Below are 110672 nucleotides of genomic sequence, written 5' to 3'. Positions count from 1 at the left end.
AAGTTGAGGCGGTGGCTTGCGACATGAATTCAGACTTCGAAGAAGCTTTTAAAGGGCGCTATCCCAAGCTAGACATCGTCTATGATCGCTTCCACATTATCAAGAATTTCAACGATAAAGTGGTTTCTGAGATCAGAAAGGATGAACAAAGACGGCTGGCTGAAGAAGGCTCTCCAGAGGCTGCTAAGTTGCTTAAGAACTCACGTTACATCTTGATGTCTAAGAGGTCCACATTAGTTCAGAAGGACGAGGATGCCCGTCAAGGCAAGCTAGTGTCTACTGCTGGTGAAATATTCAATACACCAGAAATAAAGGCTTATGGCGGTAATGAAGCATGGTATGACGAGCTATTGGAAGAAAACAAGCTCTTCTTCACAATAGATCTCGTTAAAGACCTGCTAGACCAAGCATACAATTCACATGACGAAGTGGAAATGTGCGTTAGACTTGAAGAGATCATAGACATCTGCAAGGCAACTGAGAATAGCCACTTTATTTGGTTTGCGCGTCTCTTAAATAACCATTTGAGAGGGATCTACACGTTCGCCAAATACGGGATATCAACTGGCAAACTTGAGGGTATCAACAATAAGATCAAGACTGAGAGACGTAAGGGTTATGGGTATCCAGATGATGAATACTTCTTTCTGCGATTAATGGAAATATCCCGAAAGGCATCCTAAATCTCACAGCCGTTTACACAAGTTTTTATACTGAACCATTTTTTAATAAAAAAGAAAAGCAGAGTCCGGCAAATTAATCAAATAGTAAAGCCAAAGATCAATAATTGCTTGAATTAGCAGGAATCACTTTCCTAGTTTCTTGCAAGCGTTGACATTTATTTAAATTCGCTCTAAGATTATTTTAATCAAGAAAAGAGGAGCATAGCAAAATTGACTAGTTAAATGACTGCCTGCTTAGCGGGCACTAGGTGAAAGAGGGAACAAAAATGCGCTATTCAAAGTTAGCAGTTGGCGCCATTGGCGCTTTGTCAGCAATTCTGCTGGGGGCTGCGGAAGCAAGTCCGCCAGCACGGCGAAGAAGGACAGCTTTTCCTGGTCAACGGGGGCGGAAATATCCACCATTGACATGTCCAAGGCCTCAGATACGGTCAGCTTTGACCAGCTGCGCAACACAATGGAAGGCTTGTACCGGACGGGGAAGAAGGGGAAGCTGATGCCGGCCTTGGCCACCAAGAGCACCGTGTCCAAAGATGGGAAGACCTACACCTTCTACCTGCGCAAGTCCAAGTGGAGTGACGGCAGTCCGGTCACGGCCAGGGACTTTGTTTACTCCTGGCGCCGAACCTGCGATCCCAAGACGGCATCTGAATATGCCTACCTGTTTGAAGGCATCAAGAACGCGGCGGCCGTGACGGCGGGCAAGAAGCCGGTCAGTGCCTTGGGCGTCAAGGCGGACGGGGACTACAAGCTGGTCGTCAGCCTGGACCGGCGGATTCCTTACTTCAAGCACCTGATGTCCTTTGCCCTCTTTTTCCCGCAATCGGAAAAGACGGTCAAGAAGTATGGGGACAAGTACGGGACGGCCTCAAAGTACATGCTCTACAATGGGCCTTTCGTGCAAAAGGGCTGGACGGGGTCCAACCTGTCCTGGAAGATGGTCAAGAACAAGTACTACTGGGACAAGAAGAACGTGAAAGTCTCCAAGATCAGCTGGAGCGTGCAGAAGACGCCGTCAACGGCCTACAACCTTTACCAGTCCAACCGGTTAGACGCTTTGTCGCTTGACTCTTCCCAGACCAAGCAGCTGAAAAACAACTCGGCCTTTACCCTGATCAACAGCGGTGGGACGGCCTACCTGCAGTACAACCTGCAAAAGGACAAGAACCTGGCCAACGCCAACATCAGAAAGGCCATTTCCCTGGCCATTGACCGGACCGGCCTGTGCTCAACTTTAGGCGGCAACAACCAGCCGGCCAAGACCTTTACGACGGCTGACCTGCTCTACGTAAACGGCAAGGACTACGTCAGCGGGGTGGCCAAGTCCAGCACGGTCTACAACAAGTATGATAAAAAGCTGGCCAAGAAGTACTTCAAGCAGGGATTGGCGGAACTAGGGACCAGCAAGATCTCGGTCAGCATCCTGGCCGATGACACCGACTCCGGCAAGAAGACGGTTGAAGCCTTGCAAAGCCAGCTGGAGCAGACTTTGCCTGGCATCCACGTCGACACGGTGACGGTTCCGTTCAAGACGCGGATGGCCCGGCGGGAAGCCGGCAAGTTCGACATCATGGTTTCAACCTGGATCGCCGACTTTACTGACCCGATTTCCTTCCTGGACCTGCTGACCAGCGGCAACACCCGCAACTACGGGAAGTGGAAGAGCAGCCAGTACGATGCTTTAATTGCCGCTTCCAAGACCACCGCATCCAGCAGCCAGCGGATCAGTGACCTGCAAAAGGCTGAAGGCATCTTGATGAAGGATGAAGGGATCACGCCTTTGTACTACATGAGCACGGCCTGGCTGATCAGAAAGGACATCCACGCGGTCTACAACGACAACTTGGGTGGCTGGCAGTTCAAGTATGCTTACGTGAAATAACAAAAAAAGATTTTAACGAATAAAAAAGGCTTCCAGAAGTGAAAAAACTTCTAGAAGCTTTTTATGTATCTCAAATCACAGCACCAGAACTCCAGTTCTAGGGTAGCTCGACGGTCAGAATGTGGTTGACGTCGATCAGGTAGAAGATCTTGTTGTCGGCGTCGCGCAGGACGAAACGGCTGGATGAGATGCGCTTGGTAATCTGGCCCACCTGGACGTCCCCGTTGTCAAACGTAATCAGGGCATATTCCCGGTGCAGGAAAGCCTGCTGGAGGTTGGCAATGTTCTCGTCCATGCTGTCTGGCAGAATGCGCAGACGGTCAAGGTCGTAGCCAAACAGGTAGTGAAAGGCATTCTTAAACGGCTTGACGGCTTGTTGAGCCAGTGATGCAAATTGAGTCATATTGGTAAAACCCCTTTTCGAAGATTGGTAAATCGTAAATAATCAGTTGAATTGCTGTTGATAGCTAGCTGCAGATTGGCCGAAGAGAAAGTTCGCGAACGTCCGTTCAATCTTTACAGTTAGTATTATACGAACACGCGTTTACGAAAGCAAGTGAAAAGCGAAAATTTGTTCGAAAAAATTCTGAAAATCGCTGCTGCCGGCTAGGGCGGGCTGAATTATAATATCTGCAAAAGCCATTAGTGGCCCAGATCAGGCCAGGGAATGACTTTTTTCAGTTAATTACTTGACCTGACCTGTGATATGGTCCAAGATAGAATTATTAGTCAAAAAAGGAGCTATCATGGCAGATAAAGGATTATTGTTGGTTTTGTCAGGACCGTCTGGTGTTGGCAAAGGCACTGTCAAAAGTGCAATCGTTGAACACAAGGTTTTCCCTTTTGAATATTCAGTCTCAATGACCACGCGCAAGCCACGCGAAGGCGAAGTTGACGGCAAAGACTACTACTTCGTCAGCAGAGAGCAGTTCCAGCAGGCGGTTCAAGACAACCAGCTTTTGGAATATAATGAATATGTCGGCAACCTGTATGGCACCCCTTTGGGTCCGGTCAAGAAGATGCTGGCCCAAGGCAAGGACGTCTTGCTGGAAATCGACGTCAACGGGGCCAGAAAGGTTCGCGAACAAATGCCAGATGGCGTCTTTATTTTCTTGACGCCGCCAGATTTGCACACTTTGCGCGATCGCTTGGAGCACCGGGGCACTGAATCAGAAGAAGTGATCCGGGGCCGGATTGCCCAGGCCCGCAAGGAAATTCTGGTGATGCAGGACTATGACTACGCGGTTGTCAACGACACGGTCGCCAATGCCGTGGCCCACATCAAAGCCATTGTTGACGCCGAACACGTCAGCGTGAAACGCGTGATCGATGACTATCGGAGAATGGTACAGGAGGACTAAAATGCGCATTACCTATCCATCAATTGACAAGCTGTTGGACCAGATTGACTCAAGATACTCACTGTCAGTCTTGGCCGCTAAGAGAGCCCATGAACTTGAAGCCGGCAAGCCTGGCGCTTTGGACAACTACCACAACCTGAAGCCAGTTGGCCAGGCTTTGGAAGAAATTGCTGCCGGCAAGGTGACGGTTGACCCAGATCACCACGGTGATCCTGAAGAATAATCCTTAAATTAGAGCGGACGTCCAGCCCGCTCTTTTTTTCTGTAGCGCGAAAGGTGAGAAAATGATCGCACAAGTCATCGTCGACGTGGCGGCCAAGCAGACCGACCGCGTCTTTGAATATCACGTGCCCGCCAGCCTTGAAGTCAGCATTGGCGACCGGGTGGTCGTGCCCTTTGGCCGGCGGAAGGTGCAGGGCTTCATCGTTGGCTTGACCGACCGGACGGACTATCCCGGCCAGCTCAAGGACCTGCTCTTGGTCTTGGACGAGCTGGCACCGCTGACTCCGGAACTGGTCCAGCTGTCCAGCGACCTGGCCCAGGATATTTTTGCCTACCGGATCAGCATCTTGAAGGCCATGCTGCCGGGCGTCATGCGGGCGGGCTACCGCAAGCTCCTGGTGCCGGCCAGCGAGCGGGCCAAGGAGCTCTTGATGTTTCAAGGCGACCCCTTGGAGGTCAATGAGCTGAAGACGCCCAAAGACCTGGCCTTGGCCCGCCAGCTCTTGAAAAACGGGGATGCCAGGATTGAATACCTGGTTGAAAACAAGGCCAAGAAGAAGACGGTCGCCGTCTATAGCGCCAAATTGCCGTCAGCGGAGTACCAATCCATCCTGGACGGCCTGCGGGCCAACGCGGCCAAGCAGCGGCTCTTGCTGACGGACCTGCTGGAAGACCGGGCTTCCTACCCGAAGAAGCAGGCTGACCTGGAAAAACTGGGCTTGGCGGCCAGCAGCCTGAATGCGGCCGTCAAGAAGGGGTGGCTGGAGAAGCAGCAGGCCGAAGTCTACCGCAAGCCGCAAGTGGCCAAGCCACTGAAAAACAAGCGCCCGCTTCCGTTAAACGATGAGCAGGAGCAGGCCTATCAAGCAATCAGTGCCGATATCGCGCGAAAAAAGAGCGAGACTTTCTTGCTGGAAGGCGTGACCGGCAGCGGGAAGACGGAGGTCTACCTCCACGCCATCAGCAAGGCCCTGGAAAATAGCCGCAACGCTTTGATGCTGGTGCCGGAAATCTCCCTGACCCCCCAGATGGTCAAGCAGGTCCAAGCCCGTTTTGGCGATCAGGTGGCAGTGCTGCACTCCGGCCTTTCAGAAGGGGAGAAGTACGACGAATGGCGCCGGATTCGCCGGGGAGAAGCCCGGATGGTCGTTGGCGCCCGCAGCGCCGTTTTTGCCCCGATAGCCAACTTGGGCTTGATCGTCATTGATGAAGAACATGAAGCTTCTTACAAGCAGGACAGCAATCCCCGCTACGATGCCCGCAAGGTGGCGATTTGGCGGGGCAAGTACCACCACTGCCCCGTGGTCTTGGGAAGTGCCACGCCGGCTTTGGGCACCCGCGCCCGGGCCCAAAAGGGGGTCTACCGGCTTTTGACCCTGAAGAAGCGGGCCAACCGCCAGCCCTTGCCCAAGGTCGACTTGGTTGACCTTAAGCACGTTCAGTTTGCCGGCAGTCAGTTTGACCTTTCGGTCAAGCTGACTTCGGCGATTGGCGAGCGTCTGGCCAAGAAAGAGCAGGTCATCCTGCTCTTGAACCGCCGCGGCTTTGCCAACTTCATGCTCTGCCGGGATTGCGGTTTTGTCTTAAAGTGTCCGAACTGCGACTTGTCCTTGACCATGCACAAGGATACGGGCATGATGCAGTGCCACTACTGCGGGCACGCCGAGCCAGTGCCGGAGCTGTGTCCAAATTGCCGCAGCCGCCAGATCCGCTTTTTGGGGACGGGCACCCAGAAGGTGCAGGAAGAATTGGCGGCCCTCTTCCCCCAGGCCCGCGTCTTGCGCATGGATGTGGATACCACCCGGCGCAAGGGCAGCTATGAAAAAATTCTGGATGCCTTTGGCAATGGGAAAGCGGATATCCTGTTGGGGACGCAGATGATCGCCAAGGGGCTGGACTTTCCCAACGTCACTTTGGTCGGGGTCATCAATGCCGATACCGGATTGTGGTTGCCTGACTACAATGCTTCAGAGAAGACCTTTGAGCTGCTGACCCAGGTTGCCGGCCGGGCTGGGCGGGCCGAGAAGGATGGGGAGGTCATGATCCAGACCTACAACCCGGACCACTATGCCATCAGCCTGGCGCAAAAGCAGGACTATGAGCTTTTTTACCGCAAGGAGATGCAGATGCGCCACGCGGGCAACTATCCGCCTTACTTCTACACGGCGCTGATCTCCATTGCTTCCAAAAATGAACAGAATGCCGCCAGGGAGTCCTTTAAGATCAAGCGCCGCCTGCAGGCGCAGCTTAAAGCGCCCACGATCATCCTTGGGCCGGCTCCGGCGGCAATTAGTCGGGTAAAAAATCAGTATTATTACCAAATACTGGTAAAATATAAAAGAGAGCCGCGCTTGAACGCGCTCCTGCATCAAATTCAAGACGACGCGCAGGAGATCAAAAAATATGGTTTAACGGTTGACATTGACAGTGAACCGGAAAGAATCATGTAAAAGGAGAAAATAATCAAAGTGAACTCAGTAATTTTCTTAGGGACGCCGCAATTCGGCGCCACGGTCTTGGAAGGCCTGGTCAAAGCAGGCTATGACGTCAAGGCCGTTGTCACCCAGCCGGACAAGAAGGTTGGCCGCAAGCAGAAGATCGTTTATTCCCCAGTCAAGGACCTGGCCTTAAAGCACGGGCTGCCGCTTTACCAGCCGCCCCGCCTGTCCCGTTCAGAGGAATTGGACGAGGTCTTGATGAACATTTGCCCGGACTTTATCGTGACGGCGGCTTTTGGCCAGTTTCTGCCAAGCCGCTTTCTGAAGACCGCCAAGATCGCGGCCGTCAACGTGCACGGGTCGCTTTTGCCTAAATACCGCGGCGGCGCTCCAATCCAGTACGCCCTCAGGAACGGGGACAAGGAGACCGGGGTGACCATCATGGAAATGGTCAAGGAAATGGATGCCGGCGACATGTACGCCCAAGCCACCCTGCCAATCAGCGAAGAGGATACGGCGGGCACGGTCTTTGAGAAATTGGCGCCGCTGGGCAGCCAGCTCTTGCTGGAGACTTTGCCGAAAATTGCCGACGGCAGCTGCCAAAAGCAGCCGCAAGACCCAGACCAGGTCGTCTTCTCCCCAACCATCAGCAAGGCTGAGGAAAGAATCCTGACCTCAATGACGGCTGAAGAAGCCAAGAACCTGGTCAGAGCCCTGAACCCGGATCCAGGCGCATACTTGCTGGTCAAAGGGCAGCGCTTGAAGGTCTGGCGGGCTGAAGTCGCCTCAGACAACTCCAGCCTGCCGGCCGGGTGTCTGTTGACCAACTCAGGCCGCTTTGCCATCAGCTTTGCCGACAACACGGTCTTGAACCTGCTGGAAGTGCAGCCGACTGGCAAGAAGGCCATGAAGATCAAGGACTTCTTGAACGGCCAGGGCAAGAAGTTCGTGCCAGGAGAAAGGATTGTCGATGAAGACAAAGACTAGTGCCCGTTCAGTGGCCCTGGCCACCTTGATCAAGGTCATCAAACAGGGCTCATATTCAAATATCAGCCTCAACCATGCCTTGAAGGAGGCCAAGCTGGCTAGAGAAGACCAGAACCTGGCCACCAAGCTGGTCTACGGGACCATCCAGTACCAGCTGTATTTGGAATACCAGTTAAAAGACCTGGTCAAGGGCAAGCTCAAGGAAAGCTATCTTAAGCCCCTGCTTTTGATGTCGGCCTACCAGATCTTCTTCCTGGACAAGGTGCCAACCCGAGCCGTCCTGGACGAAGCCAACAAGCTGGCCAAGGAATTTGGCCGCCGCAACTCCGGCGGCTACCGCTTGGTCAACGGGGTGCTGCGCTCCTTGCAAAGGCGGGGCGAGCTTTTGCCGGATCAAGGGGATGAGCCGCGCTATTCCAGCGTCAAGTATTCCATGCCTGAATGGCTGGTGACTTATTTCTTTGACAATTGGGGTCAGAACCGAGCCAAGAAGATCATGGCCAGCCTGAATGAGCCGGCCAAAAACGACGTGCGCATTTCTGCCCTGGCCTCTGAAGGCAGCGTGGTCAAAGGCTTGCAGGAGGCTGGCTTTGACCCGCAGCCGTCCAGTCTGACCGCTGGCTCATATGCGCTCAGCCGCGGGGGGATCGTTCAGAGTGCTTTCTTTAAGGAAGGTTTGCTGACCGTGCAAGACGAGGCGGCCAGTCTGGTCGCGAAAGCCTTTGACTTTAAGCCTGACGACCAGGTGCTGGATGCCTGCTCAGCCCCTGGCGGCAAGACCATCCAGATGGCCGAGCAAGTGCCGGACGGGCAGGTGACGGCCCTGGACATTCACGAGAACAAGCTGGGCCTGGTTCGCCAAAATGCCGCCAGAATGCATGTCGCCGGCCAGGTTTCCACCAAGGCGGCTGATGCCAGAAAGGCCGGGGAGTATTTTTCCGCCGGGCAATTTGATAAGATATTGATAGATGCACCATGCTCGGGTTTGGGACTTTTGCGCCGCAAGCCGGAAATCAGGTATACTAAGAGCATGGCAGATCTGAAAAATTTAGCGAAGATTCAATTGGCAATTTTGGATCACGTGGCTCCATTGCTGAAGCAGGGCGGGGAGCTGGTTTATTCAACCTGCTCCATTTCAGTTGAAGAGAACGAGGACAACGTGCGCGCCTTTTTGGAAACGCACCCGGACTTTGAGCTGAAGCCTTTTGCCACGGAGAAGGTCGCCAGTCAGAGCGGGATGCTGAAGATCCTGCCGGATACTTATCACAGCGACGGATTCTTTATTGCCAAGTTTACGACTAGAGGTTAGTACTTTTGATTAAGACGGCATTTGCATCAAGCATTGGTAGAGTTAGAAAGAGCAACCAGGACTTTGTCCAGATTTTTGAAAATCAAGCCGGCGTGACCATGGCCGTCGTCTGCGACGGGATGGGCGGCCATCAAGGCGGGGACGTGGCCTCAACCATGGCAGTCAGCCATTTGGGCCACAACTTCCTGACCACTGATCTCCATGACAAGAAAATGGCCAGAATGTGGCTGGACGTCCAGCTGCGGTCGGAAAACGAGACCATCCTAAAGGCCGCTGACCGCTTCCCGGACCTGAATGGAATGGGGACGACCATCGTCTTGGCCATCTTTTTTGACCAGGACGTCTTGATTGCCCACCTGGGCGACTCCCGTGCCTACTCTTACTCAGAAGGCGAGTTCATCCAGGTGACGGAGGACCACTCTTTGGTCAATGAATTGGTCAAGATGGGCCAAATCACCAAGGAGCAGGCCAAGAACCACCCGCAGAAGAACATCATTACCCAAGCCTTGGGCGTGTCCAGCACCATTGATCCAGAATACAATGAGCTTGACATGAAGGATGGCGACATTTTCCTGCTGTGCACCGATGGCCTGACCAATTCCTTGTCAGATCCGCTGATCCAGCAGATTCTGGCCACCAAGGGGCTGTCTTTGAAAGACCGCTGCAACAAGCTGATCAACGAAGCAAACCGCTTGGGCGGCGGAGACAACATTACCGTATGCCTTGTACAAAATGAGGAGGATGGTGCGAGTGATCAATAAGGGTTATCTGCTTGGAGATCGATACCGCATCGTTGATACTTTGGGTGAAGGCGGGATGGCCAACGTCTACTTGGCTGACGACATTATCCTGAAAAGACAGGTTGCCGTCAAAATCATCCGCCTGGACTTGCAGAAGGATTCGCAGGTGACGGCCCGCTTTGAAAGAGAAGCGCTGGCCACCAGCGAATTGAGCCATCCCAACATCGTGTCAGTGTTTGATGTGGGCTCCGACCACGGCTTGCCCTACATGGTGATGGAATACGTCAAAGGTCCGGATTTGAAGGAATACATCCAGGACAATACGCCAATTCCGTTGCCCAAGGTGATCAAGATCATGGACCAGATTCTCTCGGCCATGTCCTTGGCCCACAAGCACGGGGTCATCCACCGGGACCTCAAGCCGCAGAACATCTTGATGGATGAAAATGGCAACATCAAGATTGCCGACTTTGGGATCGCCGTAGCCCTCAACCAAACGACGATTACGCAGACTAATTCGGTCCTGGGCTCAGTCCACTATATGTCGCCAGAACAGACCCGCGGGGGAATGGTGACTAAACAGTCAGATATTTATTCTTTAGGGATCATCTTATATGAGCTGTTGACCGGGCAGGTGCCGTTCAATGGTGAAACGCCAGTGGTCATTGCCTTGAAACACGCGGAAGACGAGATCCCTTCTTTGCGCAAGCAAAACAAGGACATTCCCCAAGCCTTGGAAAATGTCGTCTTAAAGGCGACGGCCAAGGATCCGCGGGATCGCTATGCCTCAGTTGACGAGATGAAGGCCGATCTGGACACCAGTCTGGATCCAAGCCGCCTCAATGAGCCGCTCTTCCGGCCGAGCCACAATAATGACGACAAGACCAAGATCTTGCCTGCCTTCAACGGCAAGGTCATGCAGGCGGCCAAGCAGGAAGCAGCGTCCAGAGAGCAGCAGGAGCCAAAGAAGCAGAAGCATTCGCTTTTGGCCAACATGAAGAAGTACAAGTGGTGGTGGATCGGGTCAATCTTCCCGGTCTTTGCCATCCTGCTCTTCATGGTTCTTTCGGTCGGCCACAACAACGTGCGCGTGCCTAACGTGACGAACATGAGTGAAGTGGCAGCCAAGGCTTCCCTGCAGGGGTCCGGGCTGGTAATCGGCTCAGTCGTTAAAAAGAATTCAAGCGAAGTCAAGAAGGGCAAGGTCATCTCGACCACGCCGCCAGCTGACAGTCCGGTCAGCCGGGGGCACAAGGTCAGTCTGGTCATCTCCAAGGGCCCGGTCTTGACCAAGGTGCCTGACGTTGAGGGGACTTACGTGAACGCGGCCAAACAGAAGCTGACCAAGCTCGGCTTCAAGGTCAAGGTCAAGGAAGCCCCGTCAAACGAATACTATGCCGGTCTGGTCATGTCGCAAAGCGTCAAGGCTGGCAGCAAGATTGACGCCAAGAAGCAGGCGATCACCTTGATCGTTTCGGCGGGTTTTGACCAGGAGGAGAGCCGGCCAACGGCCAGTTCCTCCAGCAAGGCCAGCTTCAAGCTGGCTGACCTGACGGGCAAGTCTTTGAAAGAGGCGCAGGACTACGCCAAGGCCAAGGGCTTGGCTTTGAAGGTCACGAAAGACTATTCAGATTCGGTGGCCAGCGGCAAGATCATTTCCACTGATCCAGATGCCGGCAGCAGCATGAAGGAAGGCGACAGCCTGGCGGTTACCGTTTCAGAGGGCGAGAAGAACAAGACGGTCAAGAAGACCTTCTCCGTGGCTTACAAAGCTCCGGCAAGCAGCGCAAGCGACGAGGATAATGATGATTCTTCATCGGCCTCCTCGTCTTCAAGTCGAGGCAACCACATCCGCATCTACATTCAAGACGACGATCACAGTCTGGGCAATATCTACCGTGACCAGTACATTACCAAGGACACGGACTTCACGATCACCTTCAACGTGACCAAGGGTGACGGGAAGATCAAGATCATGCGCGATGACGACACGGTCGTTGATGAAACCGTTGCGGCAGATGAAAGCGGGGATTAAATGACGGAACTAGCAGAAGGCACGGTCATTTCACTGATTGCCGGCTATTACGACGTAGAGACTTCAGCTGGCCTGGTCCGAACCAGAGCTCGGGGCGTCTTTCGCAAGACAAAAGAAAAGCCCCAGGTCGGCGACCGGGTCAAGATTAAGCTGGATGACCAGGGCTTGGCCTATCTGGTGGAGATCATGCCCAGAAAGAACCGGATTGGGCGGCCAGCCGTGGCCAATGTCGACCACGTGCTGCTGGTAATTTCAGCCGTGGAGCCAGACTTCTCGCTCCAGCTGCTGGATCGCTTCTTGACCTTTTTTGCCTGGCAGGGGGTTGATGTCGCAATCTATCTGTCAAAGAGCGACTTGGTCCAAGTAGACCGGCTGGCTGAAATCAAGGACCAGCTGGCCTACTACCAAAAGATCGGCTATCCGGTCTATTTGAGCCGGGACGTTCTGGCAGAAGAGCTGCCTGGGGCAATTGGCCAGGAACGGATCTGGACTTTGGCTGGCCAGTCCGGGGCAGGGAAGAGCACCCTGCTCAACTTTATCAAGGCTGACGCCAACCAGGCGACGGGGGCGATTTCGACCAGCCTGAACCGGGGGCGGCACACGACCAGAAGAGTTGAGCTGTTTAAATTGGGAGCGGGCTTTTTGGCTGACACGCCAGGCTTTTCGGCCATTGACCTGACCCCGATCAAGCTGAACGAGCTTTGTGGGTATTTTGCCGAGTTCAAGCGGCTGGCCGGGGGATGCAAGTTCCGCGGCTGCCAGCACTTGAAGGAGCCCAAATGTGCCGTCAAGGAAGCCCTGGAAGCCGGAGAAATCGCGCAGAGCCGCTATGATGACTATCTGGCCATGCGGACGGAAATTTCTGAAGGCCGGATTCCAGAATACTTGAAGTAGGAATAACAAATGGATGCTTGCGCTTTATTGGGCGGGCCGAAGGAAAACTGGCCCGCTGACTTGAAAGAACGGCTGGCCGCGGCAAAGGCAGCAGGTCAGCTCTTGGTTGGCGTTGACCGGGGTGCCTTGTTTATGCTGGAGATGGGCCTGGCGCCGGATTTGGCGGTAGGGGATTTTGATTCGCTTAAGCCGCATGAATTGAGCTGGGTCGAGGACGTGGTGCCTGATATCCGCTACTCAGTGCCCAAAAAGGATTGGACTGATTCCGAGCTCATGCTGGGGATTGCCTTTGAAGACTATCAGCTTGACCGGCTCAAGCTTTATGGAGCGACGGGCGGCCGGATGGACCATTCATTGATCAATCTCTTTGACATTTTGAATCCGAATCTGCGTCCCTATGCCAACCAGGTCAGCCTGGAAGACAAGCAGAATCTGATCATCTACCGCAACGCGGGCAGCTACGCGATTCCGCAGGAAGGGGACTACGCTTATTTTGGCGTGACCTGCCTGACCCCGGTCCGCCAGCTGACGATCAAGGATGCCTTGTATGAATTGGCGCCGTATGACGGGGACTACCTGCGCTCATTTACCTCCAACGAATTTTTGCCGGGAAAAGCTGATTTTAAGCTTTCGCTGGCTTCCGGGTCAGTGGCGGTCGTATATTCCAAGGACTTGATCCGCTTTGACCAAGTTTGAGGGCAAAGAATAACCGAATTCACTTAAGTCTCGCTGAAAAGCGGGACTTTTTTGTTAAGAAAAAACAAGATTGAACAGATTCAATTTATGCCGTATGATAAGAAACATATTTGAATACTTAAATGAATGAGTCCCAGTGTACGGAGGAAAAATATGACATTAAAGTATGCCAGCAAGTGGAAAATGCTTGCTTTTATCATTTTCGCGGCGGCGAAGGCCTTGCAGGCGGTGTTTATCGCTTATATGTTCCAGCAGTTCGTCAACTTTGCCCAAAATCCGCAAGGCAGTCTGCTTGAGATGACCGTGTAAGCCGTCGCCGGCATTCTGCTCTTCGCGGTCTTGGCCTTGGTCTACCAGATCTTGAAGGCGGAGATCATCAAAGAGGTCAACCTGGAGATCAAGCGGCGGGCCAGCAGGTACCTATTGTATTCAGAAAATGCTGATCCCAAGCTTGACCTGTCATTCATGACCAATGACTTAAAGCAGGTCGAGAGCCACCGGGTGGAAGCTGAACTGGAGATCGTCTTCAACGGCTTGCAGTTCGTCGCGGCTTTTGCGGCAGGAATTGCGGCTTCTTGGTACTTGTCCTTGATCTTCTTTGCGGCCTCATTGGCACCCGGGATTCTGCAGAACCTGTTTGGGCCAAAAATTGAAGCGGCCTCAAAGGATTGGGAGCAGGAGAACAGCAGGTATACGGAAGCCATGGCTGACACTATCAGCTTTGCCTCTTTTGCCCGGCTGTATGACGTTGAAGATAGTATTTTTTCCAGAATTCTGCACTACAGCCAGCGAATGGAGAGGGCCTTGGCCAAGATGAACCGGGCGCAGCTGATCACGACCGAGCTGATCACCTCTTTTGCCTATATTTGCAGCCTGGGCCTGCCATTAAGCATTGGGATCTACTTTGTGACCCAGAAGCAGGTCAGCTTGGGGACTTTCATGATGATTACCCAGCTGGCCAACAACTTTATCAACCCAATCGTTGGCATTTTTGCTTCAGTCAATGACATTAAGACCAGCAGTCCAATTTGGGAAAAGTTTGCCAAAGTGGCCAATTATGATTGCCAGAAAACGCCAGCTACGAAGAGGGCCTTCAAGGAGCTGGAACTGGATGACGCGGCCGTGCAGCTTGGCAAGCGCCGTCTGCTTAACGGTCTGGACTTAAAAGTCAAGCGGGGCGAGAAGGTCCTGCTTGAAGCGCCATCCGGCTGGGGCAAGTCAACCCTGCTGAACGTGCTGGTCGGCCGGATTCCGCTGGCCAGCGGGGAATACGAAATCAATGGCCAGAAATTGGCGGGCGGCTGGAATGAGGCTCATGAATACTTTGCTTTTGTCCAGCAGAAGCCATACATTCTCGATGATACGATTGAGTACAATATTGCCTTAGGCAGAAAGGCCAGCCGTGAGGATTTGCTGGCGGTCTGCCAAAAGGCTGGCTTGGGCAGTCTGGTGCAGGAAAAGGGACTGGACTACCAGGTTGGCAAAAATGGCGAGAAGCTCTCAGGCGGGCAAGGGCAGCGCTTAGAGATTGCCCGTGCGCTCTTGGCCAAGCGGCCGGTCTTGCTCGCGGATGAGGCAACGTCAGCTCTGGATCCACGCCTGTCCAGCCAGATTCACCAAACCATTCTGCAAAACTTTCCTGGGACCGTAATTGAGGTAGCCCACAAGATTTCAGATGAAGAAAGGGCCATGTTTGACCGGGTCGTCAAGCTGGATGAAGAATAAAGCCAAAAGTACGCGACCACTCAAGAAGCTTTCAATAACAAAAATAAGCCTCATTTCAAACGAAGTGAGGCTTATTTTTTCAGCGAAACTGATGCACAAATCACTTTAATGCACATGCTGGAGCAAAATAAAACCCGCCAGATCATTGATCTGACGGGCTTTTCTGTCGATTAGACACGGGTAACTTTACCGGACTTCAAAGTCTTGGTTGAAACCCAAACGCGCTTAGGCTTGCCGTTAACAAGAATGCGAACTTTTTGAAGGTTTGGCTTCCAAGAACGACGAGTTGAGTTCAAGGCGTGTGAACGTCTGTTACCAAAAGTGGTCTTCTTACCGGTTACGAAATCTTTTGCCATGCTGCTAAACCTCCTTTACTTGTGTTCTCATACTTTATAACCTTACCATAAACTTTGGGGCATTTCAACGCCTTTTTGAAAAAAGTATTTCGCCATTTTCTGGAAAAATGAGAGGGAAAATGCTGGCTTTATCCAAGGTTATGTTAAAATAAATATGTATATTGGATGAAAAGACGGAGGATGAACATGGCTGTTAAAATCAAAACAAAGTATGGTTTGATTGATATTTCAAACGGTGTAATTGCAACTGTTGTTGGTGGTGCAGCTACGTCTAACTATGGCGTTGTCGGAATGGCATCAAAGAATGCTCTTAGAGATGGCGTAAGCAGCATCTTGAGCCGGGCAAACTACAAGCGTGGCGTTGTAGTCAAGTCCACGGAAAATCAAGTTACGGTCGATGTTTACATTATTGTCGGCTATGGCTTGAAAATTTCAGAAGTAAGTCGTAATGTACAAGACAGTGTCAAATATAACTTAAGAAGCCAGCTGGGAATCGACACCAAGGCGGTCAACGTGATCGTTCAAGGCGTCAAGGTTCTTGATGACTAGGCTAAGCGGAGGATTTGAGATTGGTTTTAAGTGAAATTAGCAGTAAAGAATTTAGAGACATGGTCCGGATTGCATCCCACCGCATGAGCAAGAACGTGCAATTCGTCAATGATCTAAATGTTTTCCCAGTTCCTGACGGTGACACTGGTACCAACATGAACTTAACCATGGAAAGCGGCGCTAAGGCCGTTTCCGAAAATACCAGCGACAAGGTCAGCGACTTGACCGAAAGTCTGGCCAGAGGGATGCTGATGGGAGCCCGCGGCAACAGCGGCGTAATTACTTCCCAGCTGTTCCGCGGCTTCTACAAGGCAACGCAAGGCATGGATACCTTGAACGCCCAGGAACTGGCAAATGCCTTCAGCAACGGTGTAGCTACTGCCTACAAAGCTGTCATGAAGCCCGTTGAAGGCACGATTTTAACGGTTGCCAGAGTGGGTGCCCAAGAAGGGGCCAACAAGGCAAACGAAACCAGCGACGTGGAAGAGGTCATGAAAGCAGTTGTTGAAGGGGCCAAGAAGGCCTTGAAGACGACGCCAGACCTGCTTCCGGTTTTGAAGCAGGTTGGCGTGGTTGACTCCGGCGGCCAAGGGCTGGTCTTCATCTATGAAGGCTTCCTGGAAGGGCTGCTCGGCGAAAACTTTGACGACAAGTACGTTCCAGACGCCGATGACATGAGCGCCTTGATCAACGCGACCCACCACCAGTCAGTTCAAGGGCAGCTGGCTACCCAGGACATCGCCAACGGCTACTGTACCGAAATCATGGTTGACTTGAAGGCCGACGTGCCTGACAAGAAGCCATTTGACCTGGAAGAATTCCGTCAGCACCTGTCCCAGCTGGGTGACTCCCTGCTGGCCGTTTCAGATGGTGAAATCGCCAAAGTTCACGTCCACACTGAACACCCAGGCGAAGTCTTCCTGTACGGGGCACAATTCGGCCAACTGGGCAAGATCAAGATCGACAACATGCGCATTCAGCACGAGACCATCGTCGGTCATGAAGAAGAGCAGCAAGAAGCCGTTGACTTTGCCGTGATCGCGGTGGCATCCGGCAATGGGGTCCGGCAGCTGTTTGAAAGCGAAGGGGTCAACCGGATCATCTCTGGTGGTCAAACCATGAACCCGTCAACGCAAGACATCATTGATGCCATTACCAAGTCAGGCGCCAAGAAGGCTATCATCCTGCCAAACAACGGGAACATCATCATGTCCGCCAAGCAGGCGGCTGAAGTGGCCGAAATTCCGGTTGGCATCGTGCCAAGCAAGACCATCCAACAAGGCTTGACCGCGATGCTGGCCTTCAACCCGGACGCCAGCGTTGATGAAAACGTGGAAGCCATGACTGACGAGCTTGACTCAGTCAAGTCCGGTGAAGTTACCCGGGCAACCCGGGACACGGTCATCAACGACGTTGAGATCCATAAGGACGACTACATCGGGATCGTTGACGGGACCATTGAGGTCGACAACCCGGACGTCATCGCCGCTACTGTAGCCATGACTGAGAAGATGCTTGACGAAGATTCCGAGATCATCACCGTGATGTACGGCAGCGATGCCAGCCAAGAGCAGGCTGAAAAGATCTTGGATGCCTTGGAAGCCAAGCACCCGGACGACGACTACGAGTTTGAAGTGCACGACGGCGGCCAGCCAGTCTACAATTTCTTGGTCTCAGTAGAATAATGACAATAAATGAAGCAGCATTCAGTCCGGCAACTGATTTGAAGGGCGTCGGGGTCAAGACGGGGGAAGGCCTGCGCACGCTAGGCATCTGCAGCATCTATGACCTGCTCTTCTATTTCCCTTACCGTTATGACGAATTGGCCAGCCTGCCGCTGGACCAGCTGATGGACGGCCAGAAGGTCATGCTGAAGGGGATCGTCGCCACCGCCCCATACCAGAACTTTTTTGGCTATCACAAGAGCCGGGTGAGCTTCAAGATGAGAATTGATCATGATATTATCATGGTCAATTTTTTTAATCAGCCATGGCTGACCAAGCAGCTGGAGATCGGCCAGAAAGTCGCCATCTACGGCAAGTACAACCTGGCCAAGCAAAGCCTGTCAGCTTACAAGCTGGTCGCCAAAAGTCACGGCGATGACGGAATGGCCCCGGTTTATTCGGTCAACCGCCATATCAAGCAAAAGAAGCTGCAGAGCCTGATTGATGAGGCAATTGCAGAATATGGCAGCCAGATCGGCAATGCCGTTCCTGACTGGCTCAGGAAGAAGTACCAGCTCATGAGTGACCAGGAATTGGTTGAGGGGATGCACCACCCCAAGAGTCCGGCACAAGCCAAGGCGGCCCGGCGCAGCGCGGTCTTTCGCGAATTCTTCATCTTCCAGATGCAGATGGCCTTATTGGCCAGCAGCAACCGTCAGCACAAGGGTCAGGCCAAGAAGTACGACCTGAAAGAGATTGCGGCTTTGACCAAGTCGCTCCCGTTTGAGCTGTCAGCGGACCAGAAGCAGGTGATCAATGAAATTTTTGCTGATATGTTCGTTGACCGGCAAATGCATCGCCTGCTCCAAGGGGATGTAGGGTCCGGGAAGACGATCGTGGCCGTGTTCGCGATCTACGGGGCTATTACGGCTGGCTATCAGGCAGCCTTGATGGTGCCAACGGAAATTCTGGCCAGCCAGCACTTCAAGAAGATTGACGACCTCCTGCGTCCCTTTGGGGTCAGAGTCGCCCTTTTGACTGGGTCAACCAAGGCCATGGAGCGGCGGGAGATCTACAAGGAGCTGGCCGATGGGACCATCAACTGCGTGATCGGGACCCATGCCTTGATTCAGGACAAGGTGGCCTTCAAGAAGCTGGGCTTGGTCATAATCGACGAGCAGCACCGCTTTGGCGTGGCACAGCGCCTGGCCCTGCTGAACAAGGGAGATCACCCGGACCTGCTGGCCATGACCGCGACGCCAATTCCGCGGACTTTGGCCCTGACGGTCTATGGGGACATGGACCTGTCTGAGATCCGCCACCTGCCGGCAGGGAGAAAGCCGATCATTTCCAGCTGGAAGACCAGTTCGGAAATGGACCAGGTCTACGCCCTGATGCGCGAGCAGCTGGCCCGGGGCTTCCAGATCTATGCCGTCACGCCCTTGATTTCCGAATCAGCAACGATTGACTTGGAGAACGCGGAGGAATTGTACAAGAAGCTGGCCCATGATTTTCCGGGCCAGCATGTCGTCCTCCTCCACGGACAGATGAGCGGGGAAGAAAAGGAAGAGATCATGTCCCAGTTCTCGGCAGGGCAGATCGACATTCTGGTAGCCACCAGCGTCATTGAAGTCGGGGTAGACGTGGCCAATGCCAACATGATGGTCATTTTTGACGCGGACCGCTTTGGCCTCAGCCAGTTGCACCAGCTGCGCGGCCGGATCGGCCGGGGACAGACCCAGAGCTACTGCGTCTTTTTGGCAGACCCGAAGACGGCCGCGGGCAAGCAGCGGATGCAGATCGTGGCGGCAACGACTAACGGCTTCAAATTGGCTGAAGAAGACTTGAAGATGCGGGGGGAAGGCGACCTTTTTGGCAAGGCCCAGTCTGGTCTGCCGGAATTCAAGGTCGGCAATGCCGTGACCGACTACAAGACCCTGGTCGCAGCCAAGGAAGTGGCCAGTGAGATCGTCGCCAGCGATCCGGACCTGGCCGGAGATGAATTGGCTGACCTGAAGCGGGTGTTAGACTATAATAGACTTGTACAGGCCAGAGCCTAGACACAAATGGAAAAGAGTACAGAATCATGAGAAGAATTGCAGTAGACGCCATGGGCGGCGAAAATGCCCCACAGGCGATCGTAGAAGCCGTGCTTAAGGCAAAGAAGGAGCTTCCTGAAACTGAATTTATCCTGTTTGGCGATGAGGCTAAGCTCAAGGAGCTGGTGGGCAGCGACCGCGAGCGGGTGCAAATCGTGCCAACCACGGAAGTCATCCAGGATGAGGACGAGCCAGTCAAGGCCATGCGGACCAAGAAGGACTCCTCAATGGTCGTCGCGGCCAACTGGGTCAAGAAGGGGCAGGCAGACGCCCTGCTGTCCTTGGGCAACACTGGGGCCCTGCTGGTCTGCGGGATCTTTATCGTGGGCCGGATCAAAGGGGTTGAGCGTCCAGGCCTGATGCCAACCATGCCCGTGCAGAATTCCGATGATGGCTTCAACATCATTGACGTTGGTGCCAATGCCGAATCCAAGCCGGAATACCTCCTGCAATGGGCGGAAATGGCCTCCTACTACGCGGAAAAGGTCCGCGGGGTCAAGAATCCGCGCGTAGCCCTCTTGAACAATGGGGCTGAATTTGACAAGGGTGATGCCCTGCACAAGGAAGTCTACCAGCTGCTCAAGGACTCCAATTTGAACTTCATTGGCAACATCGAAGGGCATGAATTGCTGACCGGCAAGGCGGACGTCGTGGCGACTGACGGCTTTACCGGCAACGCGGTCCTGAAGTCCATTGAAGGCTCAGCCTCTGTCATCATCCACCTGCTCAAGGACAGCCTGATGAGCAACGGCTTGAAGGTCAAGCTCGGGGCATTAATGGCCAAGCCTGCCTTTAAGGAAGTTGCCAGCCGCTTTGACACGGCCAAGTACGGCGGGGCCGTCTTAATGGGGCTCAAGTCCCCGGTAGTCAAGCAGCACGGTCGGGCAGACGCGCGCGGGATCTACTATGCCATCAAGCAGGTCGACAAGATGCTGGCTGAGAATCTGATTGAAGCCTTCAAGGAAGAGTTCAGCAAGTAGGCAGTGAGCATAAATGCTGTAATCTGCCCTTGGATAGGCTATAATTGGCAAAGCAAGCAAATAGCAGACAAATAGCTTAATAAATAAAGAATTCAGGAGAAAAAAGATGACTGAAGAAGAAATTTTCAACAAGATTGCCGAATTGATTGCTGACAATTTTCAATTAGACAAGGACAAGATCACCATGGACACCAACTTTACCAAGGACCTGGATGCAGACTCAATTGACTTGGTGGAATTCATCATGCAGCTTGAAGATGAATTTGGCGCGGAAATTCCTGACGAGGACGCGGAAAACATTGCCACGGTCGGGGATGCCGTAAAGTATATCAAAGCCCATCAAGGATAATTTTGATTACCAAAGGGCAGTGAAGATTCTTTTAAAAATTACAAAAAAGAGGATGAGCATTCATCCTCTTTTTTTGCGCCATATATTAACGGTAACGGAAGCAAAAAATTAAATGAATGGCCCGGGGGGCAAGCCTTAACTGGTTATGCGAAAAAACGGAGCATAAAAGCGCTATAATTCCCATCACCGTGGCAATGTACGCATATTCATCAATTCACTGGTCAAAAAATGCTTCATTAACAGAAAATGGCAATCAGTCAGGCTTTGTTAAGAAAAATTATCATAAAAATCCGGAAAAATTCGCAAAAAAGCCATAAAAAACTCACAATAAATGCTGAAGGGCTATTGAAATTGTCTGTCAAAGAGTTATGCTAGAAAAGTATAAACAAAAGCACGATGAGAGTTGCATTAAATCTTTAATGAATTCTGAAGGAGAAGATATGGATAATCATCAAGACATTCTATTAGACGTAGAAAATCTCCATACCGGTTATCGCCTGCAAGGCAAGTTCTATGATGCCGTCGACGGCGTTGACTTCACATTGAAGCGCAACGAAGTTCTGGCAATCGTCGGGGAATCCGGCTGCGGCAAGAGCACCATTGCTTCCAGCATTGTTGGCTTGTACGACCGCAAGAACACCCGCGTGACAGGCGACATTAAATATAAGAACCTGAACCTGGTTAGCTTGACGGACGGCTTGTTTGACCAGATTCGCGGCAACGACATTGGCATGATCTTCCAAGACCCAATGTCCAGCTTGAACCCCTTGATGAAGGTCGGTGACCAGGTAGCCGAATCCTTGCTTTACCACACCAAGATGAACAAGGGGCAACGGCGGGCCAGAGTCATCGAACTCTTCAAAGAAGTCGGGATGCCAAAGCCCGAAACGATGTACGACATGTACCCGCACGAGTTGTCAGGCGGTCTGCGGCAAAGAGTCGTGATCGCCATGGCGGTGGCCTGCAAGCCGGAGATCATCATCGCTGACGAGCCAACCACTGCCCTGGACGTAACCATCCAGGCTCAGATCCTGGACTTGCTCAAGGAAATCCAGAAGGAATCTGAATCCGGGATCATCCTGATCACCCACGACTTGGGCGTCGTGGCGGAAACGGCTGATGAAGTCGCCGTCATGTATGCGGGCCAGATCGTGGAAAAGGCCGACGTTAAGACCTTGTTCTCTCATCCGCTTCACCCATATACCAGATCGCTTTTGAACTCCATGCCCCAGTCGGACGCTGACGACGAAGACCTGCACGTCATTCAAGGGACGGTGCCGTCTTTGAAGAACATGCCAAGAGAGGGGGACCGGTTCGCCGCAAGAATTCCTTGGATTCCGGCCAGCGAGCATGAAAAGGTGCCGGTCATGCACGAGGTTGCGCCAAACCACTTCGTCCGCTGCACCTGCTGGAAGAATTTCCACTTCCAAAATGATTGAGAGGGTTTAGAAAAATATGGCAAATGAAATCATTCAAATCAAGGACCTGAAGGTCCACTATCCCGTTCGCTCAGGTTTTTGGAACCGCATCACCGACTACGTGCGGGCCGTCGATGGCATCAGCTTCTCCATCAAGGAAGGCGAAACCTACGGCCTGATCGGGGAATCCGGCTCCGGCAAGTCAACGACTGGCAAGGCCATCGTTGGGGTTGAGAAAGTTACCAGCGGACAAATCATCTACAAGGGCCAGGACATTACCAAGGCTTCAGTCAGACGCAAATTGAACTACAACAAGGACGTGCAGATGATCTTCCAGGACTCCATGTCCAGTCTGAACCCCCGCAAGCGGATTGAAGACATCATCGCTGAACCGATCAGAAACTTCGAAAATCTGACGACTGACCAAGAGCGCGACCGGGTTCAAGAATTGCTCGACATCGTCGGGATGCCCAGCGACGCCATCTACAAGTTCCCGCACGAGTTCTCTGGCGGCCAGCGGCAAAGAATCGGGATTGCCCGGGCCGTGGCCACCAACCCGAAGCTGATCGTGGCTGATGAGCCGACCAGTGCCTTGGACCTGTCCGTTCAGGCCCAGGTCTTGAACTTCATGAAGCACATTCAGCAGCAGTACAACATTGCCTTCTTGTTCATTTCCCACGACTTGGGCGTCATCAAGCACATGTCCAAGAACCTGGCAATCATGCACCGGGGCCGGCTGGTTGAAGTCGGCAGCTTGGAAGAGATCTACAAGAACCCGATGCACATCTACACCAAGCGCTTGCTGGCCGCCATTCCGCAAGTTGACGTTGAAAACCGTGACGCCCACGCAAACGAGCGGCGCAGAATTGAGCGTGAGTTCCAAAAGAACCAAAAAGACTGGTACGACAAGGACGGCCGGGTCTACCCGCTGCAGGAGGTTGCGCCAAACCACCTGGTGGCCTTGCCTAAGGAACAAATCGATGGAGGAGAATAGCATATGTGGAAAACAATTTTGAAGCGCGTGCTGATCATGATTCCGCAATTGATCCTGCTCAGCATGATCGTTTTCATCCTGGCCAAGATGATGCCAGGGGACCCGTTCACGGGCTTGATCAACCCTAACTCAAGCCAGGCCACGATCAATCACTTAAAGCACGTCTATGGCCTGGACGACCCAGTGCCGGTTCAGTACCTTCGCTGGGTGAAGAACCTGCTGCATGGGGATTTTGGACAAAGCTACATTCAGCACGTTTCCGTATCTTCCCTGATTGCGGACCGAGCTCAGAACACCTTCTGGCTGTCGCTTTTGTCAACGCTGCTGCTCTACGGCATTGCCATCCCGATGGGGATCGCGGCCGGCAAGCACGAAGGCGAATGGCAAGACAGAGCGATCTCAATCTTTAACTACGTAACCTACGCCATCCCAGGCTTCGTCTTCTACCTGCTTGGCTTGTGGCTCTTTGGCTTCACTCTTGGCTGGTTCCCAATCAGCGGGACCGTGTCCGCCAACGCTTCAGGCTTCTGGGGCGTCTTCTGGAGCCGGCTGGACCACATGATCCTGCCAGCCATCTTGTACGCGATCATCGCGACGACTGGGACCGTCCAATACCTGCGGACCGGGATCATTGACAACAAGGTTGAAGACTACGTCAAGACGGCCCGGTCAAAGGGCGTTCCGGAAAAAGTGGTCTTTAACAAGCACATTCTCCGCAACTCCTTCCTGCCAATCGCAGCCTTCCTGGGCAACACCATTACCGGCCTGCTTGGCGGGTCAATGATCATTGAAACGGTCTTCTCCTTCCCAGGGATGGGGAAGCTGTTTCTTGACTCAATTGCCCAAAGAGACTATACGACCCTGACGGCCTTGATCATGATTTATGGGACCTTGACCCTGCTGGGCAACTTATTGTCCGACATTATCATGAGTTTGGTCGACCCAAGAATTCGCGTGAAGTAGAGGTGGAATAAATGGCTTTATTTACTATTGGCAAAAAGAAAAAGCAAGACGAAGAGCGAGTTATTCCACCATCAGCCCTGAAAGTGGCCTTTCAGGAAATCTTCCGCAGCAGGACCGCTACGGTTGCCTTCTGCACGATTGTCTTTATTCTCCTCTTTACCTTTGTTGGCTCTTTGTTCTTGAAGAGCAGTCAGGTAACTGAGATGCACATTCTGGAATCCTATGCCGGATGGGGGGAAAATGGCCACATCTTCGGGACTGACAATGGGGGCCGCGACATCTTTAAGCTGTTGATCATGGGCGGGAGAAACTCAATCATGATCGGGCTGATGGTCACGCTTCTTTGTGAAGTCGTCGGCTTGGTCGTTGGTCTGGTTTCCGGCTACTTTGGCGGCGCCATTGACAACATCATCATGCGGATCGTGGACTTTATCCAGATTTTGCCGCAAATGCCAATTTTGATCGTCTTGGTTACCGTCGTGCCAAATTACAACGCGATGACTTTGGTCTTGCTGATCTCCATGTTTGGTTGGACCACTGAAGCCAGATACTACCGGTCATTCGTCCTGTCGCAGCGTGAGCGCGACTATGTCCTGGCTTCAAAGACTTCTGGCTCATCCAATGCCAAGATCATGTTTAGAGAAGTGCTGCCAAACATCGCTTCAATGATCATCATTGACGTCGTATTGAGCGTTTCCGGCAACATTGGGATTGAAACCGGTCTGTCCTTCATTGGCTACGGCTTGCCGCCAAAGACGCCATCATTGGGGACGCTGATCGGCTATGCCAACGACCCAGTCAATATCATCGACCGTCCATGGCTTTGGCTGCCAGCAACGATCATGCTGCTGATCATCTGCTTGAGCATCAACTACGTTGGCCAAGCCCTGCAGAAGGCCGGGGATGCCCGTCAAAGAGAGAACTAGCCTGCTTTTTAACGAAATAAAAATAAAATTAAAATTATCATTGACTTTTAATCGTGAAAGGCTAGAATAAGCAAATGAAGACCAATTTATCTTTTCCTATGAGACTTGGGGAAAAGATAGTTGAGTTTAATATATATCTGGAGGTAGAAAAATTATGAAGAGAAGAGCACTTGGTGCGTTCGGCGTATTTATGGCCGGCGCGATGCTCTTAGCCGGATGTGGCAAGAGCAGCTCGACGAGCAGCAACAGCGGCGCTAAAGACGCTAAGAAATTCCCAGAACAAACGGCAATGACCACGGCCAAGAGTGGTGGCAGCATTACTGTTGCTGAAGAAACTGATACCCCATTTACCGGGATTTTCAACGATGAACTGGCTGATACAGCGCCTGACAGTGATGTAGCCCAATTTGGTGATGAAGCCCTGTTTGGGACTGACGACCAATACAAGATCAACAACTCCGGTTCAGCCACCTTCAAGCTCAACCGCAAGGCCAAGACGGTGACGATCGAAGTGAAGAAGGGCGTCAAGTGGTCTGACGGCAAGCAGGTTACTGCCAAGGACGTTGAATATGCCTATGAAATCATCGCCAACAAGGACAGCCAATCAACCCGCTACACCAGTTCATTGGCGGACATCGTTGGCCTGGCTGCTTACCACTCAGGCAAGGCCAAGACTATTTCCGGGATTGACATGCCAGATGGGGCAAATGGCCGCAAGGTTGTCATCCACTTCAACACGATGAAGCCAGGGATGACCCAATCAGGCAACGGCTTCTTCTGGGAATACGCCGCTCCTTACCACTACTTAAAGGACGTGCCTTTCTCCAAGCTGAAGTCAAGCGACAAGATCCGCAAGAATCCTCTGTACTACGGTCCATTCAAGGTATCTAAGGTGGTTCGTGGCCAATCAGTAACCTGGGTAAGAAACCCATACTACTGGCGTGGCACTCCAAAGCTGAAGAAGATTACTATCTCAGTCGTATCACCAAACACTGCCTCACAATCTATCAAGTCTAAGAAGTTTGACGTCATCAATGTTGTCAACTCCCAATGGAAGGAAGTTAAGGGCACTAAGGGCTACAACTTCGTTGCCAAGGTTCCGCTTAGCTACAGCTACATGGCTTACAAGGTCGGCAAGTGGGACAAGAAGTCCGGCTCAGTCAAGATGAACAAGAACAGCAAGATGGGCAACCGCTACCTCCGTCAAGCCATGGCATATGCAATGAACATTGATGAAGTCGAAAAGCACTACACTCAAGGCCTGTCTTTCAGAGTTAAGACTTTGATTCCAGAACAATTTGGCGACTTTAACAACAGCAAGCTGGCCGGCTTCCCAGAAAACCTCAAGAAGGCTAACGCCCTGCTTGACAAGGCTGGCTACAAGAAGAAGAAGGGTGAAACCTACCGCCGGGATCCAAATGGCAAGAAGCTGACCATTCACCTGGCTGCCATGAGTGGTTCACCAAACCAAGAAGCTATCGTCCAGAACTACATCCAGCAATGGAAGAAGGTCGGCCTGCACGTCACTCTGACCACTGGCCGTCTGATTGAATTCAACTCATGGGTCGACAAGATTGAAAACGATGACCCATCAGTTGACGTCTTCATGGGCGCCTGGTCACTGTCAAGCGAGCCTTCACAAGACGACATGTACGGCGCTAAGGCTCCATTCAACTTCTCACGGTTTGCAACGGCTGAAAACACCAAGCTGCTGAAGGAAATGAACAGCGAAAAGTCCTTCAACCACGCATACCGCGTAAAGAAGTTCCACGAATGGCAAGCATACATGCAAAAGGAAGCCTATGTTGTACCTATGTACAACAGTTACAGCATTACTGCTGTCAACAGCAAGCTGGTCAACTACTCACTTAAGCCTTCACAATCTGGCTTAGTATGGTACAAGACTGGCTTCAAGAAGTAATTAGATCCCAAAAACAAGCAACTCCTTATACACACGATAAAATCAACATTACATTTGCTTTTAGGGTTAAAGCAAGAAAGACGGAAGCATGGCTTCCGTCTTTTTTGCACAAAAAATCCTGCGCCAAGCAGCACAGGATAGGTCATTGCGGATTTTGCAATAAGTAGCTTTTCTTTTAGCTTAACCGGTTTGCTGTCACCGCATCAAGCTGCAATTTTCACCCGAAATCTAGAATACGTTTTACCGGTCTGCCGTGGCAGTTGGCAGGCAGAGAAAATCTTAAACAGAAGCCAGAGTTCTACTTATAGCGGGAGGGCAGGATCGCCGGGTTTCGATAGCGGAATGCATAGTTGTCGGCGTACGCGTAAACTTTGCCCTTTTTTAAGAAGAAAGGCAATCATACCCAGTATTAGCACTTATGTCCTCTCGGTAGCTGCCAAGCCAATTAAGTTTGGCGGCCAGCTTTTTCTTGACAACAGAACGTGTATCCTTTGCCACATCATAGACGTTGAGCTTTTCCCGTTTTTCAGGGAGAATGTCCAGCCACCAATGGATATCATATCGTAGCCATATGTATTCAACCATTCCTTTTCCCTTACTACACGCTAAAAGGACAAAAATGCCACTAAATAAAGTGACATTTTAAAAATTGTGTCGTTGAATTTCCAAAGCAACGATGATTTTCCGAAAGAGGTACACACCAATAGTTAAGCCAAGAAAGTTTGACCAAAATGTACTAAATGACAATTTCTCAAATAAGTATTGGATTGGCAGAATGCAGGCAAAAAAGATTGTCAATGAGATAGCAGCTCGTGCATACTTATTTTTCGGCATTTTCTTTTTTAGCTTATCCATATTTTCTCCCATCTTAATTTAGATAATACCAAATTACACCATATAACACAGCGGCTGCTGATTTTGCTGCCCACTTCGGCATATGATTCTTCACTGTATAATTATATGCCTGTTCGCTGACTTTTCCTGCTACACTACCTAAGAAAAGATCATTCCAAGCTTTTTCGAACTTCTTTAATGTGATTTTTGGATGACAGCTTTTGGCAATTTGCCATAGATTATTTGTGGCAATTTCTTGGTTACAAATTTTTTGCCAAATTTCTTGCCAATTGTACTGCCTACGCTTGCATCAACTTCCTCAGAGTTAGCATCCGCAACAATAAATATTTTGCCAGACATAGTTCACAAAAGTTGCAGATTTGGTAAACTTTTTCATATTTTCATTTCTCACTTTGATACCGATGCAGCCGGCTAACTCAGGAATTCTTTCTCAAAAAGCGCCCGAGCCCGCTGTTTGTCAGGCTCAGACAAAGCCAAGTTTGCCGAGATGTTGTCCAAATATTTATCGGCGCTATACACGGCTAGCAGTTCCTGGGGGTTAATCTTGTCAAAGGTAAAAGTGATCGCGACAATTTCGTTATTCCGTCCCCGTTTGAGCTCATATTTAAGATCTCGGAAAAACGGTGCCAACTGCAAAACAGCCTCGTCTAGCTTTCTTACAACATAAGTATTTCGGTAACATGGCTGAATGCCAAGCAGGCTGCGCAAGTCCGGGAACGACGCTTGGTAAGCCCCTTGGTTGGCCAATTCAACAAACTTGCGAAACAAGGTTTTAGCATTATTTGATTTAATCTTGCTAAAAAGCCAATTATTCCAAGAAATAAAGTCTGGCGTGTACTGGTTAAACAGCGGCAAGTCCCGGTCATTGAGCGTCACGCTTAAATTACCAGACTCAAACTTTGCCTGCCGGAAAACTGGCATTTCCTGCATTACGGCAGCAAGGTTGCCGATCAGCACATCAAACTTTTTATGGTCTTTGCCGCGATAACCCGCTGACTCTTTCAGCTCATTAGCGGTTAAACTGATCCTTTGCCGGCCTTGACCATAGAGCCGCCCAACAATAATCCAAAAAAGATTCTGCTGCGTAGCATTTAGGCCAGTCATCGGCAAATCGTTAAGCTCTTTGGCATAGCAAATATTCTGCTCAACTGGCAGATGCCAGCTAACTGTTTGTTCCATTTGTACCAGTTTGTCAAAATGCTGCTGAGTCAGCTTAAAGCGAACATTATCCAGATACACTCGCTTATTTGGAAGTCGACTTTTCTGAATAATCCGCGTAATATCCTGAATTTGCTCTGCCCTTAAATAGCACTGGTTAAAGCCCTCGCTCACGGTTATTGTGAGCTCACCTAAGGTGCTAACCCTAGCCCCTTTATGCTCTAGGCTAGTTTGGCCGTTAAAATCAAAGTTCTCATGACTATCTCGAGCGATGACGACAACAATATTTTTGACAAGGTTATTAGGAACAGAATATCCTGCACTTTGCAAAGCTTGTTTGACAGCTTCTTTATGGAAGGTAATTTGTTGGTAGATGGCTGGCGAAAGTTTTTTTACATTAAAGTAATTGCCGGTAAAATTGCGCACCTTAACTTCAATGCAGTAAATGCCAGTACTGGTAACGACCAAATTATCAATTTGATTATCAAAGTCCCCATTTCTTTGCCCGTATTGATAAGGCAGAAGAACATCATGAAAAACGATGGTAGTCTGGTTAACTAGCTTCTTTAGTGCTTGATCAACTAGTTGCTCGCCAGCATCCCCAGTGAGCAGATTGTTGGCATTGTTCAACTGATCCTGGGACAAAATCGGGTACGGATCGCTAAGTTCAAGCTGGTTGTAACTATTTAAAATGTTGTTTATCCAATTGATTCCGGGCATGTTAGTCGTGGACAGCTGAACCGGGTAGGTATAACTAGGATTGTAAATCAGCTCACTTTTGCGGGCTGATTCAATAACGGTGTCATTATCGATTTGTTCTTCATTGGTTGTGGTAAACCAATGGTCAAAAATTCTGTTCATGGTAATCCCCCTTCACTTATTATTACAACAAAAAAAGCCAAAATTACCGAAATTAGTGGCTAAAAAATAGGTGATATTTGACAGTTCTCGTTTTTGTAAAGTTTGAAGGTAGGTGGTTGGTGCGGCTGGGGTGGCCGATGCAGCCCCCAAAGTATGTCAACCGATTGCAATTTGGCGTTTTTTCGCCCCCAAGTTGACTCAACCGGTGTGGGATTTGCCATTTTTTGCCCCCAAGTTGACTCAACTGGGCTGGTTTTTGCCGTTTTTCGCCCCCAAGTTGACTCAACTGGGCTGGTTTTTGATATTTTTCGCCCCCAGATTGACTCAACCGATGTGGGATTTGCCGTTTTTTGCCCCCAAGTTGACTCAACCGGGCTGGTTTTTGATGTTTTTCGCCCCCGAGTTGACTCAACCAGATTTGGTTGACATACTTTGGGGACGGTTTTCGACCAAATCCAAACCGGTTGATATACTTTGGGGGCTTTTTTCGACCAAATCCAAACCGGTTGACATACTTTGGGGGCGTTTTTCGACCAAAATCAAACCGGTTGACATACTTCGGGGGCTTTTTTCGACCAAATCCAAACCGGTTGACATACTTTGGGGGCGTTTTTCGACCAAAATCAAACCGGTTGACATACTTCGGGGGCTTTTTTCGACCAAATCCACGCCGGTTGACATACTTTGGGGGCATTTTCGGCCAAAATCCAAACCGGTTGACATACTTTGGGGGCAGCAGCAACGGCGCCCCCCAACTCCACCACGCCAACAAAAAAGGACCCTGTTACCAGGGTCCTTCTATCAAGGCGGCCGAATTGTCCAAAATCAGTACGGCATAGACGGCCGTGACTCCTTCTCGTTCACATCAAGGGTGTGTCAGCATCGACGTTTCCCGCGTCTGGCAGTTAAGCCAGATGCCCTCTATCTCAAAATACGCACCATGCGTTTTTCTCGACTCGTCAGCCAACCTTATAGCCCCTCCGGGCCAAATTGTCAAAAAGCCTACTGCTGCAGCTGCGCGCACCGACGCTTAATCAGCTTGTTCAGCGCCTCCTGAAACAGGGTCGACAGCAAAACATACTAATCTAGTGTTGAACGACTACTCCGTCGAGTAATCATCCAACTAGATTAGTATGTTTTGTTTTGCAATATGATCACAAGCGTTTTGATTATGTTAAAATAATTAATAAAATGGTTAAAAGTTTCAGTAAAGTACAAAATTGCTTATCAAAACGGATTGGAAATGGAAGGATTTAGTGCATGAAGAAAGTAAAAAGGATTGCCTGTCTGGCTTTGATCAGCGCGGCCTTAATCCTTGCCGGCTGCGGGAAGTCGGCCAGCAGGCAGACTAAGACGAATTCCAACAGCGGGGCTGAAGACGCCATGCAGTTCCCAGTCGCGACCAGCTTTGCCCATACCAAGGCTGGCGGTATGATTCATGTGGCGCTTGAAACGGATACTCCTTTTACCGGGATCTTCTCTGAGGAACTGGCGGACTCAAATACTGATGCCAACTTAGCTCAATTTGGATCAGAATCCCTCTTTGACACGGACAACAGCTACAACATCACCAACTCGGGGGCGGCAACTTTTTCCTTGGATCGGTCGGCCAAGACGATCACGATTACCGTCAAGAAGGGGGTCAAGTGGTCAGATGGTGTGCAGGTTACGGCTAAGGACGTGGAATATGCCTATGAAATCATTGCCAATAAGAAATCCGACAGTTCCCACTACACCAGCTCTCTGCAAAACATCGTGGGCTTAAAAGAATACCACGACGGCAAGAGCGCCACGATCTCCGGCATCGAGATGCCAAATGGGCCAAGCGGTCGCAAGGTGGTCATCCATTTCAAAGAAATGCACCCAGGGATGCTGAAGTCCGGCAATGGTTATTTTTGGGAATCAGCCGCCCCTTACCACTACCTTAAAGGGGTGCCGTTTGACCGGTTGGTGACTTGTGCACAGATCAGAAAGAAACCCCTTTACTTTGGCCCTTACCAGGTTGAGGACATCAGTGCCGGCCAGTCAGTCACTTGGGTCAGAAACGAGTACTACTGGCGGGGAAAGCCCCAGCTTAAGAAGATCATTATTTCGATCATCTCGCCAAAGTCGGTGGCCACGGCAATTAAGCGGGGAACTTATGATTTGATCGAAGTGGTCAACTCCCAGTGGAAGCAGGTCCGGAATACGAAGAAGTACAATTTCGTGGCCAATATTCCTTTGGAATACAACTATCTTGGCTTTAAACTGGGCAAGTGGGATCCCAAGACCAGCAGCGTCAAGATGAATAAAAACTCCAAGATGGCCAACAAGTACCTGCGCCGCGCGATTGGCTATGCCATGAACGTCAACCAGATTCAGCGCAAGTACACCAGTGGACTGACCTTCCGGATCAAGACTTTGATTCCGGAGCAGTTCGGCGATTACTATGACAGTACGATTAAGGGCTACTATTATGATCAGAAGAAGGCCAATCAGCTGCTGGACAAGGCCGGCTACAAGTGGAAGAAGGGCGAGACTTACCGGCGCGACCCACAGGGCAAAAAGTTCGTGATTCACTTGGCGGCGATGTCTGGTGATTCTTCAAGAGAGAAAATCATTGCCAATTACATTAAAAAGTGGAAGCAGGTTGGCCTGCATGTCAAGCTGACTTCAGGGCGTCTGCTGGAATTCAACAGTTTCTACAACATGATCTTTGATGATGACCCGCAGGTTGACATGTTCATTGCCGGCTGGACTTTAAACGACGAGCCATCCCAAAACGGCCTCTACGGGGCTGGAACCCAGTACAACTTTGAGCGCTTTGAGACCGCGGAAAACACCAAGCTGCTGCAGCAGATGGATTCACAGGCCGCCTTCAACCTGACCTACCGGATCAAGATTTTCAAGAAGTGGCAGAAGTATATGAATGAGCAGGCCTTTGTAATTCCATTGACCAGCTCCTACCAGATCATGGCCGTCAACAAGCGGCTGGTCAACTTCTCGACCGAACCAGCCCAGCGCAACAACAACCACCCGCTCTGGTACCAGGTTGGCTTTAAGAAGCAAAATTAAGCAGAACTAAAATCTTCGGCCCAGCGGCTGAAGATTTTTTGTTGAATGAGTGTTAGCTGCTGGAGTATTGCATAAAAGGCCACAAATAAGGGGCGCATTTGCTATAATCTTTAGTGTTACGAAAGGATGGGAATGCATGGTCTCAACTAAATTTATTAAAATGCTTGACGAAAAGTACGGCGTGAAGTTTCACGACGCCCGCCTCTTAGAGGAGGCTTTCACGCACTCTTCATATGTGAATGAGAATCCCAAGAAGACCTTGGGCGATTATGAAAAACTTGAATTCTTGGGTGACGCGGTTCTGGAATTTACGGTGTCTGATTACCTTTACCGGCACTATCGGCACTTGAATGAAGGCGAGCTGACCCGGTTGCGGTCAAACATCGTTCGTACCGAAGGCTTCTCAAAGATGGCCCTGGATTGTGGCTTCAAGCCGGAAATCAACCTTGGCGTTGGTGAGGAGAAGGCTGGGGGCCGCGAGCGCAAGGCGCTTTTGGAAGACGTCTTTGAAGCCTTTAACGGCGCCTTGTTCCTGGACCAGGGAATTGAGGCCGTTGAAAGCTTCTTGAAGCAGACGGTCTATCCAGTGATTGATTCTGGCTTTTTTACTCCGTCGCGGGACTTTAAGACCGACTTGCAGGAATACCTGCAGCAAAATGGGAGCGTGGATATTGAATATAAGGTGATCAACGAAAGTCAGTCGCCATCCAGCTTCCGGGTAGAGGTCAGCGTCAATGGCCAGGTACTGGCCAGCGGTGAGGGCCACAACAAGAAGAAGGCGGAGCAGCAGGCTGCCCAGCATGCCTTGGAAAGATTGACTGAGGGAGGCAAATAGTGCCCTTAACTAGTTTGATATTGGACGGCTTCAAGTCTTTTGCCGACAAGACGGAAATCCAGTTTACCAACGGGATCACCGGGATCGTTGGCCCCAACGGGTCAGGCAAGAGCAACATCACCGAAGCCATTCGCTGGGTTATGGGCGAAGGCAGCGCCAAGTCCTTGCGCGGACGGAGCATGAAGGACGTCATCTTCGCGGGGAGCGAATTCAGAAAGCCCCTCAACCGGGCGGAAGTGACCATGGTTTTTGACAACCGCCAGCGCGAACTGGACCTGCCGGCTGACCGGGTGACCATTGCCCGGCGAATCCTGCAGTCTGGCGACAACGAGTACCTGATCAACGGCAAGCAGGTCCGCCTGCGGGACGTGCGGGCCCTGTTCATGGATTCGGGCTTGTCTCAAAACAGCCTGGCCATCATCTCCCAGGGGAGAGTCGACCAGATCCTGAACTCCCAGCCCAAAGAGCGGCGCGGGATCATCGAAGAAGCTGCCGGCGTCCTCCACTTCAAGCAGCAGAAGCAGCAGGCCCAAGCCCAGTTGGAAACGACCAATGACAACCTGATCCGGATCAACGACCTGGTCAAGGAATTGGAGAAGCGGATTGAGCCGCTGCATGAGCAAAGCTCCCTGGCGATGGAATACAAGTTCCAAAAGCAGGGGCTTGACCGCGATTTGAAGACGCTTTTGGCCTTTGAAATCGACAATTTCAACCAAGAGCGGGAAGAAACCATGGCCAAGGCCACGCAAAGCAAGCAGATCCTGGACAAGCTTGACGCTGAAGTCAAGCAGTCTCAGGCCAAGCTGGCCGCCAAGCGGGAAGAGTTTCAAATGGAAAGCCAGCGCCGGGACGGCCTCCAGCAGGAAGTGCTGGAGGTGACCAAGCGCCTGTCGGAGATCAGCACCCATTTGCAGATGGCTCAGCAGTCTCGCCAGTATGACCAGGCCACCAAAAGCGAATATGAGCGGCAGGTCCAAGAGCTTGAGAGCGACCTGGGCCAAGTAGCCAAGGACTTGGAAAGCCTGCAGGCAAATGAAGAAGAATGGCAGGAAAAGGTCGATGCCCTTAAAGAAAAGCGCCGGAAATTGGCCAGTCAGCTGCGGGAGAATCCCGACCAGCTGAACCAAGAGCTTGATGCCCTCAGGTCCAGCTATATCCAGACCCTGCAAGATCAAACCAGCGCCAACAACCAGGTGGTCTACCTGAAGGGCGAGCTCAAGCGGGCCAAGGAAAGCCAAGACCTGCGCGCGGTCGACGTGTCGGACCAGCTGGATAAGAGCAGGCTGGCGCTGGAAAGCTTGCGCGAGCAAGGGAAAAAGCTGAGCCAGAAGCGGACCGAGAAAGAAGCAAAGGTTAAAGCTGATGCTGATGAGCTGGGAAAATTGGCCGTTGAGAAGCAGGAAATTGACCAAAGACTGGCTTTGAGCCTGCGTTCCCTGCAAAAGACCACTGCCCGCCGGGATGCCCTCAGCAACATTCAAAAGCGTCACGAGGGATATTATGCTGGCGTCAGGGCAATCTTGAATCAGCAAGACCAGTATCCTGGCATTATTGGGGCCGTCGGGGAGCTATTGACCTTCTCCAGCGACCTGGAAGCCGCAATGACGACGGCTTTGGGTAGCGGGGTGCAAGATTTAGTGGCTACGAGCAAGCTGGCTGCCCGCGATGCCATACAGCTCCTGAAGCAAAAGCGGGCCGGGCGAGCGACCTTCCTGCCTTTGGATGGGCTGCGCATTCATGCCATTCCGGCCTCAACCCGCAAGTCTCTGGAAAACCTGCCAGGCTTTCAAGGCGTAGCCAGCGATCTGGTTGACTATCGAGGCGACCAGGACTTGACGGCAGCCATTGAATATCTGCTTGGCAACATTATTATCGTTGATGCCATGGATACTGCTTTGAAGGTCTCGCGGACGATCGGGCGCTACCGCGTGGTGACGCTTGACGGGGACGTGATCAGTCCTGGCGGGGCCATGACTGGGGGGATGCGCAACCAGCGCAGCAACTCGCCTTTGCAGATCACCGCGGAAATCAGCAAGCTGACTGAAGACATCCAGGTCCTGGCCCAGCAGGTGGACCGGGATCAAGACCAGGCCAGCCAACTGGAGGAGAAGATCAAGAAGCTTGATCAAGATGCCCAGCAGGCAAAGAATGACCTGCAGGAGGTTAACCAAGAGCTCAATTCAGCCGTCTTGACCTTCAAGAACCAGGAAAAGGAGGTCAGCCGTCTGGAAAGTGCCAGCCGACTTTACCAGCAGCAGCTGGCGGAAAAGCAGCACCGGATTGCAGAATTAGAAGAGCAGCTGGCCAAGGAGAAGGACCAGCAAGCCAAGCTGGCTGCCCAGGCTAAAGACCAGCAGACTAAGCTGGATGACCTGCAGGCTAAAATTCAGAACTATACGGAAATGAATGCCGACGTGCAAAAGCAGCTGGCCGACCTGGATCCGGAATTGGCCGTTTTGCTAACCAAGCTGGAAAACCTGCAAAGCCAGCTCAGAGAGCGGCAGAAGCACCAAAAGAGCAGTCAGGAGCAGCTGACAAGGCTAAGGGAAAAGCTGGCTTCCTTGTCCGATGCCACAGCTGTTTCCGAAAGCAAGAAGCAAGAGCTCAAGCTTGAAAGCCAGCAATTAGAAGGAAAACGGGCCGAAAAGCAGCAGGACTTGGATAAGGCCAGTCAGTTATTAGGTCAGCTGAACGCCCAGATCAACCAATTGGAAGCGGTGGCGACCAGAAACTATGACTTGCGAAAAGACGCGGCCAGTGAACAGGAAGAATATTCAGTCAGGCTGGCCACGATCAAGAGTCAGATCAGCCACCGCCTGGATACCCTGCGCGGCGACTACGGCTTGACCTATGAAGCGGCCCGCGCCCAAGCCCAGGTGAAGAATACGCCGGATAACCTGGCGGCTCTTTCCAAGAGCGTCAAGCTCCACCAGATGTCGCTGGATGACATCGGTCCGGTCAACCTGGGGGCAATTGACGAATACGCGGAGGTCAAGCAGCGCTATGACTTCTTGAATGGCCAGCAGGATGACCTGCTCAAGGCCCGGGAAAACCTCCAGCAGTCCATGGATGAGCTGGATGGGGAAGTCAAGGACCGTTTTGCCAAGACATTTAATGAGATTGCAGCCAGTTTCGCCAAGCTCTTCCCGGTAGTCTTTGGGGGCGGGCATGCCAAGCTGCAACTGACTGATCCAGATGATCTGCTGGAAAGCGGGGTTGAAATCATTGCCCAGCCGCCCGGCAAGAAGCTGCAGCGGCTGAGCCTACTGTCTGGGGGGGAGCGGTCGCTGACTGCCATCACCCTTTTGTTTGCCATGCTGGAAGTCAATCCAGTGCCATTCTGCGTGCTGGACGAAGTCGAAGCAGCCCTGGATGACGCCAACGTGCTTCGCTTCGCGCGCTTTTTGCGGCAATACGACATGCACACCCAGTTCATCGTGATTACCCACCGGCGCGGGACCATGGAAAAGGCCGACCAGCTGTATGGGGTCGTGATGCAGGAGTCAGGGGTCTCACAAGTTCTGTCGGTCTCCCTGAAAGATTTAAAAGATGACGAGGTATAACATTGGGATTATTTGATCGAATCAAGAAGAGCCTTTTTGGCAGCAAGGAAGCTGAAAAGGAAGAAGAAAAAGCCAGCCAGCCAGAAGCCGAAAACCAGGAAACCGCCGGTCAAGAAGCTGCTGAGCCAGAAAGTGCTGGCCAAGAAGCAGCAGAAGAACCAGCAGCTGCCGCTTCAGAAAGCGCAACCGAGCCAGAAGCAGCTGACCAAGAAGCAGCTACTCCAGAAACAGCCACTCCAGAAGCGGTCGAGTCAGCAGCCGCGGCTCCAGCAGCAACTGACCAAGCGGAGCCTGCTGCCGAACCAGCACCTGAGGCAGAAACGGAAGCGGCAAGCACTGAAGCCAAGCGGACTGAGCTCTACGAGCAGGGCCTGTCCAAGTCAAACAAGGGCTTTGGGGCCCGCTTGAATGCCTTTTTGGCCAAATTCAGAACGGTTGACGAAGACTTCTTTGACGAACTGGAAGAGCTGCTGATCGAATCAGACGTTGGCTATGAAACCAGCGAGGACCTGACCGACCAGCTGCGCGAAGAGGCCAAGCTGCAAAAGGCCAAGAGCCGCGAAGACCTGAAGAAGGTCATCGTGCAGAAGCTGGTGGAAGTCTACGATGACAATGGCGACCCGGAAAATGAAAAGCTGACTTATGACCCAAGCGCCAAGCCGAACGTCTACCTCTTCGTCGGCGTCAACGGGGCGGGCAAGACCACGACTGTGGGCAAGCTGGCCAAGCGCTTCCATGACCAAGGCAAGAAAGTGATCATGGTTGCCGCCGATACCTTCAGAGCCGGGGCCGTTGAGCAGCTGGTTGAATGGGGCAAGCGGGTTGACGTGCCAGTCGTGACTGGTCCGGAAAAGGCTGACCCGGCTGCCGTCGTTTACGACGGCTTGGAGCGGGCCATCAAAGAAGAGGCCGACTACCTCTTAGTTGACACCGCGGGGCGGCTGCAAAACAAGGTCAACCTGATGAAGGAATTGGAAAAGATCCAGCGGACCATCAAGAAGCGCCTGCCTGAACAGCCGGCCGAAACGCTCCTGGTTTTGGACGGATCTACGGGGCAAAATGCCCTCCTGCAGGCCAAGGACTTTGACAAGACCACCAAGCTGACCGGCCTGGTTTTGACCAAGCTGGACGGATCGTCAAAGGGCGGGGTGGTTTTGTCCATCCGCCACGAGATGAAGCTGCCAGTCAAGCTGGTGGGTCTGGGCGAAAAGGCGGAAGACTTGGCTGACTTCGATGCTGCCAGCTACGCGGTTGGCCTCTTCCATGACCTCCTGTAGCCAGTTAAGCCAATAATGATTGTTAGCAAAAATGATTTGAGGTAAAAGATGCGAATGATTGAAAATGATGGCCATGCCAGCAAGCATGACGCATGTACGACGATCCTGGTCGGCAAGAAGGCCGCCATGGACGGGAACAACCTGATTGCCAGAAATGACGACACCTTCTCGCCAATCTGCCAGCAGAAGTTCGTGGTCAACCCGGCCGTGCACGGGGAAAAGGGCCGCCATATCAAGTCCTGGCTGAACAAGTTTGAGATGGATCTGCCAGAGAATGCCTACCGCTACCCAGCCGTTCCGAACGTCAACTACAAGAAGGAAGGCTACTACGAGGAAAGCGGGATCAACGAGAAGAACGTGGCCATGTCCGCGACCGAATCAACCTATGGCAATGAGCGGACCCTGGCCTTTGACCCTTTGGTCAAGGACGGCCTGGATGAAGACTGCATCGTCAACGTCGTCTTGCCATACATCGATTCAGCCAAAGGTGGCGTGCAGTACCTGGGCCAATTGATCGCCAAGTACGGGTCTCCTGCCGGCAACTCAGTCCTTTTTTCAGATAAGGACGATATTTGGTACATGGAGATCGTGACCGGTCACCACTGGGTTGCCCAAAGAATTCCGGATGACTGCTACGCCGTAGCGCCCAACCGGGTTTCCATTGAGCAGGTCGACTTCAGCAAGCCTAATGAATTCATGTGGAGCGAGGGCATCCAGGAATTCGTGGCAGAGCACCACCTGAATCCTGACCCAGAAGGCTGGAACTTCCGGCACATTTTTGGCACCTTCACTGAGCAGGACCGCCACTACAATACCCCACGTGCCTGGTATGCCCAAAAATACTTCAACCCCGCAATCGACCAGGACCCGGAAGACCCTGACCTGCCATTTATCCGTAAGGCGGAAAAGAAGATCAGCAAGGAAGACATCGAATTCGTTCTGGGCTCGCACTACCAAGATACGGTTTATGACCCATTTGGCACCCGGGGAACTGAAGAAGAGCACCACCGCTACCGGCCAATTGGCCTGAACCGGACCCAAAATGCCCACATTTTGGAAGTCAGAAGCGACGTGCCGAGCGACCTGGCCGGAATCATGTGGCTTTGCATCGGCGGGCCGACCTTTACCCCATTCGTGCCGTTCTTTACCAATATGAGCGACACTGACCCGTCATATAACGACACCAGCATGGATTACAACCTGAAAGATGCCTGGTGGTTCTACAAGTCCTTCGCTGCCTTGGTTGAGAGTCATTACTCCCACTTCGTCCAAGAAGACGCGGTCTACCTGCAGGAGCTGAACCGCTATTACCGCGGCCGGGTGGAAGAAGTCATTGACCAGGCTAAGGGCAAGAGCGGGGAGGAATTGACCGCCTTCTTGACCAAGGCCAACCAGGAGACCGTGGCCCATACCAGACAGGAAACTGAAAAGCTGTGGGGCCAGCTCTTCTCAGAAGCCATGCGGATGTCTAAGCTGACTTTCAACATGGACAAGAATCTCTAGGCTAGATAAGCAAACGAGTCTGAAAAAACTCTAACGAATAAAAAAGGCTTCTAGAAGTTAAAAAAAACTTCTGGAAGCCTTTTTATGTACCCAAACTCGTTTTGTCGGGGGGCTTGAATCTTGCTCGTCTTTCTTTATGCTTTGAGCAGAGTTTGCTATACTTAAAAAAGGTGAAAAATTATGGATGAACTGAACAAAACTGAAGCCTTGGGTGATTTGTACGCGATGTATGGCTCACTGCTCACGCAAGGACAACAAGATTATTTCGAAGACTACTATTATGACGACTTGTCTTTGGGTGAGATCGCGGACAACCACCGGGTTTCAAGACAGGCTGTCTATGACAACCTGAAGCGGTCATCCAAGGCGCTGCAGAAGTACGAGGACAAGCTCGGCCTTCTGGCCACTTTCAATGAGCTTGAAGGGGGCCTGGTCATGGCCCGGGCTGACCTGAAGGCAGGCAAGCAGGAGCAGGCCCTTGAAGAGCTCGCCCGCCTGCTGCAATTGATTAGAGGAGAATAAGGACAAGAAAATATGGCTTTTGAAAATTTGAGTGAACGCCTGCAGAAGGCGCTGCGCAATTTAACGGGCAAGGGGAAGATTTCTGAAGAAGACATCAATGCCGCTTCCCGGGAAATCCGGCTGGCCCTTTTGGAAGCGGACGTCAACTTTAAGGTCGTCAAGGACTTCATCAAGACGATCAAGAAGCGCGCCCTGGGGGCAGAAGTCCAGGAATCTTTGACTCCTGGCCAGCAAGTCATCAAGATCGTTGACGAAGAGCTGACCAAGATGATGGGGGAGACCGCGGTTCCTTTAAACAAGGCCCCGCACGTGCCAACCATCATCATGATGGTCGGCTTGCAAGGTACCGGTAAGACCACCACGGTCGGCAAGCTGGCCAACCGCTTGATGAAGACGGAGAATGCCCGTCCCTTCCTGATCGCGGGCGACGTCTACCGGCCAGCGGCCATCGATCAGCTGAAGCAGATCGGCGACCAGCTGAAGGTGCCAGTCTACACGGAGCCGGGCGAAAAGAACGTGCCAAAAATCGTTGAAGACGGGCTGGCTGAAGCCAAGAAGCACCACAATGACTACGTCATCATCGACACGGCCGGGCGGCTGGAAATCGATGAACCATTAATGAAGGAACTGGAAGAAGTCAAGGCCGTGGCCCACCCAGACAACATTCTCCTGGTAGTCGACGCCATGACTGGCCAGGCAGCGACTGGCGTGGCCAAGGGCTTTGACGACCGCCTGGACGTGACCGGCGTGATCTTGACCAAGCTGGACGGCGATACTCGCGGCGGGGCAGCCCTGTCCATCAGAGCCGTGACTGGCAAGCCGATCCTTTTTACCGGTCAAGGGGAAAAGCTGACCGACCTGGACGTCTTCCACCCAGACCGGATGGCGTCAAGAATCCTGGGCATGGGGGACATGCTGAGCTTGATTGAAAAGGCCCAGCAGGACTACGATGCCAAGGAGGCCGAAAAGGTTGCCGAAAAGATGCGGGCCAACACCTTCGACTTCAATGACTTTATCGACCAATTGGAGCAGGTGCAGAAGATGGGACCGCTGGATGAGATCATGAAGATGATCCCAGGCTTTGCCAACAATCCGCAGCTGAAGAACTTCTCAATTGACGAAAAGCAGATTGCCCACACCAAGGCCATCGTCTACTCAATGACCCCTGAAGAGCGGGAAAACGAAAATCTGCTCAATCCGAGCCGCCGGCGCAGAATCGCTGCCGGGTCCGGGGTGCCGATCGTTGAAGTCAACCGGATGATCAAGGAATTCAAGACCGCCAAGGAAATGATGTCCAAGGTCACTAAGGGCAACTTCAAGGACCTGCAGAATCTGCCGGGGATGAACACGCCAATGGCCAAGATGGCCATGCGGAGAATGGGCAAGAACTTCAAGAAGAACAAGGCCAAGCGCATGAAGAAGATCAAGCGCTTCCACTCATAAAAAGGACTTTTTTCGCGAAAAAATGAGTCTGTTAAGTAAAAATACTTTACAGACTCATTTTCAGGTGCTATAGTTAAACTATTGAAATTTAGGAGGACAATTTAATGTCAGTTAAGATTCGTATGCGCCGCATGGGTGCCAAGAGAAAGCCATTTTACCGTATCGTTGTAGCAGATTCACGTGCACCACGTGACGGCCGCTTTATTGAAGAAGTTGGCTACTACAACCCAGTTTCACAACCAAAGGAATTGAAGCTTGATGAAGACAAGATCTTCGAATGGCTGAAGAAGGGTGCACAACCTTCAGACACTGTTCGTTCACTTCTTTCAGGCGCAGGCCTGATGGCTAAGTTGCACGACGAAAAGTACAACAAGTAATTGTAAAAAAGTTTGGGGCGCTGGCTTCAAGCTTTTTTTGTTAGGGAGAATTCAATGAACTACTACAACGTTGGCAAAATTGTTGGCACCCATGGCCTGAAGGGCGAGGTCAAGGTCGTGGCCGTTACCGACTTCCCGGAAGACCGCTTCCGTCCAGGGTCCCGCCTGTATGTCGGATCTGAACGCCGCGAGGTGACGGTCCAAAGCGGGCGGCCCTTCAAGCAGTTCTGGCTGGTCGTTTTTGATCAGGTGAGCGACATTGACCAGGCAGAGCAGCTGAAAGGCCAGGAAATCGTGATCGCGGAAGCAGACCAAGGGGAATTGCCGGACGGGGTCTACTACTACAAGGACCTGCTGGGCCTGGAAGTCGTTGACGATGAGACCGGGGAGAAGATCGGCAAGCTGACCGACATCCAAGCCCCAGGCGCCAACGATATCTGGGAAGTTACCGACCTTGAAGGCAAAAGCTTCTGGATTCCCTACATCGATGACGTCGTCAAGCAGGTCGACTTGGCCAGCGGCCAGGTCAGAGTCGTATTGATGGAGGGATTGCGCTGATGCTGAACGTTAATGTGCTGACTTTGTTCCCAGACATGTTCACCCCCTTGCAGGTTTCGCTTTTGGGCCGGGGGCAGGAAGACGGCAAGTGGAAGCTGAATCTGGTCAACTTCCGCGACTTCTCAGAGCGGCCGCACAAGTCCGTTGACGACACCCCATATGGCGGCGGGGCCGGGATGGTCCTGCAGATCATGCCGATCAAGGCAGCTCTGGAATCGCTGGAAAACAAGGGCAAGGTGATCATCACTGCTCCGCAAGGGCGGACCTTCAATGAGCAGATGGCCCAGGATTGGTCAAAAGAAGAGAACCTGACTTTTATCTGCGGGCACTTTGAGGGCTTTGACCACCGGATCTACGGTCTGGCTGACGAGATCGTCTCAATTGGCGACTACGTCCTGACGGGCGGGGAATTGCCAACCATGAGCATGATTGACGCCACGGTCCGCCTGCTGCCAGGCATCCTGGGCAATGCCATGTCGCCGGTGGAAGAGTCCTTTTCCGACGGGCTCTTGGAATATCCGCAGTACACCCGCCCCGCTGACTTTGAAGGGCAAAAGGTGCCAGACATCCTTTTGTCCGGCAACCATGGCAAGATTGACGAATGGCGCCACTACCAGGCCTTAAAGACGACCTTCCTCAAGCGCCCGGACCTGTTGAAAGGCCGGGAGCTGACCAAAGAAGAGCAGCAGATGCTGCTTGACATTAAGGCTGAAAGCGAGCAAGAACAATAGAAAAGGTGATTTGATGACTTTTCCTTGGATACGGTTGAAGAGGCCATTTTGAAGCTGGCCCAAGGCATCTTGTTCGCTGAACCCGTTTCTAGCAGCAGCCTGAGAAAGGAAGATTTGCTGCAGATTTTGGACTGAAGAAGCTTGCTTTGCCAGGACAAAGATGGTAAGCTAATAAGCGTGGCATTTTGCCAATCATCAAGATTAGGGGTGTTCCGCTGGCCACGAGGTGGCGAATGAATGCCGTAGAAGGAGAAACAATAATGGATCCATTAATTAAAGAATTGACTGCAGAACAAATTCGTGACGACATGCCTGAATTCCGCGCCGGTGACACGGTTCGCGTTCACGTCCGCGTTGTTGAAGGTACTCACGAACGTATTCAGATCTTCGAAGGCGTCGTAATCAAGAAGAAGGGCACTGGCATCGGTGCTACCTACACTGTTCGTAAGATCGCTTCCGGCGTTGGCGTTGAACGGACCTTCCCAGTTAACACTCCACGTGTTGCCAAGGTTGAAGTTACCCGTCACGGCCGCGTACGTCGTGCAAAGCTGTACTACCTGCGCGCTCGTTCAGGCAAGGCTGCTCGTATCGCAGAACGTCGTCGTTAATTCTAAGATTGACGCTAAAAAGTCATCCCATTGGGATGGCTTTTTATTTTTGCCCTTGATCGCCAAGGCAACTGTCTGGCGGTTTGGTCTATAATTAACAAAAACGAATTAGATGAGGTCAAGATGGATACTAGCAAACTGAAAGCCTTTGCCGTATTGGCATCCACCTGGAAAAACTGCTCAAGCTGGCAGGCCGGCTATAAAATCAGGGCCCTGGCGATCTTGGCCAACAAGGACCTGCTGACCCAGCTTTTTGCCTTGAATGGACAAGTTCGCTAAAATAGCAGAAAAAAGTGGATATCATTTGTGCTTAGAACATTCGTTCTATATAATATGTAACAGACAGAAAGATGGAGGTGAAAGCATGCGCTTGTCAGAACTAGCCAAATACGTCCAGAAGAAGTATGGCTTGGGGGTCGATTTTATCACCAGCGGCGAGGTCAGCATGGCGGCTTTGATCGTTCCAGGAGCTGAGACTGCTTTCGCCCTCTTGATCAAGCAGGGGGAGAAAGAAGGCCTTGACCTGCACTGCGGTTCGATCGCGGCTTTTTTGGCCAAGCAGCCTGGCTTTGGAGCGCCGATCTGCATCAAGGATCGGGGGTGGCTGGGAGTTGACCTGACCGCGCCCGAGCTGAATGACCGCTTCCTGCTCAAGACCCTGGACACGGCCTATCAAGCTGGCCGGCCAGCGGTCAAGCGGCGTGAGCACATGTTTTACGTGGCCGACCGCAACGATGAGTCGCCATATGAGGACGCAGCGATCCCTGAGCGGGGCAGCTTCGTCAAGCGGTCGGACCATCGCCGAGTCAGTCATCATGGCTCAGACGTCATTTTCAGTTCCAAATCTCCGGTCCGCGGGCGAGACGACACCCCGCCCGCTATCAGCCGGATGCTGGAGTCATATGACTACCAGCTGCCAGTGGCGACCCGGCGGGAAGCCAACTTTTACTATCAAGGGATGATGATGGCCGACTATGAGGACAATTTTTCCTATTCCGGCCAGATTCGCTTTCGCCGGCCGGTCTACCATGACTTGTCAGTTAAGGAGCTGCGGGACTACTTCTCTTGGCGCTCGCGGGTCAGACAGGGGGATTTTGCCCCAGCCAAGTCGGGCTTTTTGTACCTGCTAACCAGTGAAATCGTCTGCCAGATCGGGATAAAAGACCCGCTTGCCGGGCTCAGGCAGCTGCAGCTTTTGCAAGAGCATTATCAAGGACAGGACCAGCTGACGATCTGGGATTTGAAGCATCTGATCCAGGGCTACCTGGTCTATTACGGGATAAAGCTCAGTCCAGAGGAAGAAGAGCAGGAATTTGCCGAAGAAATCAAGCGGGCTGAGCCGTATGAAACCTTGCTGGCGGACGCTGAAGGGGACAGCAGGGTCTACCAGGCTCTGTTGACCTTGGCCAAGAGCAAGCCGGGAGCCAATCCCTTGCTGAAGGAAGACCCTGAAAAGTATGCCAGCCTGGTGGCTGACGTCTGGAAAGAGATCAAGTCTTCACCTAAGCAGCTGGCCCAGCAGCTGGTCGGCGAGAAGTCGGTCTTTCCCATGCACCTGTTCGCGGATGCCGCCTTCTACAGCCCCCATCCAATTGAGGCGGCCACTTACCAGGTTGGGCAGGCCGTGACCTACCGCTGCAAAGACGGCAAGTGGACCAGCGAGGTCTACTGGCCAGCCGTCCGCCAGCACAAGCTGCTGCCAGACCTGCTGCACGAGATTGACCGCCGCAGCCGCCTGGCGCTTGGACGCGGGCGCAAGATGAAAGAGCGTCCCCTGCCTGCTGCCCTGCAAGAGGCCATCGAAGCCGGGATCAAGACCTACCTGCGTGAAGAAGCCGAGCGCGAAAAGCCGAAGATTCACCTGAACCTGGCCAGTCTGGCCAAGATCAGGGGCGACGCGGCTGAAACGCGGGAGAGCCTGCTGACTGAAGAAGAACGGCAGCTGGAAGCCCAAGAGGCTGAAGCAGAGCAAGAAGCCGCAGCCAGCCAGCAAGCAGCCCCCAGCCAAGAATGCAAGGAATCTTTTGGTCAGTTTGACTTGACGCCAGAAGAAGGCTATGTGCTCCAGCAGCTGATGGCCGGCAAGAGCGTGAGCGGCTACGTCAAGCAGCACCACCTGCTCACCGAGGTCCTGGCGGACAGCATCAACGAGAAGCTTTTTGACGAGATTGGCGACTCCGTCATCGAAATTGCCGGCACTGAGCCGGAACTGGTTGAAGACTACCGGGATGACTTGTCAGATTTATTTGGAAGCGAGGAATAAATTTTGGAAAAGAAAAAACGAGTTCCCAAGCGAATCGCGCAAACGGTCTTGAATTCCCTGAAGGGCGGGGTCGTGCCCCGCATTGGCCTGCCTTACGTCACCGTCGGCCGCAAGGCGGAAATTGCTGCCCTGCTGCACGACGTTGAGGTGGTGCAGGAAGGCGGGGCATCTTTCCGCTTTATTGAGGGCCGCTATGGGTCAGGGAAGAGCTTTTTGCTTCAGACCATCCGCAACTACGTAATGGACCGGAACTTTGTCGTCGTTGACGCCGACCTGTCGCCGGAACGGCGCCTGCAAGGAAGCAAGGGACAGGGCTTGGCGACCTACCGGGAACTGATCCAGAACCTGGCCACCAAGACCCGGCCAGAAGGCGGAGCCTTGAACCTGGTCTTGGACCGCTGGATCAACAACTTGCAGACCAGCGTGGCCCAGGAAAGCGGGCTGGATTTTGCCAGCCCGGCCTTTAAGGAGGCCGTGGACCAGAAGATTTTTGCCGTGATTTCCAGCCTTAGCGAGCTGGTGCACGGCTTTGACTTCGCCAAGCTCCTGCAGATGTACTACGATGCCTACGTTGACGGGGATGAAGCCACCAAGGGCAAGGTAATCAAGTGGTTCAGGGGAGAGTACAAGCTGAAGACCGATGCCCGGAAGGAATTGGGCGTCAACATCATCATTTCAGATGACGACTGGTATGAATACCTCAAGCTCTTTGCCAGCTTCTTCAGACAGGCCGGCTACAGCGGCATGTTCATCATGATCGATGAGCTGGTCAACCTCTACAAGATCCCCAACGCCATCAGCCGCCAGTACAACTATGAAAAGCTGCTGGCCATGTACAATGATGCCATGCAAGGCAAGGCCAAGCATTTGGGCATCATCATGTGCGGAACGCCCCAGGCGATTGAAGACCGGCGCCGGGGCGTCTACTCATATGAGGCCCTGCGCTCGCGTCTGGCTGAAGGCAAGTTTGCCAAGGCTGGCGCTCGGGACATGTATGCCCCGGTGATCAAGCTTGATCCGCTGACCCCCGAAGAGATGCTGGTCTTGACCGAGAAACTGGCGGCCATGCATGCTGGTCTGTACGGCTATGAGCAGACCATTACGGAAGCGGATCTGGAGGCCTTTATCAAGACGGAGTTTGCCCGGATTGGGTCCGACACCAATATTACCCCGCGGGAGGTCATCCGCGACTTTATCGAGCTGCTCGACATCGTTTGGCAGAACCCCGGCACTTCCGTCAAGGAACTCCTGGAGAGCGATGATTTTGCCTATGCCAAGTCTGACGCCGTTTCAGACGACAAGACGGATGAATATGCGGAATTTACGATTTAAGGGATAAATCATGTTTGATGCATTCGGGCATTATGCCCCCTTTATCCAAGACTATATTTATGAGCATGGCTGGCAGAAATTGCGGGCCATCCAGCTGGCAGGCGCCGATGTGATCTTCAACACCGACAACAACCTGCTATTGTCAGCAGCCACTGCCTCAGGGAAGACAGAGGCTGCTTTTTTCCCGATTCTGACGGAATTGGCTCAGGATCCGCCTGACTCAGTGGGCTGCTTGTACATCGCCCCCTTAAAGGCACTGATCAACGACCAGTACCTGCGCCTCAGCGACCTGTGCGCTGGCGGGGACATTCCGGTTTGGCGCTACCACGGCGACGTGTCCCAGAGTCAAAAGCGCAAGCTCTTCAAGCACCCGTCCGGAGTCTTGCAGATTACGCCGGAATCGCTGGAGTCATTAATGATCAACAAGCACGCGGATATTCCCCGTTTGTTTGGCGACTTGCGCTACATCGTGATCGATGAGCTGCACTCCTTTTTGCGCAGCGACCGGGGCGGGCAGACCTTCTGCCTGATTGAGCGCCTGGGTCGCTTAGCCGCTTGCGATCCCCGGCGGGTAGGCTTGTCAGCGACGATTGGGGATCCAAGAGCGGCCGGCAGGTTCCTGGCTGCTGGCTCAAGGCGCAAGACCTCGATTCCCAAGATTAAAGACGACCACCAGGTCTGGCGCTTGTCAATGGAGCATTTTTACAAGACCGATCCCCAGGCTGGGGCCGGAAGCGCGGCGGGGCAGCCGCCTTTGGCCAAGGCCAGCGACCAGGCACCGGAAATGGCCGATCCCAGCATGGCCTATATCTTTGACCATACCCGGGGGAAGAAGTGCCTGGTCTTTACCAACAGCCGGGAGGAATGCGAGGCCGTCTGCCAGGTGCTGCGCCAGTACTGCGAGGCCAAGCATGAGCCGGACCGCTTCATGATCCACCATGGCAATCTGTCAGCTGCCTTTCGCCAGAGCGCGGAAGAAGCAATGAAGGACGACAATGTCAAATTGACCACCTGCGCGACGGCGACTTTGGAACTGGGCATTGACATCGGCCAGCTGGAGCGGGCCTTTCAAATTGACGCTCCCTTTACGGTTTCAGGCTTTTTGCAGAGGATGGGGCGGACCGGCCGGCGGGGCAACCCGCCGGAAATGTGGTTCGTCATGCGCGAAGATCACCCGGAAAGCCGGGCCATGCTGCCGGTCTTGTTCCCATGGCCCTTATTGCAGGGGATTGCCCTGGTCCAGCTGTATCTTGAAGAACGCTGGGTGGAGCCGCCGCGGGAAAACCGCCTGCCATACAGCCTTTTGTACCACCAGACCATGAGCACCTTGGCGTCGATGGGAGAGATGACGCCAGCAGAACTGGCTTCCCGGGTCCTGTCTTTGTCATATTTTCACCGGGTCTCCCAAGCTGACTACAAAGTGCTCCTGCGCCATTTGCTCAAGACCGACCAGATCCAGTGGACCGAAAACAAGGGCTTGATCGTGGGCCTGAGCGGGGAGCGGGTGACCAACAATTTCAAGTTCTACGCCGTTTTCCAGGAAAATGAAGAATACAGCGTCCACTCAGCTTCAGAAGAGCTGGGCACGATCGTCAAGCCGCCCCCAATTGGCGACAAGGTGGCCATCGCGGGCCACGTGTGGGTGGTTGAAGAAATCGACCGCCAGCGCCACCAGGTCTACGTCCACCGGGTCAAGGGGCGGATCCCCGCTTACTTTGGCGACGTGCCAGGGGACATTCATCCCCGCATATTGGAGCGGATGCGGCAGATTTTGTCAGAAGACCGCAACTACCCATATTTGATGGCCAATGCCGTAGCCCGCTTGAACGAGACGCGGTCGATGGCTAGCATGGCGGGGATGCCGGCCAAGCAGCTGGTCAACCTGGGCGGCAAAACCTGGTGCCTGTTTCCTTGGACCGGGACGTATGCCTTCCTGGCCCTGGAACGGCTCTTGAAATTAAAGTGCGCCAAGCGCCTGGGCTTGAAGAACTTCGATTCCGTGCGTCCCTACTACATGCAGTTTTCGATGGACGTCAGCCCCGAGGACTTCTTCGCGATCGTCAAAGAAGAGGCCAGCAAGGACTTTGACCCGCTGGATTTAGTCTACCCCAAGGAAGTGCCGGTCTTTGACAAATATGATGAATACCTGCCGGATGAGCTGGTCCGGAAGGAGTTTGCCGAAAGCGTCCTGGATCTGGCGGAAATGCGCCGCTGCGTGGAAAAAATGCGGTAGAATAAAGTTATGAAAAGCACGAATTAGCTGAGCAGAAGGAAAAAGAGAAATGCAGAGCTTGATTATTTGTTTCGTGAAGAAAGGACAAAGATGTCTGTTACCCAGTGTCCCATAAACAGTTTTGACGAATTGGCCCAGCAGGCCGGAAAAAGCGACGAGCTGCACTTTACCTTGGGCGGAGATCCCTGGCTGCTGGTGGATGACGAGGATCCTGACTCTGACGCCACCAAGACCTTGATCAACTGCAATGACCCGGCGGTCACCGCTTCATTTGCGACCATTGAGGATTTTTTGACTTGCAAGATCAACGGCCGGACTTTGAAAGAACAATGGAGCGAGCTGACGGACGTCAGCTGCTGGTACATCAGGTTTGACAGTCTGGAGGAGTTCGTCCAGACCATCAAGGACGGCTGCGAGATTCAGTTCAGCCTGGATGGCCGTCAGTATTTGCTGGCAGAGAACAGCGACCAGCAGAGCTACCGGCAGCTGACCTATACCAATTATTCCAAGCAGGCTGACCCAGCTTTCATTGCCAAGTTCCGCAGCCTCGATGAGCTGCTGGCATATAAGATCGGAGGCCAACCGCTTTCAAAGCTGTGGACGCGGATGAGAAACGTCGATTACGGCTAAAGCCGAATGTTCGAAATTAACTTTTTAAAGGAAAAAATCATTCAAGTAAGGGCTTTGATTGCCAAGATTGATAATATTGGCAAATTCACCGGGACAAAAACTTTATTTTTTAAGAAAAAATACCAATTTTTATAAATAAAAGGAACTTTCCTCACAATCGGGTATAATATGACTTAGATTTTGAAATGAAGGAAAGATGAAAATCATGAAAAAGCTGCCCAGCCACCTAAAGAAAATTGTTCGTGTTCTCTTGCTTTTGTCCCTGGTCTGCTCCTTGACCGGCTTGACCTCGGCTTGCTCCAAGAAAGCGGAGACCACTTATGAAAGAGCCAAGCGGACCAACCGGATCGTTTGGGGCGTGCGTCCTGACACCCGCCTGTTTGGTTTGACCAATGTGAAGACCGGGAAGATCGAGGGCTTTGAAATCGACCTGGCCAAGGCCCTGACCAAGCAGATCCTTGGATCAAAGGGGAAAGCAGTCTTCCGCCCGATTACGGAAAAGACCCGGATCACGCTGCTGCACAACGGCTCCTTGGACGCGGTTATCTCAACGATGACTATTACCAAGGAAAGAATGAAGGTCATTGACTTCTCTGACGTCTACTTTGACGCGTCAGAATCAATGATCGTCAAAAAGACCGGCAAGATCAGAAATATCGCTGACTTGAACCATAAAGGAGTGGTCGTCATTGCCATCAAGGGGACCGACGTTTCCAATCAGGTGGCCAAGCTGGCCCCTAAGGCCAAAGTCAAGCAGTTCGATGACTATGGCTCAGCCTTTAACGCTTTAAAGGCTGGCCAAGGTGACGCGATGATCGATGACAACGGCATTTTGGCCGGGCTGATTGCCGATGACGACAAGTTTACCCTGACCGGGGATGCCTTGGCCCAAGAACCATACGGGATCGGGGTAGAGAAGGGCCAGGACCAGATGCGCCAGGCCATCAACAAGGCCTTGAAGACCGTACGCCAGGACGGGACTTACGACCGTCTGGTCAGAAAATGGTTTGGCAGGGTTTCCGGCTTCAATGTCAAGCAGGCTGAGTCAACCAAGGTCAAGATCCAGTAAATTGTCAAAAAAGCAGGCAAAAAGGCAAGCTCCATTTGGAACTTGCCTTTTAATTTGCTGCTTAATATTTGGCGACTAGTTGATGTCATTGCGGTAGAGGCCAACGACCTTGCCCAGGATCTGGACTTGATCCAGGATGATGGGAGCCATCGCGTCGTTTTCCGGCTGCAGGCGGAAGTGCCCGTCTTCCTTATAAAAGCGCTTGACCGTGGCTTCATCGTCATCGGTCATGGCCACTACGATCTCGCCGTTGCTGGCATTGGTCTGCTTGCGGACGATCACGTAGTCCCCGTTCAAGATGCCAGCGTTGATCATGGAAGTCCCGTGGACCTTCAGCATGAAGAGCTCGTCGGCCTCGTTCTTGAGGTCTGGCGGGGTCGGGAAGTAGTCTTCAATCGTTTCAACGGCCAGAATTGGCTGACCGGCGGTTACCACCCCGACGACAGGAATGTCTTTCGGCTTGATGCCCAGGACCTTGAGCCCTTCCGGGGTAATTTCCATGGCCCGCGGCTTGGTCGCGTCCTTCTGCAGGAGTCCCTTGCGCTCAAGGCGCACTAAGTGGCCATGGACCGTTGAAGTGGAAGAAAGTCCAACCGCGGCACAGATTTCGCGAACCGTTGGCGGGAATCCGCGACTTTCAACCGTATCATAGATGTACTGCAAAATTTCTAATTGTTTGTTTTCGTGGTTCATAGTCTTAATCCCGTAAAATCCTTATTTACTGTTCTATATTGATTTTAGCAGACATGACCGGAATTTACAAACAAACGTTCTAAGCGTTAAACTTTTTTTATGATCTTAAAAAGAGTAGACTATTACTCGAAATCAAGAATGGAAAGGCGGCAGTTTGATGACCCCAAAGGAAGAAGAAAAGCTTAGAAAGAGAATCAACCACTTGTACCACAAGAAGCAGGCTGAAGGCCTGAGTAAGGAAGAAGAGCAGGAAAGAAAAGAGCTGCACCAGAAGTTCATCGCCAACTTCAGAGCAGGCTTTCGCCAGCAGCTGGACAACCTGGTCGTGGTTGACAAGGAAGGCAATGACATTACTCCAGACAAGGCCAAGCAGATCCAGAAGGAAAAGGGCATTCGCTAAAGAGCTTTCAATTTATTCTTTAAAAATTGCCGGAAGTTTTGTAAGATAATATTTGTATTATCTACAAGCGGCTGGGCCGGAACGCTTTTCCGGCGGCAAGCTGAATTAAGGCCAATGGAGGTTAATCAGTTATGAATTTAGGTTTGGCGATCTTTTTAATTATCTTGGCAGCTCTGCTGGGTGCTGTGGCTGGTTTCTACGGCGCGCGGGCTTACATGAAGAATTACTTTAAAAAGAATCCCCCAATTACCCGCGAAATGGTTGAAGCAATGATGTCACAAATGGGGCAAAAGCCTTCTGCCAAGAAGGTCAACCAAGTGATGAACATGATCAAGCATCAATCAGCAAAGAACTAGGCAGAAGCGTTTTTGCCGGACTGGGGCAGCAGGGATTTTCTCCTGCTGCCTTTTTATATGTCAATTTATTTTGGAGTGTTTGAATATTTGGAGGTGAAAGATGGATACTTTTGCTAAGCTGGGCTGGTTCTTCAAGGCCCACAAGAAGCGCTACCTGCTGGGGATTACGGCCTTAATCCTGACCTCAGCGGCCAACCTGGTTCCACCCAGAATCCTGGGGATGATGGCTGACCAGCTGGATCAGGGCAAGATCAGCTGGGGGCAGTTTGCCTGCTATATCGGGGCCATTTTGGTCGCGGCCCTGGCCTTGTATTTGTTCCGCTTCTACTGGCGCAAGGAAATCTATGGCGGAGCGGCAGAACTGGAGAAAGAAATGCGGGGGCGGCTCTTCTGGCACTTCCTGCAGATGGACCGGACTTTCTTTCAGCGCTACCGGACCGGGGACTTGATGGCCAGAGCCACCAATGACGTGCAGGCGGTCCAGTTCGTGGCCGGCGACGGGGTCTTGACCCTGGTCGACGCCATCTTTACTGGCGGGGCAACTTTGATTGCCATGATGTGCTTCGTTGACTGGCGCTTGACGCTGGTTGCCATGATTCCTTTGCCATTTTTGGCCGTCTTGGCCAGATACTTGGGAACGCGCCTGCACGATGCCTACCTGGACTCGCAGGCTGCTTTTTCCCGTCTGAATAACAAGACCCAAGAGTCCTTGTCCGGGATCAAGGTTTTGAAGACTTTTGGCCAAAGCCAGCAGGACGCGGCGGCCTTCAACAAGATGACCTATGAGACGGTTGACGTCAACCGCAAGGTCTTCCGGATCGACTCTTTGTATGACCCCTTGATTACGATAATCATCGGGATCACCTACATGATTACGATCGTCTATGGCGGGACCATGGTCACCAACAAGACGATTTCGCTGGGCCAGCTGATTTCTTTCGTGGCCTATATTGGGACCATGGTCTGGCCAATGTTCGCGATCGGCTACTTGTTCAACATTTTGGAGCGCGGGAGCGCTTCTTATGACCGGATCATGGGTCTGCTTCATGAAAAATCCCTGATTGCCGATGCTGGGGAAGGGCTGGACACGAAGAGCATGCCGAAAATCCACGGCGACCTGCGCTGCCACGTGGTTGCCTTTGCCTATCCCGATGAGCCGGACCAGGACGTCTTAAGCGACATCGACTTTGACTTAAAGCCGGGCCAGACCCTTGGCCTGGTGGGCCGGGTCGGTTCCGGGAAGACGACCATTATCCAGCTCTTGATGCGGGAATTTGACAACTACCGCGGCCGGATCGTTTTTGGCGGGCGGGACATCCGCCAGATTCCCCTGGACGTCTACTTGAACGAGATCTCCTACGTGCCGCAGAACAACTTCTTGTTTTCGACCAGCGTCCGCGACAATATTGCTTTTGCCAAGCCGGAGGCCAGTCTGGAGGAAGTGGAGGAAGCAGCGAAGAAGAGTGCTCTGCATGATGACATCCTTTTGTTTGAAAAGGGCTATGACACCATGGTTGGGGAAAACGGGATTTCCCTGTCTGGGGGGCAAAAGCAGCGGATGTCGATTGCCCGGGCGCTGCTGCGCGACAGCGAGATTCTGATCCTGGACGATGCCTTGTCGGCCGTGGATGCCAAGACGGAAAAGGCAGTTCTGGCCAACCTGCGGGCCGAGCGGGCTGACAAGACGACCGTCATTGCCGCCCACCGCCTGTCCAGCGTCATGGATGCCGATGAAATTCTGGTCATGGCCCAGGGCAAGATTGCTGAGCGCGGAACCCACGAGGAGCTGCTTAAATTGAATGGCTGGTATGCCCGCATGTGGCGGCGCCAGGAACTGGCCGCGAAGGTAGGTGAAAGCGATGAATAATGAAGACCAATCCCAATCAGTCTGGAACCAGACGATCAGCGTCAAGGAACAGTGGCAGATCTTAAAGCGGCTATGCCGGTTCATCTTGAACTACAAAGGCGAGCTGCTGCTGGCTGTCTGCGGGATGGTTGCCGTGTCCGTGATCAACATGCTGCTGCCGACTTGGCTTCAGTACTACATGGACCACTTTTTGCGCCGCCAGAGCGCCAGCATGCAGGTGATTTGGGGAGTGGCCCTGATTTATGGCCTGGGGATCGTCATTAAAGCGGTCTTCCAGTTTACGTATGAATACCTGTATGCCTTGGCCGGTGAGCGGTCCCTGGAACGGGTCAGAAGAGAGCTTTATGCCCACATTCACAAATTGGGGATGCGCTATTTTGACCAAACGCCTGCTGGCTCCATTTTGTCCAGGGTGACCAACGACACGATGACCTTGAGCAACTTTATGCAGGTCTTCAGTGCCTTCATGCTGGGAATCATTTCCATGGTTACGGCCTTAATTGCCATGTTCTCAGCCGATAAGACCGCGGCCTTGATCGTCCTTTGCTTCGTCCCGGTGATCATTTTGGTCATCTGGCTGTACAACCACCTGAATTCCAAGACCTACCACGAGTTCCGGGCCAGAAACTCCCTGATCAACACCAAGCTGGAAGAGGCAATTTCGGGGATGTCGGTCATCCAGCAGTTCCGCCAGGAAAAGCGGATCGCTGCTGACTTTGAGCAGACCAACCAAGAGCAGATGCGGACCCGCTTCAAGCTGATCAAGACCAACTCGCTGCTGCTTTCGCCTTTTACCAGCCTGCTTTACTCCCTGGCCCTGGCGGCCAGCCTGGTCTGGTTTGGCTACCCCTTGCACCGGGTCTTCGTGCCGGCGGGTTTGATCTATGCTTTTGCCAACTACGTTCAGAACTTCTTCAACCCGCTGAATGACATGATGAACAGTCTGACCTTCTTTACTGACGGAATCGTGGCCGGGAAGCGGATCTTCAAGATCATGGATGAAGACGAGTATGAGCCTGTGCAAGCCGGCAAGGCTGATGCCAAGATTGAGCAGGGGAAGATCGAATTCAAGCACGTGTCCTTCAGCTACGATGGCAAAAATGACGTCCTGCATGACGTCTCCTTTACCCTTGAGCCAGGACAGACTTTAGGGATCGTTGGCCACACGGGTTCGGGCAAGAGCTCCATCATCAACGTGATGATGCGCTTTTACGAGTTCCACGATGGGCAGATCCTGATTGACGGTCACGATATCCGTGACTTCAGCAAGGAAGAGCTGCGCGAGAAGCTGGGGCTGGTCTTGCAGGAGCCGTTCATGTTCTATGGCGACATCGCGTCAAACATTCGACTCTACAATGAGCAAATTACGGATGAGCAGATTCAGGCAGCTGCCAAGACGGTGCAAGCTGACCGCTTCATTGAGGAGCTGCCGGGCAAGTACCATGCCCAAGTGATTGAAGGCGGCTCTGAATTCTCCAGCGGCCAGCGGCAGCTGATCTCCTTTGCCCGGACCTTGGTGACCGATCCCAAGATCCTGATTCTGGATGAAGCCACCGCCAACGTCGACACGGAAACCGAAAGCCTGATTCAAGAAGGCCTGCAGAAGCTGCGCCGCGGGCGCACGACCCTGGCGATAGCCCACCGCTTGTCCACGATTGCGGATGCTGACCAGATCATCGTCTTGGACAAGGGGCGGATCGTCGAGCACGGAACCCATGAAGAGCTGCTGGCGCAAAAGGGCTACTACTATGACCTTTACACCTTGCAGCAGAGCGCTGAATAAGCTCAAAATACAGTAAGGATCTCAAAAGCTAATTGCAAGCAAATGAGTCTGAAAAAAAGGCTTCTAGAAGTGGAAACTTCTGGAAGCCTTTTGATGTATCTTAAATCACAGCAGAGTGAAGCTCTAAAGTCCCCAACTGCCGCGTTTTTATAACATTCGAACAGCTGGCTTATTCCAAGGCATCAAGGTGCACGTGCTTGACTAAGGGCAGCTCTTCCAAAGAAGTCACCAGCTCGTCGATCTCAACGGCCAGCTGGCTGATGTCCAGGGACAGCAGCAGGTTGGCCTTGCCGGCAATGGGGATGGCCTGCGAGATCGTCAAGATGGAGGTCTTCAGCTGGCTCAGGCAGGACAAGACCGCGGACAAGGCGCCAGGCGCGTCGGCCAGAATGATGGACAAGACGGCATGGCGGGAAATGCCTGAATCGCTGGCCCGGAAGACGTAATCCTTATACTTGTAGTAGGTGTTTCTGGAGATGCCAACCTTCTCGGTGGCTTCCGTGACGGTCGTGGCTTCATGGTTTTCCAGGAGCTCCCGAGCCAGGATGACCTTGTCCAGATAGTCGGGCAGAATTTGTTTATTAACGTAAAAGTATTCTGAAGCCATGTATTTCCTCCTTGAAAGTTATTTTTAATTTCTGTTTAATATGCTTGTGGGAAGATCTTGTCAGTCCATGTCTAGAATGATACTATGTTGTTAATTGAAAAACAACTGTATTTCGCAGAGAAACAGAAGCGCTTAATTTTTTCACAAAAAGCAAAGAGTTCAAAGAAAGCGGAGAGAATACAAATGAAGGTAGCATTGTTGGGCTTCGGCGTTGTCGGCTCTGGCGTGGCCAAGATCGTTGACGGGGCTGAAAATGACGAGATGGGCGATATTTCTATTAAGAAGATTTTGGTGCACACGCCGGCAAAGATGCGCCAGGATCCCCGTTGCGTCGTTGACATCAACGAAATTCTAGATGACCCGGAAATTGACGTGGTCTGTGAATGCATCGGGGGGCTGGAACCAGCTCATACATACGTCAAAGAAGCCTTGGAGCGCGGCAAGAGCTGCATTACTTCCAACAAGAAGATGATTGCCAGTTTCGCCAGCGAGCTGTTCCCTCTGGCCCAAGAAAAGGGCGTGGCCCTGGCTTATGAATCCAGCGTCGGCGGCGGAATTCCTTGGATTGCCAACATTGAGCGCATTAGACGCTTGGAAGAGGTCAAGTCTTTTAGGGGAATCTTCAACGGCACGACCAACTACATTCTGTCCGCCATGGACCAGGAAGGCAGCGATTTTGCTGAATGCCTGCAAAAGGCCCAGGAACTGGGCTATGCTGAAGCGGATCCATCTGATGACATTGACGGCTTTGACGTCCGCTACAAGGTTGCCCTTTCCTGCTTGGCGGCCTTCAGGCGCTATGTCAAGCCAGAAGACATCATTACCTGGGGGGTAAGGCGGATCAGCAAGCAAGACTTTATCTGGGCCAAGGACCACAAGCTGTCCATCAAGCTTGTGGGACAGGCGCGGGAAAACAAGGGCGGGCTTTCTGCCTATGTCCTGCCCCTGATGTTCAGAAATGACCACCTGCTGTCCAATGTTTCGGCCAATTTCAATGCTCTGGAGCTTGATTCAGCCAACCTGGGCACGGCTGCCTTTGTCGGCCAAGGGGCAGGCTCGTTGCCAACGGCCCATGCTCTGGTCCAGGACATCCTTGACGTCAATGAAGGCCGGCGCCTGGACATGTCCCAGGCCAAGCCGGCTGAGCTGAAGGATCCTGAAGCGGCATCTTATTACCTGCGGACCAAGCAGGGTGAATTCTTTGACCAAGCCGGCGTGATCAAGGAGCAGGTTGGCAAGGATGCTTACGTGACCAAGCCGCTGCCTTTGTCCAGAATCAATGATTTGGCCAAGCAGGCTGGCGATGACGGGTTATTTTTGGCTGAGGTGGAACTATAATGAAAGTTGTGAAGTTCGGCGGCTCATCCGTAGCCAACAGCGAGCAATTTGCAAAAGTAAAAAAGATCATTGACGCGGATCCTTCCCGCCGCTTCATCGTCACCAGCGCCTGCGGGAAGTCGTCCAATGAGGACCACAAGGTCACCGACCTGCTGTATCTCTGCGCCGCCCACCTGAACTATGGAGTTTCCTACCACGAAATCTTTCAAATGATCGTGACCAAGTACATGGAAATCAAGAATTCCCTGGGGCTCAAGCTGGACCTGGGCAAGGAGTTCCAAAAGATCCGGGCCAACATCACCAGCGACTTGAATCTGGACTATCTGGTCTCACGGGGGGAATACCTGACGGGCTTGTGCCTGGCGGAATACCTGGACGCGGACTTTGTCGACGCGGCGGACGTGATCGCCTTTAATTTTGATGGCAGCATCAACATGAAGAAGACCGCGGAGCTGGTCAGGGCCAAGGTGGATATCAGCCGCCGGGTCGTGATTCCCGGCTTTTACGGCTGCCTGCCCAATGGCGTGATCAAGGTCATGAGTCGGGGCGGGTCTGACATCACGGGGGCGGTCTTGGCCAATATTTTTGACGTGGACGTCTACGAAAATTGGACTGACGTCTCCGGCTTTTACGTGGCTGATCCCCGGATCGTCAAGAATCCGCTCCAGATCCCCCGGGTCACTTACAGCGAATTGCGGCAGATGAGCTATATGGGGGCCAACGTCCTCCATGACGACGCGGTCTTTCCGGTCAGGGAGAAAAATATCCCAATCAATGTTCGCAACACCAACTTCCCGGAGAACCCCGGCACCTTGATCCGCAACGACTTCACTGAAGACGATGAGCGCGACGCGCCGCCGGTCATCACCGGGATCACTGGCCGCAAGGACTTTACCGTGATCACCCTGGTCAAGTCCCACGCGTCCGCTGAGCCGGGCTTCTTGCGCCGGGTCTTCTCGATCTTTGAGAAGTACCAGATCTCTCTGGAAAGCGTGCCGACGACCGTGGATACTTTTTCCGTGGTCGTGCGCACCAAGGCGATCGAGCGCAAGCTGTATGAAATCCTGGGCGAGCTCAAAGCGGAGCTGCACTTTGACGACGTGCGGGTTGACCAGCACCTGGCCATGGTGGCCGTGGTCGGCCGGGCCATGAAGAACATGCCGGGGATGTCCGGACGAATTCTTTCCGAGCTGGGGGCCAAGCAGATCAATATCCGCACGATTACCCAGTCATGCGATGAATTGAGCATCGTCATCGGGGTTGACAACCGCGATTTTTACAAAGCCATTCAGGCGATCTATAATAAATTTATTAATGAAGAAAGGCAAGGCTTATCAGAATGAAAATTGGTATTTTAGGGGCAACTGGCGCCGTTGGCCGGCAGATGTTGCAGTGCATTGAAGAAAGACAGATCCCAGCAGACGAAATCCGCGTCTTCGCGTCCAAGCGGTCTGTCGGCAAGAAGCTGTTCTGCAACGGCTATGAGCTGACTGTGGAAGAGGCTACCCAAGACCGGCTCAACGGGCTGGACTTTGTCTTAGGGGCCGTCTCCAACGCTCTGTCAAAGAAGTTCCGCCCAATGGTGGAGAAGAGCGGGGCCATCTACATCGACAACAGCTCAGCCTTCCGCCAGGAAGACGGGGTACCATTGGTCGTGCCTGAAATCAACGGGGCCGATGCCTTGAAAAACCACGGCGTAATTGCCAACCCTAACTGCTCAACCGCCATCACCTTGATGGCTTTGGCGCCAATCAACAACCTCTCCAAGATCAAGACGATCAACGCCTGCACCTACCAGGCCGTTTCCGGCGCCGGCATGGGCGGGATTGAAGAACTGAAGGGCGAGGTCGATGCCTTGGAAAAGGGCGAGACTTATGAGCCAAAGGTCTTCCCAGGCCAAATCGCCTTCAACGTCATTGCCAACATCGGCTCGCCTTTGGACAATGGCTACACGACTGAAGAAATGAAGATGCAGAACGAAGGACGCAAGATCCTGCATTTGCCTGACTTGAAGGTCACCTGCACCTGCGTGCGCGTGCCGGTCTACCGGTCACACTCAATCAGCGCGACCGTCGTAACCGAAGAGCCAGTCGCGATCGCTGATGCGGAAAAGGCCATTGCTGCCTTTAAGGGGGATGTGCTGGTCACTGACAAGACCCCAACGCCTTTGGACAACTCTGACAAGGATGACGTCTACGTTGGCCGCATCCGCCGCGACTTGACCAATCCAAACGGTCTGGTCGTCTGGTGCACCGGGGACCAGATCCGCAAGGGCGCTGCTTCCAACGCGGTACAAATTATGGAATACCTGCTGGACCACCAAGCATAAAAGCTTAAAGCAAAATACCTGCCACAAGCGCGTGGCAGGTATTTTTGTGATTGGCATAACTTATTTGGGGATGTACTCGAAATCGGGATTGAGCTCGTTGTCGATCTTCTTCCAGGCATCCTCAAGCTGGGCGTTCAGCTTGCCTTCAGTCTCTTCGTTCAGCTTGATCCGTCTTTCCAGCGTGATTGGGTCCCCAAAGTTGATCTCCAGGCCCTTTCTAGCCAAGACGCCCTTGAAGGTCAAGGGACCTTGGTAGACCACGGGCACCAGCGGCCGTCCGGACATCTTGGCGATAAACCAGGCGCCGCTCTTTAGTTCAGCAGAGTGGCGGGTGCCGGAAGGAAACATGATCAGGGAAAGGTTTCCTGATTTCAAGCCCTTGACGGGGATTTTGATAACGGAAGGACCAGGGTGGGCCCGGTTGACGGGGAAGGCATGGGCGTTGGTCAAAATCCAGCGCAAGACCGGATTCTGAAACAGTTCCTGCTTGGTCATGAACATGAATTCCGCGGGACTGGCGGCCAGGGCGAACAGGATTGGCTCCCACCAGGTCCGGTGGGGGGCAACCAAGATATAGGTTCCTTCTGGCAGCCGGTTCTTGTTGTGTACGTGCAGGTGACCGTTTAAGACCCACACGATAAAGCGGACGATTGGCCGAAAAATACGATAAAGCATAAAAAATGACCTCCGATATAGTACAATATTATACCATAGCGAATTTGTAAAAAGGAAAAGTTGATAATGGTTGAACTCAAAAAGAACGAGCGCGTCGACTACATGCTGGGCGACGCCATTAAAATCATTCAAGATGAGAAGTCTTTTGCCTTCTCATTGGATACCCTGCTTTTGGCTTACTTTGCCAAGGAAGCCGTCCGCGACCGCTCCAAGGTCGCGGACCTATGCAGCGGCAACGCGGCCGCCAGCCTTTACATGGCCAGCTTCAACCGGGCCCACTATGACGACGTCGAAATCCAGGCCGACATTGTGTCCAAAGCCAGACGGTCGGTTGAGCTGAACCACATGGAAAACCGGATCGCGGTGCATCAGGGCAACGTCGTTGACGCGGGGGATTTTTTGCAAAAAGACAGCTATGACCTGGTCGTGGTCAATCCGCCTTACTTTAAGGCCCCAAAGGGGCACAAGCTCAACCCTGACCAGGCCAAGGCCATTGCCCGCCACGAGCTCCTGGTCAACTTGGAGCAGATCATTGCTGTGTCGAGCTCGCTTTTGAAGATGAAGGGCAAGATGTTCATGGTCCACCGGCCCGAGCGCCTGGGCGAGATTATTGCCTGGGGAATCAAGCACGACCTCGCCGTCAAGACCGTCCAGCCTTTCGTCTCCCACCGGGGCGAAGACACCAATCTGATCGTGGTGGAAGCCGTCCGCCATGGGGCAGCTGACGGGCTGGTCCTGAAAGACGCCATCGAGGTTCATGAAGCGGACGGGACAAATACGCCGAGAATCAAGGAGATTTTGGAGGCCAAGGTTGAGGCAAAGACGGAGAAGCACTATTTCTACGTGCTCCTTTGCGCTGACGGCAGCCTGTATGGCGGCTACACCAATGATCTGGCCCACCGCCTGAGTGCCCACAATGCCGGAAAGGGAGCCAAGTACACCAAATCCCGGCGGCCAGTCAAGCTGATCTATCATGAAGAGTTTGCCGACAAGCGCCTGGCCTTGAAGCGGGAGTACTGGTTCAAGCACCATGACCGGGCCTGGAAGGAAAAGTTTCTGGCTGAGCATGGGGCGAAACTTGACAAGTAGTTTTCCTTGACAAAGAGGAAAATTCTGCTTGCTTTTTGCCTTAAAATCTAGTATGCTTGTAAAGCGTGCGATGCACGCGAATAAATCAACACACATCAAGAGCGATCGCCGGCCAGGTGCCTAAAGACAAAAGGTGGGCTAGCGAAATGAACGCTTGAGAGGAAAAACCTAGGAGGAATTATACATGTCAGTTGTATCTATGAAGCAATTGCTTGAAGCCGGTGTCCACTTCGGCCACCAAACCAGAAGATGGGACCCAAAGATGAAGCCATACATCTTCACTCAAAGAAACGGGATCTACATCATCGACTTGCAAAAGACCATCAAGATGCTTGACGACGCCTACAACTACGTTAAGGCTGTTGCTCAAGACGACGGCGTATTTTTGTTCGTTGGTACTAAGAAGCAAGCCCAAGACGCAATTGCTGAAGAAGCTACCCGTGCAGGCCAATACTACGTCAACCAACGCTGGCTCGGTGGTACTTTGACTAACTGGACCACTATCCAAAGCCGCGTAAAGCGTCTTAAGGAATTGAAGAAGATGTCAGAAGACGGCACCTTTGACGTACTGCCAAAGAAGGAAGTTGCTTTGCTGACCAAGGAATTGGAAAAGCTGCAAAAGTTCCTGGGCGGTATCGAAGACATGCCTCGCATCCCAGACGTGATGTTCGTTGTTGACCCAAAGAAGGAAAAGATTGCCGTTCACGAAGCCAACAAGCTGGGCATCCCGGTTGTTGCCATGGTTGACACCAACACTGACCCAACCCCAATCGACGTAATCATCCCTTCAAACGATGACGCAATCCGCGCAATCCGCTTGATCTCAGGCGCTATGGCTGATGCCGTTATCGAAGGCAAGCAAGGCGCTGACGCCGGCGATGCTGAACAAGAAATGTCTGAAAGTGCTGAAGAAGCTGCTGCTGAAGAAGCAGACGACGCTGAATAAGCTGATCTTTGGAAGAATCAATCATTTTAGTTTGACCTGGAGGACTTTTTTATAATGGCAAACATTACTGCTAAGCAAGTTAAGGAATTGCGTGAAACTACTGGTGCCGGCGTCATGGACGCCAAGAAGGCATTGGTTGAAGCCGAAGGCGACATGCAAAGAGCGATCGAAATCATCCACGAAAAGGGTGAAGCAAAGGCTGCCAAGAAGGCCAACCGGATCGCTGCTGAAGGCTTGACTGGCGTTTACGTTGAAGGCAACGTGGCTGCGATCGTTGAAGTCAACGCTGAAACCGACTTCGTAGCTCAAAACGAACAATTCAAGACTTTGGTTGACCAAACTGCTGAAGTTATTGCTAAGGGCAAGCCAGCCAACAACGAAGAAGCAATGAAGCTTACCATGCCATCCGGCGAAAGCTTGGAGGAAGCATACGTAGAAGCTACTGCAACTATCGGTGAAAAGATTTCATTCCGTCGCTTTGCCGTGCTTGAAAAGACTGATGAACAACACTTTGGCGCCTACCAACACAACGGTGGCCACATTGGCGTTCTGACTGTCCTTGAAGGCGGCGACGAAGCCCTGGCTAAGCACATTGCAATGCACATTGCCGCAATGAGCCCAAAGGTTCTGTCATACAAGGAACTTGACCCAGACTTCGTACGTGAAGAACTGGCTCAGCTCAACCACAAGATTGACCAAGACAACGAATCACGCGCCCTGGTCAACAAGCCAGCTTTGCCACACCTTAAGTATGGCTCAAAGGCCCAATTGACTGATGAAATCTTGGCACAAGCTGAAGAAGACATCAAGGCAGAACTTAAGGCAGAACACAAGCCAGAAAAGATCTGGGACAAGATCATCCCAGGTAAGATGGCCCGCTTCATGCAAGACAACACCAAGGTTGACCAAGAAAACACCTTGCTTGCTCAACTTTACGTAATGGACGACAGCAAGACTGTTGAAGAATACCTTGAATCAGTCAACGCTTCCGTAGTAAGCTTTGTTCGTTTCGAAGTCGGCGAAGGCATCGAAAAGAAGGAAGAAGACTTTGCTGCTGAAGTTGCTGCCCAAATGAAGAACTAATTTCTTCTACTTTTTAACAGAAGAAAAGGATGGATTTGCTCCATCCTTTTTTTTTATAACTTTTTAGCGGTACAATATTAAACGGAAATATAGTGGGTTTTATGGTAGAATATTTAGAGCTAATCTAGGAGGTCATTATGAGTCAAGTTAAATATCACCGTATTATTTTGAAAGTTTCCGGCGAAGCATTGGCCGGGGAAAAGGGCACCGGGATTGATCCAACCGTGATCAAGAAGCTGGCCCAGGAAATCAAGCTGGTGCACGACATGGGCGTCCAAGTCGGGATCGTCTGCGGCGGCGGCAACATGTGGCGCGGGGAAACTGGCGCCAAGCTGGGTATGGAACGTGCTCAAGCTGACTACATGGGCATGCTGGCTACGATCATGAACGGCCTGGCCCTGCAAGACGGTTTGGAAAGCGTTGGCGTGTCAACCAGACTCCAAACTTCCATCTCAATGCGGCAAGTTGCTGAGCCTTACATCAGAAGAGTTGCGATCAGCCACTTGGAAAAGAACCGGGTCGTAATCTTCGGCGGCGGGACTGGCAACCCTTACTTCTCAACTGACACGACCGCTGCCCTGCGCGCGGCCGAAATCAACGCTGACGTGATCTTGATGGCCAAGAACGGCGTTGACGGCGTCTACACTGCTGACCCGAAGCTTCACCCAGATGCCAAGAAGTTCCACGAACTGAGCCAATTGGACATGATTTCCAAGGGCCTGCAAGTCATGGACAGAACTGCCAGCTCACTGTCAATGGACACCCATATTCCATTGATCGTCTTCAACGTCAACACCCCAGGCAACATCAAGCGGGTCGTGGAAGGCGAAAACATCGGTACTATTATCAGAGGTGACAAATAATGAACAACGAAACGATTGAAAAAGCCAAGTCCAACATGAACAAGTCCATCGAGGTTTACCAAAGCAACCTCGCGACTGTCCGTGCCGGCGTGGCCAACGCGGCCTTGCTTGACCGCGTCAAGGTTGAATACTACGGCGTCCCAACCCCATTGACCCAATTGGCCGGGATTACCATTCCTGAGCCACGCGTCTTGATGATTACCCCTTACGACAAGGGGGCTCTGGACAACATCGAGCACGCGCTGCTGGCTTCAGACCTGGGCCTTACGCCAGCTAATGACGGGAACGTCATCCGCTTGGTGATTCCGCAGCTGACTGGCGAACGGCGGCAAGAAATTGCCAAGGAAGTCGGCAAGCTGGCTGAAGAAGCCAAGATTGCCGTCCGCAACGTCCGCCAAGAAGCCATGAAGTCCCTGAAGCGGCAAGAAAAGGACGGGGACATCACTGAAGATGAGGAACGCCGCCTTGAAAAAGACGTGCAGAAGCTGACTGACGACTCAACCAAGAAGATCGACCAAATGGCTGACAACAAGCGCAAGGAAATTACGCAAGGTTAAGGTCAATGAGCGACAAGAACAAAGAGCTGAATCACTTAGCCATCATCATGGACGGCAATGGCCGCTGGGCCAAGAAGCGCCATATGCCACGGTTCATGGGCCACAAGGCTGGGATGGAGAATGTTGAAAATATTGCCTTGGCAGCAGATGAGTTGGGAATTAAAGTCCTGACTCTTTATGCTTTTTCAACCGAAAACTGGGCTCGGCCAAAGGACGAGGTCAACTACTTGATGAACTTGCCCGTCAAGTTCTTCAACAAGTTCATGCCCCGGCTGATGGAGCACAACGTGAGAGTCAACATCATGGGCTATCTGGACGCTTTGCCTGACGCGACCCGAGAAACCGTGCAGAAGGCGATGGATGAGACCGCCGGCAACACTGGCCTGATCTTGAATTTCGCCTTTAATTATGGGTCAAGAAAAGAAATCGCGTCAGCAGTGAAGGAAATCGCGGCTGAGGTCAAGGAGGGGCAGACCTCTTTGGCTGAGATCGATGAGGACCTGGTTGGCCGGCACATGATGACCGCTAAATTTGCCCCATATTCTGATCCGGACCTCTTGATCAGAACTTCCGGCGAGCAGCGCATCTCCAACTTTCTCTTGTGGCAGATTGCCTACTCAGAGCTGGCCTTTACCCCAAAGGCCTGGCCAGACTTTGACAAGGATGATTTGGCGGAAATGGTTAATATTTACCAGCACCGGGACCGGCGTTTTGGTAAGCTAGATGAAACAGATAGTTAGGTAATAATGGAACAAAAGAAAAAACGCACGTCACTGCAAACTAGAGTGATTACCGCAGTCGTTGCTTTATTGATTTTTATCCCAGTCGTCATTGCTGGGGGCGCGTGGATTGACTGGCTGGCCGCAATTCTGGCCGCCATCGGCATGAGCGAGGTCTTCTTGATGAAGAAGCAGATCCTGGTCTCAGTCGATTTCGTTTTGGCGGTTTTGGCCACCCTGACCTGGACCGTGCCAGACTCCTTCTTTGCCTTTTTGCCAAAGAACTGGAGCAAGTGGGGCGTCTTCTACGCCATCGTGATGCTGATTTTGACTTGGACCGTCTTGTCCAAGAACAAGACCACTTTTGATGACGCGGCCGTTTACGTCCTTTCCAGCCTGTACATCGGGACGGGCTTCCACTACCTGGCTGCCTTGAGAAACTCAAGCGCGGCTCATGGCCTGTGGCGGATCTTGTTTGCCTTCGTGATCATCTGGTCAACTGATACTTTCGCCTACTTGATCGGACGCAAGATCGGCAAGCACAAATTATGGCCGGTTATCAGCCCGAACAAGACCTGGGAAGGGTCAATCGGGGCTGTCATCTGCGCTGTGATTTTGGCGGCCGTTTACGTCAACCGGGCACCGGTTGGCGGTGACAAGACGACTTTGATCATCGGCTCCTTCTTCCTGTCAATCGTCGGGCAGATGGGGGACTTGGTCGAATCAGCCTACAAGCGCTTTTACGGGGTCAAGGACTCAGGCAAGATCCTGCCAGGACACGGCGGGATCCTGGACCGGTTTGACAGTACCTTGTTCGTGCTGCCGATCGTGGCCTTGATCTTCGGGATCTAAGATCGGCTGCAAGTTGTCATAACAGGGAAGGAGCTGCCAGTGAAGGGTATACTGATTTTTATTATCGTTTTTGGCCTCTTGGTCTTCGTGCACGAATTCGGGCACTTTATCGTGGCCAAGAAGTCGGGCATCCTGGTCCGGGAGTTCTCGATCGGCTTTGGTCCCAAACTGGTCCAGCTGCGGCGCAGCCAAACGACCTATACGATCAGATGGCTGCCGCTGGGAGGCTATGTCCGCCTGGCTGGATCCAATGACCAAAGCGAGATTGACCCGGGGACGGCCGTTGTCTTGCAGACCAATGACCAGGGGATCGTGACCAGAATCGATGCGTCTGAGTCTGACCTGCCAATTGAAGGCATCCCGGTCCGGGTAAGCAAGGCTGACCTGGTTGACGAGCTGACCATCAGCGGCTATGAAAATGGCGATGAGAGCGACTTGCGGACCTACAAGGTTGACCATGACGCGACCATGATTGACCAAGACGGCACTGAGCTGCAGATCGCCCCGCGCGATACCCAGTTCCAGGAAGCCAATGTCTGGCACAAGCTAGCGACCAACTTCGCGGGTCCTTTCATGAACATCGTCTTGGGCTTTGTCGTCTTCATGGTCTGGAGCTTCGCGGCTCCAGGTCCGGCTACGACGACGATTGCCAAGGTCATGCCAAACTCACCGGCCCAAAGCGTCTTGCAAAAGGGCGACCGAATTGAGGCGGTCAATGGCCGCAAGACGGCTGACTTTGCGGCTGTTTCAGAAGCAATCGGCAATTCAAAGGGCAAGACTTTGACGATCAAGCTGGAGCGCGGCGGCAAGGAAGCCAGCGTCAAGCTGACCCCCAAGTACGACAAGAAGTCCAAGTCCTACCTGGTCGGCATTGTTGCCGCGACCGATGAATCGGCAAAGGTCAAGTTCAAGCGCGGCTGGACCAGCGCGGTCCAAACAACGGGCATGATCTTCAGCGCGGTAGGGGACTTGTTCCGCCACTTCAGCTTGAACAAGCTGTCAGGCCCAGTTGGGATCTACTCAGAGACCAGTCAGGTATCGTCAATGGGCTTTACTTACCTTTTGGCCTTTTTGGCCATGATTTCCATCAACCTGGGAATCGTGAACCTGATTCCGATCCCTGGCCTGGACGGCGGCAAGCTGCTCCTCAACTTGATTGAGCTGGTCAGAGGCAAGCCGATCTCAGAAGACCATGAAGCCGTGGTTGACTTGATCGGGGTCGTCTTCCTGCTCTTGCTGATCATCGCCGTCACTGGTAACGATATCTATCGCTACTTCATCAAATAAACACTAGTATATTAGGAGAATTTTACAGAAATATGCGTCAATCAAACTTTTTCATGCCAACGCTGAAGGAAACTCCAGCTGACGCCGTAGCTAAGAGTCACCAAATCATGCTTCGGGGCGGTTACATCCGTCAGGTCACTGCCGGGGTTTATGCCTACCTGCCGCTGGCTTACCGGGTTCTGCGCAAGACCGAAAAGGTGATTGAAGAAGAAATGGCAGCCATCAACGTGCCGGAAATGCAAATGCCGCACATGCTGCCAGCTACCCTGTGGGAAGAATCAGGCCGTCTGGAAAAGTACGGTGCTGAAATGTTCCGCTTGAAGGACCGCCATGGGCGCGAAACCTTGCTGGGGCCAACCCACGAAGAAACCTTCACCGAAATCATCGCCAAGAATTTGAAGTCCTACAAGCAAATGCCGCTGCAGCTGTACCAAATTCAGACCAAGTTCCGGGATGAAAACCGTCCCCGCTTCGGCTTGCTGCGCGGGCGCGAGTTTGTGATGCTGGATGGCTACAGCTTTGCGGCCAGCCGCGAGCAACTGGACAAGCAGTTCGACGATGAAAAGAGCGCTTATGAAAAGATCTTCAAGCGCGTCGGCGTGGAAGTACGGCCAGTCATCGCTGACTCAGGCACGATGGGCGGCAAGAACTCTACCGAATTCCAAGCCCCAGCTGCCGTTGGCGAAGATACCATCGCGACCAACGAGACCGGCACTTACGCTGCCAACTTGGAAATGGCGGTCAGCGTCGACACCTTCAAGCAAGAGCCTGAAGCGCTCAAGGACATGGAAAAGGTGGCTACGCCAGGCTGCGAGTCAATCGACCAGCTGGCAGACTTCTTGAAAGTGCCGGCAACCCGGATCGTCAAGAGCATCCTCTACATTGCTGATGAGCAGACCAAGGTTTTGGTTCTGGTCCGCGGCGACAAGGAAATCAATGAAGTCAAGCTGACCCACCTGCTGGACTGCGACAGCCTGCGCACGGCTGAAGCCGGCGAGCTGGAAAAGATCACGGGCTCTGGCAAGGGCGGCGTTGGCCCAGTCAAGGCTGACTACGCGGACAAGATCGTTGCTGATGAAACGGTCAAGGGCCTTTACAACGTGGTCGTTGGTGCCGGTGAAACCGACTACCAATTCGTCAACGCCAACCTGGACCGGGACTTCAAGGTTGATGAATTTGCTGACCTGCGCGTTGCCAATGAAGGCGAGCCAGACCCAGTTGATCACCTGCCATTGAAGTTCACCACTTCAATCGAAGTTGGCCACATCTTCAAGCTGGGCACCTACTACACTGAGCACATGAACGCCAAGTTCCTTGACCAAAACGGCAAGGCACAGCCAGTCATCATGGGTTCATACGGGATTGGGGTGACCCGGCTCTTGTCAGCGATCGTTGAGCAGCACGCTACTGAAAACGGCGTTGCCTGGCCAAAGGAAGTTGCGCCATTTGGCATCCACATCATTCAAATGAAGATGAAGGATGAAATCCAAAGCAAGATTGCCGCTGATTTGGAAGAAAAGTACGCCAAGTACGACGTCTTGTACGACGACCGCAACGAACGCGCCGGCGTCAAGTTCAACGATGCCGACCTGGTTGGCGCGCCAGTCAGAATCACCGTCGGCCGCGATGCTGCTGATGGCTTCGTTGAAGTTAAGCGCCCAACTGATGAAAAGGCCGTCAAGATTGCCTTGACTGACCTGGACGACTTTATTGAACAAGAATTAGACTAGGATTGATTCTCGTGACTGAACAAAACGAACTCTTTTTGAAGTTGTTGAAACAAATTAAGTTCCCGGCTTCGGGATATGAAGATGCTTCGGTTGTACAGGCAGGGGAGATAAGAAACGTGGATGTCTACAGCAAAGAGCGTAGATGGGATATCCACGTTTTTTTTGCTACTCCCTTGAAGTTTGAAAGCTACAATGCCTTAAACCAAGCCATTAAGCAGGAATTCAAGGACTTTGTCTCCGTCCGCCTCTTTGTCGAGACGGCCTCAGGCGCCAGCCAATATCTGCCTGACTACTGGCACTATGCGGTTGACCAGTCGGAAGTCTTGAACTCCCAGCCTGGGGCCAGGTCATTTTTGTCTGGGCAAAAGCCCAGCCTGCAGGATGGCCGCTGGGTAATTCCCGTCAACAGCCAGATCTTTGACCAGATGATTGAGCAGCGGCTCCTGGACTCCTTCTCCCTGGAGCTGCGCCGGTACGGCTTTTTCAACATCAAGCTGATCACTGCGGTCAATGACGTGAGCGCGCAGAATGATCTGGAAAGTCTGGCCCAGCTGGCCCAGCAGCATGAAGAGAATATGCAGCAGGCCTACCAGGCTGCCCCGCCTGTGCCAAAAGCCCCGTCACGCCAGTCTTATGCAGGCGGCGGCAGAAGAAAAGGCCGGCGAAATGCCTTTGGCCCCGGGTCGATTGCCGAAAACGCGGAGACTACCCAGCTGAAGGATTTAAGCGAAGACCAACGCAGCGCGGTGGTTGAAGGGCATGTCTTCAAGGCGGAAATGACCGAGCTGAAGTCTGGCTCCTTTATTTTTACTGGGGAAATGACTGACTATACCAGCTCCATTTCATTTAAGAAGTTCGTTCCGGACTCCGCCAAGGAAGAAATCGACTACTTGAAGAACGTGAAGCCAGGCGTTTGGATCCGCATGCAAGGGGCCTTGAAAGAAGACCAGTATGCCCATGACTTGGTCTTCAACATCTACAACATGGAGCTGATTGAGCACGAAGGGCGCAAGGAAACCTACCAGGGGGAAGAAAAGCATATTGACCTGCACGTGCACACCAACATGAGCCAGCTGGACGCGACCGCGGACGTGGCTGATTTGGTCAAGACGGCCAAGAAGTTTGGCCAGAAGGCCATCGCCATTACTGACCATGCTGACCTGCAGTCCTTGCCTAATGCCTTCGTGGCCGGAAAGAAAAACGACCTGAAGATCATCATGGGCCTTGAGGCCAATATGGTTGATGACCATGGCTTATTGGTCCTGAACCCAGCGTCAATGACTTATGAGCACCGCGAATTCGTCATTTTTGACGTGGAAACGACTGGCTTGTCCTCCGTCTATGACACCATCATTGAAATTGGGGCGGTCAAGATGAAGGACGGGGTGGTCCTTGACCGCTTTGACAAGTTCATCAACCCCCACCACGAATTGTCCGAGCAGACCATCAACCTGACCTCCATTACCGACGAGATGGTACAAGCAGCCGATGATGAAGCAGTAGTCATCAAGCAGTTTATGGACTTCTACGGCGACCGGCCGCTTTGCGGGCACAATGTCCAGTTTGACGTCGGCTTTGTCAACGCGGCCTTGAAGCGGTGCAATTTGCCGCAGATCACCCAGCCGGTCGTTGACACCCTGGAAGTCTCCAGACTCTTGCACCCAGAGCAGTCCCGCCACACCCTGGACTCGCTCTGCCGCAAGTACAACGTCGTCCTGGAGCACCACCACCGGGCCAACCAGGACGCGGAAGCCACCGGCTACCTGATGTTCAAGCTCCTGGATGACTTAAAGGAAAAGTACCACGAAGACGACTTGGGCAAGATGAACGACTTCTCCAACGGGGAAGGCTACAAGCGTGCCCGGCCGACCCATATCACGATCCTGGCCAAGAACCAGCTGCCAGGCTTGCGGAATCTGTACGAGCTGACCAGTCTGGCCGGAATCAAGTACAACTATAAGGGCCTGCGGACGCCAAAGTCGGAGTTGATCCGCCTGCATGCCGGCCTGTTGTACGGCTCAGCCTGCAGCCAGGGCGAAGTCTTTATTGCCATGATGCAAAAGGGCTATGATGAGGCCAAGCGCAAGGCGGAATTCTACGATTTCCTGGAAATTCAGCCCCCGTCAAACTACTCCAGTCTGCTTGACGATGGCCTGATCGCGGATGAGGACCAGCTTGAAGAGATCCTGATGAACATCTATAAACTGGGCAAGGAAATGGGCAAGCTGGTCGTGGCCACGTCTGATGCCCACTATATTGAGAAGCATGATGGCATCTATCGCGACGTCCTTTTGGCCGCGCAGAGGGGGAATCCAAACCGCAACAAGAAGCACCCCGACCTGCACTTCTACACGACCCAGGAAATGCTGGATGAATTCAGCTTCATGGGTGAAGAGATTGCCAAGGAAGTCGTCATTACCAACCCGAACAAGATCAACGACATGATTGATGAAGGGGTGCAGCCGGTTCAGGACGAAAGCTTCCCGCCAAAAATTCCGCATACGGCCGAACGGGTGCGCAAGCTGACCTATGATAAGGCCCACGAGCTCTATGGCGATCCGCTGCCGGAAAACATTCAGGCGCGCCTTGATCGGGAACTTGACGCCATTATCGGCAACGGCTACGGGGTCGTCTACCTGATCTCACAGATGCTGGTTGCCAAGTCCGTCAAGGACGGCTACCTAGTTGGGTCCCGGGGCTCGGTTGGCTCCAGTCTGGTGGCCACGATGATGGGAATCACTGAAATCAACCCCATGCCGCCGCATTACCGCTGCCCGAAGTGCAAGTACTCCGAGTTCTTTGAGCACGGGGAATACGCCTCCGGCTTTGACTTGCCGGACAAGAACTGTCCAAACTGCGATACCTTGATGGTCAAGGACGGGCAGAACATTCCTTTCGAAACCTTCCTTGGCTTCCATGGGGACAAGGTGCCCGACATCGACTTGAACTTCTCCGGCGACTACCAGCCCGTAGCCCACAACTTCATCCGGGTCATGTTCGGGCCAGACCACTCCTTTAAGGCCGGGACCGTAGGCACCTTGGCTGATAAAAAGGCGATCGGCTATGCCAAGCACTTCCAGGATGAGCACCCGGAGATGAAGATCAACAATGCCGAGTCAGACCGTCTGGCCATCGGGGTGACCGGGGTCAAGGCCACGACTGGCCAGCACCCGGCTGGGATCGTCGTCTTGCCAGACGACAAGGACATCTACGAGCTGACTCCTTTGCAGTATCCGTCAGACGACATCTCAAAGGAATGGAAGACGACCCACTTTGACTTCCACCAGATTCACGACAACCTGCTCAAGTTCGACATCCTGGGTCACCAGGACCCGACGATGATCAGAATGCTCCAGGACTTGTCCGGGATTGATCCTTTGACGATTCCAACCGACGATCCAGCCGTCATGTCCCTCTTCTCCAGTCCCAAGGCCCTGGGCGTGACTCCAGAGCAGATTGGCTCACAGACCGGGACCTTGGGCCTGCCGGAATTCGGGACGCCCTTCGTCCGGGGGATGCTGGAAGAGACCAACCCGTCAACTTTTGCCGAGCTGCTGCAGATTTCCGGCCTGTCCCACGGGACTGACGTCTGGCTGGGGAATGCCGAAGAGCTGATCAACAACGGCACCTGCAAGTTGAAGAACGTGATCGGCTGTCGTGACAACATCATGACTGACTTGATTCACTGGGGCGTCAAGAAGGAAGTGGCCTTTTCCACCATGGAATCCGTCCGGCACGGGCGGGGGATTTCCGATGAGGACATGGCGGTCTTGAAGACCAACAAGAACATTCCTGACTGGTACATCCCGTCCTGTCTGAAGATCAAGTACATGTTCCCGAAGGCCCACGCCGCGGCCTACATTTTGATGGCCCTGCGGGTGGCCTGGTTCAAGGTCTACTATCCAGAGATCTACTACGCAGCCTACTTCTCAGTCCGGGCGGACAAAGTGGACGTGGAAGCCATGAGTCATGGGAAGAACTCAGTCATGGCCCTGATCAACCGGATCAAGGAAAAGGGGACGGCCGCCACTAAGCTGGAAAAGGACCTGCAGACTTACATGGAACTGGTCAACGAGGCGATCGAGCGCGGGATCAACTTCAAGATGGTCGACATCAATGAGTCGGAAGCCACTACTTACAAGATTATGGACAAGCACACGATCCTGGTGCCGTTCAACGCGGTTGACGGCCTGGGCGACAGTGCCGCCAAGCAGATCGTGGCCGCCCGCTCAGAAGCGCCGTTTTTGTCAAAGGAAGACCTGCAGATCAGAGGGAAGGTTTCCCAGAAGATCATGGACTTCTTTGAGGTTAACAATGTTCTTGAAGGGATGCCAGACCAAAACCAGCTGTCTTTATTCTAATTTTGAATATTCCCAAAAGTCAGTGTTAATGCACTGGCTTTTTTGATGTGTACGCATTTATTTATAGTTGTACAGCTGATATTTCTTAATAGTATAATAAATAGGTGACTAGACCTTTTGATATCTAATAACTAATCAGAGGAAAATAGGGGTGTTGAGATGACGGTTGATGCAATCGATTTGGTAAAAAATATCCAGCCAAATCCTAAAGGTGTAGAAAGACTTGTAAATTACTTAGGACTTGAGCTTGAAAAGATTGAATCAGTTAGTGATGCGTTTGAGGACGATACGATTTTTGGCTTTAGAAGACCAAATGGATTAGATGGAACATTTGCTTATGTGATATTTACCGAAAAACTAATGGCAAATACTAGAGCTAACCAATATCATGGCTTTTTCAATATTGCAACTCAGGTAATGAAGGAGAGAGGACAAACTAGCTCAGAGGTTGACTTCATTATTGTTATTGGTGACGGAACTCTCATTGTTTTTGATTCGGCAGATTATCGAAGAAGACTGATTTTAACACCAGAAAAACTAGAAAGAAACCACTCTAAGTATCTAACGAAATTTGAATCATTAAAGTCCGAGTCATTAATTGCTAATAGCGCATATGTTGAGGATGAATTCTTTGGTGATACAGAATTAGATCCAAACTTAAAAAATGAATTATTCCGTTTTGCCATCGCAGACGATGAACAGTTTATCAATAAGACAAGAATCATCAGATTGAATTTTTGGAGACGAATCAGGGAAGACAGTAGATGTAAAGCCATTATCAAGAATATCTTCTTTAATGATCAGAATAATGTTGATACGGAATCTAACTACTATGGGGATGTAGTATCCGCCGTTCTAGATACGCTAGTTTTGCGATATATCTTGGTCAGAATCTTAGAAAGAAGATTTGGCTATGACAATGATCTAGCTAAGAAAACTGTAGCAAAAGTTGGCTTAGGGACTTCAATGTCAATTGATAAACTACTTGAAAGCAAAGTGCACTTTGATCATCAAGAAGAGCAAGATGCCTTTGACCCCAAGACTGGCGTGATGGACTTATTTAAGTTAGAGCCAACGAATGATTTTGATAAAGAGAGTATTTCAGAAATTCAAGAGGCTCAGCCAAAGTATATGGTTGAAGAATATGGCGGAGACCTTTATGTCTCTGAGATCGCAAAAGCTGCTACTCAAATAGAGGGGACTTTGACAGAGTCAGAGTATGCCCTTATTTGGAATGTCACTAGTTCAACTGACTTAGATTTTGATCTCGAAGATGTTACGCCAGGTACGATTGGCGAGCAGTATGAACAAACGCTTCAAATGAAGCTAGAGAAGAATGCAGCGGGTGAATGGGAATACAGCAAAGATAATAGTCTTCAAAAATCACAAGGCTCATTCTATACAAACTCCAAAATTACTGACTACATCGTTGATCAAACCTTGGGCAAGAAGCTTGATCAAATTAAAAAAGAGCTGATTGAAGCATCTAATGCTCAAAGAGAAAAGCTTTTACGCAGTGTATTGAAGCTGAGAATGGCCGACATTACAAGTGGTGGGGGTACTTTCTTAGCAGGTGCCGTTCGCAAACTTGGTAGCTGGTATTCTGAACTCGAAAGAAAAGAGGAAATAAAGCCTTTACTACAAAAAATCAAGGGGCTTGAAACAGAGAGTGCATTCCAAAAGTATGCAGTTAACAATATGATCTATGGTGTAGACATGGATCTTAAGGCTTTGATTGTTTCTAGCTTTGCTTTGACTTTAGAATCCTTGGGGGATGTTCAGGAAAAATTACCAGAATTGATCAATAAGACCTTAATTCACCAGAATTCAGTTATTTCCTTAGTTCCAGAATCAAAAAAGCAAACTTACTTTAATACCTACAAAAATGAAATCAAGGAACTCTATCAAGAGAAGAAAAAGTGGATTTCAAAGAAAAAGAATAAGTTCTATGGAGTAAGGGAAAATCTACAAAACACGTTTGCAAAATTGATGGCAGAAGAACTGGAATCAAAGAAATATTCTAAAGAATCACTGCTTCAACTGTTTAAGGACAAGCATATGGAGGTACTGGAATTTAATCTTCCAGAGGTCTTTTTCAATAAAGATGGTGAGTATGTTGGTGGTTTTGATGTTATATTTGGTAACCCTCCATACATCCAGCTCCAAAAGAAAGAAATTTTCTCTGATGAAGAAAAGTATGTATATAAAGAGCTAGGTGAGTTTAAGAGCTATGAAGCTACGGGTGACATTTATGCCTTGTTCTACGAACGTGGTTTAAATTTGCTGAAAGAGGATGGTCTCTTAGGATTTATTACTTCAAATAAGTTCTTGCGGGCAGGATATGGAAAATCTTTAAGAAACTACTTCTTGGAAAATACAAATCCACTATTGCTTGTTAACTTAGGCTCAGGGATGTTTGGGGCAACTGTAGATACTTGTATTCTGATTGTTGAGAAATGTGAAAACAAGGATATGCTTAAAGCAGTTGATCTGGCAAAAAGGGCTAGTGAACCAAAAGCTCGTTTAGAAAATATGAGCGATTATATTGAGCAGAATACTACTTTGGAACCTTTTGGGAAGAATGAAAGCTGGTTAATCCTTTCAAGTATTGAACGATCAATAAAGAAAAAGGTTGAAAAAAATGGAATTCCATTAAAAGATTGGGATATACAAATCTATAGAGGTGTTTTAACAGGATACAATAAAGCTTTTATTATAGATGAAAAGCGAAAGAATGAACTTATATTGGAAGATCCAAAATCGGCTGAAATTATACGACCAATTTTACGTGGCCGTGACATAGACCGATATGGTTATAAATTTGCGGATTTATACTTAATTTGTACATTTCCCGCCAAAAATCTAAATATAGATGACTTTCCGGCGATAAAAAAATATTTGTTATCTTTTGGTAAAAGAAAACTGTCACAATCTGGTGAGAAAAACATTGATGGTATCCAAGGGAATAATGCCCGTAAAAGGACAACCAACCAGTGGTTTGAAACTCAAGATAGTATATCTTATTGGGACGATTTTAATAAACCAAAAATGATATGGAAAAGGATTGGTTCAAAGCTTAGATTTTGTCTGGACACTCAAGGATTTTATTGTCTGGATAGCACCTGCATAGCAACTGGATCGTGCATATCATTCTTAGTAGCCCTTCTTAATACTACTATGGGAAATTATTTATTAAAAGATTCACCAAAAACTGGAACAGGAGACTTAATCGTTAGTGTTCAGGCACTATTACCGATTAAAGTACCGAGACTGAGCCAAAAAGATCAAAAAGAATATGAATCACTTTTAGCTTCTATCATAGAATGTATTAATAATGATCAAGATTATAAGTCTTATGAAAGAAAACTTGAGAGTCTGGCCTTTCAAATGTACGGATTAACTGATACTGAGAAAGAATATGTTATTCAAACTGTCAATGAATTATATCGATAACTCATAAAAAATTAATGGTTTAAGAGCCATTCAACTTCTTTTTTAGTAAATTTATAGTCCTTAATTACGTCTATATTCTCAATTTTCGTCTCTGAATACGGTGGAATTGGAAGGTTTTCTAGAAATTTTTTCTTATATCTATAGCCAGTATCACCTAATCCACCACCCGAATAGAACAATTTAAAAATTTTACCTACAATTGAGGAATTTAACCAATCTGTCAGATACTTTAAACTACTCGTGTTTTTGCCATAAATGATAACCGCGGTAACATCTGGAATAAAATGTTTATCTTCATCAAAATAAAATCTAGGTGACTGAACAATCTCAGAGAACATGATTTTTGGTTTATTAAAATCGTCCATATATGCACATCGCCTTAAATTATATGGCGTATCTCCTTGATCTTGACGCTTATAAATCTTATCCCAATATTGATCTAGGTGTCTTTTTATTGCTGGGTAACTTTCAATATTTATTGAGGGATGGTCTACACCTTCCTTGTCCGTATATTTGTTATAAGAATTTATGAGATAGATATTTGCAAAATTATATCCAAATCTTTTGATATCTTTGCCACGTAAAATTGGTCGTATTAATTCAGCAGTTTTTTCCTTTTCCTCAATTGTTAAGCAACTATCTAATATCTCCTCACGCTTTTCTTTACTAATGATGAAAGCTTTGTTATACCCGGTCTTAACACCAAAATTAATTGATATATCCCAATTCTTTAATGGAACTCCAACTGATTCTACCTTTGATCTTATTGACTGCTCTATTGGTGTTAAGATTAACCAATTTTCTTCTTTTGAATAGGATGCCGTGGTTCTATTCTGCTCAATATAATCGCTCATATTTAGAAAGCAGGTAATTGGATGAATTACGGGTATATTAGAGTAAGTACAGATAGACAGACAGTAGAAAATCAAAGATTCGAAATCGAAGAATTTTCTAGAAGGCGAAACATAACGATCGATTCGTGGACTTCTGAGGTGGTTAGTGGAACTAAGAAGGCTGACGAACGATTACTTGGAGACCTCCTTAGAGGACTAAAAAAGGGAGACCGGTTAATAGTTAGTGAACTCTCAAGACTAGGGCGTAATCTTCTACAAATCATGTCAATTTTGAACTATTTGATGGAGAAAGATATCATTCTTCTGACGGTGAAAGAAGGCTACGAACTCGGTAATAACATCAACTCAAAGGTTTTAGCTTTTGCCTTCGGTCTATCAGCTGAAATTGAAAGAAACCTAATTTCTCAGAGAACTAAAGAGGCTTTAGCTAGAAAGAAAGCCGAGGGTGTTGTCCTAGGTAGGCCAAAGGGGCCGGCTAAATTATCAACTTACAAGCTGTATAAATACAAAAATGAGATCACTAAGTTAAGAGATGAAGGAATGTCTTTTAACAAGATCGCAAAAAAATATCAAGTCAATCGTGCAACAGTATCTAAGTTTATCAAGAGGATTGGAGAAGAACGTAATGGCTAGTGATAAGTTTATCCCGAAAATCGGTGATACGAATCGAATCGATAATACGCCTGGTCGAACCATGCGCGGTGCAATTGCTGGATTAATGGCTGATAGTGGCATGATCCGAATTGCCAGTGGCTATTTTCGCTTAAGTGGGTTAGTTGAACTTGAAGATGATTTAAGAGATTTCTTTAACCGGTCACCTGAAAATAAGATCCAACTCCTTTTAAGTAATCAGTATGATCAAGCGAATGCTGAGACACGAAAAGTATTGGATATAGCTGAAGATCCTGTGGAATACCAGTCCGAATATTTCTTGCTAGATAATCAATTTTATCGTGCCATCGTAGATTGGGTTCAAACCGGCAGAATTGAAGTAAAGATCTTTGTCGACAGCAAGTTTCGTCAAACTCATTCAAAAGAGGATATTGCCTTCTTACATGGAAAAGCCTATTTATTCTCGCCTTCAGAAAATAGCAGAAATGGTGATGTCTTAATTGGTTCATCCAACTTCACTTATGGGGGTCTTGTTAAGAATCGTGAACTAAATATCTATTCTCAGGATACCTTCTCACCAATCAAAAGCTGGTTTGAAGAGATGTGGGATCAATACGCAGAAGACTATTCTGAAAAGCTCTTACAAGAATTTAGTGACCAGAAGAAGAAATACTCCAAACCTAAAGTACTTTATACTCCTATTAAGTACTTATACTGGAATTTAGGGAAATATTACGGTGAGAAAACTCCAGAAACCCTAGATATGAGAATTAAGGGGATCGAAGAAAACTTACCTTACGCAAAACATAAGGATGGAAATAAGTATTTTGCCCACCAGTTTATTGGAATTAGGCATGTTTACCAGCAACTACAAAAATTCGATACCCAAATCCTTGCAGATGGCGTTGGCTTAGGAAAGACACTAGAAGCAACTAGCATAATAAAGCTATATCAACAAGATTTGGCAACCCAAGATGATCATCGAAGAGTGCTGATTCTTGCCGGAAGACGCCTTAGAGAGCAGTGGGAAGATGAATTAAGGAATGCAGGGGTAAGTCGCGATAAAGTTGATATAGCAACAAGACAGGCATTTACTAATTGGAGTGATGAGCATCTTCAAGAAGCTGCAGAGATATACGCTTTATTTGTGATTGATGAAGCCCATGAAGGATTTTTACGTAAAAACAATAAGGCATATGAAAATGTTCAGAAGATCATTCATATCGCTAGAAACGTTCAAGGAAGAACAATTAGAGGCTTACTGCTAACTGCAACGCCTTGGAATAATTCAAGAGAAGATGTTATTCGCTTGGGACTCTTATTCTTGAATGTTTTAAAGGTACCTTCTGATCGACAATATCGCAGCTATGTGCTTACTAATAGAGAAAAGCTGCTTTATGATACGAAAGATAGTGGAAAATATAATCACCAAGCTTATATTGAGTTTTGGAAAGATTTATTCTATCAAAGAACAAGAACCAGTTTGGCAAACGAAAAGTATTTATCGGATCGCTATCCTACAAGACAGTTCCCACTTGAAAATGATGACAAACCATTTGTATTAAAGTATTCACCAGATGTCTCACAAGCACTGTCGGATACGCTAGAAAGACTAATTTCTCTAAAATTGCCATATCAAGACACAGTGTGGCAATACTTTGGTCCCAATGTTACTAGTAACATTAATCTGAGACAGAGATTTACTTTACTCAGAATGGTTGACTCCAGCAATGCAGCTTTTAGTAATAGTCTAAAAAATATCAAAAAGAAACTAGAGAACTTTAAAGAAGACATTTCGGAATTAAAGAATGCTGGGCTTAAAGAAGCAAAACAGTATTTTATCAGTAAAATTGACTCTGATATTAGCGTCAGTGACATAGACGATGAATTAGCGCTTGATCTCTTTGATAATGAAGAGGATGATCAGCAATTTGACCACTTGAGTTCTGCACAGCAAAATAGAATAAATTATGTTAACGAGGAGCTGACAGAAAATACTTTAGATGAATATCTGAATCGCATGCTAAACGACACAACCGCTGACATTCAAAGCATGGATGAAATTTTGTCTCAGTGGGAAATTGTTGCTACAAAAGATGAAAAGGAAAAGATCATACTAAAGAAGATCAAAGAAATAGTATCAAAGGGCAGTAAAGTCTTGATCTTTTCAGAATTTGCCAAAACTGTTGAAAGTTACTTTAATGGCTGCTTGGCTGATCCTGAAATCTTAAAAGCTGGTGTTGGGATGGTTGAAGGATCTAAGAGTATGATCAACCATGAAGAATGTCCAAAGGAAGAAGCCTTAGGGAGATTTTCTCCGCAATCTAAGTCGTATTTCCTAGACGGAAAATCAGAGATCTCCGTATTAATCGGTACTGATGCAATTTCAACAGGGCAGAACCTCCAGGATGCAAACTATTTAATTACCATAGAGCTTCCCTACAATCCAATGCGGCTTGAGCAAAGAATTGGGCGGATCGACCGACCAAAGTTAAATGGTAAAAATAATATCTATATTTATGCCTTCCCTTCAGAAGAAGTTATTAATGCAGAACTAAGGCTTGCCGAGCGTTATGAAGATAAAGCCACTAGCGCAAAAGAAGATACAGAAGGTGATTTTAAACTGCCATTTATCGATAACGGAGAATATCAAGGTCTTGTTAGTGGAAGCTCCTTACTCGAAGATACGAATCAAAATAAAGAAACCATTGTCGCTTCTGTCCAAGAAGATGAGGCACGAGGGCGAGCATATTATTATTATGCAAAAATTGGAAAGGTATTTAAACTGAATAAGGATACGCTTTTTAAACCCTATTCTTTTGGAAAGAAATGCGAATCAATTATACTATGTCAAACGATTCTTTTTGACATCAACCAAAAAGAGATCAAGGAAACAGATCCAGATCTTTGGGATATCGCAACGGGTGAGAAGATACCTTTTGTTAAAGCTGAAAATATCGTTCATAAAATGTTAGATGCCGATGCTGTCATCGCCAGGGAAGAAGCAACTCATTTATTAAAGAATGCTAGCCAGAATGAAGAAGAAGTTCTCAAGCAAGAGGTTCAAGATTATAATAGTAATTTGAAGCAAGTGACTGATTTAGAAACTCCGCTATCTTATATTGCCAAAATAAGAGAGACTCTAAAGTCAGGTATGAAAGAGTATCGTAACAACTTTAAAGAGCAGCATGTAAATGGTAAGAAATTTAACCAAATTGTCGACTCATTAAGTAACCGGGGCTTTAGTAAGGAGCAAAAGCAGTACTTGCAACTTTTAATGGATTCAGATGGTAAAATCAGTACTAAAAAGGTTCAGGAAAATGTTTGGAATAACTTGAATCGCTTTGTTGAGTTATTTGATGGAGAGATGCTTGGTCTTGAGAATAGCAGAAATGACTATGCTCGAAAAGCAAATAGTGAATTTTCGAAATTAAAGGTGGTTTCTGGGTTAATATCGACTAGCTTAAATTAATAGAGCTAGAAAATCATTAGTTTTCCTTGTCAGGCAGCACTAACTCTTTACAAGTTGCGTAAAGTGTGATATATTTTCTTTAGATCGAATATTGGTAAATTCGAGTGAGCAGCAATGCTCACTCTTTTTATTACGGAGGAAAACTTTGCCAAAAAACTTAGCTGTAATCCAAGAAGCAATTGAGCCAGTCATCAGCGGCAACGGCTGCGAACTGGTTGATCTGGAATATGTCAAGGAAAAGAGCCAATACTACCTGCGGATTTACGTCGACAAGCAGCCTGGCGGGATCGACATTGAGACGATTGCGGACCTGAGTGAATTGGTAGGAGAGAAGTTGGATTCAATGACTCCCGATCCACTGCCTGATCCCTACATCCTGGAGCTTTCTTCACCAGGCTTGGAGCGTCCGATCAAGAATGACCGCGACTGGGACCGGGCCAAGGGAGAATATATTCACGTCACCCTGTACCAGAAGCTTGAAGGCGACAAAGTCTTTGAAGGCCATCTGCAAGAGCTTGACGATGAGCAAATCCAATTGGAGATCAAGATCAAGACGCGCCGCAAATTGGTGACGATTCCGCGCAAGCAGATCGCCAGCGCCCGCTTTGCTATTGAATTTTAAGAAAGAGTGATCCAAAACTTATGTCAAAAGAAATGCTTGAAGCTTTTGATGTCCTGGAAAAGACCAAGGGCATCAAGAAAGATGTGATCGTTGAGGCCATGAAGGCTGCTTTGGCTGCCGCCTACAAGAAGAACTACGGGCAAGCCGAAAACGTGGAGATTGATTTTAATGACCGGACGGGCGACTTCAAGGTCATGTCCATCAAGACGGTCGTTGACGAAGTGCAAGACCCGCGCGTGGAAGTTTCGCTTGAAGACGCGACTGCCATCAACCGGGCCTACGAAGTCGGCGACACCATCAAGTTCGAGGTTACGCCAAAGAACTTTGGCCGGACCGCTGCCGCTACCGCCAAGCAGGTCGTAATGCAGCGCCTGCGCGAAGCGGAAAACGCCCACATCGTCAATGAATACTCCCAATATGAAGACGAACTGGTTACCGGGACCGTTGAAAGAACCGACAACCGTTTCGTATACGTCACGATCGGCAACGTTGAAGCCGTGATGGACATCAAGCGCGACACGATTCCAGGCGAGCACTACAACCCGCAAGACAAGGTCCGCGTATTGGTAACCAAGGTCGGTGCCGACGGCAAGGGAGCCCAGATCCGCGTGTCACGGACTGCTCCAGACGTCGTCAAGCGCCTGTTTGAGCAAGAAGTGCCGGAAATCTATGACGGGACCGTGGAAATCATGTCCATCGCCCGGGAAGCTGGCGAAAGAACCAAGATTGCCGTCAAGTCCAACGACGCCAACATTGACCCAGTCGGTACCTGCGTTGGCCCACGCGGCACGCGCGTGCAGAACGTAGTCAATGAACTGGGCGGGGAAAACATCGACATCGTCCAATACGAAGAAGATCCGTCAGACTACATCGCCAATGCTTTGAACCCTGCTGAAGTTATTGCGGTACAATTTGAAGATGAAGACGATGAAAAGAAGGCTTTTGTCATTGTGCCTGACTACCAGCTTTCACTGGCTATCGGCAAGAAGGGGCAAAACGTCCGTCTGGCTGCCCGCCTGACTGGCTTTAAGATTGACATTCGTCCAGAATCCGAAGTCGAATTTGTTGACGAAAGCGATGAAGAAGACGACACTGAAGCAGACGAAAGCGCAGAAGCAGCAAGCTTTGAATCTGAAGCCGCAGACGGCGACGTTGAAGTTGAAGACGCGGACGACGCTGAAGCAGCTGACGACGAAGCAGAAGATGAAGAATAACAGGTGATTTCTTTGAAGAAGAGAAAAATCCCAATGCGGAAAGACTTGTTGACCGATACGATGCAGCCCAAGAAAGAACTGGTCCGCATCGTTGTTGACAAGGACAAGAACGTTTCTGTTGATCCAACGGGAAAGAAGGCTGGCCGGGGAGCATACGTTTCTTTGGAGCCAGAGAAGATTGAGGCCGCGAAGAAGTCCAAGGTCTTGGACCGCAGCCTGGGGGTAAAGATCGCGGATGATTTTTACGAGGAACTCTTTGCCTATGTTGATCACCAGAAGGCTAGAAAAGAATTATTTGGTGATAAAAAATAATTAGCAATCGACAAAAAGCATTAAACCTGCTCGGCTTGGCCACCAGAGCCCGCAAGCTGGTCTCTGGGACGGAGATCGTCGTTGGCGCCATCAAAAAGGGCAAGGCAAAATGCGTAATCATCGCGAATGACTTGGCAGACAATGGTCAAGAGGAAGTGAGGAGCGCTCTGAAGCAGCATCCGGTACCGCTGGTGGCTGCCTTCAGCTCAGAGGAGCTTTCCCAAGCTATTGGCAAACAGCGCAAGGTATTGGCATTGACCGACTCCGGCTTTGCCAAGGCCCTGCAAGCAAAGATTAAAGAAGGAGTGTGATCTGATGACCAAAAAACAAGTTAATGAATCTTCAAAAGAATTGGGCATGGACAGCAAGGATGAAAAGAAGGGCAAGCCAGGCAAGCTGAAGATTTCCGTTCACGCGATCCGCAAGGGCGAAAAGAAGCCGGCAAATAAGAAGCCAGGCAAGCGCCGCGGCAACCGGTCAAACGGCGGTCAAGGCAATAGCAGCCGCCGCCCGGCAGCCCGCGACCTGCTCAAGAATTTGAAGCAAAAGCAGCGCGTTGAAGAAGTTCATTTGAATGAACAAAGCCAAGCAGCGCGCAAAGAATACCAAAAGAACTTGAACAAGCCAGCTCAAGAAGCTCCAGCAGCCAAGAAGGCTGAGAGCGAGCCGGCAGCTGCTTCAGCATCAGCATCCAGCTCAAAGGTTAGAGGCCCGAAGATCCTTAAGCCGTCTCCAGCCCGCATGAAGCAAAATGAGACTCCTTCTGAAAACCGCTCCCGCGGCAACGGCGAACGCAGACATGCCAGCCGCCCAAGCAAGCGGCCAAGCAGCGGCAGCCAAAGACCAGACTTTTCCGCAGCGCCAATGGCTGCGCCAGAGCCAAGCAAGGACAACCGCCGCCGAGGCGGCAAGCCAGGCCGCAAGGGCCAAAATGCCGGCTTCCAGCCAGATCACAGCCATTCAGACCGGGCCGAGCGCCGCAAGAAGAAGAACAACAAGCATCAGCAAAGCGCGCAGCCGAAGAAGCAGCCTACCCAAAGAAAGGAACGGCCATTGCCAGAAAGCTTTGAATATGAAGTTGGCATGAATGCCCAAGACCTGGGCAAGATCCTCCACCGCGAGCCAGCGGAAATCGTGAAGAAACTCTTCATGCTGGGGATCATGACCAACCAAAACCAGTCCCTGGACAAGGACACGATCGAACTGCTGGCAGCCGACTACGGCATTGAAGCAGTTGAAAAGGTTCACGAAGACATTTCCGACATCGACAATATTTTTGAACAGGAAATGGAAGCTTCCAAGGAATCCAAGAACCAAACCGTCCGTCCGCCAGTAGTTACCATCATGGGTCACGTTGACCACGGTAAGACGACCTTGCTGGACCGCTTGCGCCACACCCGGGTTTCAGAACATGAAGCCGGCGGGATTACGCAGAGCATTGGTGCCTACCAAGTCCGCATCAACGACCGTTTGATCACTTTCCTGGACACGCCAGGTCACGCGGCCTTCTCAAGCATGCGTGCCCGCGGGGCTGAAATCACGGACATCGTTGTTTTGATCGTTGCCGCTGACGACGGGGTTATGCCACAGACCATTGAAGCCATCGACCACGCTAAGAGCGCGGGCGTGCCAATCATCGTGGCCATCAACAAGATGGACAAGCCAGGCGCCAACCCGCAGCACGTCACTGAGCAGCTGATGAACTACGAATTGATTCCAGAAGCTTACGGCGGCTCCACGATCTTCGTTGACATTTCAGCCAAGACTGGCCTGGGCATTGATGAGCTTTTGGAAAACATCATTCTGGAAGCCGACATGCTGGAACTGAAGGCTGATCCTAAGCAAAAGGCGATCGGTACGGTAGTTGAAGCCCGTTTGTCACGGGGCAAGGGGCCAGTTGCCGACGTTTTGATCCAGCAAGGGACCCTGCGCGTCGGTGACCCAATCGTTGTCGGCGACACCTTCGGTCGCGTGCGGACCATGACCAACGATAAGGGCCGCCAAGTCAAGAAGGCCACGCCAGCCATGCCGGTCGAAATCACTGGCTTGAACGACGTGCCGGAATCAGCCGACAAGCTGGTCGTCTTTGAAGATGAAAAGACGGCCCGTGCGGTTGGTGAAGCCCGTGCCCAACAAGCTCTGCAAAAGCAGCGTGAAAACGTGCAGCACGTCACTCTGGACAACCTGTTTGACACGATGAAGCGGGAAAGCATGAAGTCAGTCGACATCGTTTTGAAGGCTGACGTGCAAGGCTCCGCTGAAGCCTTGGCTCAATCCTTCCAAAAGATTGACGTTGAAGGCGTCCGCGTCAACATCATCCACTCTGGCGTTGGTGCCATCAACGAAAGCGACGTTACCCTGGCCAGCGCTTCAAACGCCCTGATCATCGGGTTCAACGTCCGGCCAACGGCCATGGCCAAGAGCCAGGCTGCCCAAGAAGGGGTCGACATCCGCCTGTACAGCATCATCTACAAGGCAATCGATGACGTTAAGGCCGCTATGCAAGGGATGCTGGAACCAACTTATGAAGAAAAGGTAATCGGCAACCTGACTGTCCGCGAGACTTGGAAGGTTTCCAAGATCGGGACGATTGCCGGTGCTTTTGTCGACAACGGCTATGTCAACTCAGATGCCGGCATCCGGGTAATTCGCGATGGCGTCGTCAAGTACGACGGCAAGGTTGCATCCCTGCGCCGCTTCAAGGATGACGTCAAGGAAGTCAAGGCAGGCTTTGACTGTGGCTTGACCATTGAGAAGTTCAACGACATCAAGGTCGGCGACCAGCTTGAAGCCTACGAGATGCAAGAAGTTAAGCCTAGCTAACGGAGGTTGCAATGAAGCATAGAAAAGGACGCGTCGAAGGCGAGATCCTGCGTGAACTGACCAAGATCATCCGCCGCGACATTCGTGATCCGCGCGTCAGCGGGGTAACTTTTACCGCCGTTGAATGCAGCAACGACTTTTCTTACGCGACCGTCTACTACAGTCTGCTGACCGATGATGCGGAAAAGCAGAAGGACGCGGAAATTGGCTTGGAAAAGGCCAAGGGGACCATGCGCCACTTGCTCGGGCAAGTGCTGACGGTCTACAAGGTTCCAGAATTGATCTTCAAGCGGGACCAGTCCGCGATCTACGGGAGCAAGATCGACCAGTTGATTGCTGACTTGCACAAGCAAGAGGAAGATCGCTAAAAGTCGGATTTGAAGAAAATAAGCAGCAAAGCGCCTCAGGGCGCTTTTTTGCTGGAGAAAACATGAACAGGAAATTGAGGCGAGGACAAGACATGTATAACGGAATCATTGTAATCGACAAGGATGCGGGCATGACCAGCGGGGACGTGGTCTACAAGCTGCGCAAAATCCTGCATACCAGAAAGATTGGCCATGCCGGCACCCTGGATCCCAGCGTGACTGGCGTCTTGCCAATTGCCGTCGGCCAGGCAACCAAGCTGATCGAATTGATGCATGAGCGGCCAAAAGCCTATGAGGGTGAAGGAATGTTTGGGGAAGCGACCGACTCTTACGACTTGGACGGGACCGTCACCAAGACGGCCAGACTGGCCCGGCCCTTTACCAGCGCGGAAATTCAGGCAGGCATGAAGCAGCTTACGGGAGACATCAGCCAGCTGCCCCCAATCTATTCAGCCGTCAAAGTCAATGGCAAGCGCCTCTATGAGTATGCCAGAGCCGGGATTCCGGTTGAGCGGCCCGCCCGCGCGGTGCACGTGGCCAGCTACGAGCTGGTTGGAAAGCCCAAGTGGGATGAAGCGCAGGCAAGAGAAAGCTTTGCATTTAAGGTTGCCTGCTCTAAGGGAACCTATGTCAGAAGCCTGGTCAATGATCTGGGCGAAAAAATGGGCGTCCCGGCGGTCATGACCCGCTTGCGGCGGACGGCCAGCTCCGGTTTTGACCTGCAGCAGGCCGTGACTTTGGATGAACTGGAAAAGCATCTGGAGCAGATTGATCAGTATCTGCAGCCAATCGATGCTTTTTTCAAGGACTACCAAACGGTAGATCTGGACGAACAAAGCTGGAAGCAAGTGCAAAATGGGGCCTGGATCAAGCTCAAGGCTGATGCAGACAAGGTCGCTTTGCGGTACAATAATAGAGTTAAAGCGATTTACCGGGCAAAAGGTGGCGCGACCTACTGTCCGGATTTGATGCTGCTAAGTAATGAGTAATTGAGGGATTTAGTTTGAAAACAATTAACATCAGCTGTCCGATCGACCAGCCGCTGACGGATGGACCAGTCGTTCTGGCCTTGGGCTTTTTCGACGGGGTGCACATTGGTCACCAGCGCCTGATCGCCGAAGCGCGCTCAGAAGCTGACCAAAAGGGCCTGCCGTTGATGGTCTTGACCTTTGACCGCCACCCGAAAGAAGTCTACGCGGGCGTAAAGAATTTTGCCTACTTGAACTCACCGGATGAGAAGGTCTATGAAATGGAAAAGATTGGCGTGGATTACCTGGTGATCATGCAGTTTACCAAGCAATTCAGCCAGCTGGCCCCGCAGGATTTTGTGGACCGGATCATCATGAAGCTGCAGGCAGACACGGTCGTCGCCGGCTTTGACTATACCTATGGATCAAAAGACGTGGCCAATATGACCAATCTGCCAAAGTTTGCCAAGGGCCGCTTTGCGATCAAGGTCTTGCCCAAGCAGATTTTTGAAGGACAGAAGATCGGCTCAACCGAGATCAGGGAGGCCATCAAAAAGGGTGACCTGACTTTGGCCACGGAGCTTTTAGGCCACCCGTACACGACCAGCGGCAAAGTCGTTCATGGCTTCCGCAATGGCCACAAGCTGGGCTATCCAACGGCTAATCTGTCCATGGACTGGCCCAAGGTGCTGCCAAAGATTGGCGTGTACGCGACTATGACTCGGGTCAAGGACCGGTGGTATGAGTCAATGACCAGCGTGGGCTACAATGTCATGTTCAACGATGAAAAGCAGATCTACATTGAGTCCAATCTTTTTGACTTTGACCAGGATATCTACGGGGAGACCATCACGATTGCCTGGTACAAGTATCTCAGGAATGAGCTGAAATTTGCCAGCCTTGACGGCCTGGTCGCTCAGCTTAAGCAGGATCGCATTAACGCGGAAGCTTATTTTGACCAAACGGTCGAATAGGAATGCTATGCAAAATAAGATAAAAAGAGCCAATATTGCTTGGCTCTTTTTTCTTCGAAAAAAATTAGCATTCAGCTTGACTAACTGCTAATTTCTTGTTAATCTATACCATGTTAGCACCTGGAAGATGTGAGTGCTAAATGTGAGGGCGATAATTATGTTGACCGAACGTCAAGAACTTATACTAAAGACAATCATTCAGGACTTTACCAAGACCCACGAGCCTGTGGGGTCAAAGACGGTCATGAATCAATTGCCGATCAAAGTATCCAGTGCGACTATCCGCAATGAAATGGCGGTCTTGGAAGAGGCGGGGCTGATCGAGAAGACCCACTCTTCCAGCGGCCGGATTCCTTCAACAGAAGGCTATCGATACTACTTGGACAACCTGGTTCAGCCCCTCCGGCTGCCGGAAGCCGTCTATACCCAGATCGGCTCCCAGTTTGACCAGCCGTTCAACCAAGTTGACGAGATCGTCAAGGAAGCAGCCAAGATCCTGTCTGATCTGACCGACTACACGGCCTTCGCGGAAGGGCCAGAGGCCAGAGGGGTCAGGATCACGGGCTTTCGGATCGTGCCCCTGGCGCCCCGGCAGGTGATGGCCATCTTGGTCACCTCTGACGGCGGGGTCAAGAACCAGCTCTACACCTTGCCGCGCCACATCTCAGGCGATGAGATCGAGCGGGCGGTGCGGCTGATCAACGACCAGCTGGTTGGCAAGAGCTTGGGCGAGATCAATAAAGAAACTTTCCAAGCCTTGTCCAGCAGCAACATCGTGGGCAAGAACGCGCCAGAATTCCTGGAGCTTTTGGAATCAGTGATCAAGGAAGCTGCCAGTGAGCAGCTTTACGTCGATGGCCAGCTGAACCTGTTGAACAACACCGACAAGAGCGATATTGACGACATCAAGTCCCTATACCAGCTGATCAACACCGACAGTCTGGTCGGCGAACTAATCGACATTGGGGATGAGGACGAGAACGGGGATTCCAAGCGCTATCCAGTCCACGTCCGCCTCGGGACTGAATTGCCCAGCGACCTGCTCCGCAATTTCAGCCTGGTTACCGCTGAATACAGCGTAGGCAAGTACGGCCATGGGACGATCGCACTACTGGGTCCCCGCAATATGCCATATTCAGAAATGATTGGCCTGATGGAATTCTTCAGGCAGGAATTGGCAAGAAAATTGCTGGACTACTATGGCAGATTTAAATAAGGAGGTTTGTCGTGAGTAAGGAAGAATTTCCAAGCGAGAAAGACTTGACTCAAGCAGACAAGCAAACAAAGCAAGACAAGAAACATGCCGCCAAGGCAGAGAAGACCAAGCCAGCGGCCAAGCAAGATCCAAAGAAGGACGAGCTGGCTGACTTGCAAAAGCAGCTTGCAGAGCTGACCGCCAAGAACAAGGAGCTGGAAGACAAGTACCTGAGAAGCGAGGCCGAGCAGCAGAATGCCCAGCGCCGCTACAGCAAGGAAAGAGCCAACCTGGTCAAGTACGAGTCCCAGCGCCTGGGCAAGGATATCCTACCAAGCGTGGACAACTTGGAAAGAGCCTTGGCAGTCAAAGCCGATGATGAAGTTTCCGGCCAGCTCAAGAAGGGGATTGAAATGACCCTGGAAGGTCTGGTCAGAGCCTTGAAGGACAACGGCATTGAAGAAATCAAGGCTGAAGGCGAGAAGTTTGATCCGACATTGCATCAGGCGGTACAAAGCGTGCCAGCTGAGAATGATGATCAAAAAGACCACGTCGTGCAGGTTCTGCAGAAGGGCTACGTCTACAAGGACCGGACCCTGCGGCCAGCCATGGTTGTCGTGGCTCAGTAAGACAGCAATCAAGCAATCAAACAATTTATTCGAAATTTTTCAATCTAACAAGGAGAGCAAAACATGTCAAAAGTTATTGGGATTGACTTGGGTACGACCAACTCAGCAGTTGCAGTTTTGGAAGGCAAAGAACCAAAGATTATCACCAACCCGGAAGGGGCTAGAACTACCCCTTCAGTAGTTGCCTTCAAGGATGGCGAGATTCAAGTCGGTGAAGTTGCCAAGCGGCAAGCGATCACCAACCCGAACACGATCGTTTCCATCAAGCGGCACATGGGTGAAGCTGACTACAAGGTGAAGGTCGGCGACAAGGCCTACACCCCACAAGAAATCTCCGCTATGATCCTGCAATACATCAAGAAGTTCTCAGAAGACTACTTGGGTGAGCCGGTTACTGACGCGGTTATTACCGTTCCAGCCTACTTCAACGACGCTCAGCGGCAAGCAACCAAGGACGCCGGCAAGATTGCTGGCCTCAACGTGCAGCGGATCATCAACGAACCAACTGCTTCAGCTTTGGCTTACGGTCTGGACAAGGATGAAGACGACGAAAAGGTCTTGGTCTACGACCTCGGCGGTGGTACCTTCGACGTTTCCGTCCTGCAATTGGGCGATGGCGTCTTCCAAGTTCTGTCAACCAACGGTGACACCCACCTGGGTGGTGACGACTTTGACAACAAGATCATCGACTGGCTGGTAGCTGGCTTCAAGGAAGAAAACGGCGTTGACCTGTCAAAGGACAAGATGGCAATGCAACGCTTGAAGGATGCCGCTGAAAAGGCCAAGAAAGACTTGTCAGGCGTATCTTCAACCCACATCTCCCTGCCATTCATCTCAGCCGGTGAAGCAGGTCCTCTGCACCTGGAAGCAGATCTGACCCGGGCTAAGTTCAACGAACTGACTGACGACCTGGTTCAAAGAACCAAGATCCCATTTGACAACGCTTTGCGTGACGCTGGCCTGTCAGTTGGCGACATCGACAAGGTGATCTTGAACGGTGGCTCAACCCGGATTCCAGCCGTGCAAGAAGCCGTTAAGCAATGGGCTGGCAAGGAACCAGACCACTCAATCAACCCAGACGAAGCCGTTGCTTTGGGTGCCGCTATCCAAGGCGGGGTAATCTCTGGTGACGTTAAGGACATCGTTTTGCTGGACGTTACCCCATTGTCACTTGGGATTGAAACCATGGGTGGGGTCTTCACCAAGCTGATCGACAGAAACACCACCATCCCAACTTCCAAGAGCCAAATCTTCTCAACCGCAGCTGACAACCAGCCAGCCGTTGACATTCACGTTCTGCAAGGTGAACGGCCAATGGCAGCTGACAACAAGACCTTGGGCCGCTTTGAATTGACTGACATTCCAGCCGCTCCACGTGGCGTGCCACAAATCCAAGTTACCTTCGACATCGACAAGAACGGGATCGTCAACGTTTCAGCCAAGGACATGGGGACTGGCAAGGAACAAAAGATTACGATCCAATCAGCTTCTGGCTTGTCAGATGAAGAAATCGAAAGAATGAAGAAGGAAGCCGAAGAGCACGCTGAAGAAGACAACAAGAAGAAGGAAGAAGTCGACCTCAGAAACGAAGTTGACAGCCTGATCTTCCAAACCGAAAAGACTTTGAAGGAAGTCGACGGCAAGTTGCCTGAAAGCGATGCTAAGCCAGTCAAGGACGCTCTGGAAGACCTGAAGAAGGCCCAAAAGGACAACAACCTGGACGAAATGAAGACCAAGAAGGACGCCTTGACCAAGGTTGCTCAAGAATTGGCAGTCAAGCTTTACCAACAAAACGCCCAAAACGGGCAAAATGGTCAAGCCGGCCCACAAGGCCCAGCCAATGGCGGCAACAATGGCAACAACGGCGACACTGTTGACGGCGACTTCACCAAGGTAGACCCAAACAAGTAAAGCGACTATAATTGAACAAAAGGAGAAGAACTGCATGAAGTAGTTCTTTTCTTTTGTTAACAAGAAGGAGCGTAAAGATAGATGGCAGCAAATCGGGATTACTATGATATTTTGGGCGTCAGCCGGGATGCCAGCGATGCTGAGATCAGCAAGGCATACCGCAAGCTGGCCAAGAAGTATCACCCAGACTTAAACCATGAACCCGGTGCGGAAGAAAAATACAAGGAAGTCAACGAAGCTTATGAAGTTTTGCATGACCAGCAAAAGAGACAGCAATACGACCAGTTCGGCCAGGCAGGCATGAATGGTCAGGGCTTCGGTGGCCAAGGATTTGGCGGCCAAGGCTTCGGTGGCGCTGGTTTCGATGATTTTGGCGACATCTTCAACAGCTTCTTCGGCGGTGGTGCCAGCCGGCAAAGAGTCGACCCGACAGCGCCGCAGCGTGGTCAGGACCTGGACTACACCATGACTATTGACTTCATGGATGCGATCAAGGGCAAGACGACCGATATTACCTACACCCGGAGCACGACTTGTGAGGCCTGCGGCGGCAACGGTGCTGAAAAGGGCACCCACCCAATTACCTGTGACAAGTGTGGCGGCAGCGGGATGATGACGATTACCCAAAGATCCGTCTTGGGCATGATCCAGCGGCAAACCACCTGTGACAAGTGCTCAGGCCGCGGCTTCATCATCCAGCACCCATGCAAGAGTTGCCACGGGGCAGGGACGGTCGACAAGAAGCAGACCCTGCAGGTCAAGGTGCCAGCCGGCATCGATGACGGCCAGCAGATCCGCCTGGCCGGGCAAGGCGAAGCCGGGAAGAACGGCGGCCCTTACGGGGACCTTTATATCGTCTTCCGGGTTCGTCCAAGCAAGGACTTTACCAGACGCGGGCAGACCATCTACACGACCGTGCCGATCTCTTTTGCCCAAGCTACCTTGGGCGATGAGATCAACATCAAGACGGTTTACGGGGATGCCAAGCTGAAGATCCCAGCCGGGACTCAGCCAAACCAGAAGTTCACCTTGAAGCAGAAGGGCGTTCCAAACCTGCGCGGGGGCGAGCCTGGCGATCAGATCACCACGGTTGAGATCGTGATCCCTAAGAACATCAACGAAGCGCAGCGTAAGGCTTTGCTTGAATTCGTCAAGGCCTCCGGCGGCTCAATCGCTCCGCAGGAAAAGGGCTTCTTTGAGCGTTTGAAGGACAAGCTCAGCTAAACAAGCGAATAGATTGATTAAGCCTGGCTTTGGCAACAAAGCCGGGCTTTTTTCGCGGTCAGGACTAATAGGGGACAAGGCCGGCAAATTCAGTTATAATAGTTAGGTATTAGATAAGGATGCGAGAAAACACATGGATTTAGCAAAACTCAAAGATTATCAGCAGCACATCCGCAACTTTTCGATCGTGGCCCACGTCGACCACGGCAAATCGACCATTGCCGACCGGATTCTGGAACTGACGGATACGGTATCAAAGCGGCAACTGAAGAATCAGATGCTGGATGACATGCCACTGGAACGCCAGAGAGGGATTACCATCAAGATGAACTCGGTGCAGGTCAAGTACCACGCCAAAGACGGTGAAGACTATATCTTCCACTTGATCGACACCCCCGGACACGTCGACTTCTCTTACGAAGTTTCCCGGTCTTTGGCAGCCTGTGAAGGGGCCTTGCTGGTTGTGGACGCGTCACAAGGGGTGCAGGCCCAGACCCTGTCCAACACCTACCTGGCTTTGGAAAACAACCTGGAAATCCTGCCAGTCTTGAACAAGATCGACCTGCCAAGTGCCGATCCCGACATGGCCAAGGAAGAAATCAGCGAAATGCTGGGGATTGACGCGACAAATGCCGTTGAGGTCTCCGGCAAGACCGGGCAGGGGATTCCTGACCTTTTGGAAAGAATCGTCACTGACATCCCAGCTCCGGTAGGCGATATCGAAGCCCCGCTCAAGGCCCTGATCTTCGACTCCAAGTACGATGACTACCGCGGGGTCGTCATGCAGGTGCGGATTGAAGAAGGATCCGTCAAGCCGGGCGACGAAATCATGATCATGAATACGGGCAAGAAGTATGAAGTGACCGAAGTCGGCGTTTCCAGCCCGCACCCAGTCAAAGAAGACATCTTAATTGCCGGCGACGTTGGCTACATTACGGCCAACATCAAGTCAGTCCGTGAAACCCGGGTGGGCGACACCATCACCAGCGCCGCCCACCCAACGGCCAAAGCCCTGCCTGGCTACCGGCAGATTCCGCCAATGGTCTACTCCGGGATGTACCCAAGCGACAACCGGGATTACGATGACTTGAAAGAGGCCCTGCAGAAGCTGCAGCTTAACGATGCTTCCCTGGAATTTGAGCCGGAAACTTCACAAGCCCTGGGCTTTGGCTTCCGCTGCGGCTTTTTGGGTCTTTTGCACATGGACGTGGTTCAAGAGCGCCTGGAGCAGGAGTTTGACCTGGATTTGATCATGACCGCGCCATCCGTTGACTACCACGCCATCATGCCGAATGGCGAAGTCATGCTGATCGACAACCCGGCTGACCTGCCAAGCGCCGGTGAATACAAGGAGCTGCAGGAGCCTTACGTGAAGGCCGAGATCATGGTGCCTAATGATTTCGTTGGTCCAGTCATGCAATTATGCGAGAAGAAGCGCGGGGAATTCCAGACCATGGACTACCTGGACAAATACCGGGTCAATGTGATCTATGAGATGCCTTTGGCGGAAATCATCTATGACTTCTTTGACCAATTGAAGTCCTCAACCAAGGGTTATGCCTCTCTTGACTATGAGATTATTGGCTACCGGAAGACTGATCTGGTCAAGATCGACATCCTCTTGAACAAGGAGCCAATCGATGCATTGAGCTTCATTGCCCACAGAGACGAAGCCCGCGACCGGGCCGTGCAGATGACCAGTCTGTTGAAGAAGCTGATCCCGCGGCAGAACTTCGAAGTTGACATTCAAGGGGCCATCGGGTCCAAGATCATTTCCCGGGCCACGATCAAGCCATACCGCAAGGACGTTACCTGGAAGATCCACACGGGTGACCCTGACCGGCGGGCCAAGCTGCTTGAAAAGCAGAAGCGGGGCAAGAAGCGGATGAAATCCGTTGGCCGGGTAGAAGTTCCGCAAGATGCCTTTATGGCCGTCCTGCGAATGAATGACGACGATATCAAGGGCAAGTAAACATGGCTGAAGACAGACAAAATTCTGGCAAAAAGCAAAAGCTGAGCATGCTGCTGCTGCGGATCGCGGCGGTCATCCTGCTGCTGGTCGGCCTGATATTGGTGTTCAACCGGCAGATCAGCGGTCTGGTCGTCAAGCAGAACTCACAGAGTGCTTTGAAGGGCCTGACGGCCGAGCAGGTGGTCAAGAACCAGCGGCAGAAGGCAACTTATGACTTCAGCCAGGTCAAGGAGATTGACCTGGCCCAGGCGGCCAGGAGCCGGGTCAGGCACACGGCTGGCGCGGTCGGCGCCATGGCGATTCCCAGCGTCAAGCTGTATCTGCCGGTAATGCTGGGCTTGTCGGATGATTCCCTGTCAACTGGCGGGGCCACGATGCGAGCTGACCAAAAGATGGGCAAGGGCAACTATCCCCTGGCCGGTCACTATATGACCGAAAAGGGCATCCTGTTTTCGCCCCTTGAGGACGTCAAGCTCGGGGCAAAGGTCTACTTGACTGACCTGAAGCAGGTCTATGTCTACCAGATCAACTACAAGAAAGTCGTTAATCCGTATGCCGTCTGGCTGGTCAACCAGACCAAGCAGCCCATGGTGACCCTGATCACTTGTGCTGACGGCGGGAGGAACCGCTGGGCTTTGCGGGGGAAGCTGGTCAAGCGCGAACGGGCAAGCGACAAGAAGCTGGAGATGTTTAAACTAAGATAATGAAATGGCAAGAAAGAAAAGCCGCGCCATTGTCTCAAGAACTGATCGATGAATATCAACTTAGCCCATTGGCGGCTAAGTTGTTTTCTTTGCGAGGCATTGACACGGCGGAAAAATTGAACTTTTGGTTCACGGCAACTGAAGCAGACCTGGCTGATCCATACCTGATGCATGATATGGACAAGGCCGTCGACCGGATCAACCAGGCTCTGGACAGCGGGGAGAAGATTACGGTCTATGGCGATTATGATGCCGATGGCATTACCGCCACGACGATCATGGTTGAGATGCTGGGCATCATGGGCGGGGACGTCCACTACTTTATCCCCAACCGCTTCAAAGACGGCTATGGGCCAAGCCTTGACCGCTACAAGGAGATCGTGGCCGACGGGACGAAACTGATTATCACCGTCGACAATGGGGTGACCGGGCTTGAAGAGGTCGCTTATGCCCAGGAGCATGGGGTTGACGTGATCGTGACCGACCACCACACCTTCAAGGACAAGATGCCGGAGGCGTGCGCGATCGTGCACTGCAATTATCCAGGCCAGGCCTATCCTTTTGATGACTATTGCGGGGCCGGCGTGGCCTACACTATTGCCCGGGCAGTCTTGCAGGATACGGCCAGTGAATTTTTGGAGCTGGCGATGATTGGGACGATTGGCGATATGGTCAAGGTGTCAGGAGAAGGCCACGTCATCGTCAAGCGTGGCCTGGAACTGCTGAACCAGACGGCCAGACCGGGCTTGCGGGCCCTGATTGCCAACGCAGGGCTGACCATGGGCCAGATTGATGAGACCGACATCGGCTTCAAGATCGCGCCCCGGCTTAACGCCTGCGGCCGCCTGGATGACGCGGCTTTGGCCGTCAAGCTTTTGCTGGCGGAAACGCCGGAAGAAGCCAAGCAGCTGGCCGACCGGGTGGAGAAGCTGAATACCGAGCGCCGGGAATTGACGGCCCAGACGACTTTGGAAGCTGAGCAGCAGGTAGTCAAGCAGGGCTACCAGAGCCAAGCCACGCTTACTCTTTATGACCCTGACTGGCATGAAGGGGTCATGGGGCTGGTTGCCAACCGGATCGCGGATGAGTACCACAAGCCGACTTTGATGCTGACCAAGAATGGGGACGGCATGATCAAGGGGTCAGGCCGGTCCTCAGAGAAATTTGGCTTCAATCTGTTTGATGCCTTAAAGCCCCTGGAAGGGACGACCCTGACCCAATTTGGCGGCCATGACTATGCCTGCGGTTTGTCGCTGACGCTAGACAAGCTTGACCAATTGCGGGAGGATTTTGAAGGCAGCTTCCAAAAGCAGGACCATCTGCAGGAAACGGTCAAGCAGTACGACGGCGAGATCAAGCCGTTGGATGTCAGCTTGGATGCCGTCAGCCAGCTGGCTCTGGTTGGTCCTTTTGGGACTGACAATGAAGCCCCGGTCTTTTCGGTGACCCAGCCAAAGATCAGCGGTTTCCGGGCCATGAAGAAGGGCTGCAGCTTCAACGTTGCCAATGTGCGGGCCATCGATTTTGACCACAAGATTACAGAAATGGTGCTGCCCTTTATCGACAAGCTTTACGTGAGTCTGAGCACGAATACTTTCCGGGGCAAGACGAGCGTTCAATTCCAGGTGGCGGGCGTGCACTACGGGCAGCCGATCTACCTGGCCCAGCAGAAGGTGGTTGACTTCCGCCAGCAGGAAGACCTGCTGGGCTTCGCGGACAAGTATCTCTTGTTTGACCCCAAGAATGCCCAATTGGCGCAAAAGCGCTATGGGATTCCGGCTGAGATGCTGACCATGGCCAAGGATGATGAGGACCTGAGCGAGCAGATCGTAACCGTCTTGGACGTACCCGCCAACCCAGACCAGCTCAACTTCGTCCTGGCCAAGGACTACAAGCAGCTCTACTTGCGCTTCCAGCTGGACCGGCTGCCAGGCAAGCAGCTGCCTGGCCGGGAGGCTTTCGGCCGGGTCTGGGAGTACTTCCGCGCTCATCCTGGGCAAAAGGCGAACAATTACCTGCAAGCCGCCGGTCAGCTTGGATTAAAGCCGGAAGGTCTCCTTTTCATTTTGAGGGTGTTTTTTACGCTTGATTTTGTTAAAATGGAAGGAGACAAGTTGGTGCCAAGTCCGAATTTGACTAAGAAGAGCTTGAATGATTCGGGCTACTACCGTTCAGTGAAGGCCCAGATTGCGTTCGTGAACAGATTACGAACAATCTCGACAAATGAGCTGCTGCGTTACGCCAACGGTCTTAGTAGACGGAGGATATAGAAATGTCAATTGATTACAAGAAATACATCGCCAGCATCAAGGACTTCCCTAACGAGGGGATTATCTTCAGAGACATCACTCCTTTGCTGCAAGATGGTGAAGCTTTCAGAGCAGCGACCCATGATATCGCTGAATATGCCAAGAGCCGCCATGCTGATGTGATTGTCGGGCCTGAAGCCCGGGGCTTCCTTGTTGGCACGCCAGTGGCCATCGAACTGGACGTTGGCTTCGTGCCAGCCCGCAAGCCGCACAAGCTGCCACGCGAGGTTGAAAGCGCGGCCTATGACTTGGAATACGGTTCAAACGTGCTGGAGATGCACAAGGACGCGATCAAGCCAGGCCAAAGAGTAGTGATCTGCGACGACTTGATGGCCACTGCCGGCACCCTGCGCGCGACCAAGGAATTGATCGAGCGCCTTGGCGGCAAGCTGGTCGGTGCGGCCTTCTACATCGAACTGACTGACCTGAAGGGCCGGGAAAAGTTCCCTGACGTTGACATCTTCTCACTGGTGCAATACCACGGTGCCTAAGCACGAAGACAGACTGAATGAACAAGAAAAGCCAGCAAGCAGTGCTTGCTGGCTTTTTAGCAACAGATTTTCCAAAAACAAGACAGGCAGGTACAAGAAATGAAAGATCAATCTTCAAAGCGCTATCTGTGGGTCACAGTTCTCAACGTGATCATCACGGCCGCGGAATTCATCGGGGGCTTCCTCTCCGGGTCGCTGGCCCTCCTCTCGGATGCCTTGCACAATCTCTCAGACGTGGCTTCAATCATTTTGGCCTTCGTCGCCAATCTAATCTCCAAGAAGCACAAGGACGCTCACAAGACTTTTGGCTACCGGCGGGCAGAAACCCTGGCTGCCTATACCAATGGGGTCGTTCTGCTGGTCATCAGCGTCTACCTCTTTTTCTCGGCCATCCAGCGCTTCAGTCATCCTGAGCCAATCGAAGGCCGGATCATGTTCATCGTCTCCCTGGTTGGGCTGGCGGGGAACCTCTTGTCCATGCTGATCCTGCTGAGCGGGGCCAAGAACAGCTTGAATGCCCGGGCCTTGTTCTTGAACATGATGTCCGATACCTTGTCGTCAGTGGCCGTGGTCGTTGGCTCAATCGTCATCTATTTGTGGGATTGGACCCTGGTGGACCCGGTTTTGACCCTGGCGGCCTCAATTATCTTGCTGAAGGAGGCTTTTGAGGTCACCAAGGACTCGGCCAACGTCTTAATGGAGACCAACCCGGATATCGACCTGGAAGAGGTTGAGCGGGCTGTCCTGACCTGTCCGGGGGTCAAGAAAATCCACCACGTGCACATTTGGCGCTACAGCGACGATATGGTGATGCTTGACGCGCACATCAACGTTGATGATGACTTGACCGCGGAAAGGATCGAGGCAATTGACCAGGAGATTGCCGTCATCTTGCGGAAAAAGTTCGGCATCAACCACGTGACCGTGCAAGCCGAATGCGAGCGGGGGATGAACGAGGACATCATCTCCTCGGATGTTGATGATTAAATAAAAATTAGGAAGCTTTCTTATCCGGTCCTGGGGAAATGTGCTATAACTAGGTTGGTAACGGAAAACAGCGCTTTCATTGCGAAAAAACTTGCTTATTTACGCGCTGGAGCAGGAAGAAGGACTTTTTAGGAAAAATATGATTAAAATGAAAAGCTCTTTAAAAAGCTGTTGCCAAATCTAAAAATGAGTATTATATTAAACACATAAACAACTAGTGATTGAAACATTTAGGAGGTAAAAAATCATGGCTAAGAAAGATCTTGATTGGGCAAACATCGGTTTTGCTTATCACCAAACTGACAAACGCTATGTGGACGAATTTCACGACGGTGCTTGGCAAGGCGGCAAGCTGACTGCTGACCCGAACGTTGTTTTAAATGAATGTGCTGAAACCCTGCAATACGCACAGCAAGTCTTTGAAGGGATGAAGGCCTACACTTGGAAGGACGGCTCTGTCGTTGTCTTCCGTCCAGACCAAAACGCTGAAAGAATGTACAACTCAGCCAAGCGCCTGGAAATGGCACCATACCCAAAGGACCAATTCGTCAAGGGCATTGAAGAAGTCGTAAAGGCCAACGTTGACTGGGTACCACCATATGGCTCAGGCGCGACCCTTTACCTGCGTCCTTACGAAATCGGGACCACGCCAGTCATCGGCGTTGCTCCAGCCAGGGACTACATGTTCAGAATCTTTGCTACTCCAGTAGGCCCATACTACAAGGGCGGGGCTACTCCAGTTGCCATCCAAGTTGCGCAATACGACCGTGCCGCACCTCGCGGGACTGGCCACGTTAAGGCGGCTTTGAACTACGCCATGAGTTTGAAGGCGACTGTAGGCGCGCACAAGGACGGGTTCTCAGAAAACATGTACCTTGACCCAGCTACGCAAACCTACATTGAAGAAACCGGTGGCTCAAACATCATCTTCATCGACCAAAACAACCACTTGGTCGTACCTAAGTCAAACTCAATTTTGCCATCAATCACTAGACGCTCAATTGTATACTTGGCAGAACACTACCTGAACTTGACCGTTGAAGAAAGAAAGGTTCGCTTCGACGAAATTCCTTCATTCAAGGAATGTGCATTGGTTGGTACTGCAGCCGTGCTGTCACCAGTTGGCAAGGTTGTCAACGGCGACCAAGAAATCAACTTCCCATCAGGGATGGAGAAGCCAGGCAAGTTCATGGGTGAGCTTTACAACACCTTGACTGGCATTCAAAACGGTGAAATTGAAGCTCCAGAAGGCTGGATTCACCACGTATTGTAAAAATGCGCTAATTAATAGCGACTCGCGAGAGCCGCTATTTTTTTGCCCTTTTGGCCAGGCGTGAGAAACTGCTATAATAAAGGCTAGCAAACTAGCGAGGTAGATTGATGAACAAATTCTGGAACCATATTGATCAAAAGTACTTTAAAATCGCCATGTACTGTCTGGGCACGGTTTTTGCCGGCTTGATCATCCTGCTTTTGGCCTATGAGTCATCAGGCTTCTGGCAGCGGGTCGGCAAGATCCTGGCCGCGATTGCCCAGCCGCTGACTTATGGCCTGGTCTTGACCTATTTGCTGATGCCGGTGACCAATTTTTTTGACCGGAAGTTTTCAAAGGGCAGCAGCAAGGGGGCCGTGGCGACGGCCAGCCGGTCCATGGCCGTGGCATTGACCATTGCCTTGGTCCTGCTGGTCTTACTGCTGGCCGTGGGCGCGATTGTCGTGACTTTTTCCAAGCAGCTCAGCCATTTCAGCCTGGCCAGCATCGACAGCCTGTATGACCAGCTGAAAGCCCAATACAGCAGTTTTATCAGCGAGATCATGTCTTATCTGCAAAAGCAGGGCTGGTCAACCAGCGGCATCATGGCTTACATGCAAAAAGGGGTCGGCCGGGTGACCAGCTTCTTGAGCGACTTCTTCTTTGGAATGATTTTTGCGATCTACTTCCTTTACGATGGCCAGCGGATCGCGGCTTACTGGAAGCGCAGCCTGGGAACCCTGCTTAACAAGCGGGTGATTCGCGTAATCAGGGTCTTTTTAGCTGATGCCGATCAGGCCTTCTCCGGCTATATCCGGGGACAGATCATCGACGCCTTCATTGTCGGCCTCTTAGTCAGCCTGGCCATGCTGATCGCCAAGGTGCCATACGGCCTGCTGATCGGGATGGTAACCGGGATTGGCAACCTGATCCCATACTTTGGGCCAATTCTGGGCTATGGGATGGTCATCCTGGCCTGCACCCTCAGCCAGAACATGGAGGCCTTGATCGTGGGGATGATCATCCTCTTGATCATCCAGGCCATTGACGGCAACGTGCTCAACCCCAAGCTTTTGTCCTCAGCCATTCACATCCATCCCTTGTACGTGATTGCCTGCGTGATCGCCGGCGGCGCTATGGGCGGCTTTGTGGGGATGCTGATCGCCGTGCCAATGGGGGCCTTGCTGAAGACGGAATTTGAGCGCTTGATCGCCTACCGGCAAAAGCAGCTGGCCGAGAGCGGACAAGCAAAAGAAGAGAAATAGCACGAATAAACTCTGCACAGCGTGCAACCAAAAAAGGATTCGCCAAGCGAATCCTTTTTTGCATGCTTTTCATAAAGACTAGCGCTCTTTCATCAGCGGCCGGTAGACCAGGTCGATCAGGACCGCGGCCAGGAAGGCCGAAGACAAGGCCGTCAGCAGCTCTTTCAGGCTGATGGCCGGCATGGCGATGCCCAAGAGGGCCAACAGGCAGGTCAGGAGAATGTCGGCTGATTGGACCAGGGCAACGGGCTTAGACGGGGCTGATTGCCAGAAAAAGCCACGCGTCCGGGTGATCAGGACGATCATCATCGCGCTCATGACCAGGAAGACGTAGACCATGGTGCCGGTCTGCCCGTGGCTGACGCCAAGCTGGCCCAGGCCAGCCACGAAGGCAAAGCCAATCGCGGTCCAGGCTGCCGCCAGGGAGAAGGAGATCTTAGCCAGCTTGCCCATGTCCCAGTTTTCCGGCTGGTAGCTGATCTGGGTCTTGTCGGTGCCAATCATCATCGTGACCATGTTGTTCATGATCGTATAGATGACCATGGCGTTCAGGGCCATTGGCAGATAGCCGAAGACCAGGTAGGAGAAGGTCAGCAGCATGGTCAGCTCCGCCGTTCTGGCCAGCTTGGTCAAAGACCAGGTGGTCATCCGCTGGTAGACCCGGTGGCCGGCATCCAGAATCTTGACGATCGGCATTAGGCCATCATCGAGCAGGACCATCTTGCCGCTTCTCTTGGCCACGTCAGCGGCATTGGATACGGCGATGCCGACTTCAGCCTGCTTGAGGGCAGGGGAGTCGTTGACCCCGTCGCCGGTCATGCCGACGATGTAGCCCAGCTCCTGGAAGTGCTTGACCATAGCCAATTTGTCTTCTGGCAAAACGTCCGCGATCCCTGCCAAGTTTTTGACGTCGGTTTGCTCATTAAAGTCGGAAATGGAGATCACTTGTCCCTTTAAGGCAACCTGCTTGGCCACGACTTCAGCCGTCCGCTTGTTGTCGCCGGTCAGCATGATGGGCTTGATGCCGCGCTTGACCAGCTCGGCTAAGGCAGCTTTGGAGTCAGGGCGGACCTTGTCTTGGGTGATAAAGACGCCTGCCAGCTTGTCATCGATCACGGCAGCGACTGAACGCCCTTGGGTAAAGTCGACCTGGCTGGCCTTAATGGCTGCCTCAGGATCCAGCTTGGCCAGCTGCTTAAAAGAGCCCAGCTTGATCGTTTTGCCCTGGCACTTGGCCATGGAGTAGCCCCGGTCAGAAGTGAAGGGGCTAAAGGAATCAGCTGGCGCTGCCGGCAGATCCCGCTTTTGCAGGTAGCTGAGGATGGCCTGGTCAATCACGCTCTGGTTGCGCAGGTCAGCCGCGGCGCCGATCAGGGGCAAAACGTCCGCATCGGCCTGACCGGTCAAGTTGCTGAAGGATGAAACTGCCGTCTTGTTTTCAGTAATCGTTCCCGTCTTGTCCAAGAGCAGGAGATTGAGGTTGGCCGCGTCCTGGATCCCGGTCAAGTCACTGGTCAGGACGCCTTCTTTTGACAGGCGGGTCGCCTCAAAGGAATTGGACAGGGCAAAAGTTGAGGGCATGGCCACCGGAATCGAAGCAATGAACATCATGGCCAAAAACGGCAGCATTTCCAGAATGTTCTCGCCCCGGATCAAGGCGGCAATGATCAAGATCAGGGTCAAAACGCCGTCGAGCAGGCAGAGATAATAGATAATTTTGGTCAGCAGCTGCTGCAAATGGCCAGGAGCTGCGGAGTTGTTGATCAGGTTGATCGTCTGCCCGCTTCTGGAGTTGACCCCGACGGCTATGACTCGGGCCAGGGCCTGGCCGCTCATTACGGTCGTCCCCGCGAAGGCCTGGTCGCCCTTTTGCTTGTCAATCTGCTTGGATTCACCGGTAATCGATGATTCATCTAGCTTCAAGGTCCCTTCGACCAGCTCAGCGTCCGCGGCTAAGACGTCCCCGCGCTTAAGGCTGATCAAGTCGCCCTTGACCAGGTACTTGGAGTCCAGCTTGCCCCAGCGGCCGTCCCGCTCAACCGCGACGACCGGCGTCAATTCATGGGAAATGTCACTGAGGACCTTGCGGGACTTCTTCTTCTGGGTGGCCCCATTGTAGGCCGCGAACAAAAGCATCAATAATACGAAGAAGGACTGGATCCACTTGCCCAGAGCACATTCAAGCAGCAGCGCCCCTTCCAGGATCCAGGCTGACAAGTTCCAAAGCTTGCCAGCAAACTCCTTCCAGAAATTGAACTTGGGCTCGGGCACCTCGTTGAGTCCGTCCCTTTTCAGCCTTTCTTCGGCTTCTTTTTGCGTTAAGCCATGTACGTTCATCTGATTGCCTCCTTAATAACCACTACCAGTGTAGCCCAGGAGTTGATATAAATAAAATACTGATTTATGATTAAGAATATTGAAAAAGCTGATATGGAACAAGGAGCAGGACAGATGAATTTGAAGCAATTGCAGTATTTCGCGCTCGTGGCTGAGGAAGGGCAGATCACGTCCGCAGCCAAGCAGCTGTTTATTGGCCAGCCGGCCTTGAGCTACCAGCTCAAGCAGCTGGAGGATGAACTGGGGGCCAAGCTGTTTGCCAGACAGCCCCATGGGATTGAGCTGACGGATGCCGGCAAGAAGCTCTACAGCTATTCCAAGCAGATTTTGACTTTAGCCCAAAACGCTGAAACGGAGATCAGGGAGATCCAAGCCGGCCAGCTGGGCAGCGTTCGTCTGGGCTCAGTCTCAAGCTCGATTGGCGTCTTGCCCTCCAGCCGGCTGGTGGCTTTTGTCAAAGAGCATCCTGGGGTAGCTTTGGACATCCTGGAAGACAATACTTATGGCATTTTGGACAAATTAAAGAACAATCTGCTGGATTTGGCGGTCATCCGGACTCCCTACAATCGGGTCAACCTGGCGGCGATCGACGTCAGTGATGAGCGGATGACGGCGGTTACGCGGCTAGGCGCCTTTGCCGGCAAGGAGACGGTCAAGCTGGAAGATCTGGCTGGGCAGCCTTTGGTCATCTACCGCCGCTTTGAGGGGATGTTCAAGGAGACTTTCACGGAAAAGGGGCTGAAGCCCAATTTCGTGATTAAGTGCGACGACTCCAGAACCGCCATCCGCTGGAGCGACTCAGGGCTAGGAATTGCCTTGGTGCCCGAGTCGATTGCGGCTGCTTATGCCAAAGGACAGATCTACCCGATTGACCTGGACCAGTGGCGCACCCGCCTGCAGCTGGTCTGGCGCAAGGATCAGGTAGTCACGCCCTTGATGAGACAGATCATTTCCTTATATGAATAATACTTATTTTGAAAGAAAAACGGATTTTTTTGCCTTATAATGATAGAGTGTTGAAAAAGCTACAATAATCAGCTGCAAGATGAAAGAGGGAATTACTAATGCTGGAAAAGAGCTTCTACAAGACGCTGCTGAGCCACTCCTTCAACATCCCGGTCAGGGTCAACTACTGGGACGGCAAGTCAGATGTGTATGGAGCCGGAGACCCGGAAGTCACCATTACCTTCAATGAAAAGATTCCAGTGAAGGCCGTGGCTGCCAACGCCTCCCTTGCCTTGGGCGAAGCCTATATGGACAAGAAGATCGAAATTGACGGGAGCATCCAAAAGCTCCTGACGGCGGCTTATGAAAGCTCCGAAAGCTTCATGCGCAATGCGAAGCTGCGCCATTTTCTGCCAAAGCAGAGCCACAGCGAGCGCCAGTCCGTCAGCGACATTCAAAGCCACTACGATGTCGGCAATGATTTTTACAAGCTCTGGCTGGACGATACCCTGACTTATTCCTGCGCCTACTTCACCAATGGCAATGTAAATGACTTGAAGGAAGCGCAGATTGCCAAGGTCCACCATATCTTGAACAAGCTGCACCCGGAAAAGGGCAAGACTCTGCTGGACATCGGCTGCGGCTGGGGGACCTTGATGCTGACGGCGGCCCGGGAATATGGCTTGAAGGTTACCGGGGTGACCCTGAGCGAAGAGCAGTACTACCTGGTCAGAAAGACGATTGAAGCCGAAGGGCTGCAAGACGTTGCGGAAGTCAAGCTGACCGACTACCGGGAATTGGGTGACCGGCAATGGGACTATGTCACTTCCGTGGGGATGTTTGAGCACGTGGGCCAGGAAAACATGGGCTTGTACTTCAAGGACGTTGCCCGCTATCTGAAAAAAGACGGCGTGGCCCTGATTCACGGAATCACCCGCCAGCAGGGCGGGGCCAACAATGCTTGGATCAACAAGTACATCTTCCCAGGCGGCTATGTGCCTGGCCTGGCGGAAATGGTCGGCCATATCGTTGACAACGGGATGCAGCTGGCTGATGTAGAAATGCTCCGCCGCCACTACCAGCGCACTCTAGAAATCTGGGACCAGAACTTCAATGACCACCGGGCGGAAATTCAAGCTCATTTTGGCGAGCGCTTTACCCGGATGTGGGATCTCTACCTGCAGGCTTGTGCCGCTTCTTTTGAATCCGGCAATATTGACGTCATGCAGTTCCTGTTGACCAAGGGGCCATCCGGCAAGAACCTGCCAATGACCCGCGACTACATGAGCAATCAGCAGTAGGTGCCAAGCAGAAGACAGAAAAATATCGCAATGACATGCTCCCCCGACCAAGGTCGGGGGTTTCTTTATAGGCTAGTGCTCACGCGCAGCCTACAGCTTCTGAGAACAACCAACTTATTCTTGCAAGCAGGATTGGCCGAAGTCAAGCCTGCTTTTTTACTGGTTCTGTCCAGCAAGCTGAACAGCAGTACAAAAACAGAGGTTAGTCTATTTATCACGGAAGTGCCCCCTCCGACGATTCCGCCAAGCCGCATTCACTGCTGTTTGACGGTACGATTTTTTCTTGCCCAGCTCTCTCAGAGCTGGGCAAGTCCTTTAAGCAAAATATTGATTGATGCATTGATGTCACGGTCATGATGCGCCTTGCAGAATAGGCAGTCCCATTCCCGCACTGACAGTGGCTTCTTGCCCGTATCCTTGCCGCATTTTGAGCAGATTCGGCTGGTGTATGCTGGATTGACCTTGATGAGGATCTTTCCGTACTTCTTGCATTTGTATTCCAGCATGTCACGAAATCTGCCCCAACTTTGACGCAGAATCGCGCGGGCAAGGTGGTGATTCTTCGTCATGTTCTTGATCTTGAGATCTTCAATGACGATGACGTCGTATTCCTTTACCAGCTGATCCGTGATCTTGTGCAGATAGTCATCGCGCTGATTCGTGATGCGGCTCATATAGCGGTTCTTGGCGACATTGGCTTTCTGCCAGTTGCGATAGTCAGACAGGCTTTTTGCGCCAAGAACCTTTTTGTTGGCGTCCTGCTGCGACTTAACCAAAGCCAAATGACGGCGCTTGGATGACTTGCTCTGCCAGATTTCTGCTTGTTTCTCGCAGTAATCTGATGAGAACTTGTCAAACTTTCTGCCGTCTGACAGGATGGCCA

General features: G+C 51.5%; 91 protein-coding genes and 1 pseudogene. 82 read left to right on the top strand and 10 right to left on the bottom strand.

The genetic code is table 11. The annotated features are described in order from the left end of the window. Together FYJ62_RS02100 and FYJ62_RS02095 are read left to right on the top strand one after the other, a co-directional pair. The coding region (locus tag FYJ62_RS02100) for a transposase (protein WP_195837370.1) at positions 1-683 on the top strand (683 nt) is incomplete at its 5' end. Positions 684-949: 266 nt separating this feature from the next. Beyond that, positions 950-2562 (top strand): annotated as a pseudogene (locus FYJ62_RS02095) (peptide ABC transporter substrate-binding protein). 97 nt (positions 2563-2659) lie between these two features. On the opposite strand, the gene FYJ62_RS02090 reads toward FYJ62_RS02095, so the two are convergent. Further along, complete coding sequence (locus FYJ62_RS02090; RefSeq protein ID WP_154547264.1) at positions 2660-2965, bottom strand: hypothetical protein; 306 nt, start codon at positions 2963-2965, stop codon at positions 2660-2662. A gap of 343 nt (positions 2966-3308) precedes the next feature. Here FYJ62_RS02090 and gmk point away from each other — a divergent pair, with 343 nt between their 5' ends. The 11 genes from gmk to FYJ62_RS02040 all read left to right on the top strand — a co-directional run bounded on the left by gmk (position 3309) and on the right by FYJ62_RS02040 (position 14969). Further along, positions 3309-3923 (top strand): guanylate kinase, encoded by a 615-nt coding sequence (gene gmk / locus FYJ62_RS02085; protein WP_154547262.1) that lies wholly within the window; start codon positions 3309-3311, stop codon positions 3921-3923. A gap of 1 nt (position 3924) precedes the next feature. Further along, entirely contained in the window at positions 3925-4146 is a 222-nt protein-coding gene (gene rpoZ, locus FYJ62_RS02080) for a DNA-directed RNA polymerase subunit omega (RefSeq protein WP_154547260.1), read from the top strand. A 61-nt stretch (positions 4147-4207) separates the two neighbouring features. Beyond that, positions 4208-6595 (top strand): primosomal protein N', encoded by a 2388-nt coding sequence (priA, locus tag FYJ62_RS02075; protein WP_154547258.1) that lies wholly within the window; start codon positions 4208-4210, stop codon positions 6593-6595. An 18-nt stretch (positions 6596-6613) separates the two neighbouring features. After that, entirely contained in the window at positions 6614-7570 is a 957-nt protein-coding gene (fmt, locus tag FYJ62_RS02070; RefSeq protein ID WP_206988383.1) for a methionyl-tRNA formyltransferase, read from the top strand. After that, positions 7554-8879, top strand: a complete 1326-nt coding sequence (rsmB, locus tag FYJ62_RS02065; protein WP_154547256.1) for a 16S rRNA (cytosine(967)-C(5))-methyltransferase RsmB — start codon at positions 7554-7556, stop codon at positions 8877-8879. Before fmt ends, rsmB begins: the two co-directional genes overlap by 17 nt. 5 nt (positions 8880-8884) lie before the next feature. Continuing rightward, on the top strand, positions 8885-9640 hold the full coding sequence (locus FYJ62_RS02060) for a Stp1/IreP family PP2C-type Ser/Thr phosphatase (RefSeq protein WP_154547254.1): 756 nt from the start codon (positions 8885-8887) through the stop codon (positions 9638-9640). Further along, positions 9630-11654 carry a Stk1 family PASTA domain-containing Ser/Thr kinase gene (pknB, locus tag FYJ62_RS02055; protein WP_326831974.1) on the top strand — a complete coding sequence of 675 codons (2025 nt, stop codon included), beginning with the start codon at positions 9630-9632 and terminating at the stop codon, positions 11652-11654. Before FYJ62_RS02060 ends, pknB begins: the two co-directional genes overlap by 11 nt. After that, positions 11655-12548, top strand: coding sequence for a ribosome small subunit-dependent GTPase A (gene rsgA, locus FYJ62_RS02050; RefSeq protein ID WP_154547250.1), 894 nt, complete (start codon positions 11655-11657; stop codon positions 12546-12548). It abuts the gene before it with no gap. Positions 12549-12557: 9 nt separating this feature from the next. Continuing rightward, positions 12558-13244 (top strand): thiamine diphosphokinase, encoded by a 687-nt coding sequence (locus FYJ62_RS02045; RefSeq protein ID WP_154547248.1) that lies wholly within the window; start codon positions 12558-12560, stop codon positions 13242-13244. Between the two features lie 153 nt (positions 13245-13397). Then, on the top strand, positions 13398-13553 hold the full coding sequence (locus tag FYJ62_RS11100; RefSeq protein WP_456073118.1) for a hypothetical protein: 156 nt from the start codon (positions 13398-13400) through the stop codon (positions 13551-13553). A gap of 36 nt (positions 13554-13589) precedes the next feature. Then, entirely contained in the window at positions 13590-14969 is a 1380-nt protein-coding gene (locus tag FYJ62_RS02040) for an ATP-binding cassette domain-containing protein (RefSeq protein ID WP_456073117.1), read from the top strand. A gap of 170 nt (positions 14970-15139) precedes the next feature. On the opposite strand, the gene rpmB is transcribed toward FYJ62_RS02040, so the two are convergent. Then, a complete protein-coding gene (gene rpmB, locus FYJ62_RS02035; protein ID WP_154547246.1) occupies positions 15140-15325 on the bottom strand; it encodes a 50S ribosomal protein L28 in 186 nt (61 codons plus the stop codon). A gap of 186 nt (positions 15326-15511) precedes the next feature. Between rpmB and FYJ62_RS02030 the strand changes: the two genes are divergently transcribed. The 10 genes from FYJ62_RS02030 to FYJ62_RS01985 all read left to right on the top strand — a co-directional run bounded on the left by FYJ62_RS02030 (position 15512) and on the right by FYJ62_RS01985 (position 27188). Then, positions 15512-15874, top strand: coding sequence for an Asp23/Gls24 family envelope stress response protein (locus tag FYJ62_RS02030; RefSeq protein ID WP_154547244.1), 363 nt, complete (start codon positions 15512-15514; stop codon positions 15872-15874). 20 nt (positions 15875-15894) lie between these two features. Further along, positions 15895-17559: a DAK2 domain-containing protein gene (locus tag FYJ62_RS02025; protein WP_154547242.1), complete on the top strand. Its 1665-nt coding sequence runs from the start codon at positions 15895-15897 to the stop codon at positions 17557-17559. Next, positions 17559-19598 (top strand): ATP-dependent DNA helicase RecG, encoded by a 2040-nt coding sequence (gene recG, locus FYJ62_RS02020; protein ID WP_154547240.1) that lies wholly within the window; start codon positions 17559-17561, stop codon positions 19596-19598. The genes FYJ62_RS02025 and recG overlap by 1 nt, the downstream gene beginning before the upstream one ends. Positions 19599-19624: 26 nt before the next feature. After that, complete coding sequence (gene plsX, locus FYJ62_RS02015; protein WP_154547238.1) at positions 19625-20617, top strand: phosphate acyltransferase PlsX; 993 nt, start codon at positions 19625-19627, stop codon at positions 20615-20617. A gap of 106 nt (positions 20618-20723) precedes the next feature. Then, positions 20724-20966, top strand: coding sequence for an acyl carrier protein (gene acpP, locus FYJ62_RS02010; protein WP_154547236.1), 243 nt, complete (start codon positions 20724-20726; stop codon positions 20964-20966). A gap of 440 nt (positions 20967-21406) precedes the next feature. Next, the gene (locus tag FYJ62_RS02005; RefSeq protein ID WP_154547234.1) at positions 21407-22405 is read left to right on the top strand and encodes an ABC transporter ATP-binding protein; all 999 of its coding nucleotides are present in this window, start codon (positions 21407-21409) and stop codon (positions 22403-22405) included. Between the two features lie 16 nt (positions 22406-22421). Further along, positions 22422-23378, top strand: coding sequence for an ATP-binding cassette domain-containing protein (locus FYJ62_RS02000; RefSeq protein WP_154547232.1), 957 nt, complete (start codon positions 22422-22424; stop codon positions 23376-23378). Positions 23379-23381: 3 nt separating this feature from the next. Then, positions 23382-24341: an oligopeptide ABC transporter permease gene (gene opp4B / locus FYJ62_RS01995; RefSeq protein ID WP_154547230.1), complete on the top strand. Its 960-nt coding sequence runs from the start codon at positions 23382-23384 to the stop codon at positions 24339-24341. An 11-nt stretch (positions 24342-24352) separates the two neighbouring features. Continuing rightward, positions 24353-25267: an ABC transporter permease gene (locus tag FYJ62_RS01990; protein WP_154547228.1), complete on the top strand. Its 915-nt coding sequence runs from the start codon at positions 24353-24355 to the stop codon at positions 25265-25267. A 154-nt stretch (positions 25268-25421) separates the two neighbouring features. Then, the gene (locus tag FYJ62_RS01985; protein ID WP_154547226.1) at positions 25422-27188 is read left to right on the top strand and encodes an oligopeptide ABC transporter substrate-binding protein; all 1767 of its coding nucleotides are present in this window, start codon (positions 25422-25424) and stop codon (positions 27186-27188) included. Positions 27189-27569: 381 nt separating this feature from the next. Here the strand turns inward: FYJ62_RS01985 and FYJ62_RS01980 are convergent, their stop codons facing one another. Next, the gene (locus FYJ62_RS01980; protein WP_154547224.1) at positions 27570-27773 is read right to left on the bottom strand and encodes a hypothetical protein; all 204 of its coding nucleotides are present in this window, start codon (positions 27771-27773) and stop codon (positions 27570-27572) included. Between the two features lie 681 nt (positions 27774-28454). Then, positions 28455-30062 (bottom strand): NERD domain-containing protein, encoded by a 1608-nt coding sequence (locus FYJ62_RS01970; RefSeq protein ID WP_154547220.1) that lies wholly within the window; start codon positions 30060-30062, stop codon positions 28455-28457. Between the two features lie 130 nt (positions 30063-30192). Here FYJ62_RS01970 and FYJ62_RS01965 point away from each other — a divergent pair, with 130 nt between their 5' ends. The 18 genes from FYJ62_RS01965 (at position 30193) to FYJ62_RS01880 (ending at position 52060) form a co-directional block, all read left to right on the top strand. Then, positions 30193-31119 (top strand): hypothetical protein, encoded by a 927-nt coding sequence (locus FYJ62_RS01965; protein WP_154547218.1) that lies wholly within the window; start codon positions 30193-30195, stop codon positions 31117-31119. Between the two features lie 203 nt (positions 31120-31322). After that, positions 31323-33116 (top strand): oligopeptide ABC transporter substrate-binding protein, encoded by a 1794-nt coding sequence (locus FYJ62_RS01960; RefSeq protein WP_154547216.1) that lies wholly within the window; start codon positions 31323-31325, stop codon positions 33114-33116. 136 nt (positions 33117-33252) lie between these two features. Further along, on the top strand, positions 33253-33951 hold the full coding sequence (rnc, locus tag FYJ62_RS01955; protein WP_154547214.1) for a ribonuclease III: 699 nt from the start codon (positions 33253-33255) through the stop codon (positions 33949-33951). Then, on the top strand, positions 33951-37514 hold the full coding sequence (smc, locus tag FYJ62_RS01950) for a chromosome segregation protein SMC (RefSeq protein ID WP_326831973.1): 3564 nt from the start codon (positions 33951-33953) through the stop codon (positions 37512-37514). Before rnc ends, smc begins: the two co-directional genes overlap by 1 nt. A 2-nt stretch (positions 37515-37516) precedes the next feature. Beyond that, the gene (gene ftsY, locus FYJ62_RS01945) at positions 37517-38791 is read left to right on the top strand and encodes a signal recognition particle-docking protein FtsY (RefSeq protein WP_154547212.1); all 1275 of its coding nucleotides are present in this window, start codon (positions 37517-37519) and stop codon (positions 38789-38791) included. Between the two features lie 54 nt (positions 38792-38845). Continuing rightward, entirely contained in the window at positions 38846-40294 is a 1449-nt protein-coding gene (locus FYJ62_RS01940) for a C69 family dipeptidase (RefSeq protein ID WP_154547274.1), read from the top strand. Between the two features lie 180 nt (positions 40295-40474). Beyond that, the gene (gene ylxM / locus FYJ62_RS01935; RefSeq protein WP_154547210.1) at positions 40475-40816 is read left to right on the top strand and encodes a YlxM family DNA-binding protein; all 342 of its coding nucleotides are present in this window, start codon (positions 40475-40477) and stop codon (positions 40814-40816) included. Positions 40817-40828: 12 nt separating this feature from the next. Next, entirely contained in the window at positions 40829-42259 is a 1431-nt protein-coding gene (gene ffh, locus FYJ62_RS01930) for a signal recognition particle protein (protein WP_154547208.1), read from the top strand. 104 nt (positions 42260-42363) lie between these two features. Further along, positions 42364-42636 (top strand): 30S ribosomal protein S16, encoded by a 273-nt coding sequence (gene rpsP, locus FYJ62_RS01925; RefSeq protein ID WP_002879737.1) that lies wholly within the window; start codon positions 42364-42366, stop codon positions 42634-42636. A 54-nt stretch (positions 42637-42690) separates the two neighbouring features. Continuing rightward, positions 42691-43194 (top strand): ribosome maturation factor RimM, encoded by a 504-nt coding sequence (rimM, locus tag FYJ62_RS01920; protein WP_154547206.1) that lies wholly within the window; start codon positions 42691-42693, stop codon positions 43192-43194. A gap of 2 nt (positions 43195-43196) precedes the next feature. Then, positions 43197-43925, top strand: coding sequence for a tRNA (guanosine(37)-N1)-methyltransferase TrmD (gene trmD, locus FYJ62_RS01915; RefSeq protein WP_154547272.1), 729 nt, complete (start codon positions 43197-43199; stop codon positions 43923-43925). Positions 43926-44185: 260 nt separating this feature from the next. Then, positions 44186-44533 carry a 50S ribosomal protein L19 gene (gene rplS / locus FYJ62_RS01910; RefSeq protein WP_154547204.1) on the top strand — a complete coding sequence of 116 codons (348 nt, stop codon included), beginning with the start codon at positions 44186-44188 and terminating at the stop codon, positions 44531-44533. Positions 44534-44656: 123 nt separating this feature from the next. Next, entirely contained in the window at positions 44657-44812 is a 156-nt protein-coding gene (locus tag FYJ62_RS01905) for a hypothetical protein (RefSeq protein WP_154547202.1), read from the top strand. Positions 44813-44897: 85 nt separating this feature from the next. Further along, complete coding sequence (locus FYJ62_RS01900) at positions 44898-46796, top strand: TerB N-terminal domain-containing protein (protein ID WP_195837369.1); 1899 nt, start codon at positions 44898-44900, stop codon at positions 46794-46796. Positions 46797-46799: 3 nt separating this feature from the next. After that, positions 46800-48128, top strand: coding sequence for an ATP-binding protein (locus tag FYJ62_RS01895; protein WP_154547198.1), 1329 nt, complete (start codon positions 46800-46802; stop codon positions 48126-48128). A 10-nt stretch (positions 48129-48138) separates the two neighbouring features. After that, entirely contained in the window at positions 48139-50361 is a 2223-nt protein-coding gene (locus FYJ62_RS01890; RefSeq protein WP_154547196.1) for a DEAD/DEAH box helicase, read from the top strand. Positions 50362-50451: 90 nt separating this feature from the next. After that, on the top strand, positions 50452-50991 hold the full coding sequence (locus tag FYJ62_RS01885; protein WP_154547194.1) for a hypothetical protein: 540 nt from the start codon (positions 50452-50454) through the stop codon (positions 50989-50991). Positions 50992-51187: 196 nt separating this feature from the next. Continuing rightward, on the top strand, positions 51188-52060 hold the full coding sequence (locus tag FYJ62_RS01880; protein ID WP_407657282.1) for a transporter substrate-binding domain-containing protein: 873 nt from the start codon (positions 51188-51190) through the stop codon (positions 52058-52060). A gap of 75 nt (positions 52061-52135) precedes the next feature. On the opposite strand, the gene lexA is transcribed toward FYJ62_RS01880, so the two are convergent. After that, complete coding sequence (lexA, locus tag FYJ62_RS01875) at positions 52136-52753, bottom strand: transcriptional repressor LexA (RefSeq protein WP_154547192.1); 618 nt, start codon at positions 52751-52753, stop codon at positions 52136-52138. A gap of 157 nt (positions 52754-52910) precedes the next feature. On the opposite strand from lexA, the gene FYJ62_RS01870 reads away from it, so the two are divergent. The 4 genes from FYJ62_RS01870 (at position 52911) to FYJ62_RS01855 (ending at position 57159) form a co-directional block, all read left to right on the top strand. After that, positions 52911-53153, top strand: coding sequence for a DUF896 domain-containing protein (locus FYJ62_RS01870; RefSeq protein ID WP_154547190.1), 243 nt, complete (start codon positions 52911-52913; stop codon positions 53151-53153). A 131-nt stretch (positions 53154-53284) separates the two neighbouring features. Then, positions 53285-53509 (top strand): YneF family protein, encoded by a 225-nt coding sequence (locus FYJ62_RS01865; RefSeq protein WP_154547188.1) that lies wholly within the window; start codon positions 53285-53287, stop codon positions 53507-53509. A 100-nt stretch (positions 53510-53609) separates the two neighbouring features. Next, complete coding sequence (locus FYJ62_RS01860; protein WP_154547186.1) at positions 53610-55376, top strand: ABC transporter ATP-binding protein; 1767 nt, start codon at positions 53610-53612, stop codon at positions 55374-55376. Next, complete coding sequence (locus FYJ62_RS01855; protein ID WP_154547184.1) at positions 55369-57159, top strand: ABC transporter ATP-binding protein; 1791 nt, start codon at positions 55369-55371, stop codon at positions 57157-57159. Before FYJ62_RS01860 ends, FYJ62_RS01855 begins: the two co-directional genes overlap by 8 nt. Before the next feature lie 169 nt (positions 57160-57328). Here FYJ62_RS01855 and FYJ62_RS01850 read toward each other — a convergent pair whose 3' ends face one another. After that, a complete protein-coding gene (locus FYJ62_RS01850; protein WP_154547182.1) occupies positions 57329-57766 on the bottom strand; it encodes an ACT domain-containing protein in 438 nt (145 codons plus the stop codon). Positions 57767-57949: 183 nt separating this feature from the next. Here FYJ62_RS01850 and FYJ62_RS01845 point away from each other — a divergent pair, with 183 nt between their 5' ends. Genes FYJ62_RS01845 through FYJ62_RS01835 form a run of 3 tightly spaced genes read left to right on the top strand, consistent with a single transcriptional unit; the run spans position 57950 to position 61433 of the window. Beyond that, complete coding sequence (locus tag FYJ62_RS01845; RefSeq protein ID WP_154547180.1) at positions 57950-59104, top strand: homoserine dehydrogenase; 1155 nt, start codon at positions 57950-57952, stop codon at positions 59102-59104. Continuing rightward, a complete protein-coding gene (locus tag FYJ62_RS01840; RefSeq protein ID WP_154547178.1) occupies positions 59104-60447 on the top strand; it encodes an aspartate kinase in 1344 nt (447 codons plus the stop codon). The genes FYJ62_RS01845 and FYJ62_RS01840 overlap by 1 nt, the downstream gene beginning before the upstream one ends. Further along, a complete protein-coding gene (locus FYJ62_RS01835) occupies positions 60444-61433 on the top strand; it encodes an aspartate-semialdehyde dehydrogenase (RefSeq protein WP_154547176.1) in 990 nt (329 codons plus the stop codon). The genes FYJ62_RS01840 and FYJ62_RS01835 overlap by 4 nt, the downstream gene beginning before the upstream one ends. Positions 61434-61493: 60 nt before the next feature. Here the strand turns inward: FYJ62_RS01835 and FYJ62_RS01830 are convergent, their stop codons facing one another. Next, complete coding sequence (locus tag FYJ62_RS01830) at positions 61494-62108, bottom strand: lysophospholipid acyltransferase family protein (RefSeq protein WP_154547174.1); 615 nt, start codon at positions 62106-62108, stop codon at positions 61494-61496. A 66-nt stretch (positions 62109-62174) separates the two neighbouring features. Between FYJ62_RS01830 and FYJ62_RS01825 the strand changes: the two genes are divergently transcribed. The 11 genes from FYJ62_RS01825 to FYJ62_RS01775 all read left to right on the top strand — a co-directional run bounded on the left by FYJ62_RS01825 (position 62175) and on the right by FYJ62_RS01775 (position 79048). Then, complete coding sequence (locus FYJ62_RS01825; RefSeq protein WP_154547172.1) at positions 62175-63197, top strand: GIY-YIG nuclease family protein; 1023 nt, start codon at positions 62175-62177, stop codon at positions 63195-63197. Positions 63198-63381: 184 nt separating this feature from the next. Next, the gene (gene rpsB, locus FYJ62_RS01820; protein ID WP_154547170.1) at positions 63382-64143 is read left to right on the top strand and encodes a 30S ribosomal protein S2; all 762 of its coding nucleotides are present in this window, start codon (positions 63382-63384) and stop codon (positions 64141-64143) included. A gap of 54 nt (positions 64144-64197) precedes the next feature. Next, a complete protein-coding gene (gene tsf, locus FYJ62_RS01815; RefSeq protein ID WP_154547168.1) occupies positions 64198-65226 on the top strand; it encodes a translation elongation factor Ts in 1029 nt (342 codons plus the stop codon). Between the two features lie 137 nt (positions 65227-65363). Beyond that, on the top strand, positions 65364-66089 hold the full coding sequence (gene pyrH, locus FYJ62_RS01810) for a UMP kinase (RefSeq protein ID WP_154547166.1): 726 nt from the start codon (positions 65364-65366) through the stop codon (positions 66087-66089). Further along, complete coding sequence (gene frr, locus FYJ62_RS01805; RefSeq protein ID WP_154547163.1) at positions 66089-66646, top strand: ribosome recycling factor; 558 nt, start codon at positions 66089-66091, stop codon at positions 66644-66646. Before pyrH ends, frr begins: the two co-directional genes overlap by 1 nt. Positions 66647-66651: 5 nt before the next feature. Then, on the top strand, positions 66652-67386 hold the full coding sequence (locus FYJ62_RS01800) for an isoprenyl transferase (protein ID WP_154547161.1): 735 nt from the start codon (positions 66652-66654) through the stop codon (positions 67384-67386). Positions 67387-67419: 33 nt separating this feature from the next. Continuing rightward, on the top strand, positions 67420-68217 hold the full coding sequence (locus FYJ62_RS01795; RefSeq protein ID WP_154547268.1) for a phosphatidate cytidylyltransferase: 798 nt from the start codon (positions 67420-67422) through the stop codon (positions 68215-68217). A 39-nt stretch (positions 68218-68256) separates the two neighbouring features. Beyond that, positions 68257-69504: an RIP metalloprotease RseP gene (gene rseP, locus FYJ62_RS01790; protein ID WP_206988340.1), complete on the top strand. Its 1248-nt coding sequence runs from the start codon at positions 68257-68259 to the stop codon at positions 69502-69504. Positions 69505-69536: 32 nt separating this feature from the next. Continuing rightward, complete coding sequence (locus tag FYJ62_RS01785; RefSeq protein ID WP_154547157.1) at positions 69537-71234, top strand: proline--tRNA ligase; 1698 nt, start codon at positions 69537-69539, stop codon at positions 71232-71234. 11 nt (positions 71235-71245) lie between these two features. Next, positions 71246-75595 carry a PolC-type DNA polymerase III gene (locus FYJ62_RS01780; protein WP_326831972.1) on the top strand — a complete coding sequence of 1450 codons (4350 nt, stop codon included), beginning with the start codon at positions 71246-71248 and terminating at the stop codon, positions 75593-75595. Positions 75596-75754: 159 nt separating this feature from the next. Beyond that, positions 75755-79048: an Eco57I restriction-modification methylase domain-containing protein gene (locus tag FYJ62_RS01775; protein WP_154547152.1), complete on the top strand. Its 3294-nt coding sequence runs from the start codon at positions 75755-75757 to the stop codon at positions 79046-79048. Between the two features lie 11 nt (positions 79049-79059). Here FYJ62_RS01775 and FYJ62_RS01770 read toward each other — a convergent pair whose 3' ends face one another. Then, positions 79060-79902: a TaqI-like C-terminal specificity domain-containing protein gene (locus FYJ62_RS01770; RefSeq protein ID WP_154547150.1), complete on the bottom strand. Its 843-nt coding sequence runs from the start codon at positions 79900-79902 to the stop codon at positions 79060-79062. Positions 79903-79923: 21 nt separating this feature from the next. Here FYJ62_RS01770 and FYJ62_RS01765 point away from each other — a divergent pair, with 21 nt between their 5' ends. The 21 genes from FYJ62_RS01765 to FYJ62_RS01665 all read left to right on the top strand — a co-directional run bounded on the left by FYJ62_RS01765 (position 79924) and on the right by FYJ62_RS01665 (position 105206). Next, the gene (locus FYJ62_RS01765) at positions 79924-80535 is read left to right on the top strand and encodes a master DNA invertase Mpi family serine-type recombinase (RefSeq protein ID WP_154547148.1); all 612 of its coding nucleotides are present in this window, start codon (positions 79924-79926) and stop codon (positions 80533-80535) included. Then, positions 80528-83986: a helicase-related protein gene (locus tag FYJ62_RS01760; RefSeq protein WP_154547146.1), complete on the top strand. Its 3459-nt coding sequence runs from the start codon at positions 80528-80530 to the stop codon at positions 83984-83986. The genes FYJ62_RS01765 and FYJ62_RS01760 overlap by 8 nt, the downstream gene beginning before the upstream one ends. A gap of 145 nt (positions 83987-84131) precedes the next feature. After that, positions 84132-84608, top strand: a complete 477-nt coding sequence (rimP, locus tag FYJ62_RS01755; RefSeq protein ID WP_154547144.1) for a ribosome maturation factor RimP — start codon at positions 84132-84134, stop codon at positions 84606-84608. Positions 84609-84628: 20 nt separating this feature from the next. After that, on the top strand, positions 84629-85822 hold the full coding sequence (gene nusA, locus FYJ62_RS01750; RefSeq protein WP_154547142.1) for a transcription termination factor NusA: 1194 nt from the start codon (positions 84629-84631) through the stop codon (positions 85820-85822). 12 nt (positions 85823-85834) lie between these two features. Continuing rightward, positions 85835-86134 carry an RNase P modulator RnpM gene (gene rnpM, locus FYJ62_RS01745; RefSeq protein WP_154547140.1) on the top strand — a complete coding sequence of 100 codons (300 nt, stop codon included), beginning with the start codon at positions 85835-85837 and terminating at the stop codon, positions 86132-86134. Between the two features lie 26 nt (positions 86135-86160). Continuing rightward, positions 86161-86445 carry a L7Ae/L30e/S12e/Gadd45 family ribosomal protein gene (locus FYJ62_RS01740; RefSeq protein ID WP_154547138.1) on the top strand — a complete coding sequence of 95 codons (285 nt, stop codon included), beginning with the start codon at positions 86161-86163 and terminating at the stop codon, positions 86443-86445. Between the two features lie 4 nt (positions 86446-86449). Next, on the top strand, positions 86450-88957 hold the full coding sequence (infB, locus tag FYJ62_RS01735; RefSeq protein ID WP_154547136.1) for a translation initiation factor IF-2: 2508 nt from the start codon (positions 86450-86452) through the stop codon (positions 88955-88957). A gap of 11 nt (positions 88958-88968) precedes the next feature. After that, positions 88969-89325, top strand: coding sequence for a ribosome-binding factor A (locus FYJ62_RS01730; protein WP_154547134.1), 357 nt, complete (start codon positions 88969-88971; stop codon positions 89323-89325). A gap of 92 nt (positions 89326-89417) precedes the next feature. Further along, complete coding sequence (gene truB, locus FYJ62_RS01725) at positions 89418-90314, top strand: tRNA pseudouridine(55) synthase TruB (RefSeq protein ID WP_154547132.1); 897 nt, start codon at positions 89418-89420, stop codon at positions 90312-90314. A gap of 14 nt (positions 90315-90328) precedes the next feature. After that, positions 90329-91267 carry a riboflavin biosynthesis protein RibF gene (gene ribF / locus FYJ62_RS01720; RefSeq protein ID WP_154547130.1) on the top strand — a complete coding sequence of 313 codons (939 nt, stop codon included), beginning with the start codon at positions 90329-90331 and terminating at the stop codon, positions 91265-91267. 157 nt (positions 91268-91424) lie between these two features. Continuing rightward, positions 91425-92483, top strand: a complete 1059-nt coding sequence (gene hrcA / locus FYJ62_RS01715) for a heat-inducible transcriptional repressor HrcA (RefSeq protein ID WP_154547128.1) — start codon at positions 91425-91427, stop codon at positions 92481-92483. Positions 92484-92494: 11 nt separating this feature from the next. Beyond that, complete coding sequence (gene grpE / locus FYJ62_RS01710; RefSeq protein ID WP_206988329.1) at positions 92495-93091, top strand: nucleotide exchange factor GrpE; 597 nt, start codon at positions 92495-92497, stop codon at positions 93089-93091. Between the two features lie 63 nt (positions 93092-93154). Then, complete coding sequence (dnaK, locus tag FYJ62_RS01705; protein ID WP_154547126.1) at positions 93155-95002, top strand: molecular chaperone DnaK; 1848 nt, start codon at positions 93155-93157, stop codon at positions 95000-95002. An 81-nt stretch (positions 95003-95083) separates the two neighbouring features. Next, positions 95084-96226 (top strand): molecular chaperone DnaJ, encoded by a 1143-nt coding sequence (dnaJ, locus tag FYJ62_RS01700; protein ID WP_154547124.1) that lies wholly within the window; start codon positions 95084-95086, stop codon positions 96224-96226. A 133-nt stretch (positions 96227-96359) separates the two neighbouring features. Beyond that, positions 96360-98198 (top strand): translation elongation factor 4, encoded by a 1839-nt coding sequence (lepA, locus tag FYJ62_RS01695; protein ID WP_154547122.1) that lies wholly within the window; start codon positions 96360-96362, stop codon positions 98196-98198. Positions 98199-98200: 2 nt separating this feature from the next. Next, entirely contained in the window at positions 98201-98902 is a 702-nt protein-coding gene (locus FYJ62_RS01690) for a class A sortase (protein ID WP_154547120.1), read from the top strand. After that, the gene (gene recJ / locus FYJ62_RS01685; RefSeq protein WP_154547118.1) at positions 98902-101172 is read left to right on the top strand and encodes a single-stranded-DNA-specific exonuclease RecJ; all 2271 of its coding nucleotides are present in this window, start codon (positions 98902-98904) and stop codon (positions 101170-101172) included. Before FYJ62_RS01690 ends, recJ begins: the two co-directional genes overlap by 1 nt. 2 nt (positions 101173-101174) lie before the next feature. Continuing rightward, positions 101175-101702, top strand: coding sequence for an adenine phosphoribosyltransferase (locus tag FYJ62_RS01680; RefSeq protein ID WP_154547116.1), 528 nt, complete (start codon positions 101175-101177; stop codon positions 101700-101702). Between the two features lie 99 nt (positions 101703-101801). After that, complete coding sequence (locus FYJ62_RS01675; RefSeq protein WP_154547114.1) at positions 101802-102689, top strand: cation diffusion facilitator family transporter; 888 nt, start codon at positions 101802-101804, stop codon at positions 102687-102689. 247 nt (positions 102690-102936) lie between these two features. Further along, positions 102937-103962, top strand: a complete 1026-nt coding sequence (locus tag FYJ62_RS01670; protein ID WP_154547112.1) for a branched-chain amino acid aminotransferase — start codon at positions 102937-102939, stop codon at positions 103960-103962. A gap of 107 nt (positions 103963-104069) precedes the next feature. Next, positions 104070-105206, top strand: coding sequence for an AI-2E family transporter (locus FYJ62_RS01665; protein WP_154547110.1), 1137 nt, complete (start codon positions 104070-104072; stop codon positions 105204-105206). A gap of 78 nt (positions 105207-105284) precedes the next feature. Here the strand turns inward: FYJ62_RS01665 and FYJ62_RS01660 are convergent, their stop codons facing one another. Further along, entirely contained in the window at positions 105285-107543 is a 2259-nt protein-coding gene (locus FYJ62_RS01660; RefSeq protein WP_154547108.1) for an HAD-IC family P-type ATPase, read from the bottom strand. Between the two features lie 114 nt (positions 107544-107657). On the opposite strand from FYJ62_RS01660, the gene FYJ62_RS01655 reads away from it, so the two are divergent. Together FYJ62_RS01655 and FYJ62_RS01650 are read left to right on the top strand one after the other, a co-directional pair. Then, on the top strand, positions 107658-108509 hold the full coding sequence (locus tag FYJ62_RS01655; RefSeq protein ID WP_154547106.1) for a LysR family transcriptional regulator: 852 nt from the start codon (positions 107658-107660) through the stop codon (positions 108507-108509). Between the two features lie 98 nt (positions 108510-108607). Next, positions 108608-109789, top strand: coding sequence for an SAM-dependent methyltransferase (locus tag FYJ62_RS01650; RefSeq protein WP_154547104.1), 1182 nt, complete (start codon positions 108608-108610; stop codon positions 109787-109789). A gap of 296 nt (positions 109790-110085) precedes the next feature. On the opposite strand, the gene FYJ62_RS01645 is transcribed toward FYJ62_RS01650, so the two are convergent. Further along, on the bottom strand, positions 110086-110672 hold a 587-nt coding region (locus tag FYJ62_RS01645), incomplete at its 5' end, for an RNA-guided endonuclease InsQ/TnpB family protein (protein WP_154547102.1).

The sequence above is a fragment of the Lactobacillus porci genome, assembly GCF_009695985.1.
Classification (GTDB): Bacteria; Bacillota; Bacilli; order Lactobacillales; family Lactobacillaceae; genus Lactobacillus; species Lactobacillus absianus.
The sequence above is the reverse complement of the archived record's forward strand: the minus strand, read 5'-3'. Positions and strand labels throughout refer to the sequence as shown.

Bases quoted from the DNA above. Each gene is read 5' to 3' on its own strand.
- FYJ62_RS01890 (WP_154547196.1), top strand. From the start codon at position 48,139: ATGTTTGATGCATTCGGGCATTATGCCCCCTTTATCCAAGACTATATT.
- hrcA (WP_154547128.1), top strand. From the start codon at position 91,425: ATGTTGACCGAACGTCAAGAACTTATACTAAAGACAATCATTCAGGAC.
- opp4B (WP_154547230.1), top strand. From the start codon at position 23,382: ATGTGGAAAACAATTTTGAAGCGCGTGCTGATCATGATTCCGCAATTG.
- lexA (WP_154547192.1), bottom strand. From the start codon at position 52,753: ATGAACCACGAAAACAAACAATTAGAAATTTTGCAGTACATCTATGAT.
- FYJ62_RS01770 (WP_154547150.1), bottom strand. From the start codon at position 79,902: ATGAGCGATTATATTGAGCAGAATAGAACCACGGCATCCTATTCAAAA.
- dnaJ (WP_154547124.1), top strand. From the start codon at position 95,084: ATGGCAGCAAATCGGGATTACTATGATATTTTGGGCGTCAGCCGGGAT.
- FYJ62_RS01885 (WP_154547194.1), top strand. From the start codon at position 50,452: ATGTCTGTTACCCAGTGTCCCATAAACAGTTTTGACGAATTGGCCCAG.
- FYJ62_RS01670 (WP_154547112.1), top strand. From the start codon at position 102,937: ATGGCTAAGAAAGATCTTGATTGGGCAAACATCGGTTTTGCTTATCAC.
- FYJ62_RS02005 (WP_154547234.1), top strand. From the start codon at position 21,407: ATGGATAATCATCAAGACATTCTATTAGACGTAGAAAATCTCCATACC.
- FYJ62_RS01865 (WP_154547188.1), top strand. From the start codon at position 53,285: ATGAATTTAGGTTTGGCGATCTTTTTAATTATCTTGGCAGCTCTGCTG.
- FYJ62_RS01855 (WP_154547184.1), top strand. From the start codon at position 55,369: ATGAATAATGAAGACCAATCCCAATCAGTCTGGAACCAGACGATCAGC.
- FYJ62_RS01730 (WP_154547134.1), top strand. From the start codon at position 88,969: ATGAAGCATAGAAAAGGACGCGTCGAAGGCGAGATCCTGCGTGAACTG.
- FYJ62_RS01860 (WP_154547186.1), top strand. From the start codon at position 53,610: ATGGATACTTTTGCTAAGCTGGGCTGGTTCTTCAAGGCCCACAAGAAG.
- FYJ62_RS01840 (WP_154547178.1), top strand. From the start codon at position 59,104: ATGAAAGTTGTGAAGTTCGGCGGCTCATCCGTAGCCAACAGCGAGCAA.
- FYJ62_RS01650 (WP_154547104.1), top strand. From the start codon at position 108,608: ATGCTGGAAAAGAGCTTCTACAAGACGCTGCTGAGCCACTCCTTCAAC.
- FYJ62_RS02045 (WP_154547248.1), top strand. From the start codon at position 12,558: ATGGATGCTTGCGCTTTATTGGGCGGGCCGAAGGAAAACTGGCCCGCT.
- FYJ62_RS01825 (WP_154547172.1), top strand. From the start codon at position 62,175: ATGGTTGAACTCAAAAAGAACGAGCGCGTCGACTACATGCTGGGCGAC.
- FYJ62_RS01970 (WP_154547220.1), bottom strand. From the start codon at position 30,062: ATGAACAGAATTTTTGACCATTGGTTTACCACAACCAATGAAGAACAA.
- FYJ62_RS01765 (WP_154547148.1), top strand. From the start codon at position 79,924: ATGAATTACGGGTATATTAGAGTAAGTACAGATAGACAGACAGTAGAA.
- rsmB (WP_154547256.1), top strand. From the start codon at position 7,554: ATGAAGACAAAGACTAGTGCCCGTTCAGTGGCCCTGGCCACCTTGATC.
- tsf (WP_154547168.1), top strand. From the start codon at position 64,198: ATGGCAAACATTACTGCTAAGCAAGTTAAGGAATTGCGTGAAACTACT.
- FYJ62_RS02030 (WP_154547244.1), top strand. From the start codon at position 15,512: ATGGCTGTTAAAATCAAAACAAAGTATGGTTTGATTGATATTTCAAAC.
- FYJ62_RS01775 (WP_154547152.1), top strand. From the start codon at position 75,755: ATGACGGTTGATGCAATCGATTTGGTAAAAAATATCCAGCCAAATCCT.
- pyrH (WP_154547166.1), top strand. From the start codon at position 65,364: ATGAGTCAAGTTAAATATCACCGTATTATTTTGAAAGTTTCCGGCGAA.
- rplS (WP_154547204.1), top strand. From the start codon at position 44,186: ATGGATCCATTAATTAAAGAATTGACTGCAGAACAAATTCGTGACGAC.
- FYJ62_RS01665 (WP_154547110.1), top strand. From the start codon at position 104,070: ATGAACAAATTCTGGAACCATATTGATCAAAAGTACTTTAAAATCGCC.
- FYJ62_RS01880 (WP_407657282.1), top strand. From the start codon at position 51,188: ATGAAAATCATGAAAAAGCTGCCCAGCCACCTAAAGAAAATTGTTCGT.
- FYJ62_RS01800 (WP_154547161.1), top strand. From the start codon at position 66,652: ATGAGCGACAAGAACAAAGAGCTGAATCACTTAGCCATCATCATGGAC.
- frr (WP_154547163.1), top strand. From the start codon at position 66,089: ATGAACAACGAAACGATTGAAAAAGCCAAGTCCAACATGAACAAGTCC.
- FYJ62_RS01680 (WP_154547116.1), top strand. From the start codon at position 101,175: ATGTCAATTGATTACAAGAAATACATCGCCAGCATCAAGGACTTCCCT.
- rpsP (WP_002879737.1), top strand. From the start codon at position 42,364: ATGTCAGTTAAGATTCGTATGCGCCGCATGGGTGCCAAGAGAAAGCCA.
- FYJ62_RS01905 (WP_154547202.1), top strand. From the start codon at position 44,657: ATGGATACTAGCAAACTGAAAGCCTTTGCCGTATTGGCATCCACCTGG.
- recG (WP_154547240.1), top strand. From the start codon at position 17,559: ATGACAATAAATGAAGCAGCATTCAGTCCGGCAACTGATTTGAAGGGC.
- FYJ62_RS01990 (WP_154547228.1), top strand. From the start codon at position 24,353: ATGGCTTTATTTACTATTGGCAAAAAGAAAAAGCAAGACGAAGAGCGA.
- FYJ62_RS01660 (WP_154547108.1), bottom strand. From the start codon at position 107,543: ATGAACGTACATGGCTTAACGCAAAAAGAAGCCGAAGAAAGGCTGAAA.
- acpP (WP_154547236.1), top strand. From the start codon at position 20,724: ATGACTGAAGAAGAAATTTTCAACAAGATTGCCGAATTGATTGCTGAC.
- rpsB (WP_154547170.1), top strand. From the start codon at position 63,382: ATGTCAGTTGTATCTATGAAGCAATTGCTTGAAGCCGGTGTCCACTTC.
- FYJ62_RS01985 (WP_154547226.1), top strand. From the start codon at position 25,422: ATGAAGAGAAGAGCACTTGGTGCGTTCGGCGTATTTATGGCCGGCGCG.
- rimM (WP_154547206.1), top strand. From the start codon at position 42,691: ATGAACTACTACAACGTTGGCAAAATTGTTGGCACCCATGGCCTGAAG.
- FYJ62_RS01940 (WP_154547274.1), top strand. From the start codon at position 38,846: ATGATTGAAAATGATGGCCATGCCAGCAAGCATGACGCATGTACGACG.
- ylxM (WP_154547210.1), top strand. From the start codon at position 40,475: ATGGATGAACTGAACAAAACTGAAGCCTTGGGTGATTTGTACGCGATG.
- FYJ62_RS02090 (WP_154547264.1), bottom strand. From the start codon at position 2,965: ATGACTCAATTTGCATCACTGGCTCAACAAGCCGTCAAGCCGTTTAAG.
- FYJ62_RS02000 (WP_154547232.1), top strand. From the start codon at position 22,422: ATGGCAAATGAAATCATTCAAATCAAGGACCTGAAGGTCCACTATCCC.
- nusA (WP_154547142.1), top strand. From the start codon at position 84,629: ATGTCAAAAGAAATGCTTGAAGCTTTTGATGTCCTGGAAAAGACCAAG.
- rpmB (WP_154547246.1), bottom strand. From the start codon at position 15,325: ATGGCAAAAGATTTCGTAACCGGTAAGAAGACCACTTTTGGTAACAGA.
- FYJ62_RS01835 (WP_154547176.1), top strand. From the start codon at position 60,444: ATGAAAATTGGTATTTTAGGGGCAACTGGCGCCGTTGGCCGGCAGATG.
- infB (WP_154547136.1), top strand. From the start codon at position 86,450: ATGACCAAAAAACAAGTTAATGAATCTTCAAAAGAATTGGGCATGGAC.
- FYJ62_RS01690 (WP_154547120.1), top strand. From the start codon at position 98,201: ATGGCTGAAGACAGACAAAATTCTGGCAAAAAGCAAAAGCTGAGCATG.
- FYJ62_RS01900 (WP_195837369.1), top strand. From the start codon at position 44,898: ATGCGCTTGTCAGAACTAGCCAAATACGTCCAGAAGAAGTATGGCTTG.
- FYJ62_RS01960 (WP_154547216.1), top strand. From the start codon at position 31,323: ATGAAGAAAGTAAAAAGGATTGCCTGTCTGGCTTTGATCAGCGCGGCC.
- FYJ62_RS01850 (WP_154547182.1), bottom strand. From the start codon at position 57,766: ATGGCTTCAGAATACTTTTACGTTAATAAACAAATTCTGCCCGACTAT.
- FYJ62_RS01830 (WP_154547174.1), bottom strand. From the start codon at position 62,108: ATGCTTTATCGTATTTTTCGGCCAATCGTCCGCTTTATCGTGTGGGTC.
- plsX (WP_154547238.1), top strand. From the start codon at position 19,625: ATGAGAAGAATTGCAGTAGACGCCATGGGCGGCGAAAATGCCCCACAG.
- truB (WP_154547132.1), top strand. From the start codon at position 89,418: ATGTATAACGGAATCATTGTAATCGACAAGGATGCGGGCATGACCAGC.
- FYJ62_RS01845 (WP_154547180.1), top strand. From the start codon at position 57,950: ATGAAGGTAGCATTGTTGGGCTTCGGCGTTGTCGGCTCTGGCGTGGCC.
- priA (WP_154547258.1), top strand. From the start codon at position 4,208: ATGATCGCACAAGTCATCGTCGACGTGGCGGCCAAGCAGACCGACCGC.
- FYJ62_RS01980 (WP_154547224.1), bottom strand. From the start codon at position 27,773: ATGGTTGAATACATATGGCTACGATATGATATCCATTGGTGGCTGGAC.
- ffh (WP_154547208.1), top strand. From the start codon at position 40,829: ATGGCTTTTGAAAATTTGAGTGAACGCCTGCAGAAGGCGCTGCGCAAT.
- FYJ62_RS01785 (WP_154547157.1), top strand. From the start codon at position 69,537: ATGCGTCAATCAAACTTTTTCATGCCAACGCTGAAGGAAACTCCAGCT.
- lepA (WP_154547122.1), top strand. From the start codon at position 96,360: ATGGATTTAGCAAAACTCAAAGATTATCAGCAGCACATCCGCAACTTT.
- rpoZ (WP_154547260.1), top strand. From the start codon at position 3,925: ATGCGCATTACCTATCCATCAATTGACAAGCTGTTGGACCAGATTGAC.
- FYJ62_RS11100 (WP_456073118.1), top strand. From the start codon at position 13,398: ATGACATTAAAGTATGCCAGCAAGTGGAAAATGCTTGCTTTTATCATT.
- FYJ62_RS01760 (WP_154547146.1), top strand. From the start codon at position 80,528: ATGGCTAGTGATAAGTTTATCCCGAAAATCGGTGATACGAATCGAATC.
- recJ (WP_154547118.1), top strand. From the start codon at position 98,902: ATGAAATGGCAAGAAAGAAAAGCCGCGCCATTGTCTCAAGAACTGATC.
- gmk (WP_154547262.1), top strand. From the start codon at position 3,309: ATGGCAGATAAAGGATTATTGTTGGTTTTGTCAGGACCGTCTGGTGTT.
- rsgA (WP_154547250.1), top strand. From the start codon at position 11,655: ATGACGGAACTAGCAGAAGGCACGGTCATTTCACTGATTGCCGGCTAT.
- dnaK (WP_154547126.1), top strand. From the start codon at position 93,155: ATGTCAAAAGTTATTGGGATTGACTTGGGTACGACCAACTCAGCAGTT.
- FYJ62_RS01870 (WP_154547190.1), top strand. From the start codon at position 52,911: ATGACCCCAAAGGAAGAAGAAAAGCTTAGAAAGAGAATCAACCACTTG.
- rnc (WP_154547214.1), top strand. From the start codon at position 33,253: ATGGTCTCAACTAAATTTATTAAAATGCTTGACGAAAAGTACGGCGTG.
- FYJ62_RS01675 (WP_154547114.1), top strand. From the start codon at position 101,802: ATGAAAGATCAATCTTCAAAGCGCTATCTGTGGGTCACAGTTCTCAAC.
- FYJ62_RS01655 (WP_154547106.1), top strand. From the start codon at position 107,658: ATGAATTTGAAGCAATTGCAGTATTTCGCGCTCGTGGCTGAGGAAGGG.